Raw genomic sequence first — 115343 nt, 5'->3', positions numbered from 1 at the left:
AGGTGTCGTTGCGCGATGGCGCCATCGACCTGATGCTGAGTGCGGATGCCCCGTCATCGGCCTTGCCGGCGGCGGCGCGCGGCATGCTTGGCGAGCGCGCGCAGATCAGCGCCACGCTGAAGCGCGATCCTTACGGCAGCATCAATCTCGATAGGTTGAAGCTGGTCTCGGGCGGACTGACCGCACAAGGGCAGGCGAGCCTTGCCGACAACAAACTGGGCGCCGATATCACCGGCGCCCTTGCCGATATTTCGCCGCTGTCGAAGGACGCCAAGGGCGCCATTGCCTTTGCGCTGAACGCACAGGGCCCGGCCATCGCCCCCGATCTGTCACTGACGGTCAACAGCGATCGGCTTTTGGTGGCGGAGCGCGAGATCACCGGACTGAAGCTCACGGCTACCGGCAAGACGGATGCCGCCAACCCGGCCGCGAACGTGCAACTGGCCGGCAATGTCGCGGGACAGGCCTTGCAAGGCAGCGCGGTGTTGGCGACGGCGGACGGCAAGAGCGCCATCAACGGCCTGCTCCTGTCGCTCGGCAAGAACCGGATTTCCGGCGATCTGGCGCTGGACGACAAGTTCGTACCCGAAGGCACCATCTCGCTCGACCTGCCCGATATCGGCCCGCTCGCCGCGCTGGCGCTGGAAAAGGCGGAGGGCGACGTGCGCGGCACGATCGCCTTCACGAAGAACGGTGCCGCACCTCAGGTCGCCATCAAGGCGGCCACCACCTCGATCACGCGCGGCGATCTCCAGGCGAAGGCGGTTTCCATCGATGCGCTGATCGCCAATTACCTCGCCGCACCGGTGATCTCGGGCAAGATACGCGCCGACACTGTCAAATCGGGCGGCACCGTGATCACCGGCATCGATGTCGATCTGAAGCGCGACCGCGACTGGACCGGTTTTTCCGGTGGCGCCACGGTCAAGGGCATTCCGGCCAAGGCCGCCGGCCGTGTGAAGGTGGCCAATGGCACGACCACCATCGAACTCGCTTCCGGCCAGGCGACCGTCCAGGGCATCAAGGCGGCCATCGCCCAGGCTTCGACCGTCAGCATCGCCAACGGCACGACGACGCTGGACCGGCTGGTGCTCAACCTTGGCGGCGGCACGGCGACGGTGACCGGCAAGGTCGGGCAGGCGCTCGATATCAATGCGGCGCTGGCGAAGGTGCCGATGTCGCTCGCCAATGGTTTCTCGCCGGGTCTCGATGCCGCTGGTTCGATTTCCGGCACGGTGAAGGTGACCGGCGCGCCGGCGAGCCCTTCCGTAGCCTTCAATATAGACGCGGCCGGCGTGCAGACGTCGCAAACCCGCGGCGCCGGTGTCGGCGCGGTAGGAGTTTCCTCCTCCGGTACCTTTGCCGGCAACAAGCTGACTTTCAACGCCAATGTCAGCGATGGCGCCGGTCTTGGCCTCAAGGGCGGCGGCACGGTGACGACGGCGGGCACGCCCGCGCTGGTGCTCGACTTCAATGGCGCCGTTCCCTTCGGCATGCTCAGCCAGAAGCTTGCCGCGCAGGGCTTGTCGCTGTCGGGAACAGCCACGGTCAATGTCCAGGTGCGCGGCCCGGCGACGTCGCCTGTCGTCGGCGGCAGTGTCAGCACATCTGCCGCGCGGCTGGTCGATGCCCGCTCGGGCCTGGCCGTCAACGATCTCGCGGCCGATGTCTCGATCGGCGGCGGCGTCGCCAGGATCAACCGGCTGACCGGAACATTGTCGACGCGCGGCAGCCTGTCGGCCAGCGGCACGGTCGGGATCAACCCGGCGCAAGGTTTTCCGGCCGACCTGTCGATCAAGCTCACCGACGGCCGCTATACGGACGGACGCGTGGTGACCGCCAATCTCGGCGGCGACCTGACGATCAAGGGGCCGCTGGTATCGGCACCGGTGATTGCCGGCACCGCCAATCTCGCCAAAACCGTCATCACGGTTCCGGATAAGTTGCCGGGCTCGCTCTCGGCGCTCGACGTCAAGCACAAGAACGCGCCTGGCGCCGTCAGCGCGCAGGACAAGGCGCTGCGCCCGGCAACGACGTCGGGCAAGAGCGGCGGCAGCGGGCTTGCGCTCGACGTCACCGTCAATGCGCCGAACCAGATCTTCATCCAGGGCAGGGGCGTCGATGCCGAACTGGGCGGCTCGCTCAGGCTGACCGGCCCGGCCTCGTCGCCGCAGGCCGTCGGCACCTTCACCTTGCAGCGCGGCCGGCTGTCGATCCTGGGCAAGCGGCTGACCTTCACCGAGGGTACGGTCGGTTTCTCCGGCTCGCTGGTGCCCTATCTCAACCTGACGGCGACCACGACGACGGCCAGCGCCACGGTCACCATCGTGGTGTCGGGCGAGGCGACCAATCCGAAATTCACCTTCTCCTCGGTGCCGGCGCTGCCCGAGGACGAGGTGCTGGCGCAATTGATCTTCGGCCGGTCCATGTCGAACCTGTCGCCGCTGCAGATCGCGCAACTGGCCGAGGCGGCCGGCCAACTGGCTGGCGTCGGCGGCTCGACGTCGCTGCTGGAGAATCTGCGCAGCGCCATCGGCGTCGACGATCTCGACGTCACCACCGACGACAAGGGCGGCACGGCGGTCTCGGCCGGCAAATACCTCAACGACCGCACCTATGTGACCATCCAGAAGGGCGACAAGCCGGGCTCGGGCAAGGCGACCATCGACCTCAATGTCGGGCGTGGCGTCAAGTTGCGCGGCGAGGCGACGGACGCCGGCGAGGCCAAGGGCGGCATCTTCTACGAAAAGGAATATTGAGGGGCTGGTCCTCACCATTGCCGGGACTGGCGCTGTCGTAACCCGTGCCAATGTCTCAGTTTAATCGCCTTGGGTAGATTTTGGCGAAATCTGGGCGCACTAGCAATTTTGCGTCAAGACTGTCGCTATCGCGCGTACCGCTCCCTTTTCAAAGTTGCACATTCGCTAACATGTTCCCAATCCAAGCCGTCTTTGACATCATGGCCTGGATGCGGAATGTTAATCGGCGGAAAGCCAACAATGGGAGTTAGTCATGACAATCTACAAGAGTAATGGCGATCGCGTTCCGGATCACATCCTGGCCATGGCCGAAGAAGCCAGGGCAGGTAAGGTCGATCGCCGCGAATTCCTGGCCATGGCAAGCGTCTTCGGCGCCTCGACGGCGATGGCTTATGGCCTTCTCGGTCTCGCCGATCCGACGCCGGCAAGGGCAGAAGAGGTAAAAGGCAAGAAAGGCGGCACGCTGAAGGTCGCGCAGTGGATCAAGGATCCCAAGGATCCTCGCAAGGCCGACTGGTCGGAAATTGCCAATGCCGAGCGCCAGGCGCTCGAGCCACTGGTCAAGTACACGAGCGAATATACGTTCCGCCCTTATCTGCTGGAAAGCTGGGACGTGAACGACGACGCCACCCAGTACACGCTGCATGTGCGCAAGGGCGTGACCTGGTCGAACGGCGACCCCTTCACAGCCTCTGACGTCGTCTTCAACCTGAAGCGCTGGGCCGACAAGAAGGCCGAAGGCAATTCGATGCCGGGCCGTCTCGGCTCGCTGGTCAAGGATGACAAGCTCGACGAAAGCGCCGTGAGCATGCCGGACGACCACACGGTCGTGCTCAAGCTCGCCAAGCCTGACATCGCGCTCATTCCCAACATGTGCGACTATCCCGGCCTGATCGTCCACAAGACTTTCGACCAGAAGGGCGGCGACTTCAAGGCCTGCCCGATCGGCACCGGTCCATTCGAGCTCGTCTCCTACGACGTCGGCCAGAAAGTCGTCTACAAGCGCCGCGCAGACAACAAGTGGTGGGACGGCGACGTGTTCCTCGACGGCATCGAATTCATCGACTACGGCACCGATCCGGCGGCCATGGTCAGCGCTTTCGAGGCTGGCGAAGTGCACACCAACTTCGAAACGTCGGCCGACTATGTGTCGATCCTCGACAAGATGGACCTGGTCAAGTCGGAGATCGTCACGGCTTCGACCATCGTCTGCCGCACCAACGTCAACAACAAGCCTTATGGCGACCAGAAGGTGCGCAACGCGCTGCAGCTCGCGGTCGACAACAATGTCGTCCTGCAGCTCGGCTATGGCAATGCCGGCTCGGTCGCTGAAAACCACCATGTCTGCTCGATCCATCCGGAATATTACGAGCTGCCGAAGGTTGCCCGTGATCCGGCCAAGGCCAAGGCGCTGATGGCGGAAGCCGGCCAAGCCGACTTCGAACACGAGCTGATCACGGTTGACGAGGACTGGCACAAGAACACCGGCGACGCGATCGCCGCCCAGTTGCGCGATGCCGGGATCAAGGTGAAGCGCACGGTGCTGCCGGGCTCGACGTTCTGGAACGACTGGACGAAGTATCCGCTGTCCATGACCAACTGGAACATGCGTCCGCTCGGCGTCCAGGTTCTGGCCATCGCCTATCGCACCGGCGAGGCCTGGAACGAGGCTGGCTGGTCGAACCCCGACTGGGATGCCAAGCTCAATGCGGCACTCGCCGTTGCCGACGCTGCCAAGCGCAAGGACATGATGAAGGATATCGAGCAGATCCTGCAGGCTTCCGGCATCATCATCCAGCCCTACTGGCGCAAGCTCTACAGCCACTCGGTCAAGGCGGTGCAAAACTACAAGATGCATCCGACCTTCGAGCGCGACTACGGCAAGGTCTGGCTCGATCAGGCCTGATCGATCGGGCCGGGGAAAGGGGCATTGCCCCTTTCCCTCCCTCTCCGCGTCGCCATTGCAGGTTCGTCCGCAAAAAAATACGGACTCACCCGCAAAGGCCATGCGATAAAAACAGGGTTGATCGCATTCGAGGGCCCGTTTGACGGCCAGTCCGCCGGTGACGGCAGGCGAGGCTTTGAAGCCGGCTCAAAACCCACCCCATCGGCAGGGGGCCGCCATGCTTTCTTTCGTTCTCAGGCGTCTCGGCACCATGGCATTGACGATGCTGTGCCTGACGATGATCGTCTTCTTCCTGATCAACCTCGAACCCAACCTGAAGAAGCTGGCGATCAGCCAGACGGAAATGCACACTTCGGCCGAACAGCTGGAGGACTGGCTGGTCAACCATGGCTACCGGCAGAATTTCTTCGTCCGCTACGGACAATGGCTGGGCCTGCTGCCCAAGCAGCCGGTGACCGACCCGGCGACCGGCAAGCCGACGCAGCGTTTCACTTTCTGCAACGATCCGGCCGTACCAACCTTCTCCGGCGTCCTCGAAGGGGATTTCGGTTGCTCGACCAAGTTCAAGACGACCGTCGCCTCCAAGCTGTTTCCGGCTCTTGGCGCCACCGGCATCCTGATGTTCTGTGTGTTGGCGGTGATGGTGCCGGTATCGCTCTTGATCGGCATCCTGGCCGGCATGCGCGAGGGATCGCGAACCGACCGGGTGCTTTCGGTGGCCTCGATCGCCTCGACGGCGACGCCCGAATATGTGTCGGGCGTCATCTTCACCGTCATCTTCGCCTCATGGCTCGGCTGGTTGAACGGTTCGGCAGCGTCCGCAAGCCAGGGTATCACCTTCTATAATTTCACCCTGCCGGTCATGACGCTGGCAATCTACGGCATCGGTTACATCGCCCGCATGACCCGCGCCTCGATGGTCGAGGTGATGACGCAGCAATATATCCGCACCGCCCGGTTGAAGGGTCTCTCCTTCGGCGGGGTGGTGGTGAAACATGCGCTGCGCAACGCGCTGATCGCACCGTTCACCGTCATCATGCTGCAATTTCCCTGGCTGCTCACCGGCGTCGTCATCGTCGAGGTGATGTTCCGCTACCAGGGCTTCGGCTACACGCTGGTCGAGGCCGCCGGCAACAACGACATCGACCTTTTGCTTGGCTGCTCGCTGGTCTCGGTGTTCATCGTCTTGATCACACAGCTCATTTCCGATGTCGGCTACGCGTTTCTCAATCCGCGTATCAGAGTTCAGTAGGGGGCGAAGCGGATGCAGGTCCAATATATCAGTGCCTTCAGCGTCGTTCTCGAAGTGCTGTCGCGCTTCTGGCCGGTCTGGATTGCGCTCATCATCGTCATGGGTGCGAGCTTCGCCTACAAGAAAAGGCTGGCGCTCTACGGGCAGCTGTTCGACAGCGGCGTCGGCATCGTCGGCGTCGGCATCTGCCTGTTCTGGCTGTTCACGGCGATCTTCGCATCGACCATCTCGCCTTTCGATCCGCTGGCCCAGGTCCCGGTGATGAAGGACATGCTGCCCGGCGCCATCGAGCCGCAATCGGGGCTTGTCTATCTGTTCGGCGGCGACAAGTTGGCACGCGACGTGTTTTCGCGCATGGTCTATGGCAGCCAGATCGTGCTGATCATCGCGCCAGCGGCGACCGGCTTCGCGCTGATGGTCGGCATCACGCTTGGCCTGCCCGCCGGCTATTACGGCGGCAAGATCGATACGGTGCTGTCGTTCCTGGCCAACCTCGTGCTGGCCTTCCCGGTGATCCTGCTGTTCTACCTCCTGGTGACGCCGGGTATCATGGACACGCCGATCCCCTATGCCATGGCGGGCGTGTTCTTCCTGTTTCCGATCATCTTCTTCAGCGTGCTGTTCTGGACGCGCTACAAGAACCGGCCAGACCGGCTGTACATCCTGCTCGGCATTACCCTGATCGTCGGCGGCTGGATCTATCTGGGCCTCGTCTTCGACAAGGACCCGCTGCACATCGTCCACATCGATCCCAACCAGCTCAACATCTTCGTGGCGGTGGTGTTTGCCTCCAGCCCGGGCGTGTTCCGCATCGTGCGCGGCCTGGTGATGGACATCAAGACGCGCGACTATGTGGCGGCGGCGCAGACGCGCGGTGAATCGCCCTGGTACATCATGCTTTGGGAGATCCTGCCCAATGCGCGCGGGCCGCTGATCGTCGATGCCTGCCTGCGCATCGGCTACACCACCATCCTGCTCGGGACGCTGGGCTATTTCGGCCTCGGCCTGGCACCGGAAAGCCCCGACTGGGGCACGGCGATCAAGGATGCCAGCCGGCTGCTGCGCTCCTTCATCCATCCGGCGCTGCCGCCGACGATCGCGCTGATGTCGTTCGTGCTGGGGCTCAACCTGTTGGCCGACTCGCTGCGTGAACAATCGATGAAAGACTGATTGACGGGCCCCGGCCCGCATCTGGTAGAATTTGGATTGGAGCGACCCATGAACGAGGCAGTTCGAAATCCCGCAGAGCCGATCATCGAGATCGAAAACCTGTCGATCTCCTTCTTCACCCGCAAGGGCGAAATACCGGCCGTCATGGATTTTTCCTGCACGGTCATGCCCGGCGAAGCGATGGGCATCGTCGGTGAATCCGGCTGCGGCAAGTCGACCGTGTCGCTCGGCATCATGCGCGACCTTTCCAACATCGGGAAGATCGTCGGCGGCAGGATCAAGTTCCAGGGCAAGGACATGGGCGAGCTCTCCGAGGAGGAGCTGCGCGCCATCCGCGGCAACAAGATCGCAATGATCTACCAGGAGCCGATGGCCAGCCTCAATCCGGCGATGAAGGTCGGCCAGCAGTTGATGGAAGTGCCGCTGATCCATGACAAGGTGTCGAAGGAAGAGGCTTACAAACGCTCCCTCGAAATGGTGCGTGCGGTCAAGCTGCCCGATCCCGAGCGCATGATGCGCTCCTATCCGCACCAGCTCTCCGGCGGCCAGCAGCAGCGCATCGTCATCGCCATGGCGCTGCTGTCGAAGCCGGCACTGCTTCTGCTCGACGAGCCGACGACGGCGCTCGACGTGACGGTGGAGGCGGGCATCGTCGAACTGGTCAAGGGACTGGGCGAGAAGTTCGGCACGTCGATGATCTTCGTGTCGCACAATCTCGGCCTTATCCTCGAGACCTGCGACCGCATCACCGTGATGTATTCGGGCGAGGCGGTGGAGACCGGCAAGATCAAGGACGTGTTCGACCGAATGCGCCATCCCTATACGCAAGGGCTGTTCCGCTCGATCCCGCTGCCGGGCGCCGACAAGAATTCGCGGCCGCTGATCTCCATCCCCGGCCAGTTGCCGCTACCGCATGAGCGGCCGAAAGGCTGCAATTTCGGTCCGCGCTGCCACCACTTCGTCGAGGGCGTCTGCAACGCCGCCGAAATCCCGATGGTGGAGGTCGCCGGCCACGAAGGCCATTTCTCACGCTGCGTGCGCTTCAACGAGATCGACTGGGAGGCGCTGCCGCCCGGCGCCAAGAAGGTCAATGAGCGCGTCGTGCCCGGCGCGCCGGTGCTCAAGATCGAGGATCTCAGGAAATACTACAAGGTCGGCGGCAGCGAGGTGTTCGGCTCGAGCGAGGGCCGCGTCGTCAAGGCCAACGAGACCATCTCCTTTATGGCGCGCGAGTCCGAGACCGTCGCCATCGTCGGCGAATCCGGCTGCGGAAAGTCGACGCTGGCCAAGGTGCTGCTCGGCCTGGAGACGGCAAGTGCCGGCACGGTGACGCTGGGCAACAAGCAGATCCAGGCGACCGGCATCGAGAGCCGCAGCGTCGAAACCGTGTCGTCGATCCAGATGGTGTTCCAGAACCCGTTCGACACGCTGAACCCCAGCCATTCGGTCGGGTCGCAGATCATCCGCACGCTGGAGAAGTTCAATGTCGGCAAGACGGTCGCCGACCGGCGCAAGCGCATGCTGGAATTGCTCGACCTGGTGAAGCTGCCGCGCGCCTTCGAGACGCGCAAGCCGCGCCAGCTGTCCGGTGGCCAGAAGCAGCGCATCGGCGTGGCGCGCGCCTTTGCCGGCGATGCCAAGGTGGTGGTGGCCGACGAGCCGGTCTCGGCACTCGACGTGTCCGTGCAGGCGGCGGTGACCGAACTGTTGATGGACATACAGCGCAAGAACAAGACGACAATGCTGTTCATCAGCCACGATCTGTCGGTGGTGCGCTACATCGCCGACCGCGTCGTCGTCATGTATCTCGGCTACATCGTCGAGCAGGGCACGACCGACCAGATCTTCGCGCCGCCCTATCATCCCTATACCGAGGCGCTTTTGTCGGCGATCCCGATCGCCGACACCAGCGTGGTCAAGCGGCACATCGTGCTGGAAGGCGACATTCCGTCGGCGATGAACCCGCCGACCGGCTGTCCGTTCCAGACACGCTGCGGCTACAAGAAGCTGGTGCCGGACAATCTGTGCGAGACCAAGGTGCCGCCAGTCAAGCATCTCGGCGACGGCCATATGAGCCTGTGCTGGCTGGCCGACGACGTGCTGGCCAAGATGGAACCGGTGATCAAGTTCGACAAGGAACATGCGGCGCATGAAGGCGTGCCGGACGACGCGGCGCAGGGCATAGGTCCGGGCTTTGCCGGTTCGCCACCGGCGCGCCCGAGCGGCAAAAAAGCCAGTGCGAAAGCCGATGCGACCGGAAAGGCCGTCGAGGACGCGGACGCCGTCCTGCGAGCCCGTCGACACGAAATCCGCGACGAGGTTTCCGAAACCGGCGTTTCAAAGCCGAAGGATACGACAAGGCGGCACTAACCCAGGCTGATTGTCAGCTTCCGCACTGCCGCAACTGCGCTTCATAGTCCCGCGCCATCTTGTCGGTGGCTCGGGCGTAACCCTGTACGCCGGCGTCACCGCGGTTGCCGCGGCCGTAGGCGGTCCAGCCGAGATAGTAGGCGAGGTAGAGATTGTAGGTGTCGTTGCGGGCGACGCCGTAGGTGTCTGCCGTCTTGGAATGATACCAGCCGACGAAGTCGACGGCATCGGCAAATTTGGTGCGCCGTGCCGCCCAGTTGCCGGTTTCGCGCTGATATTGCGACCATGTGCCGTCGAGCGCCTGCGAAAAACCGGTGGCCGAAGAGACGTGCTTCCAGGGAATGAAGCCGAGAAGCTTGGTGCGCGGCGGCCGGGCATTGCTCTTGAAGCCCGATTCCTTGCGCACCGTCGCCATCAGCACGGGGACCGGCACGCCATATTTCTGCGCGGTGCGTTCGGCTGCGGATTGCCAGTTGTCGAACCAGCCGTCATTCTGGTCGAAGACGGCACAGACATTGTTGATGTGACTGGGCGCGGTCGCGCAGGCCGAAAGTGCCAGCAACACGCCAACTGCTACAATTTTACTAAAACTCGACCTACGCATCGGATGAGCAATAGGCCGAAATCATAAAAGGAATCTTGCTGCCGCCGTTAACGCCTCGCGGTCACGAGCGCTCGCGAAAAAGCCCTGTAGATATCCCGACTCTTTCTGCCGCTTTTTATAAAATAGCGCTGCGTAAATGCCGCCTTGGCTAAAATCACGCCCGCAAACGGCGCATTTCTGACAGCTTGCCTGGTTTGCCAAGGCTTTGATGCCGGCATGAACGAACCAAGACGCAAGCGCGGCGCCGAGCGCACCAGCAACCGGGGGCCGGCGCCCATCCCGCAACTGCCGCAAAGGCGGGTGACCAATCCCTATCCGCCGATGGCATTGCTGTCTCCAGACCAGGTCGAGGCGATCCACCAGGCTTCGATGCATATATTGGAGAATTTCGGCATCGAGGTGATGAGCCCGCGGGCGCTATCGCTGTTCGAGCAGGCGGGCGCCAGGGTCGATCACGCCTCGGCCAATGTCCGCATCGATCGCGGCATGGTCGACGAGGCGCTGAAGACGACGCGCTCCAATTATACGCTGACGCCGCGCAACCCAGCCAACACAATCCATCTCGGCGGCAACACCATCAATTTCACGCTGGTTGCCGGCCCGCCCAACGTGCACGACATGGAGCGTGGCCGCCGCGCCGGCAATCTGCGCGACTATGCCGATCTCACCCGGCTGGCGCAGCATTTCAACTGCGTTCATATGCTCGGCAACCAGGTCTGCGCGCCGGTCGAGCTGCCGGCCAATTCGCGCCATCTCGACACCTACTTCACCAATCTGACGCTGACCGACAAGAGCTTTCATGTCTCGGCGATCGGCCGGGGCAGGGCGCTGGACGGCATCGAGATGATGGCGATCGCGCGCGGGCTGACATTGGACCAGCTGCGCGACGATCCGGGCATCGCCACCATCATCTCGGTCAACTCGCCGCGCCGCTTCGACGAGATGATGGCCGAAGGGCTGATGACCATGGCCGAGTTCGGCCAGTCGGTGGCGGTGACGCCGTTCACGCTGATGGGGGCGATGAGCCCGGTGACGCTGGCGGGTGCCTTGGCGCAGCAGAATGCCGAAGCGCTGTTCGGCGTCGTGCTGACGCAATTGGTGCGGCCGGGCGCGCCTGTCATGTATGGCGCCTTCACCTCCAATGTCGACATGAAGTCCGGCGCACCGGCCTTCGGCACGCCTGAGAACACCAAGGCCAATATTGCCTCCGGGCAATTGGCGCGGCGCTACGGGCTGCCCTACCGGACGACGCCCGGCTCGGCCTCCAATGCGGCGGACGCGCAAGGCGCCTATGAGACGCTGATGGCGCTGTGGGGCGCGGTGCTCGGTCATGGCAATCTCGTCTATCACGCCGCCGGCTGGCAGGAGGGCGGGCTGACGGCGTCGTTCGAAAAGTTCATCATCGATGTCGAGATGATCCAGCACATGATGGAGTTCCTGCGGCCGATCGTGGTCGACGAGGCCGAGCTTGCCGTCGAGGCGCTGGGGGCCGTGCCGACGGGCGGCCATTTCTTCGGCGAGCCGCACACGCTGGAGCGCTACGCCACCGCCTTCTACCAGCCGATGCTGTCCAACTGGCAGAATTTTGAAGCCTGGCAGGAGGGCGGCAGCCTCGATGCAACAGCGCGCGCGACGCGGCTGTGGAAGAAGGCGCTGGAAGACTATGTCGAGCCTGCGATGGATGTCTCTGTGCGCGAGGCGCTCGAAGCCTACGTGGCCAGGCGCAAGGAAGCGATCGGGCAGGGCGAGCCGTGAGTTCTTCGGCGTTGGCGCGCGGCACCCCCCTCTGCCCTGCCGGGCATCTCCCCCTCAAGGGGGGAGATCGGCTGTTACATCTGGCTTCGCCACTCACCAATTTTGAAAAGAGATCGGCGGCGCAGCCACTGCTAATCTCCCCCTCGAGGGGGAGATGGCCGGCAGGCCAGAGGGGGGCGCCCGGCACTGCCTTTCCGATTCACTTCACCTCTTCAAACCATTGAATTAACGAGAAAAATCCATGAAATCGCATGCAAAGGTCGTGGTCATTGGCGGCGGTGTCGTCGGGTGTTCCGTGCTGTTCCATCTGGCCCGCCATGGCTGGACCGACGTGGTGCTTCTGGAGCGCGACGAGCTGACGTCCGGCTCGACCTGGCACGCGGCGGGCGGCATGCACACGATCAATGGCGACCCCAACGTCGCCAAGCTGCAGAAATACACGATCAGCCTTTACAAGGAGATCGAGGAACTGTCGGGCCAGACGACCGGCGTGCACCTGACCGGCGGCGTGCTGCTCGCCGCGACCGAGGCGCGGCTGGACTGGCTGCGCGGTGTCGTCGCCAAGGGCCGCTATCTTGGCATCGATCTGGAAGTGATCTCGGCGAAAGAGGCGGCCGAGCTGATGCCGCTGCTCGACCCCAAGCAGTTCGTCGGCGCCGTCCGCAACAAGGAGGATGGGCATCTCGATCCCTCCGGCGTCACCCACGCCTATGCCAAGGCCGCGCGGAAGCTTGGGGCGGAAATAGAGCGCTTCACCAAGGTCGAGGACATTGTGCGGCGGCCCGACGGTCTATGGCGCGTCATCACCAACAAGGGCGAGGTGGTGGCAGAGCATGTCGTCAATGCCGGCGGCCTGTGGGCGCGCGAGGTTGGCCGCATGGTTGGACTCGAACTGCCGGTTCTGGCCATGGAGCACATGTACCTGATCACCGAGGACATGCCGGAGGTTGCCGCGTGGAACACCAAGACCGGCACCGAGATCATCCACGCGGTCGATTTCGACGGCGAGCTCTATCTGCGCCAGGAGCGCGGCGGCATGCTGATGGGCACCTATGAGAAAGCCAATAAGCCGTGGTCGGAATACCAGACGCCTTGGAATTTCGGCCATGAATTGCTGGCGCCCGACATCGACCGCATCGCGCCGTCGCTGGAGGTCGGGTTCCGGCATTTCCCGGCCTTCCAGAACACTGGCATCAAGCAGATCATCAACGGGCCCTTCACCTTCGCGCCGGACGGCAATCCGCTGGTCGGGCCGGTGCGCGGCCTGCCGGGCTTCTGGGTTGCCTGCGGCGTCATGGCCGGCTTCAGCCAGGGCGGCGGCGTCGGGCTGGCGTTGTCCAACTGGATGATCGAGGGCGATCCCGGCGCCGACATCTGGGCCATGGATGTGGCGCGCTATGGCGACTGGGCGACGATGGCCTACACCAACGCCAAGGTGCGCGAGAACTATTCCAGGCGCTTTTCGATCCGTTTCCCCAATGAGGAACTGCCCGCCGGGCGGCCGCTGAAGACGACACCGGTCTACGATCTGTTGTCGGCCAAGGGCGCGCAATGGGGCGTCGCCTATGGGCTGGAAGTGCCGCTCTGGTACGCGCCGGAAGGCGTCAAGGACGAGTTCTCGTGGCGGCGTTCCAGTGATTTCTCACATGTCGCCAGAGAGGTCGCGACGGTGCGCGACGGCGTCGGCCTGGCGGAAATTTCAAGCTTCGCCAAATACAAGGTGACGGGCGAGGGGGCAGCGGCCTGGCTCGACCACATGCTTGCCTGCAAACTGCCGAAACCCGGCCGCATGACGCTGGCGCCGATGCTGAAGGACGACGGCAGGCTGATCGGCGATTTCACGCTGGCCAATCTGGGCCCTCCAGATCGAGATGGGGATGGCTGGTTCCTCGCCGGCTCCGGCATTGCCGAGCAATACCATATGCGTTGGTTCGAGGCGCATCTGCCTGGCGACGGCTCGGTTCATATCGAGGCGCTGGGGGCGAGACTCACCGGCCTTGCCATTGCCGGCCCGAAGGCGCGAGAGGTGCTGGCCAAGGTCAGCCGCGCCGATGTTTCGAACGTGGCCGTCCCTTTCATGGCGGTGGCCAGGATGGATATCGGCATGGCGCCGTGCCTAGTCGGCCGCGTCAGCTACACCGGCGATCTCGGCTATGAGATCTGGGTGGCGCCGGAATATCAGCGCGCGGCGTTCAATGCGCTGATGGCGGCAGGCGCGGAACTCGGCATCGGCCTGTTCGGCTCGCGCGCGCTCAATGCGCTCAGGCTCGAGAAGAACTATGGCTCATGGGGACGCGAATACCGGCCGATCTACGGGCCGCTCGAAGCCGGGCTCGACCGCTTCGTCGCCTATGGCAAGGAAGCCGATTTCATCGGCAAGGCGGCAGCGCTGACCGAGCGCAAGCAAGGCGGAAAATTGCGGCTGCGCACCTTCATTGTCGAGGCCGACGATGCCGATGTCATCGGCGATGAACCGATCTGGTTCGGCGGCGCGGTGCGCGGCTGGGTGACGTCGGGCGGCTACGCCCATCATTCGAAAAAGTCGGTCGCCGTCGGTTATGTGCCGAAGGAGATCGCCGAGGAGAGCGACGGCTTCGAAATCGAGTTGCTGGGCAAGCGCCATGCGGCGCGCATCCAGGCGACGCCGCTGTTCGACGCGAATTTTGAGCGCATGCGGGGGTGAAGGCGCGCCCCCGAATGGCGAGCGTCATGCTTTGCGGTTGTCCAGCGCGAAGGCGCCGGCGCCGGCGAAGACCAGATAAAGGAAGATGAAGCAGAACGAGATCGCAGAGTCGCCGCCATTGTTGACCGGGAAGAAATCGCGCGGCATGTGCGCCATGAAATAAGCGATCGCCATCTCGCCGCAGAGCAGGAACGCCACCGGGCGGGTGAGGAGACCGAGCGCCAGCAGAATACCGCCGGCGAATTCGAGGATGCCGGCGGCCACCGGCAGCCCGCTCAAAGTGCCGGCATGGTCGCCGACGGGGAAGTTGAACAGTTTCTGGCTGCCATGCTCGACGAACTGCAGCGCGGTCATGATGCGCAGCACGCCGAGCGCCTGCGGCTGGTACCTGGAGAGGCCTTCAAAAAGCTTCATCTGAGACTCCATTTTCACCCTCCCGGTCCGGCCATAGATTATGGTCCGGCGATGGACTATTCACTTCCCATGGCGCGCCATCAACAATCGGTGATTGGAAATGTTCTCCGGTATGCCCTCTCCTATCGCTCTCGTCAGGGTTGCATTTATGTCGCTAAGGTTGTATTGAGATGGACACTCTAAACCTGTGGGTTCCCTTGCCATGAAAAAAATCGTCATCAGTCTATTCGCACTCCTTGCAGGCACCAGCTTCGCCATGGCCGAGGACGCCGGTTGCGAGGCCTTCAAGTGGCCGGTGACGCGGGAGCAGGCGCTGTTTGCCGCGGCGCCCGCAACGCCGGCTGGGGCGGAGCTGGCGGTCGGTGCTGCCGCGGATCTGGCGCTGGTTCCGGCGGCGAAAGCCGGTTTTACGCTGCCGCCCGAGCGTGCGCCGGCCGAGGGTACGTTCGGTGCCGTCGCCAGCGTGGAGGTGCCAGCCGGAGGAGCCATTCAGATCAGCCTGTCGGGCGAGGCCTGGATCGATGTCATCCAGGACGGCAAGGCCGTCAAGTCGGCGGGCTATAGCGGCGTGAAAACCTGCCCCGGCATCCGCAAGAGCGTACGCTTCAAGCTCACTGCCGGCCCGGCCACCGTCCAGTTCAGCGGCGCGAAAAAGGCCGAGCTGAAGGTCGCGGTGCTGACGCCGGAATAGGGCGGCAAGCACAGCAATGCGGCCTTTCATCGGTGTGCGATGAAAGGCCGTCACTTCGTGGTGGCGTTGTCTGTTTGCGTCAGCGCATCGGCGCCATCAGCGCGAAATGCGCGCCTTGCGGGTCCTGGCACTGCACGACCCAGCTGCCGCCGGGCACCTCCATCGGTCCCATCAGGATCTTGCCGCCATTGTCGGCGACGCGTTTTGCGGCCGCGTCGATGCCGGTGACGTTGAAATAGAACTGCCAGACCGGGACGGGGATTTGCGCCGGCTTGTTCATGATGCCGCCGCCGGATTCGGGGCCGGCCTTGAAGGTCTGGTAGATGCCCATCGGGCCCATGTCGAAATCGCCGGCATTGGTCCAGCCGAACTGGCCGGAATAGAAATCGAACGCGGCCTTCCAGTCGCTGGTGTACAGCTCGTGCCAGCCGATATGGCCGGGCGTGCTGGCCGGCACGACAGGCTGGTCGGGGCCGTTGGGCTGCAGGAACATGAAGGTCGCGCCTTGCGGGTCGGCGACGACGGCGAAGCGGCCGACGCCCGGGATGTCATCGGGCTCGCGGTGGACGGCTCCGCTGGCCGCCTTCAAGGCTTTGGTCGACGCGTCCACATCCTTGGTGTGGATATAGCCGAGCCAGGCCGGCGGCATACCCATCTTGGCTGCGTCCTCTGGCATCGTCATCAGCCCGCCGACGCCACGCTCGCCGACGTTCATGACGATGTAGCGCGGCATGCCGGGCGCCTTGTCGAAGGGCTGCGCCGTCCAGCCGACAACCTTGGTGTAGAAGGATTCGGCGGCGTCGAGGTCTGAAGTCATCAGTTCGTACCAGAAGAAGGGCATTGGGGATTTCGGCATGGTCGGTCTCCTCACCGTTCAGCATCGATCGTTGTCCGATCCACCGCAGGACGATCCTGGCTACGCAAATCCGACAACCGCCCGAACAATAATGCCTGCCCATGACATGCGTTCCTCGTTGCGTGCCCTGCGATTTTCGATTTCTGTACGGCTAGGGGGTTGTTCATGCGCCAGATGTCGCTCACGCCGGAGCTTGTCGCACTGTGCCAGAGGGAAGAGGCCGATCCCGGCCCGGACCCGAGCTGGACGGAGCTGAAGGACGGGGATTTCCAGACGCTTGCCATGCGGCTGTCCGGCGAAGCGGATGAGGGGCCGCTGTGGGTGTTCGCCTATGGCTCGCTGATCTGGAAGCCGGAATTCGAATCGGTCGAGCAACGGCTCGCCACGGCCTTCGGCTGGCATCGCTCCTTCTGCCTCGACATGGTGCGCTGGCGCGGCAGCGCCGCGCAGCCGGGGCTGATGATGGCGCTCGAACGCGGCGGTCGCTGCAACGGCGTGATCTACCGTTTGCCGGACGGTGAAAAGCCGGCGCAGATCGAAAGGCTGCTGCGCCGCGAGATCAGCGACCATGAGAGCGTCAGCTCGGTCAGGTGGCTGCCTATGCATACGGCGCAAGGCGCGCTCCGCGCACTCGGTTTCTGGGTTGGCGTGAAGGGCAGGGGAACGTCGCTGGGCCAGCCGTTGGACAGAGTGGCGGGCATATTGGCCAGGGCCTGCGGCCATATCGGTTCCGGCGCCGAATATCTCTACAACACGGTCAGCCATCTCGAAGCGTTCGGCATCCATGACCGCAATCTGTGGCGGCTGCAGGAACTGGTGGCGGACGAGGTCCGGGCACTCCACGGCCGGCCGGTCGACGAGGGCGGCGCACCCAGGCAAGAGCAGCCGTCCACAGCATAACATGAGTAAAAAAATCATGTTTTTATCGAGCCTTTTCAGCTGTTTGTGCCAAAAATTGACCAATTGATAAAAAAATAAAACGTGCTAGCCTTCCCCAAAACGAAAACATGGGGAACTGACAATGCCAGAGGGCCAGTTCAAGGAAGGTATCGTCGGCGGCCGGCTTCCAGCCGAGCAATATGCGGACAATTTTTCCGACCTGCATCCGCCGCTCGATCACCACGAGGCGCTGGTCGAATCCGACCGCTGCTATTTCTGCTACGACGCGCCGTGCATGAACGCGTGTCCGACCTCGATCGACATTCCGCTGTTCATCCGCCAGATCTCGACCGGCAATCCGATCGGCTCGGCCAAGACCATCTTCGACCAGAACATCCTTGGCGGCATGTGCGCCCGCGTCTGCCCGACCGAGACTCTGTGCGAAGAGGTCTGCGTGCGCGAGGTGGCGGAAGGCAAGCCGGTGCAGATCGGCCGCCTGCAGCGCTACGCCACCGATGTCGCGATGGCCGAGAACAAGCAGTTCTACGCGCGCCTGGAGCCGACCGGAAAGACGGTCGCCGTGGTCGGCGCCGGCCCGGCCGGCCTTGCCGCCGCGCACCGGCTCGCCCGCCATGGCCATGACGTGACCATACTGGAGGCGCGGCCGAAGGCCGGCGGCCTCAACGAATACGGCATCGCCGCCTATAAGAGCGTCGACAATTTCGCCCAGGCCGAGGTCGACTATGTCACCGCGATCGGCGGCATCGACATCCAGAACGGCAAGGCGCTCGGCCGCGACTATCAGCTCTCCGACCTGATCCGCAACTACGACGCGGTGTTCCTCGGCATGGGGCTTGGCGGCGTCAACGCGCTGCGCGCCGATGGCGAGGATGCCGCCGGCGTCACCAATGCGGTGGAGTTCATCGCCGAGCTGCGCCAGGCCAGCGATCTCGCCAGCCTGCCTGTCGGCCGCCGCGTCGTCGTCATCGGCGGCGGCATGACGGCGATCGACGCCGCCGTGCAGTCGAAGCTGCTCGGCGCCGAGGAGGTGACGATCTGCTACCGGCGCGGCCAGGAGCATATGAACGCCTCGGAGTTCGAGCAGGACCTGGCCGCCGCCAACGGCGTCACCATCCGCCACTGGCTACAGCCGAAGCGGGTGATCACCGATGCCGGCCAGGTGTCGGGCATCGAACTCGAATACACGGCATTGAAGGGCGACAAGCTTGCCGGTACCGGCGAGACGCTGACGCTTGTCGCCGACCAGGTGTTCAAGGCGATCGGCCAGAGTTTTGTCCCGGCCGCGCTCAACGGCAGCGGAGCCTCGATCGAGCTCGAGGCCGGCCGCATCAAGGTAGACGCGGAAGGGCGCACCTCGCTGGCGAAAGTCTGGGCCGGCGGCGACTGCATCTTTGGCGGTGACGACCTGACGGTTTCGGCGGTCGCGCAGGGCCGTGACGCGGCGGAGAGCATGCACAGGAGTCTGACGCAGGGATAAGGATCATGGCCACGGTGGAACCGGGCATCGCCCGTCACTACGACATAGCTGGCCTCGAGCAGCGCATCCTTGCCGCGCTCGCCGATACCGGAGTGGACATTGCCCATCTGCGCGCCGGCGATCTTGAAGCGGTCGACGAATTCCACATTGGCGGCATCGCCGCCACAAGGGAACTCATCGGGCAGATGGGTTTGAAGCCGGGAGCCAGGCTGCTCGACATCGGATCGGGGGTGGGCGGTCCTGCCCGTTTTGCCGCCAACGAAGCAGGCACCGACGTCACCGGCATTGATCTTACGCAAAGCTATGTCGACATCGCGACCAGCCTGTCGAAGCGCACGGGCATGGCCGACAGGACGCACTTCGTGCAAGGCAGCGCGCTGGACATGCCATTCGCCGATGCCGGCTTCGACGCGGCCATGATCCTGCATGTCGGCATGAACCTTCCCGACAAGAAAAAACTGATGGGCGAGGCCGCGCGTGTGCTCCGGTCTGGCGGCGTCTTCGCCGTCTACGACGTGATGCGGCTCAAGGATAGCGCGCTGACCTATCCGCTGCCATGGGCATCGGATGAGAGCATGTCCTTCGTTGCCACGCCCGACGACTATCGCTCGGCTGCCACGGCTTCCGGCTTCTCCGTCGTCGCCGAGCGGCGGCGCGGTGCTTTCGCCGTCGAATTCTTCGCCGCGATACGTGCCCGGATGGCCGCGGCGCAAGCGGAAGGCAGGAAAGCGCCGTCCGGCGTCGGCCTTGTCATGGGCGAAGACGCCGGCACCAAGATCGCCAATGTCACCGCCGCGCTTGAAGGCGGCGTTCTCGCACCCGTTGAACTGCTTCTTCGTCTCGGCTGAAAGGGACCTGTCATGGCAGACCTCCGCAACAATTTCGTCGGCATCAAATCGCCAAATCCGTTCTGGCTGGCCTCGGCGCCGCCGACCGACAAGGCCTACAACGTCATCCGCGCCTTCAAGGCAGGCTGGGGTGGCGTGGTGTGGAAGACGCTGGGCGAGGAAGGCCCGCCGGTCGTCAACGTCAACGGCCCGCGCTACGGCGCGATCTGGGGCGCCGACCGGCGCCTGCTCGGCCTCAACAACATCGAGCTGATCACCGACCGCGACCTGCAGACCAATCTGCGCGAGATGAAGCAGGTCAAGATGGACTGGCCCGACCGCGCACTCATCGCCTCGATCATGGTGCCTTGCGAAGAGGCAAGCTGGAAAGCCATCCTGCCGCTGGTCGAGGAGACCGGGGCCGACGGCATCGAGCTCAATTTCGGCTGCCCCCACGGCATGTCGGAACGCGGCATGGGCGCGGCCGTCGGCCAGGTGCCGGAATATATCGAAATGGTGGTGCGCTGGTGCAAGCAGTATACGCGCATGCCCGTCATCACCAAGCTGACGCCCAACATCACCGATATCCGCAAGCCCGCGCGGGCGGCACATGCCGGCGGCACCGACGCGGTGTCGCTGATCAACACCATCAATTCGATCACCGGCGTCGACCTCGACAGTTTCGCGCCGATGCCGACCATCGACGGCAAAGGCTCGCATGGCGGCTATTGCGGCCCGGCGGTGAAGCCCATCGCCATGAACATGGTGGCCGAAATCGCGCGCGATCCGGAGACACGCGGCCTGCCGATCTCCGGCATTGGCGGCATCACCACCTGGCGCGACGCCGCTGAATTCATGGCGCTCGGCGCCGGCAATGTGCAGGTGTGCACGGCGGCGATGACCTACGGCTTCAAGATCGTGCAGGAGATGATCGCCGGTCTGGAAAACTGGATGGACGAGAAGGGCCACCGCTCGCTCGACGACATTATCGGCCGCGCCACGCCCAACGTCACCGATTGGCAGTATCTCAACCTCAACTATGTCGCCAAGGCGCATATCGACCAGGACGCCTGCATCAAATGCGGCCGCTGCCACATCGCCTGCGAGGACACTTCACACCAGGCCATCACCAGCATGGTCGATGGCGTGAGACACTTCGAGGTGATCGAGGCCGAATGCGTCGGCTGCAATCTGTGCGTCAATGTCTGCCCGGTCGAGAACTGCATCACCATGGAGCCGCTGGCTGCCGGCGTCATGGACCAGCGGACCGGCAAGCCGGTGTCGCCGATCTACGCCAACTGGACGACGCATCCGAACAATCCGATGGCCAAGGTGGCTGCGGAGTAGCCTGGTGCTGTTCCTGATCGTCGCCACGCCGATGTTCCACAATTTCTGGGACCATCAGGGCCCGGACCGCGCGGCGCACATCAACGGCTTCGTCGGCAATGTCGCGCTGGGCGGCGGTTTCCTGACGTTGATCGCGCAGACGCTTTAGCGACAGTAGTCAAGCGGCGAACCGCAGGCCACCATCGCAGGTCAGCACCTGACCGGTCATGAAGCCGTTGGACACGAGGAAGGCAATCGCCGAGGCGATGTCCTCGGCGCGGCCAATCCTGCCCACAGGCGTCTTGCCGGCATATTCGGCAAAGACCGTCTGCCGCTGGTCGTCGGGCAAAAAGTCCCACCACGGCGTGTCGATGACGCCTGGCGCCACGACGTTGACGCGCAAGGGCTTCAGTTCGACCGCGAGGATCGGCGCCACGGTCAAGAGCATGCCGTTGATGGCGCCGATGCCGGCGACGCCAGGCATTGTGGCCTGAGCCGACACCGCCGAAATGAAGGTGACCGAGCCCGATTTGTTCAGCGTCGGCAAGGCGGCCTGCAGGCAGGACAGTTGCGGCCGCACCTTCTCTTCGACGCCGCTGCCGAGATCGGCAAGGTCAAGCGTCTCGAACGGGCCAAGGCCCTTGCCACCGCTGGCCGCCAGGACGAGGTGATCGAACGGGCCAAGGCGCTCGAAGAACTGGCGGACCTCGTCCGGCTTCGACGCATCGAACGCGGCCTTGTCGGCAGCGCCGCCGAGGCTCTTCCAGGCGCCGATGAGCTTGTCCTGGTTGCGCCCGGTGATCGTCACCTTCATGCCAGGGCCGAGCAGTTTTCGCGCGGTCGCCAGGCCGATGCCGGATGAGCCGCCGATGATGACTGTGTGTTCGGTTGTGTTGGTCATGAGTGCTGTTCCTTGGATTTTGAGGAGGCAGGGCCGACAAGGTCGAGGCTGAGGCTTCGCAATTGTTGCCGTGCGCTGGCGTCGTGGGCCTGGTCATCGGCGCGGGCTTCGCGCAGTCCGTCGAAATAGAGGCCGCTGCGGCCTTCGAGCGCGGGTGCGGCGGCGAGGTTGACGATGGCTTCGGCGCCGGTCTCGACCGAACTCCATGGCGTCACGCCGGCCTGCCGGACCATAGTGGTGTTCATGTAGCTTGCCGGATGCAGCGCGTTGACGGTGACGCCGGTGCCTTTCAGCTGTTCCGCCAGATCGACGGTGAACAGGATTTGCGCCAGCTTGCTCTGGCAATAGGCGCGCACGCCGCTATAGCCGTGGGTGAGCATCACGTCGCCGAAATCGATCGCTTGCTGGCCCGCCGAGGCGACGTTGACGATGCGCGCCGGAGCGCTGGCCTTCAGCAGCGGCAGAAGCTCCGAGGTCAGCAGGAAACCGGCGAGATAGTTGACGGCGAAGCGCAGTTCGTAGCCATCGGCACTGATCTGCCGTTTGGCGCCTGCCGTGCCGATGCCGGCATTGTTGATGAGGATATCGAGCCGGTTCGTCCGGGCACGTACCGCCTCGGCGAGGCGGCGAATTTCGGCCAGTGAGGCAAGGTCGGCGGCGAGGAATTCCGCCTTGCCGCCAGCCGTTTCGATCGCGGCAACCGCTGCCTTGCCGCGCGCCGCATCGCGGCCGTGCACGAGCACGCGGGCGCCGGCGGTGCCCAGTCTTTGCGCCACGACGCGGCCGACGCCGTCGGTCGAGCCGGTGATGAGGATTGTCTTGTCTTTCAGGTCCATGTCCAGAGCCTCCTGTCTGCTGCTCTGCACGCAAGATGGGATATCAGGCCGATCTCAAACAGTTCAAACTTTATCCTGGTATCAATACTGCTATAATAACAAGCATGGATGCTTCCTCCCATTCCGCCGAAGACAGCCGCCGGCGCGAGCTTGGGGCTTTCCTGCGCTCGCGGCGCGAAAGGCTGACACCCTCGGCGACCGGCATCTCGACCGGCCTCAGGCGCCGCACGCCGGGCCTGCGCCGCGAAGAGGTGGCGATGATCGCCGGCGTCGGCACCACCTGGTACACCTGGCTGGAACAGGGCAGGGACGTGCGCCCTTCCGTGGAGGTGCTGACGGCGTTAAGCGAGGCGCTGCGCCTCGACGCCGTCGAGAAGCGGCACCTGTTCATCCTTGCCGGGCGTCAGCAGCCGGAGCGGAGCGCCGCCGCGCCGGAAAAGGCCGACGGTCCCTTGCTGCACATGTTGCAAAGCCTCGTCCTGCAACCCGCCTACGTCGTTGGCCGACGCTGGGACGTGCTGGCCTGGAACGACGCGGCCGTCGCGGTGTTCGGCGACTATGGCCTTCTCGAGGGTGACGCCCGCAACATCGTCCACATGGTGTTCACCAGCCCGCACCACCGGCGTTTGCTGGTCGACTGGGAAGAACTCGCCCGCGTGGTGCTCGCGTCGTTTCGGGCGGAGAGCGCCAAATATGTCGGTGATCCCGATTTCGACCGGCTGATCGCGCTTATGATGCGCTCGAGCCCCGAGTTCCGTGACTGGTGGCCCCTGAGGGACGTGGCACGAAGACTGACCGGGCTGAAGCACGTGCGGCACCCGATTGCGGGTGCGATGACATTCGAGCATATGAGCCTGTCGATCGACGATGGCTCTGACATGAGGTTGGTCGTCTACACGCCGCTCGCCGAGCAGAACTCGATTGCCAAGCTGCAATCCTTGCTGGACGCGCTTCCGGCCGAGCGGCGTAGCGCCTGAGCCGTCGTGGCGGGGGTCAGCCCTTCGGCTTCAGCCCATCCAGGAACAACTGCTCCAGGAACCGTGCCGCGTCCTCGAAGCGCCCGTCGCCGCCGCGGTTCGGCCCGAGCACAGCGCGCACCTGGACGTCGAAATCGGCGTAGTGCTGCGTCGTTGCCCAGATCGAGAAGATCAGGTGCCAAGGGTCGGTGCGGGCGATCTTGCCGGCGCGCATCCAGCCCTTGATGACGGCGGCCTTCTCGTCGACCAGCGTCTTCAGATCGCCGGCCAGCAGCGGCATGATGCGCGGCGCGCCTTGCAGGATTTCGTTGGCGAACAGCCGGCTCTCGCGCGGGAAATCGCGCGCCATTTCGAGCTTTCGCCTGATGTAGCTCCTGAGCTCGGTCAGCGGATCGCCGATGTCGTCGAGTTCGCGCAGCGGCGCCAGCCAGGTGTCGAGCAGGCGCAGCATCAACGTCTCGTGAATGTCCTCCTTGCGGCGGAAGTAATAGAGCAGGTTCGGTTTCGACATGCCGGCTGCTTCGGCGATCTGGTCGATGGTCGAACCGCGAAAACCATTGGTGGAGAACACCTCGAGGGCGGCTTCCAGGATGAGTTCGCGCTTTTCCTGCTGGATGCGGGTGCGGCGAGGGGCTTCCTTGCCGGTGTTCACCGTTGCGAACCCTCATGTTGGCGGTCATCTGGACCAATTCTCTGGACCAGTTTTTCCCTAGGCTGTGGAACGCACTTCAGGAGCCGCATTTCCGCTAGTAATCCCTTGACCGCCGACAGGGCGGTGCTAACGTTTGTCCAATCGGTCAAAAATTTGCGTAGCATGAAAACGGCGCAAAGACCAAGCGTTGGACGCACCGAAACAGGTTACAAGGGGAAGTCTTGGTCATGTCCAACCGGCTGAAAGTCACGCCGAACGATCTCAGTGCATTCTGGATGCCGTTCACGGCAAACCGGCAGTTCAAGCAGGCGCCACGCATGTTCGTGTCGGCCAAGGACATGCACTACACGACCAGCGATGGCCGCAAGGTGCTCGACGGCACCGCCGGTCTGTGGTGCGTCAACGCCGGCCACTGCCGGCCGAAGATCACCGAGGCGATCCAGCACCAGGCCGCCGAACTCGACTACGCGCCGGCCTTCCAGATGGGTCATCCCATTGTGTTCGAGCTGGCCAACCGCCTGGTCGACATCGCGCCCATGGGCATGGATCATGTCTTCTTCACCAATTCCGGTTCGGAATCGGTCGAGACGGCGCTGAAGATGGCGATCGCCTATCACCGCATGAAGGGCGAGGGTGCCCGGACCCGTCTGATCGGCCGCGAGCGCGGCTATCACGGCGTCAATTTCGGCGGCATCTCGGTCGGCGGCATCGTCTCCAACCGCAAGATGTTCGGCACGCTGCTCGGCGGCGTCGACCATATGCCGCATACGCATCTGCCGGAAAAGAACGCCTTCTCGAAGGGTGTGCCGGAATATGGCGCGGAGCTCGCCAACGAACTGGAGCGCATCGTTGCGCTGCATGACGCCTCGACCATCGCAGCGGTCATCGTCGAGCCGGTCGCCGGCTCCACCGGCGTCATCCTGCCGCCCAAGGGCTATCTGCAGAAGCTGCGTGAAATCTGCACCAAGCACGGCATCCTTTTGATCTTCGACGAGGTCATTACCGGCTTCGGCCGTCTCGGCGCGCCGTTCGCGGCCGACTATTTCGGCGTCACGCCCGACATCATGACCACCGCCAAGGGCGTCTCCAACGGCGTCATCCCGATGGGCGCGGTGTTCGTGAAGAAGGAAATCCACGACGCCTTCATGACCGGCCCCGAGCATATGATCGAGTTCTTCCACGGTTACACCTATTCGGGCAATCCGATCGCCTGCGCCGCGGCCTTGGGCACGCTCGACACCTACAAGGAAGAGGGCCTGCTCACCCGTGGCGAGGAACTGGCGCCCTATTGGGAGGACGCGCTGCACTCGCTGAAGGACGAGCCGCATGTCATCGACATCCGCAACATCGGCCTGATCGGCGCGATCGAACTGGCGCCGATCGCCGGCAGCCCGACCAAGCGGGCCTTCTCGGCCTTCGTCAAGGCGTTCGAGCGCGGCGCGCTGATCCGCACCACCGGTGACATCATCGCGCTGTCGCCGCCGCTGATCATCACCAAGGGCCAGATCAACGAGTTGATCGACCATGTGCGTGAAGTGCTGCGGTCGATAGACTAGGGAAAGCGCGAATGGGTTCTGCTAAGCGCGAAGCGTCATTGGATAAGGAAAGGCAGTCGCTTGAGGCTGCCTACACTGACGCCTTGATTCTCGCGCTTGGCGACTGTGCCCGCGGACGGTGGGGTCTGTTTCACCAGAATAGTGGCATTGTTCCGGCACATCTTGAAGAACGGCATATGCCTGAAAGTGCAAAGCAGCTTGAGAGGATTGGCATCGAGCTTGCGTCAGTTCGAGAGAGATTGGGTTTTGCGGATATGTTTGCCCCGATGCAACGACTGAATGAACTGCGGGCTGCGCACGGACCAAACCAACCTGGTGAGCCGCGCTTGGCACAAATGTTTCTTGATGAACTTACGGCATAGGAATTTCATATGGCCGCGCCCGGCGAGAATCTGCGAATCAATTCAGACCGTTTGTGGGATTCGATAATGGAAATGGCGAAGATCGGCCCCGGCATTGCCGGCGGCAACAATCGCCAGACCGTGACCGACGAAGACGGCGAGGGCCGGCATCTGTTCAAGCGCTGGTGCGATGACGCCGGGCTCGAAATGGGCGTCGACGAGATGGGCACGATGTTTGCCCGCCGCGAAGGCACCGACCCCAGCCTGCCGCCGGTCTATGTCGGCAGCCATCTCGATACGCAGCCGACCGGCGGCAAATATGATGGCGTGCTGGGCGTCCTCGGCGGCCTGGAGATCGTGCGCTCGCTCAACGATCTCGGCATCAAGACGAAACACCCGATCGTCGTCACCAACTGGACCAACGAGGAAGGCGCGCGCTTTGCCCCGGCGATGATGGCGTCGGGCGTGTTCGCCGGCGTGCTCGACCAGGCAGACGTCTATGAGCACACGGACAAGAACGGCAAGAAATTCGGCGAGGAACTGGAACGCATCGGCTGGAAGGGTACCGAGAAGGTCGGCGATCGCAAGATCCACGCCTTCTTCGAACTGCATATCGAACAGGGGCCGATTCTCGAGGACGAAGACATCGACATCGGCGTCGTCACCCATGGCCAGGGCCTGAAATGGCTGCAGGTGACGCTGATCGGCAAGGAAGCCCATACCGGCTCCACGCCGATGCCCAAGCGCCGCAATGCCGGTCTCGGCATGGCGCGCGTGATCGAACTGGTGCACGAGATCGCCATGGACTACCAGCCGGATGCCGTCGGGGCGGTCGGCCACATGGAAGCCTACCCCAATTCGCGCAACATCATCGCCGGCCGCACCGTCTTCACCATCGACATTCGCTCGCCCGAGAAGGAAGTGCTCGATGCCATGGATGCGCGCGTCCGCGAAGGCATCGACACGATCTGCGAGGCGCTCGACATCCAGTACAAGGTCGAGCAGGTCGGCCATTTCGATCCGGTCACCTTCGATGCCGGCTGCGTGAAGGCCATCCGCGATGCCGCCGATCGGCTCGGCTATACGCACCGCAACATCGTCTCCGGTGCAGGCCACGACGCCTGCTGGATCAACCGCGTCGCGCCGACCGCCATGGTGATGTGCCCGTGCGTCGACGGGTTATCGCACAACGAGGCCGAGGAAATCACCAAGGAATGGGCCGGCGCCGGCGCCGACGTCCTGTTCCACGCGGTGGTGGAGACCGCCGTCATCGTGGAGTGAGCCTAGAGATTCCAAACGCCGCTCATGAAGAAGCGCGAAGAGAACAAGGGAACAAGAAAATGACCAAAGTCATCAAGAACGGCACCGTCGTCACCGCCGACCGAACGTTGAAGGCGGATGTGCTCGTCAAGCAGGGCAAGATCGTCGCCATCGGCTCCGACCTGCACGGCGACCATGAGTACGACGCCACCGGCTGCTATGTCATGCCGGGCGGCATCGACCCGCACACCCATCTCGAAATGCCATTCATGGGCACCTATTCGGCCGACGATTTCGAATCCGGCACGCGGGCAGCCCTTGCCGGCGGCACGACGATGGTGGTCGATTTCTGTCTGCCGGCGCCGCAGCAGTCACTGCTCGAAGCCTTGCAGATGTGGGACAACAAGACGTCGAAAGCTGCCTGTGACTATTCCTTTCACATGGCGGTCACCTGGTGGGGCAAGCAGGTGTTCGACGAGATGGCGACCGTCGTCGACAAGGGCATCACCTCGTTCAAGCACTTCATGGCCTACAAGGGCGCGCTGATGGTGGACGACGACGAGATGTATGCGTCGTTCCAGCGCTGCGCCGACCTTGGCGCGCTGCCGCTGGTGCATGCCGAGAATGGCGACGTGGTTGCCGCACTTTCGCAGAAACTGCTCGCCGCCGGCAACAATGGCCCGGAGGGCCATGCCTATTCGCGGCCGCCGGAAGTGGAAGGCGAGGCGACAAATCGCGCCATCATGATCGCCGACATGGCCGGCGTGCCGCTCTATGTCGTGCATGTCTCCTGCGAGCAGGCGCATGAGGCCATTCGGCGGGCGCGCCAGAAAGGCATGCGCGTGTTCGGCGAGCCGCTGATCCAGCATCTGACGCTGGACGAGAGCGAGTATTTCGACAAGGACTGGGACCATGCGGCGCGCCGGGTGATGAGCCCGCCCTTCCGCAACAGACTGCATCAGGATTCGCTGTGGGCCGGGCTACAGGCCGGGTCGCTGCAGGTGGTGGCGACCGACCATTGCGCCTTCACCACCAAGCAGAAGCGCTTCGGTGTCGACGATTTCACCAAGATCCCCAACGGCACAGGCGGCCTCGAGGACCGTTTGCCGGTGCTGTGGACCAAGGGCGTCAACACCGGGCGGCTGACGATGAACGAGTTCGTCGCGGTGACCTCGACCAACATCGCCAAGATCCTGAACATGTATCCGAAGAAGGGCGCCATCGTCGAAGGGGCTGATGCCGACATCATCGTCTGGGATCCGAAGCGCAAGAAGACGATTTCGGCCAAGAAGCAGCAGTCGGTGATCGACTACAATGTGTTTGAGGGCGTCGAGGTGACCGGCCTGCCGCGCTTCGTCTTCTCGCGTGGCGAATTGTCGATCGAGGAGACCGAGGTGAAGGCAAAGCCCGGCCACGGCCAGTTCGTCGGCCGCGAGCCGAACGCCGCGGTCAACCGGGCGCTGTCGACGTGGAAAGAGATCACCGCGCCGCGCAAGGTGGAACGCACGGGCATCCCGGCGACGGGGGTTTAGGCTTGGCGCGTTCGGCCGCGCTCATCTCGATGGTCTTGGCGGCAGTTGCCGGTGACCCGGCGACCGCGGCTGGCGTGCTGGCTGGCTCCTGGGGCAATGATGTCGGCTGTGCCGGCATCAAGGCCGGTTACCAGAACGGTGATGCCTATATCCTGCTGAAGGGACAGGAGCCGACCAATTTCACCATCAAGCGCAGCGTCAAGAACACCAAGAAGCTGACGATTGCCGATGCGGACGGCAATGTGATGGGGGAAGTCTCGCGGTGCAAATGACGGCGATCCCGTCGACCTCAGGCGACCAGCGCATCCAGTTCCGGCAGCAGGACGACACTCTCCTGTTCGTTTGGGTCGGTGCGCGCAATGACGGCCGAGGACGGGGCGTTGCTCAGATTGGCCGGCAGATGCGGCACGCCGGCCGGAATGTAGAAGAGGTCGCCGGCCTTGACGACGATGTGGTGTTCGAGCCGGTCGCCATACCAGGTATGGACCTCGCCGGAGAGCACGTAGATCGCAGTTTCATGGTTCTCGTGCAGATGCGCTTTGGCGCGGGCGCCGGGCGGCATCGTGAGCACGTGCATGCAGATGCCGGAGGAGCCGACCGACTCCGTGGCGATGCCAGCGAAATAGGTCAGTCCCTGCTTGCCTTCATAAGTGCTTTCAGGGCGGATAAGATGACAAGTGGGTTTGGGCGACATCGGGGAAACTCCGGGCGTCGATTTGCGTGGAACAGGGCCAATGGGACAGGGCGAGTGGAAAACAACATCGCGATAAAAGCAATCGGATTCCGGCCGACGCCCCTTTGGCGGGAACAGGCAGGCAGCGGCCGATGACAGGGATTTCGCCAGCCGTCGTCGCGGCAAGCAAACTTGGCCTCACCTTCCAGACCAATGACGGCCCCGTCCAGGCACTGTCCAACGTCGACCTGACGATCGGCAAGGGGGAGTTCGTCTCCTTCATCGGACCGTCCGGCTGCGGCAAGACCACGCTGCTGCGCGTCATCGCCGATCTGGAGAAACCGACATCAGGCACGATCTCGGTCAACGGCATGACGGCGGAGCAGGCGCGCGAGAAACGCGCCTATGGCTATGTCTTCCAGGCAGCCGCCCTGTTTCCGTGGCGCACCATCGAGCGCAATGTCGCGCTGCCGCTGGAGATCATGGGCCTGTCGAAGGCGGAGCAGGCGGAACGCATCAAGCGCACGCTCGATCTCGTCAACCTCTCGGGCTTCGAGAAGAAATACCCCTGGCAGCTTTCCGGCGGCATGCAGCAGCGCGCCTCGATCGCGCGAGCGCTGGCCTTCGACGCCGACCTGCTGCTGATGGACGAACCGTTCGGCGCGCTGGACGAGATCGTGCGCGACCACCTCAACGAGCAATTGCTGGAGTTGTGGGGGCGGACCAACAAGACCATCTGCTTCGTCACCCACTCCATTCCGGAAGCAGTCTATCTGTCGACGCGCATCGTCGTCATGTCGCCGCGCCCGGGCCGCGTCAGCGATGTCATCGAGTCGACGCTGCCGAAGGAGCGGCCGCTCGACATCCGCGAGACGCCGGAGTTTTTGGCGATAGCTGCCCGCGTGCGCGATGGGTTGAGGACGGGGCACAGCTATGATGATTGAGCGGGGGCAGGACGAGACTTCTCCTCTCCCAACCGGGGTGAGGATGGCCGGAGCGAAGCGGAGGCTGGGTGAGGGGGCGGCCAACCATGCCTTCGGGATGACGAAGGATGGGTGGCCTCGTCCTCTCTTGTTGGCGGGAAGAGGGCAGCACTAGATGGATAGCTTCCGCGACAAGCTCGTCCCCGTGACCTCCATCCTCGCCGGCGTCGTCGTGCTCTGGTACGTCTTCGCCGTCATCCTCAACGCGCCGTTCCAGCGTGATCTCGACACCCGGGCCAACGAAACGCCGGGCGCCGTCGAGTTCATCGGCAAGACGCTGGCGCAGCCGAAGCCGACGCTGCCGGCGCCGCATCAGGTGACGGTGAACTTCTTCGAGAACACGTTTCTGCGGCCCATCACCTCGAGCCGCAGCCTCGTCTACAATGCCTGGGTGACGTTGTCGTCGACGCTGCTCGGCTTTGCCTTCGGCACCGCGCTCGGCATCATCATCGCCGTCGGCATCGTGCATGTGGCGACGCTCGACCGCAGCCTGATGCCGTGGATCATCGCCTCGCAGACCATTCCGATCCTGGCGGTGGCGCCGATGATCATCGTGGTGCTGGCGGCGATCGGCATCACCGGGCTGATCCCGAAGGCGATGATCTCGACCTATCTGTCGTTCTTCCCGGTGACGGTGGGCATGGTGAAGGGGCTGCGCTCGCCCGAGATCATGCATCTCGACCTGATGCACACCTACAATGCCAGTGCGTCGCAGACCTTCTGGAAGCTGCGCGTGCCGGCCTCGGTGCCGTTCCTGTTCACCTCGATGAAGGTGGCGGTGGCGGCGAGCCTTGTCGGTGCCATCGTCGGCGAACTGCCGACAGGTGCTGTCGCCGGCATCGGCGCCAAGCTGCTTGCCGGCGCCTATTACAGCCAGTCCATCGACATCTGGTCGGCGCTGGTCGCCGGCTCCATCGTGGCGGCACTGCTGGTCATGGTGGTCGGAATTGCCGGGCGCATCGTCGATCGCGCCATGGGCGGGAGGCCGGCATGACCTGGCTGAAACCCTCCTGGCAAGCCGTGCTGGCGATCGTGTTGTGCGTGATCGCAATCGCGCTCGGCGCGATGTCGAAGCCGGAAGCGGCAGCGCTCGCGGACCCGACCGTCAGCATCAACTATCCCTATCTCGGAACCAAGGGCCTGATGCTCGGCCTGGCGATCGTGGCGGCGCTGGGTTCGATGCTCAGGATTCCTTCGCTTGCAGAGGCCGTCGTGCTGTTCGTCGGCGCCCATCTCGTTGCCTGGCTGCTGATCTCGGGCATTGCGGGGTTCGAGGGCACGGCCTTGGCGCCGTACTTCCTGCTGCTCGCGGCTGCCTGGCTGCTTGGCTGGCGCTGCGTGGCGGTGCTGTCGGGGCTTCGCCCGATGGCGAACTCGGCCCGCAAAGCGCTGCGCCTGGTCATCCCCGCCATCTTCGGCGCCTGGATCCTGATAATCTGGGAAGCGGTGACGCGCGGCGCCGGCATCCCCTTCATCCTGTTGCCGCCGCCAAGCGCCATCGGCGCGCGCATCGCCGGTTCGCTTCCGGTGCTCGGCGCCGATGTGCGCCAGACCATCTTCAAGGCGGTGATCTTCGGCTATGTCGTCGGCAGCGGCGCCGGCTTCATCACCGCCATCCTCGCCGACCGCGTGCCGTTCCTGCGGCGTGGGCTTTTGCCGATCGGCAACATGGTCTCGGCGCTGCCGATCATCGGCGTGGCGCCCATCATGGTCATGTGGTTCGGCTTCGACTGGCAGTCCAAGGCGGCGGTCGTCATCATCATGACGTTCTTCCCGATGCTGGTGAACACGGTCGCCGGGCTCGCCGCATCAGGCCATATGGAGCGCGACCTGATGCGCACCTACGCGTCGGGCTATTGGCCGACACTGATCAAGCTCAGGCTGCCGGCGGCCGCTCCCTTCATCTTCAACGCGCTGAAGATCAACTCGACGCTGGCACTGATCGGCGCCATCGTCGCCGAGTTCTTCGGCACGCCCGTGGTCGGCATGGGCTTCCGCATCTCGACCGAGGTCGGGCGGATGAACATCGACATGGTCTGGGCCGAAATCGCAGTTGCAGCACTTGCGGGTTCGGTCTTTTATGGCGTGGTCGCTCTTGTCGAAAGAGCCGTCACGTTTTGGCATCCCTCTGTCCGTGGTGGATAGGGGCGGTGGGTTTAAGGGTGCTAACTTCAGAGGGTAAAAACATGAAAAGACTTGTCATTCCAGTTTTGGCCGGCGCGATGTCGCTGGCTGCGTTCCAGGCAATGGCCGCCGACAAGGTGACGTTGCAGCTGAAATGGGTCACGCAGGCCCAGTTTGCCGGCTACTATGTAGCCAAGGCCAAGGGTTTCTATGAAGCAGAAGGCCTCGACGTCGACATCAAGCCGGGCGGCCCCGATATCGCGCCTGAGCAGGTGATCGCCGGCGGCGGCGCCGATGTCATCGTCGACTGGATGGGCGGTGCGCTCGCCGCGCGCGAAAAGGGGGTGCCGCTGGTCAACATTGCCCAGCCCTTCAAGAAGGCCGGCATGGAGCTGGTCTGCCCGAAGGACGGGCCGATCAAGACCGAGGCCGACTTCAAGGGCCATACGCTGGGCGTCTGGTTCTTCGGCAATGAATATCCGTTCTATGCCTGGATGAACAAGCTCGGCCTCAAGACCGATGGCGGCAAGGACGGCGTCACCGTTCTCAAGCAGAGCTTTGACGTGCAGCCGCTGATTCAGAAGCAGGCGGATTGCATCTCGGTCATGACCTACAACGAGTACTGGCAGCTGATCGACGCCGGCTACAAGCCGGAACAGTTGACCGTGTTCAATTACTCGGCGATGGGCAACGACCTGCTCGAGGACGGGCTCTATGCGTCCGAAGACAAGCTCAAGGATCCGGCCTTCGCCGACAAGATGGTGCGTTTCGTGCGCGCCTCGATGAAGGGCTGGAAATACGCTGTCGACAACAATGACGAGGCCGCAGGCATCGTCATGGATGGCGGCGGCCAGGACGAGAACCATCAGAAGCGCATGATGAGCGAAGTCGCCAAGCTGATCGACAATGCCGACGGCAAGCTCGATCCGGCGACCTACGAGCGCACCGCCAAGGCGCTGCTCGACCAGAAGATCATTACCAAGGAGCCGAAGGGCGCCTACACAACCGCAATCACCGACAAGGCGATCAAGTAAACCTTGCGGAGCGTGATCCCGCAAAGGTCATGCTCAAACGTAAAATGGAACGGCGCCTTCAGAGGCGCCGTTCCTTTATGGTGTTCATGACGAAGCTGGTCTCGATCGATGCGACGCATTTCAGCCGCGCGATCTTTTCCTTGATGAAGCGCTCGTACTGTTCGAGGCTGCCTGTCACCACCTTCAGCACATAGTCGCGCGAACCGGTGACAAGATGGCATTCCAGCACCTCCTCCCAGCCGCGGATCGCCTCTTCGAACATGACGATCTCGTCCTCGTTCTGCCGGCTGAGCCGGATTGTGGCGATGGCGACCATGCTCCAGCCGAAGACGGCGGGATCGACCAGCGTGGTGTAACCCTTGATCACGCCCGTCTCCTCCAGCCGCCGCACGCGCCTCAGGCAAGGCGATGCCGACAGGCCGATGCGCTCGGCGAGGTCGTGATTGGTGATGCGGGCGTCGGCCCGCAGTTCGCGCAGAATCCTGAGGTCGAAATCATCGGCTACCTTCTGCTGCATTTTTGCTCTCTTTCGGCAGTTTGTTGCAGGCATGCGGCCATGCGAGCCCGAGAATAGCAAGGACTGGCTGGTCGGGATCGCATAAATTGCGGTGCGACATCCCTCGAAAGCAGGAAAAGCCATGACCGCGCCACGCCCGTCGAAAACCCATATTGGCAACCACAAGCTCCATCCGGAGACGCTGATGCTGGGCTATGGTTTCGATCCGCAGCTGTCGGAAGGCGCGGTCAAGCCACCGGTGTTCCTGACCTCGACCTTCGTGTTCAAATCGGCGGAAGAGGGGCGCGACTTCTTCGACTACACGTCCGGCCGCAAGGAACCGCCGAGCGGCACGGCATCGGGTCTCGTCTATTCGCGCTTCAACCATCCCAACAGCGAGATCGTCGAGGACCGGCTGGCGATCTATGAAGGGACGGACGCCTGCATCCTGTTTTCCTCCGGCATGTCGGCGATCGCGACGACACTGCTCGCCTATGCCCGTCCGGGCGATGTCATCCTGCATTCGCAGCCGCTCTATGGCGGCACCGAGACGCTGCTGACGCGCACGCTGTCCGCCTTCGGCATCGGCGCCGTCGGTTTCGCCGATGGTGTCGATGAAAAGGCGGTTCGGGCAGCCGCCGATGCCGCGGTGGCGAAGGGGCGTGTTTCAGTCATCCTGATCGAGACGCCGTCCAATCCGACCAACAGCCTGGTCGACATCGCGCTGATGCGGACGATCGCTGATGAGATTGGGGCGAGCCAAGGGTCAGCACCGATCATTGTCTGCGACAACACGTTGCTCGGCCCGGTGTTCCAGCGGCCGATCGAGTATGGCGCCGATGTCTCCGTCTATTCGCTGACCAAATATGTCGGCGGCCATTCCGACCTCATTGCGGGAGCGGCCATGGGCAGCAAGGCGGTCACCAAGCCGATCAAGGCGCTGCGCGGTGCGATCGGCACGCAACTCGACCCGCATTCCTGCTGGATGCTCGGCCGTTCGCTGGAGACGCTGTCGATCCGCATGGAGCGGGCCAACGACAATGCGCGCCTGGTCGCCGAATTCTTGCGCGATCATGCCAAGGTCGAGAAGGTGCATTATCTGCCGTTCCTGGGCGAGGATACGCCCGCGGGCCGCGCTTATGTGAGGCAATGCAGCGGCGCCGGCTCGACTTTCTCCTTCGACATCAAAGGCGGAGAGAAGGCGGCTTTCGCCTTTCTCAACGCCCTGCAGATCTTCAAGCTGGCGGTAAGTCTCGGCGGCACCGAGTCGCTCGCAAGCCATCCGGCGGCCATGACCCATTCCGGCATTCCATTCGACGTGCGACAGCGCATCGGCGTGCTGGAGACCACGGTCAGGCTGTCGATCGGTGTCGAGCATCCGGACGATCTGATCGCAGACCTGACGCAAGCGCTGGCGTCGGTCTGACTTCTCTCTCGGAACGCCGGAAGGGCAAGGGATCGCCCTTTCTTCACAAATCCGTGTTCATGGAAACATTGCGTCGCCCAGCCGTTGCAGTTGAGGCATGCGCGCGCCGGGGGAGCAGCGACGCATGCGGCAGCCAATCGGAGGTTCTTCATGCGCACATATTCTATCCTGCCGGTGCTTTCGGCCCTGGCCGTATCGACCGCCTTTCTGCTCGCTTCGCCAGCAATGGCCGAGGTGGTGAAGTACAAGGCAACGCTCGATGGCGGCCAGCAGAACCCGCCCGTCACCACCAAGGGCAAAGGCACCGCCACGCTCACCTTCGACACCACCAAGAAGAAACTCAGCTGGAACGTCAAATATTCCGGCCTCAGCGGACCGGCGACGGCAGCGCATATTCATGGCCCGGCGGCGATGGGGGCGAACGCCGATCCAGTCATCCCGTTCAAAGGCAAGCTCAAGAGCCCGATCAAGGGTTCGGCAACGCTGACGGACGCGCAAGCCGCCGATCTGGCGGCCGGCAACTATTATGTCAACGTCCACACCGCCGCCAACAAGGATGGCGAGATCCGCGGCCAGATCGAGGCGGCGAAATAGCGCAAGCCGCTTGGACAAAAGGGGCGGGCGACCGCCCCTTTTGTCTGGATCAAGCCTTGTCGCGGATCTGCGTCATCGTGCGGGTCGGCGTGATCGCTTCGGGGTCGAGCCTGATTTCGACGATGGCCGGCTTGCCGCTGGCGCGAGCTCGCTCGAAGGCCGGCGCGAAATCGGCCGTCTTCTCGACCGTCTCGCCATGGCCGCCATAGGCGCGTGCCAGCGACGCGAAGTCGGGATTCCTGAGATCTGTGGCGACGACGCGGCCGGGATATTCGCGTTCCTGATGCATGCGGATGGTGCCGTAAATGCCGTTGTTGACGACGATCACGATAATCGGCAGGTCATATTGCACGGCGGTGGCGAACTCCTGGCCGTTCATCAGGAAGCAGCCGTCGCCGGCAAAGGCGATAACGGTGCGATCCGGATAAAGCGCCTTGGCGGCGACCGCGGCCGGGGTGCCGTAGCCCATCGAGCCGGAGGTCGGCGCCGCCTGCGTGCCGAAATGGCGAAAGCGGTGGAAGCGGTGCACCCAGGTGGCGTAGTTGCCGGCGCCGTTGGCGAATATGGCGTCGTGCGGCAACTCCTGTTCCAGATAAGTCATGATCGGGCCCATCTGTACGTCGCCCGGACCCGTCTGCGGCGGCGTCGACCATTCGAGATAGGCGGCATGTGCCTTGGCTGTCTCGGCTGACCAGGATGGCGTGCCGGCGGGTTTGCGCTTGGCAAAGGCCTCGACGAAGGCTCCAGGCGAGGCGTTGATCGCCAGCGTCGGCCGGTAGACGCGGCCGAGCTCGCCGGCGTCGGCGTGGACGTGCACCAGCGCCTGGTCGGGGTAGGGGCTTTTCAGCAGCGTATAGTCGGAGGAGGGCATCTCGCCCATGCGTCCGCCGATCAACAGCACGACGTCGGCCGCCTTGATCTGCGCCGCCAGCTTGGGGTTGATGCCGATGCCGACGTCGCCGGCGTAATTCGCGTGAAGATGGTCGAACAGCATCTGGCGGCGGAAAGAGCAGCCGACGGCAAGCGACCATGTCTCCGATATGGTGCGCATGCGCGCAACCGCTTCCTCATTCCAGCGTGTGCCGCCGAGGATGACGAATGGTCGCTTGGCGCCGTTGAGCAGCATTTCCAGCGCGTCGAGTTCGGCCCCGCCGGGATAGGTCTCGACAAGCGTGTGGGGAAGCGCTTCCGGAGCCTCGACCGCGCTGGTCAGCATGTCTTCGGGCAGCGAGATGACGACCGGGCCAGGCCGGCCCGACGTCGCGACCGCGAAGGCGCGGGTGACGAATTCGGGGATGCGCGAGGCGTCATCGATCTCGACCACCCATTTGGCGATGTCGCCGAAGAACTTCTTGTAGTCCACCTCCTGGAACGCCTCGCGTTCCTTGGCATGGCTGGCAACCTGGCCGATGAACAGGATGAGCGGCACCGAATCCTGCATGGCGATGTGGATGCCGGCGGACGCGTTGGTGGCGCCGGGGCCGCGGGTGACGAAGCAGATGCCGGGCTTGCCGGTCAGCCGGCCCTGGCAGTCGGCCATCATCGCGGCACCCCCCTCCTGGCGGCAGACGATGGTGCGGATCGATGAATCGTGCAGCGCGTCGAGCACCGCCAGATAGGATTCGCCGGGCACGCAGAAGATGCGGTCGGTGCCGTTCGCTTCCAGCGCCTCGACGATCAGTTGTCCACCGGTCTTCATTTCGCTGATCTCTCCAGTTCGGCAAGGATTTCGTCGGTGTGTTCGCCCAGGCGCGGCGAAGGGCGCTCATAGACCAGCGGCGTGCCCGACATCACCATCGGCGCGCGCACCGAGGGCAGAAGATTGCCATGGCCGTCGTCGAGGTCGAGCCGCATGCCGCGCGCGATCGTCTGCGGGTCGGCGAACATCTGGCCGATCGTGTTGATCGGGCTCGCCGGCACGCTTGCCGCTTCCAGCCTTGCCAGCAGCGGGTCGCGATCGAGCGTGCTCAGCGCCTCGACGATGCGTTCGCGCAGCTTCACCCGGTTGGCGACCCGGGCCGGATTGGTGGCGAAATCGGGATTGGTCGACAGTTCATCCAGCCCGACCGCGGCACAGAATTTGGCGAACTGGCCGTCATTGCCGACCGCCAGGATAATGTGGCCGTCCTGGACCGGCACCACCTCGTAAGGCGCGATGTTCATATGCGCATTGCCCATCTGCACCGGCGACTTGCCGGAGACGAGATAATTGAGGTTCTGGTTGCCGAGCGCCGAGATCTGCGTGTCGAACAGCGCCATGTCGATATGCTGGCCTTCGCCCGTCCGGTCGGCATGCCGCAACGCGGCCTGGATGGCGATGACGGAATAGAGCCCTGTGAAGATGTCCGAAATGGCGACGCCGGCCTTTTGCGGCTCGCGGCCGACCTCGCCGGTGATCGACATCATGCCGGCCATCGCCTGGATGATAAAGTCGTAGCCGGCGCGGGGCGCATAGGGCCCGTCCTGGCCGAAGCCGGTGATCGAGCAATAGACGAGGCGCGGGTTGATCATGCGCAGGCTGTCATAGTCGAGCCCGTATTTCTTCAGGCCGCCAAGCTTGAAATTCTCGATCAGCACATCCGAGGTCGCGACCAGCCGGCGCACGGTCTCGGCGCCCTCCGGCGTCGAGAAATCGATGGCAATGGAGCGCTTGCCGCGGTTGCAGGAATGGTAATAGGCGGCCGACAGGTTCTCGCCGTCATGGCTCATGACGAAGGGCGGGCCCCATTTGCGGGTGTCGTCGCCACCATCGGGACTTTCGACCTTGATGACGTCGGCGCCGAGATCGGCAAGCAATTGCCCGGCCCATGGCCCGGCGAGGATGCGGGCGAGTTCGACGACGCGGACGCCTTTCAGGGGTGGTTCGGCCATAAATCACCGTGATTGCCGCAATCACCATGATTGCCGCGAAAGCAGAGCCTCTATCAAGCCCGGCATCGGCTGTCACGGCCCTTGCAATAGGCCACCGGGCCGGTTCGAAAAGGATGCAGGTCGCTATTTCAGCACGCTGTCGGTCCAGGTGGCGAAATCATTCATGATGATATCGCGGTTCACCTCGTTCAGGCTTTCGTGGCGGGTGTCGGCGTAAACCTTTGAAACGAGATTCGAAAAGCCCATCCCGCGCATGCGATTGGCAAGGTGGATGATGCCCTTGCCATGGTCCGAAGCGGGATCTTTCTCGCCGCCTACGACGGCGATGGGAAGGTCGCGCCGGACGCCGGCGAAGGCGGCATCCTTGCCGCCGTTGAGCGCCATCGAGACCACGTCGCGCCACATCGACACAGAGGCATCCCAGCCGCACAGCGGATCGGCGATGTATTTCGCCACCTCGGCCTCGTCGCGCGACAGCCAGTCGAACGGCGTGCGGTGATTGGGCACTGCCTTGCCCCAGGCCTGAAAGGTGAGTTTCGGCAGCAGGCGGGACGGGACGTCGGAGCCCAGCCGCATCCGCTCCCAGGCGAGGATGCCGAGCGCTACCTGCCCAAGCCGCCCTTGTGAGAAATTGCCGTTCCAGATCGCGGCGGCTTGGAGGCGCGGGGCGTGCTCCAAAAGGTAGTTCAGCGCCACCGACGCGCCCATCGAATGACCGAAAAGGATGACCGGCAGGTTCGGGCATTCACCGGCGATGAGATCGTGGATGGCATCGACATCGGCGATCACCTTGGCCGAGCCATCCTCGTCGGCGAATTTGCCGAGCGGCGCATCGGAGGCCTTGGTCGTGCCATGGCCGCGATGGTCATGGACATAGACGTGGAAGCCGCGCGCCGAGAGAAAATCGGCAAAGCGGGCATAGCGCGCGGCATGCTCGGCCAGGCCGTGGTTGATCTGGACGACCGCGCGCGGTTTGCCTTCAGCGCGGCTGACGAGGAGGTTGAGATCGGCGCCGGTCGGTGAGCGGACCATGCGTTGCTGATTGAAAGGCATGGCCGCCCGCTCTCCCTCTCGTATTATCGTTGTTGGCTTTGTTTGCGCCGCCGCCGGTTACGCGTCAATCCACAGCAAATGCTTTTGCGCGACGATGTTTCTTGCGTTCGACCCGCAAAATATCGCAATTCTGACATGGAGACAGCTTCAGTCTGTCGCCCACTTCTCAGCCGGGGATTTCTCATGCGCATTGATGTCGTTTTCGGATTGGCCATGCTGGCGGTATCGCTGGCCAATGCTGCGCATGCCGAAGTCAAGATGAGCGGCACCTTCGTTGCCGATGCGGCCTGTCCGGCGACGCAAGCCATCAAGAACGGCAAGAACCCCGGCAATGTCTCGACCGATGCCGGACAGAGCTACCAGCTGCTTGCCGGCAACAAGGACGCGCCGACGCATTATCTGATCCTGGTGCCGGGCGCCGATCCGGAGCGCCGCTGGGTGAAGGTCACTTGCGGCCATCTGGCGGGCAGCAGTGCCGCGACGGCGCCGGCGGCACCTGGCGGACAAGGCAAGCCCGCCGCCTCGGGGAAACCCGAATATGTCTTCGCGCTGAGCTGGCAGCCGGCTTTTTGCGAGACCAAGTCGAGCAAGACCGAATGCCGGGCGCAGAGCCCGAACGAGTTCGACGCCACCAACTTCACCTTGCATGGGCTGTGGCCGCAGCCGAACGGCAATTTCTATTGCCAGGTGGCGGCCAGCGACAAGGCCAACGACAATCCTGCCCACTGGAACGATCTGCCGCCTGTCAATCTGGACGCCGGCACCCGCAAGGAGCTCGACCAGGTGATGCCGGGCACGGCCTCCCAGCTGGAACGGCATGAATGGATCAAGCACGGCACCTGCTACGGCAAGAGCCAGCAGGAATACTTCTCCGACGCACTCGGCCTGATGCGACAGGTGAATGCCTCGCCGGTGCGCGAGCTCTTCGCCAAGACCATTGGCGGCAAGCTGACGGCGGACCAGATCCGTGGCGCCTTCGACCAGGCCTTCGGTGCCGGGGCAGGGGATCGCGTGCGGGTGTCCTGCGTCATCGATCCGTCGAACGGCCGGCGGCTGATCGGCGAACTGACGCTCGGCCTTGCCGGCCCGATCGGCCCGAACAGTTCGCTCAAGGACCTGCTGCTGGCTTCCGTACCGACCAACAAGGCCGGTTGCCCGACAGGCACCGTCGACGCGATCGGGTTCCAGTAAGCACAGGCGGCTGGCCGGCATTGCGCGACAGAGAAATCCTGGAATTGCTTTAGATCAGAACTGCGCCGACTTGGTCCAGGCGATGGCGGCGTCCGGCTCATGGCCGCCCGGCTCGCCGACGACGCGGTCGCGTCCGGTCGACTTCGCCTTGTAGAGGCGCTGGTCGGCGAGGGCGAACAGATCGGCAAGACAGCGCGTCGTTTCGCTGACGGTTGAAACGCCGGCGCTGACGGTCAGCTCGAAGCGGCTGGCCACAGGCGATGCCTTGACGGCGTAACGGATGCTTTCGCCAAACAGCCTGGCGACCGGATGCGGGCGCGAACTGAGGATGGCGAACTCCTCGCCGCCGATGCGGAACACCTGGTCTTCGGCGCTCGCCACTTCGCGGAGCAGGGCCGCGATTGCTTTCAGCACCTTGTCGCCTTCGGCATGGCCGAAACGGTCGTTGATCGACTTGAAATGGTCGACATCGATGATCAGCAGGCTGAGGGGCCTCGCCGTGTGCAGGCTGACCTCGACGGCGGCTTCACCGTCGGCGTCGAAGCGGCCGCGATGCAGCAGGCCGGTCAGGCCGTCGCGGCCGATATGCTCTACCAGCGCTTCATAGCGCTCGCGATAGGTCAGCGTTTCGAAAATGTCGGTCAGCCCGCGCGGCAGCGCAATGTCGCGGGCCTCGAACCATCTGAGGTAAGCCACGAGCATGCCGCTGAAGGCCAGCGCCGCCGCCATCTTGGCGAACCAGCCGCCGAAGAAGACCGCGATCGGCGCGCCGGCGACGAAATGCAGCGCGGTGAAGAAACCGGCCTGGTCGAAGGTCAGCACGCAGGCGACGCAGATCAGGATGCGCGCGAACTGCGCCTTGCGCAGGGTGCGCCCAAGTCTTTCATAGAGCAGGATGATCAGGATGGCGTCGATGAACAGGAGCGTCGTGCCCCACACCATCAGCCAGCCCATCTCGTCGATGAAGCCGATATCGGGCAGCTTGCCGTCGGGGAGCGGCGCGATGGCATGCAGGCGCAACAGCAGCGCCAGCCCGATCATCACCGCATTGCCGAGCAGCAGGCCATAGATGGGCTGGCGCACGGTGGCGGCGTCCTCCTTGATGTAGAGCAGGAGCAGCATCACCAGCTTGCCTGAAAACAGCACCGCCGAGCCCGGCGAGACCAGGCCGAACGGCAGCGCGACATAAAAGACGCTGGCGAGATAGGTTTCCAGGAAATGCATGACGCCGAGCGCGCAGACGAAGACGCCGAGACCGATGCGCTTGCGGAAGCGGAAAAGCGTCACCATGACGCTGAAGTAGACGACCGCTTCGGCAAGGAGCAGGAAACTGTTCAGCACTGCCGTCGATCCGCTTTCTCTACTGGAATCGCGGCGAGCCAGCGATTCCACCCCAATCCTGTCTTGACGCGGAAGGGTTAACCGGAGATTTCAACGTGCCTGGTGACCGGCGGAAAACTTCGGCGGTCAGCGCGCACTTGTCCGTGTGTTCGGCTTGATCTGGCAAAAGCGATTGCCGTTCGCCGCCGCATCGCCTACATAGCGGCCAACCTCCATTCAATTCGACAATTCAGTCGGTTTTTCAGGGAAAGCGCGCGTGGCACGCCAGTTCATCTATCACATGTCCGGCCTGTCGAAGGCCTATGGCACCAAGAAGGTGCTCGACAATGTTCATCTGTCCTTCTATCCGGACGCCAAGATCGGCATTCTCGGACCCAACGGCTCGGGTAAGTCGACCATCCTGCGCATCATGGCCGGGCTCGACAAGGAGTTTCAGGGCGAGGCATGGCTGGCCGAAGGCGCCACCGTCGGCTACCTGGCGCAGGAGCCGCATCTCGACAACTCCAAGACCGTGCGTGAAAACGTCATGGACGGCGTCGGCAGGAAGACCGCCATCATCGAGCGCTATAACGAATTGATGATGAACTATTCCGACGAGACGGCCGACGAGTCCGCCAAGCTGCAGGACGAGATGGACCGGCTCAACCTTTGGGATCTCGACCAGCAGGTCGAGATGGCGATGGACGCGCTGCAGTGCCCGCCGGCCGATTCCGAAGTCACCAACCTGTCGGGCGGCGAGCGTCGCCGCGTGGCGCTCTGCAGGCTGCTTCTGGAACAGCCCGACCTGTTGCTGCTCGACGAACCGACCAACCATCTCGACGCCGAGACCACGGCGTGGCTGGAAAAGCACCTGCGCGATTATCCCGGCTCGGTGCTGATCATCACCCACGACCGCTACTTCCTCGACAATGTCACCGGCTGGATCCTCGAGCTCGACCGTGGCCGCGGCATTCCCTATGAGGGCAACTACACCAAATATCTCGACGCCAAGGCCAAGCGCCTGATCCAGGAAGGCCGCGAGGACGACGCCCGTCAGAAGTCGATCTGGCGCGAGCGCGAGTGGATCCAGTCCTCGCCGAAGGCGCGCCAGACCAAGTCGAAGGCGCGTATCAAGGCCTATGAGGAACTGGTCGAGCAGTCGCAGAACCGCAAGCCGACCGACACGCAGATCGTTATTCCGTCGAGCGAGCGTCTCGGCAATGTCGTCATCGAGGTCGAAGGCCTCAACAAGGGTTTTGGCGACGAGCTTCTGATCGAAAACCTGTCGTTCCGGCTGCCGCCGGGCGGCATCGTCGGCGTCATCGGCCCGAACGGCGCCGGCAAGACGACGCTGTTCAAGACCTTCACCGGCCAGGAAAAACCGGATGCTGGCACCGTGCGCATCGGCGAGACGGTCAAGCTCGGTTATGTCGACCAGAGCCGCGACGCGCTCGATGGCAACAAGACCGTGTGGGAAGAAATCTCCGGCGGCGCCGAAATCATCAAGCTCGGCAAGCACGAGATCAACAGCCGCGCCTATTGCTCGTCCTTCAATTTCCGCGGCGGCGACCAGCAGCAGAAAGTCGGCAACCTTTCGGGCGGCCAGCGCAACCGCGTGCATCTGGCCAAGATGCTGAAGGGCGGCGGCAATGTCCTGCTGCTCGACGAACCGACCAACGACCTCGACACCGAAACGCTGGGAGCGTTGGAAGACGCGCTCGAGGCCTATGCCGGCTGCGCCGTCATCATCAGCCACGATCGCATGTTCCTCGACCGCATGGCCACGCACATGCTCGCCTTCGAAGGCGACGCGCATGTCGAGTGGTTCGAAGGCAATTTCGAGGAATATGAAAAGGACAAGCTGCGCCGCCTCGGTGCGGAAGCGGCAGCGCCGCACCGCATGACGCACAAGCGGCTGACGCGGTAGGGGATCGCTAGGGCGGTGAACTCTCAAAGCCACATGAGGAGCTCAAATGGCTGATTGGTCCGCCGCCCAATATCTGAAGTTCGAGGATGAGCGCACGCGACCGGCGCGCGATCTGGCCGCGCAGGTGTCGGTCGATTTCCCGCGCCGGGTTGTCGACATAGGCTGCGGGCCTGGCAATTCGACCGAGCTTCTGGTCGAGCGCTGGCCGGATGCGCAGGTGAGTGGCTTCGACACCTCTCCCGACATGATCGAGAAGGCGAGGGCACGCCTGCCCAATGTCAGCTTCGACCTGGCGGACGCGTCGACATGGCAGCCGGCCGAACCGGTCAATGTGATCTTCGCCAACGCGGTGTTCCAGTGGCTGCCCACGCATCCGGCGGTGTTCCAGCGGCTGATGGGCTTTCTGGCGCCTGGTGGCGCGCTGGCCGTCCAGATGCCGGACAACCTGCTTGAACCGTCGCATCAAGCGATGCGGGAAACCGCCGCCGAAATGCCGTTCGCCGACAAGCTCAAGGGTGCGGCGCGCGGACCGTTGCCGCCCGTGTCGTTCTATTACGACCTGCTCTCGCCGCTCTCCGGCCGGCTGGATATCTGGCATACGGCCTACAATCATCCCCTGGCCGACGCAGAGGCGATCGTCGAATGGGTGAGATCGACCGGGCTGAAGCCGTTCCTCGATCCGCTGGACGCCGACGAGCGCAAGATGTTCCTGGATAGTTACACGGCCAAGGTCAAACAGGCCTATCCCAGAATGGCGAACGGCAAGGTGCTGCTGCGCTTCCCGCGTATCTTCATTGTCGCCAAGCGGGCCGGCTAGATTATCCACTTCGCCTGAGGTCGATTGCCGTGGCTTGACCCGGTTTCGCCGTCATGCCCAATTCATCGCGAGGGGCCACGATGGCCGCGTGGCAGGGGGGAATGATGAGTTTGAAAAGATTGCTTTACGGCGGCGGCGTGTGCGCGGCGGCACTTCTGGCGTTCTCGGTTTCGGCCCAAGCCAAGCGTGCGCGCTGCTTCACATCGGATGATGGGTATTTCCCGTGCAGCTACCGCGCGATCGATGATGCCGGCAGTTTCCGGATATCGGCGCCGGGTTACCCGACCTATGTGCTGGAGATCGACGGGCCGGGCTTTGCCTATGGCTATGTCAATCTCGGTCGCCGCAACGTGCCGCTGCCGGGGCAGTTCGTGCGCAGCCGTGACGACGGCGCCTGCTGGAACAACCCGCAGACCAACACCAAGCTGTGCGCCTGGTGAAATCCTGGTTCAAGCCGGCCTCAACATCTGGTTTAAGCCGGCGTAAACCGACCGGATGAGAAAAGTGTTGCGCCGAAGCGTTTCGGCGCCCACATGAAGCCGCAACGCCTGCGGATGGGACGGACTGAAACATGCATCGCGTCATCATCAGCGGCATTGGCGCTGAAATTCCTGAAGCTGTCATCACGAATGAAGAACTGGTCGAGAGCTTCAACAACTGGGTCGACACGGAGAATGCGCGCCGTCAGGGCACCGGCGAGGCGCTGCTGCAGAAATCCGACAGCGACTTCATCGTCCACGCCTCGGGCGTGAAATCCCGTCATGTCATCGAGCGCGAAGGCATTCTCGACCCGACCCGCATGACGCCGCGCATTCCGGCGCGACCCGACGATGCGCTGTCGCTGGAGGCCGAGTTCGGCATCGCCTCGGCCAGGAAGGCGCTCGACCACGCGGGACTTGAACCGTCCCAGATCGACCTGATCATCTGCTCGGCCTCTCACCACCAGCGGCCCTATCCGGCGATCGCCGTCGAAATGCAGGAAGCGCTGGGCACCACCGGCGCCGGCTTCGACATGGGACTTGGCTGTTCGTCCGCGGCGGCCGCGCTTCACGTGGCGGTCAATCTGGTGCGCTCGGGCGCACACAAGCGCATCCTGGTGACCACGCCGGAAATCATCACCGGACATCTCAATTTCCGCGACCGGCAGACGCATTTCATCTTCGGCGACGCCTCGGTGTCGATGGTTGTGGAGGGGCTTGCCCAGGGCGACAAACGGCCGGGGCGCTTCGAGGTGCTGGATACGCGGCTGTGGACGCAGATGTCGAACAACATCCGCACCAATCTCGGCTACCAGACCCGCACCGCCCAGGATGATCCCTATATGATCAATCTGGAAGGCAATCTGATCAAACAGGTCGGCAACAAGGTGTTCAAGGAAGTCACCGTCGCCGGCCAGAAATTCATCGTCGAATTCCTGGCCGAGCACGGGCTGACGCCGCAGGCGATCAGGCGCTTCTGGCTGCATCAGGCCAATGCGCGCATGAATGCGATGATCCTGAAACTGTCGTTCGGCCACGATGTCGATCACGATCGCGCGCCGATGGTGCTGGAGCGGCTGGGCAACACGGCGGGCGCCGGCGCCATCGTCGCGCTGTCGGAGAACCATGCCGACATGAAACCCGGCGATTTCGGCTTGATCTGCGCCTTTGGGGCGGGGTATTCGATAGGCGGCGCGCTCATCCGGATGCTTTAACGTGCGCCGATATTCAGGTGATGCCGGCCTGCAAACGAAGGCTTTCTGCGCTTGCGGCCTTCGCCGGCCGAAGCAGTCATGAGTGGTGCAGTTAAGGCTGCGGCCGGCGCAGGCCGGTCCTTACGGACTTAAGTACGCTCCGCTCCGGTTGTCGAAAAGTCGTTCCAACGCAGCTTGGCGTGTCAGGCCGGCGTAAAGGGAACCAGCATCGGCACCCGCCGCGCGTAGTCATCATAGGCGGGGCCAAGTTCGCCGCGCAGGAAGCGCTCCTCGAGTTTTGCCTTCATGACGATGCCGATGGTGAGCAGTGCGACACCGGCAATGCCCCAGACAGTGCCTTTCGCCACCATGGTGGCGAGGAGCGCCAGCAGCAATCCTGTGTAGATCGGGTGGCGAACGAGGCCGTAGGGGCCGGTATCGACCACGCGGTGGTCTGCCTTGGCAGTGACCGAGGCCGACCACAGCCTGCCCAGATGAATACGCGCCCACCACGAGAAGATGAGACCGATGGCGATCAGGGCAATGCAGGCCCAGGCCTCGGCCAGGGTCGGAGTCCACAATCTCAACCTGTCTTCATAGCCGTTCGCCGGGACGAACAGCAGCACGGTGCCTGCCAGCCAGAAGATACGATAGCGGACCTCTGCGCCGATGGTGGCGCGTTTTTGAGCCGGATCAGCCCACATGGCCGCCACAATCCAGGTGACCACCCAGATCAGCCAGAGCAACGCGATTGCCGGCCCGGGTCGCATGAGAACCTCCGCAGTGTCTCGCCAACATGAAAGCGATCCGACGCGGGGGCAATGCGGCACCAATTCCATTTCCGGTAAGAAGATCGTGATCCTTCGCCTTATTGACCCAAGCAACTGAACATCCACTGCACGCCATAGGCGTCGACCAGCATGCCGAAGCTGGTTCCCCAATATTGCCGCGCCAGGGGCACGGTGATGCGGCCGCCGGCAGCCACGCGGGAGAAAAGCTCCCGCATGGCTGCCAGGTCGTCGAATTCCAGCATCATGGCAGAGCCTTTCATCGGCTCGGCATCATCATTGTCGGAGGCATGGAACAGCACGCCTGGACCTTCGAAGCGCGCATGCAGGATTTTTCCGCGCATGGTTTCGGTTCGCACCGGCATGCCGTTATCGCCCCAGCGCAGCAGGATGGTTCCCCGGCCAAGGCCGCACTGTTCGTAGAAGGCCAGTGCCGGCTCGCAATTGGTGGTGAAGAACAGCGAAGGGGAGAGCCGCATCACATCTTCCCTATGAAATCAGTGCGCTGCGGCGGTGGCGGCGGCAATGAGTGCGTCGCCGGTATATTGTCTGTCGCCGATGCCCCAGCCGCCGTCGGGCGCGTTGATGATGTTTATCCAGGTGTTTTCGGGCTTGTGCCCGGCCACTGAGAGTTCGGCGACTATGCCGGCGGCCGTGGTGATGAAGGCGTTGCGGGCCTCGATCGAGCCAAGGGCGATATTGGGCAATTTCAACTCCACCATCACGACAGGCCTGTTGGCGCCGCCGGCATAGATGTGGCGCGACGGCAGGATGTGGACCGTGCCGCCGACGATGGCCGTGAAGAACGCATTGCCGGTGGCGCCGGAAGCTTCGATGAGGGCGGCGCTGAGGCGCGGCAGGATCTCGCGCTCTCCGGCCTCTGTCAGGACGCCTTCCGGCGCGGTCACGGTGATGGGCATTTGGTCTCTCCTTGCTCGGGCTGCACGGCCTTGCCGGAAGATCGTCTTCCGGCTTGCCATGTTTCGTATCAATTGTTACGTTATGCACAGCGAGCAAGTCAACAGGTTTCGTATCGATCACTATGGATAATTTGGAAAAGGCCAGGGGTGGTCGTCCCCGCGCGTTCGACCCGGACCGGGCGCTGGATGCGGCGATGCATCTGTTTTGGGAGCATGGTTATGAGGCGACGTCGCTGGCCATGTTGCGCGAGGCGATGGGGCTGACGCCGCCGCAGATCTACAACGCCTTCACCGACAAGGAGACCTTGTTCCGCAAGGCGCTGACGCGCTACCACGAGACGGAGATCGGCTTTGCGCTGGACGCGCTCGGCGCGCCGGTGTCGACGCACGAGGCGATCCGGCGGTTGCTGCTGGGCGCGGCGGCGGCCTATTCCAGGCCCGGCAAGCCGGGCGGATGCCTTTTCGTCAGCGGTGCCCTGGCAGCCTCGCCGCAGGCGCAAGCCATCGCGGATGAACTCAAGACCTATCGCAAGGCGAGCGAGGCGGCGATCGCGCAGCGTCTGGCCAAAGGCCAAGCGGCGGGTGACCTGCCGGAAGGCTTCTCCGTCGAGAGCTTCGCCAAATATATCGCCGGCGTCATGAACGGCATGTCGATCCAGGCGCGGGACGGCGCATCGGCCGAAGAGTTGCGCATTATGGCCCAAACCGCTCTTGCGGCCTTGCCGCCCGAAGAGCAAAAACGGCGAGCATGATTCGAGGACGGAACGCCATGCTGGATCTCTTCCCTGAAGCCGAGAAGCCGGTCGAAATCGTCCCGGCAAAGAAGCTTTCCGCCCGCGCCGCAGCGCTCTATGTCGCGCCGGCGGGTCATTTCCAGACGCGGCCGGTGGAGGAATTGCACCTTGGCTTCGACGGCATTTTGGGCGATTTCCACGCGGGCGCAACGCGGCGCTCGGGCGGGCGCGAACCCTGGTATCCGCGCGGCACCGAAATGCGCAACGAGCGGCAGCTGTCGATCGTGGCGGCGGACGAGCTGGCCATCGTCGCCGGGCGGATGGGCCTTGCGGAGATCAAGCCGGAATGGATCGGCGCCAATCTGGTGATCGAAGGCGTGCCGCATCTGTCGATGCTGCCTGCCGGTACGCTGCTGTTCTTCAAGGATGGCGTCACCCTCAAGGTCGACGCCCAGAACGGACCATGCCGCATTTCCGGGCGATCGATCGCCGAAAATGCGGGAATGGCCGACATCGAAGCCGGCGCGCTGCTGTTTCCCAAAATGGCCAAACGGCTGCGTGGCGTGGTCGCCTGGGTCGAGAGGCCCGGAACGATCAGGGCCGGCGAAGAGATTTCGGCGCGGGTGCCGGAGCAGTGGATTTATCAGGCATAGCCGCGCGGTTGCATCGTGGCAGAAGGGCTGCGCCACTGATGAGCGGCGTAGCAAAATGCCGAAGCCTCAGCCCTTGCGGTTCTTGTTGGCGCCTTGCGCCATGACGGACACGTGGTCCCACGTGTCCCAGGTGGCGAGGCGGTTGGCGTATTCCTGACGGATCATCGGCAGGCCGCCGTCACCGAAGAACACCCGTAGCGGCGGCTCGGCGGCGTCGACGATGGCCAGCATTGCCGGACCGGTCGCCTCGGGATCGCCGGCGACCGAGTTGGCGCGGCGCTCGGCCATCTTGGCGCGGGCGGGCGCATAGGCCTCCATCGGCTTGGAGACCTTGGCTGAGGCGCCGGACCAGTCGGTGGAGAAGCCGCCCGGCTCGACCAGCGTGACATGGATGCCGAATTCCGCCACCTCGATGCTGAGCGACTGGCTGAAGGCTTCCAGCGCCCATTTCGAGGCATGGTAGAGGCCGAGCGAGGCAAAGGCGTTGACGCCGCCGATCGACGAAATCTGGATGATGTGGCCGGAGCGCTGGGCGCGCATGATCGGCAGCACGGCCTGCGTGACCCAGAGGGCACCGAACACATTGGTTTCGATCTGGTCGCGGGCTTCCTGCTCACTGACTTCCTCGATGGCGCCGAAATGGCCGTAGCCGGCATTGTTGATGACGACGTCGAGCCGGCCAAAGCGCTTGTGCGCCTCGGCGACAGCGGCATCGACGGCTTTCTTGTCGGTGACGTCGAGCTTGATCGCGGCGATGTTGTCGCCATATTTCTCGACCAGATCGGCGAGCGTGCCGGCATCACGGGCGGTCGCGGCGACACGGTCGCCACGCGCCAATGCGGCCTCGGCCCAGACGCGGCCAAAACCCTTCGAGGATCCGGTGATGAGCCAAACCTTGTTTGTCATGATGTGGAATCCTTGCCCTTGCGGGCGCAATTTTTGGATGAAAGCGGAGGCTTCTCCGCTTTCGGGCATATACGGCCTATCGCGTGATTTTCCAGAGGCGAGGGGAAATCTTTTTGAACAAGACGTCCCTTGATCAGGGATAATTCACCTGAGACGACCAGGCCGAATCGTCGTGCTTTTGCCAGTAGAGCGCCATCAGCCGGCCGGTAACAGGCCCGATCTTGCCGTCGGCGATCGCCGCGCCGTCGATCTCAGTCACGGGCATGATGCCGCCAGCGGTCGAGGTGATGAAGACCTCGTCGGCCGCCGTGAGTGCTGCAACGCTGACATCGGCGGCCGCGGCGAAAAGACCTTCTTCGGCGCAGAGATCGAAGACGGTGCGGCGGGTGATACCGGGCAGCACGCCGATGGCCGGCGTCGACAGCTTGCCATCCTTGACGCAGAAAACGTTGAAGCCGGGGCCTTCGGCGACATTGCCGTTGAAGTCGAGAATGAGTGCGGTCTCGGCACCGCGGTCATAGGCGTCATAGAGGCCGCGCACGAGATCGAGCCAATGGTAGTTCTTGATCGACGGATCGACCGATGCCGGCGGGATGCGCATCTTGTCGCTGATGGCGACGCGCAGGCCGCGCTGCATCTGTTCGGCATTTGCGACCGAACCGAACGGCACGGCGAAGGCCATGAAGCGGTTGATCGCCTGGCGCGGATCGCGGCTGAAGGTCGGCGAGGCGCCGCGTGTGCACAGCATTTCGACATAGGCGGCGCGATGGCCTGAAAGGCCGACGCAATTGTGCAGGATTTCGGTTACGCCATCCCTGTCGAAGGGGATGGTCATGCGCAGCTTGTCGAGCCCGCCGAAGAAACGGTGGAGATGCAGATCGAGGCGGAAGAAGCGGCCGTTCCAGACATGCACCGTGTCATAGGTGGCGTCGGAATGCAGGAATCCCCAATCCAGCACCGACAGCTTGGCTTGCGACATCGGCAGGTACTGGCCGTCGAGGAAGGCGATGCCGTCGGGATAGGCATGCGGGTCGACATGGCGGTCGCCGACCGTGGGCAGTGGCTTTGTAGCCTGTGTGGCCGTCGTCTGGTCCATCGGTGCCTCCTCGCGCAGGGCGGATCATCAGCCTACCGGCCCGGGACAGGAGGCATAGAGCCAACCGCCCGGCACCGTTCGTCCTCCACGATCGGGTCGATACACCGGATCGGAATGGCCTTATGATCGGATGGCTTGGAATGGGAGGGAATATGGGCAGGCTTGGGATCATCATCGCAGCTGTGATAAATTTCGCCGCCGCGGGCGAGGCCAGCGCGCAGTGCGTGAAACAAGGCGACGAACTCTGCCAAAACGGCCAGACCTATCGCTGCGAGAAGACCGGCAGCGAACTGACGCCGATCTTCCAGAACCTGCCTTGCACGGTGAATGCGCCGGCGCAGACGCTGACCGGCACCTGGGTCGGCAGCGGCCACCAGAGCCCGGCGGGTGACGCCGGCGCCGACTGGTCGATCGCCATGACGATCAGGGATGACGGCGCGTCGATCGATTATCCGTCACTCGGCTGCGGCGGATCGCTGTCGCAGACGTCGAGGGACGGGACGTCGGCGGAATTCCATGAAAGCATCACCTATGGCCAGGACAAGTGCATCGACGGTGGCGACATCACCGTCCGCTTCTTCATGGGAAACCTGTCCTGGACCTGGGTCGGCCAGGCCGATGGCCAGCGTTACAATGCGATCGCCGTGCTGACGCGACAATAGCCGCCTCATTCCTCTTCGTCGTCGGCGTCGAGCAGGCGTGTCGCGCGCCAGCGGGTGAGCACGATGTTCGTCTGCTCGATGACGAAGAAACGGGCGGAGTCGCGGTCATAACCCTCGGCCAGCAGCTTTTCATAGTCGGTGTGCATGTGGCGGATGTGGGCAATGGTTGCCAGCCACACGGCAATGCCTGGCGGCAAGGTCTTCATATGCACTGCGCCGGCATCCGCACGGATCTTCTCCATGTCGGCATAGGGCGCCAGCGGCAGCAGTGCGGTCAGCGTCTTGGCGATGGCGCGGCGGCGGCCGGTCGGTGCTGTCATCTCTCCTCGCGTCCCTCGATGATTGCCTCCGGTATGGCGTCGGTCGAGGCGAAGTAAGGTTTGACGTCGATGACCGGCGTGCCGTCGAGCACATCGATGGCGTCGAGATCGATGCGCCCGGTAGCGATGTCCAATCCGATGAGCCTTGCCACATGCAGGCCGACCGGGTTCGGTCGGGCAGGGGAACGCAGGCCGAATACGCCTTTTGCTTCAGCCGCATGGCGGGGTTTTTGCACAATCAGATTCCGCGGCGCGTGGTGCAGCCAGGACAGGACGATGACATGGCTGGCGCGCTCCAGGCCCTGCAAGCCAGGGCGATAGGGCGCGTCGACGGTCAGCACCGCCGGCTGCCCGGTCTCGCGCGCCGTGCGCATGTTCTTCGGGCAGTTTTCCCTTGTCGTCCAGGGCGAGGCGATGCGGCCGATAAAGACGACGCCGCCATCCGCCGGCATCGTTGCCGGATCCTCGTTCAGCCTCTGCTCGCCTTCGCGTGCCTCGAACATTTCGCGCGGCCCGGTCATTCCGCCCATCTCCGTGCTGCTGGCTGTCATCGTCCCAGGACCGCTACACATTTTTGGGCGGCGCGCGCCGGAAAATCACGCATGCGGCATTTTCTTGTCCGGAAGCGACATAGCGCTTGCAAGGTTTTGAAAATCGACATAAACATATGTTTATATCTTTTTCAAAGTGAATGCGCTGAAAAGAGAATACGCTGATGCATGTTTCGCTCGACACCATGGTGGATACGCTGAAGGCGGCGGCCGAATCCAGCCGCCTGCGCATATTGGCACTGTTGTCGCGTGGCGACCTCACCGTTTCCGATCTTACCGAAATTCTCGGCCAGTCGCAGCCGCGCGTTTCGCGGCATTTGAAGCTGCTGCTCGAGGCCGGGCTGATCGGCCGCTACCAGGAAGGATCATGGGCGTTCTTCCGCCTGTCGGATGCCGATTCCGCGCGTGACTTCGTCATGGGGCTGGTTTCCAGCATTCGCGGCGCCGATCCGCAGGTCGAGCGCGATCTCGAGCGCCTGGCCTCGGTCAAGCGCAAGCGGCAGGACCGGGCGGCCGAGTATTTCTCCGTGAACGCCGCAAGCTGGGACCATATCCGCTCGCTGCATGTGCCGGACCGCGCGGTCGAGGCGGCGATGCTGAAGCTGGTCGGCAAGCGGCCGTTCCAGTCGATGCTGGATCTCGGCACCGGCACCGGGCGGCTCCTGGAAATCTTCTCGCCGCTCTACCGGCGCGGTGTCGGCATCGACATGTCGCGCGAGATGCTGACCGTGGCGCGTGCCAATCTCGACAAGGCCGGCGTTTCGAACGCGCAGGTGCGCCAGGGCGACATCTTCTCGCCGCCGGTCGAGCGCGACGCCTTCGATCTCGTCACCATCCACCAGGTGCTGCACTATCTCGACGATCCGGCCCGCGCCATCCACGAGGCGGCGCGGCTTTTGCGGCCGTCGGGCCGGCTGGTCATCGTCGATTTCGCGCCGCACACGCTGGAATTCCTGCGCGAAGAGCACGCGCATATGCGGCTCGGCTTTTCCGACCGGCAGATCAGCGAGTGGTTTGCAGAGGCCGGCCTCGATCTCGAGGATGCCCAAGAATTCGAGCCGCGCGGCGGCAGCGAGCCCAGGCTCACCGTCAAACTCTGGCTTGGCCGCGACCGGCGCCTGCTGATCGCCGACCCTGCCAATGACAGCCAGCAGACCAAAGTGAATTCGATAGGGGAAATCGCCTGATGAACCAGTTCCGCTTTTCCCGTCGCCCCGACATTGGCGACAAGGTCAAGGTTTCCTTCGAATTCTTCCCGCCCAAGAACGACGAGATGGAGGCGCGGCTGTGGGACACTGTCACAAGGCTGGAACCGCTGAAGCCGAAATTCGTCTCGGTGACCTATGGCGCCGGCGGCTCGACGCGTGAGCGCACGGCGCGCACCGTCGGCCGCATCCTGAACGAGACCAGCCTGACGCCGGCCGCGCACATGACGTGCGTCGATGCCGCCCGTCATCAGGTCGACGCGGTGATCCAGGAATTCGCCGATATGGGCGTCAAGCGCTTCGTCGCCCTGCGCGGCGATCCGGCCGCGGGCGTGGGCACCGCCTACCGCCCGCATCCGGACGGCTACGCCAACGGCGCCGAACTGGTGGGCGCGCTGAAGGACGCGGGCGATTTCGACATCTCGGTTTCGGCCTATCCGGAAAAGCATCCGGAAAGCCCGGACTTCGCCACCGATATCGACATGCTGAAGCGCAAGGTCGACAATGGCGCGACGCGGGCGATCACCCAGTTCTTCTTCGACAATGATCTTTATGAGCGCTATGTCGAGCGCGCGCGCCGCGCCGGCATCTACATCCCGATCGTTCCGGGCATTTTGCCGGTGCATAACTTCACCCAGGTCGCCAATTTCTCAACGCGCTGCGGCGCGCTGGTGCCGGCCTGGCTGGCCGAGCGTTTCGACGGCCTGCAGAACGATCCGCAGACGCATGCGCTGGTGGCATCGGCCGTCGCAGCCGAACAGGTTCTCGACCTGGTCGAGCGCGGGGTGGGCGACTTCCACTTCTACACGATGAACCGCGCCGACCTCGTCTTTGCCATCTGCCACATGATAGGCATACGCTCGCACGAGGCGGAGGTGGCAGGCTCGGCTGCTGCTTGAGGTTTGATGCATGGCGCCCAAAAGTGGCCCCGGTTTTGGGAGAACGACATGCGTAAAAACAAAGACCTGAAGCGCGTCGCATGAATCCGTTCAGACGCGACGCGCCTCAGCCTGAACAGCAAAAGGCCGGGTAAAAACCCGGCCTTTCGAATTGTTTAGACTATCTGGTGCTGGTCTTCCCCGTCTTGGCGGGTTCAGGGAAGGACGCCCATAATGAGGGCGCCGATGAAAGCAAACGCAGCACAAATCATCAATGCGTTGATTGGCCTCGTAAGTCCCATGACATAGCCTCCTCTTAAAGAGCTATGTCTAAGAGTCTAGGTCCATTTGTGCCACAGGCAAGCGGAAAATGTGCTGCATTGCGACGTGATTGTGAAATTTGCGACTCTGGTTTTGCCGTTAGCCGTTGAAACTCTTCGGCAAAAACCCGCTTCATGCCTGTGAATAAATTATGGCGGGGGCGTGTCGATGCTGTGTCGTGGCAGCGCTACCGCCGCGAAAGCCGGCTTCGATTTTCGCGCCTAACGCCGTCCAAGGACACGTCCGTCGATTGTGAGAAGACCGAGGCCGATCAGCACCACGCCGCCGATCTCGAACAGTTCCAGCCGCTCGCCCAGGAAAAGAAAACCGAGCAGCATGGCGCTGGCCGGCACGATCAGCGTGACCAGCGAGGCGTTGGTGGCGCCGGCCGAGGCGACGAGGTTGAAATAGAGGATGTAGGCGAAGGCGGTGGAGAGCAGCGCCAGTGCCAGCACCGCCGCCCAGACTGGCGGCGAGGCCGAAAACAGGCCGGCGGGGCCGTGCGCCAGCAGCACGACCGGTATCATGATGATGGTCGAAGCGGTCAGCTGCCCGGTGGCGATGACCGGCGAGGGCACGTCCTTGAATCGCCGGGCGACCATCAGCGCGACGCCATAGGACAAAGACGCGCCGATCAGCGCGAATTTCGCCCAGACAGGGCCGCCAAGACCGGCGAGCAGGCCGGGACCGATCATGACGGCGGTGCCGGCGACGCCGAGCCCAACGCCGGCGAGCTTGTTCCAGGAGAGCTTTTCGTCCGATGTCAGCGCGTTGGCGAGGATCAGCGTCCAGAACGGCGTCGTCGCGTTGAGCACCGAGGCGACGCCGGCGCCAAGCTCGGTCTGGCCGGCGAAGATCAGCGAGAAGGGGACGACATTGTTGGTGAAGGCCAGCAGGAAGAACAGGCCGGCATGCGGCAAGGCAAGGCGGAAGGATGGACCGCGCAGGCCGAGATAGATCTGCAGCGCGATTGCCGCTATGGCGACGCGAAACAGCACCAGCACCAGCGGGTGAAGCTCCGCCACCGCGATGCGGGCGAAGAAGAACGAACCGCCCCAGATGGCGCCAAGCAGCAGCAACTGCCCCCAGTCGGCGAGCGTCATCGGTCCGCGTGGTGCGGATGTAGCGGCAATTGCCATGTGGATCGTCCTCCCCCGACATGCCGGCTCGAATGTCAGCCGGCCAGACACGGCATATCGGGTCTGGCGGCAAGCGCCACCCGAAACCTGATCGTTGGCAGCCGACGCTGCCAAGACTACCGCCGCGGCGTCAGGTGCACGAGACACAGAATTGTTTTTCATTGCAGCGCCGCGCGTCCTCGGACGCGCAAAGGACGCTGCAAGACTCATATTTGGCGCATGATCCTTTCCGAAAGTCGAAATCGGCTTTCGGGGTCATGCGCTAGCCGCTAGCTTGGATTAATTGTGCGCAGCCGAGATCGAGGATTCGTCAATGCAGCGATTCGAGAATGCCAGCGAGGCGGCACTGGCACTTCGTCCCGACGACCCGGTCTATTGCTTCCGCCCGCAGGTGCTGAAGGCCGATGCCCGGCAGTTCATGGGCATGTTCCCCGGCAAGACCGCCTATGCGGTCAAGACCAATGGCGAGCAGATCGTGCTGAAGACCTTGGTCGAGGCCGGCGTCACCGCGTTCGACGTCGCTTCGCCCGGCGAATTCGCTGCCGTGCGCGCCGTCTCCGCCGATGCCGAGATGCTCTACATGCACCCGGTCAAGGCGCAGTCCGACATCAAGCTGGCGCTGGAGAAATACGCCATCCGCGTCATTTCACTCGACCATGAGGACGAGATCACCAAGCTGACGCGGGTGGTGCGGGCGCTCGACATCGACCCTGGCTCGATCAGCGTGTTCGTGCGCATCCAGACTAAAGGGTCGGCGGCCTACGAATTGTCGAAGAAATTCGGCGCCGGGCCCGCCTATGCCGTGGAGCTGGCAGAGCGGCTGAACCGCACCGGCTACAAGGTCGGTCTGTGTTTCCATGTCGGCAGCCAGATCGAGGATCCCGACACCTATGAGCGGGCGCTGGCCTCGGCCGACTGGGTGCGCAACCGGCTGACCTTCGACATTGCCGGGCTCGATGTCGGCGGCGGCTTTCCAGCCGAATACGGCCACGATCCCAACCGCAAGCAGATCGAGATGCCCTCGCTCGGCCAGATCATGTCGCGGCTCTCCGGCGACCTGAAGGAATACCAGTTCGACCAGATGCCGTTGGTGGCCGAGCCGGGCAGGGTCATCGTGGCCCGCTGCCTGTCGCTGATCGTGCGCGTGCTGCTGCGCAAGGGCAAGCGGCTCTACATCAATGACGGCATCTGGGCATCGCTGTCGGATTCATGGACCGGCAAGATCACGCTGCCGGCGCGCTTCATCCCCGATCCGGCGATCAGGACCCGCAATGGCGCTGAAAAGAACGTCGTCCCGTTCAAGGTCTGCGGCGCGACCTGCGATTCCGTCGACATCCTGTCCAGGCCATTCTGGCTGCCGGAAACCGTCGATACCGGCGACTGGATCGAAATCGGCCATATCGGCGCCTATTCGCTGTCGCTGAGGACCCGCTTCAACGGCTTTTATCCCGACACATTCGTCGAGGTGACGACACCGTTCGACGAGGGCGACGCGCCGCAGGGCTTTGCCAGCCTGGAGACGATGGCGGATTAAGGGGTAGGCAGTAGGGAGTAGGGAGTAGGGAGTAGGGAGTAGGGATCGTTTATTATACTGCCGCTTTCAATGTCACCTTTGGTATTTGCCTACTGCCTACTGCCTACTGCCTAATTCCTATCCCTACGCCACGCCACCGCCGGCCTGGATGTTCTCGCCGGTCAGCCAGCGGGCGTCGTCGCTGGCCAGGAAGACCGCGACATCGGCAACGTCGCGCGGCGCGCCTATCCTGCCGAAGGGCGACATTCCGGCAGCCACGGCGCGATCGCGCTCTGGAAGCAGGTCCGTGTCGGTGAAGCCCGGCGACAGCGCATTGACGGTAACGCCGCGCGGCCCGAGTTCACGCGAGAGCACGCGAACGAACTGTTCGACGGCGCCCTTGCTGCCGAGATAGAGCGCCGTCTGCGTGAAGAACATCTTCGTGCCGCCGGTGGAGACCGCGATGATGCGGCCGCCGTCGCGCACCCGGCGCGCTGCTTCCTGAAGCGTGAAGAAGGTGCCCTTGGCATTGGTGCCGAAGACCTGCTCGAAATCGGTTTCTGTCACTTCGGTCAGCGGTTTGATGACGGCGACGCCGACATTGGCGACGACAATGTCGATTGCGCCCAACTTGCTCTCGGTCTCGTCAAACATGCGGCGGACATCGGAAACGCTTGATATGTCGGCCTGGAGGGCAATCGCCTTTCCTCCCTTGCTGGCGATGCCGGCGACGACCTCATCGGCGGCTTTCCGGTTGCCGACATAGTTGACGACGACGGCAGCGCCCTGGGCCGCGAGCCCTTCGGCGATGGCCCGGCCGATGCCGCGCGAGCTGCCGGTGACGATTGCGGTTTTGCCGTGCAGAGACTGCGACATGATCAATTTCCTTCAACCATTCTGGCCCGCAGCTTTGCCTGCGATGTGGCCGATGGCTGAGAAATAGCGGCATGCAATTGATCAGATAATGACCTATTATCTGATTGGCTTGTTAATCCATGGATATATAATGCGCGGATCCGAATTCACCGAGCTCAAGGCATTTTCCGCCATTGTCGAAGAGGGTAGTTTCGTCCGTGCCGCCGCAAGGCTGCGCGTGTCGCCGCCGGCGCTCAGCCAGTCTATCCGGCAGTTGGAGGCGCGCATCGGCGTCAGGCTCCTCAACCGCACGACGCGCAGTGTCTCCGCGACCGCCGCAGGCGACGCGCTTTTTTCGCGCCTTGCCGTCGCCTTTGGTGAACTGGAAAGCGCCATTGCCGATGTTCATGCGGCGCGCGATCGGCCGGCGGGTTCGCTACGCATCAATGTGCCGCGTGTCGCCGCGATGCGGTTCATCGCGCCGATCCTTGGGGACTTTCAGCGCAGCTATCCCGATATCGCGCTGACCGTCATCGTCGATGACGCGCTGGCCGACATTGTCGAAGGCCGGTTCGATGCAGGAATCCGGCTCGGCGAGCGGCTGGAGAAGGACATGGTGGCGGTGAAACTGAGCGAGGACTTGCAGATGGCCGCGGTGGCCGCTCCGGCCTATCTCGAGAACCGGACCGTACCGCGTCATCCGCAGGATCTGCACCAGCATCAATGCATCAAATTCCAGTGGCCGGGCGGCGGCAACCTCTATCGATGGGAGTTCGCGCGCGGCAAACGGGTCCTGGAAATCGCGGTCGAAGGCAGCCTGACCGTCAACGATACCGAGCTGATGCTCAATGCCGTTCTGGATGGCGTGGGCATTGCCTACATGTTCGAATACCAGGTTCGGCCCTGGATCGAGCAAGGCAGGCTGGTCCGTTTTCTGGAAGCCTGGTCGCCCAGCTTTCCGGGCTTCTATCTATACCACCCAAGTTCGCGGCACGTGCCGCCCGCCTTGCGGGCGTTCATCGATTTCGTGCGGGCAAGGAGAGTAGGCGCCAGCCGGTAGCGAGGGCCTCAAGATTGGCGGCTCCTCACAGCTTCGCCAAAAGCTCCGATGTCGGCCAGCCGTCCACCGGCAGGCCAAGCCGCATCTGCTCCTTGCGGATCGCTTCGCGGGTGTTGGTGCCCAGAATGCCGTCGACCGTGCCGACGTCGTAGCCCCGGGCCTCGAGCTTGGTCTGCAGCGCCTTCATCTGCTCGTTGTTGAGGCCTTGTTCCGGGCTACGCGGATCAAGCGGCGGCGCGCCGGCGAGCCGTGCGGCCAGATTGGCCGCGGTCAGCGCGTAGGTGAAGGACTGGTTCCATTCGAGGTAGACGTCGAAATTGTCATAGGTAAGAAAGGCCGGGCCCTTGCGGCCCATGGGCAGCGCAAGGCCGGCCTTCAGGCCCTTGTCGATAAGCGGCGAGCCGTCGGGATTGGTGACGCCCCACTGCGCCCATTGTGTCAGCGGCAATTTGTTGGTGCGGCCGGTCTGGTCCCAGGGCATCTCGTCGGGCACCCGCACTTCCTGGATCCAGGGCTCGTCGCGCTTCCAGCCGCGCGACAGCACCTTGTTGGCCGTGGTCATGATCACATCGGGCACGCTGTTGCGCAGGTCGATCCTGCCGTCGCCGTCGCCGTCGACGCCCCGGACCAGATAATCCGAAGGCAGGATCTGCGTCTGGCCGATCTCGCCGGCCCATGCGCCCTTGACGTCGGCCGGCAGCACGCCGCGATCGATCAGCTCCAGAAGCGGCACAAGCTGCTGGCGGAACAGCTGCGGGCGCCGACAATCATGCGAAAGCGTCACCAGGGCGCTCAGCGTATGGAAATCGCCCTGCACGGCGCCGAAATCCGTCTCCAGCGCCCAGAAGGCGGTAATGACAGGCGCCTGCACGCCAAACTGCTGGTCGGCGCTGGCGAAGACATCGGCGTATTTCTTCATGTTCGCCGCGCCTTGCTTCAGCCGGTAGGCCGAAATCATGCGGTTGGAGAACTCGATGAATGTCTGGGTGAAGACGCCCTGGGCGCGGTCGCGCGCCAGCGCCCGCTCGTCAAAGGTGGCATCTTCCAGCGCATCGAGACCGACGGCGCCGACACCGGCCGCCTTGGCTTCCGCCGCCACGCCCTGTTTCCAGGTTTCGAAGTCGCCGCCGCATTCCTGCGCCATCGCCGGCAAGGCCGTGGCGCACAGGAATAGCGCCGCGAGGGCTTGGGAACGCAGTCGCATCAGCTTCCTTTCGAACGAAGTGGGCATTGTCGTGCTGGCTGAAAACCCAACGCCCTGAATTACCGGCGGTTGCACCCTTTACCGCTGGCTGTGTCGAAAAGCAGGCGGCAGGCCCGGTGTCAACGGGTGTTCTGCCGCGGCCACTTGTTCCATGGGCTTCGCTGCCGTTGAACCGGTGTCAACGGGTGTTCTGCCTCAGCCACTTGTTCCAGGCGGCTTCCGAGCCGTTGAAGGCGTTGATGTCTGATTTACCGGTCATGCCGGGCACGATGCCGGTTCCGGTGTACTGCCAGAATGTGAAGGGGTGGCTGCCGTATTTTTCGCGCGGGTGGCCGGCGACCGAGCGCAGCCAGTAGGGGTAGCCGCGGAAGGTCGATAGCTGGTTGTCGTCGAAGAAGTCGACGGAGGTATAGATGATCGGCTTCTTGCCGTAGTGCCGTTCGACGATCTGGAGGAATGTGGTCATCTCCGCGCGCACCGTGGCGGCGTCGGGACGCAGCCTGCAGGTCGGCGATTTCGGGTTCCATTCCATGTCGAGAACCGGCGGCATGGCGGAGCGGTCGACCGGAACGTTCTGGATGAACCAGCGCGCCTGCTGGGCGGCCGGGGTGCAGAAATAGAAGAAATGATAGGGCGCGCGCGGAACGCCGGCGGCTTTCGTGCGCGCCCAGTGCTCGTTGAAATACTCGTCGAAGCGGTCGCCGCCCTCGGTCGCCTTGATGAAGGCGAAGGAAATGCCGCTCGCCTTGGCTGTCGGCCAGTCGACCGAGGTCTGGTACTTGGAAACGTCGGTGCCGTGAACGGCATAGGTCCATGGCGCGCCGCTGTCCCATTCATGCGGCTTGGAATCCTCGAAGCGGGGGGCGCGCACGGCGACCGTCGGGCTGCTGGACCCGGATGGCGACAGCGGCGACAGATCGTCCACGGTCGAGCAGGCGCCAAGCAGCGTCAGCATGAAAAGGGCCGCAAGACGGCGCATCACAACTTCCAAGCCGGAAACAGCCGGTCGCTGATGGGTCTGTGAACCGATGGCCGACGATTGGTCGAGCCCCCTCCAGGCGATCGCCCCACAGCATCGCCCAGCCTATCCCTTTTGTGCATGTCCCAAAACCGCAGCGCGCTTTTGGGCGACATGCATCCTGTGATCGCCGATCATGGTTGATAATCCGTTGACGGCGCTCGACAAGAGCCCTGATTTTGCGGGAGCAATGGCGGCAATTCGATGACATAAGGGTCGGGCGAAAGCCCGGGAGGAAGCAGATGCGGTTCGTCGTCAAGATCGTCAAATGGCTGCTTGACCTGATCGTTCTGGCGGTCGCCGGGCTGTTTGCCTGGCTCTACATCGCGCCGCCCGAACTGATCCGTGTCGGTTCCGGCTATTCGGCCAAGATCGTCTGCTCCAACGTCTTCATTGCCGGGCGCGATGCCAACGAAGTGCTTGCCGTCGACGTGCAGGCGCCCGGCCACCCGCTGTTGCGGCTGATGCGGGTCTCGGTCGACAAGAACCGGGGAACGGTTTCGGCGGGCCTGCTGGGCTTCCTCGGCAAGAGCGAGGCGGTTTCCCGCGATGGGCTGGGCTGCGCCTCGATCCCTGACGGCGATGTCGGCAAGGCGCGGCGCACGACGGTCCATGTCGAGCCTTTGGCAACCAGCCCGGACACGCTGTGGCCCGAAGGCGAGCGGGTCGAGGCATCGCAGGATCCGGTGATTGCCAAGCTGCTCGACGACGCGGCGCTGATCGGTGCAGGCATGCGCGCGGTGGTCGTGGTCAAGAACGGCCGCGTCGTCGCTGAGCGCTATGGCGACGGCTTTTCGGCCAAGACGCCGCTGCTCGGCTGGTCGATGACCAAGACGGTGAACGCCGCGATCGTCGGCACGCTGGTCAAGGACGGCAAGATGGCCGTCGACAACAAGGGTCTGTTCGCGCCGTGGAAGGCAGATGGCCGCGCCGTTATCAGCCTTGCCGACATGATGGCGATGTCGAGCGGGCTGGAATTCAACGAGGACTATGGCGACGTCGCCGATGTCACGCGCATGCTCTATCTCGAGCCCGACATGGCGGGCTTTGCCGAATCAAAGCCGCTGGCAGGCGAGGTCGGCAAGGTGTTCACCTATTCGAGCGGCACGGCGGTGATGCTGTCGCGGCTCTGGCAGGACGCGATCGGCGACAAAGCCAAGGCGCTGACATGGCCGCGCACGGCCCTGTTCGGGCCGCTCGGCATGCACAGCGCGGTGCTCGAAACCGACGAGCAGGGCACGTTCGTCGGCTCGTCCTATCTCTACGCGACGGCGCATGACTGGGCCCGCTTCGGCCAGTTCCTGCTGCAGGGTGGGGTGTGGAACGGCAACCAGGTGCTGCCGGCCGGCTTCGTCGACTGGATGCGCGAGCCGGCGCCTGCCTCGAAAGTCTACGGCAAGGGCCAGTTGTGGATCGAGGCGCCGGGCGATGAGGAAAATCCCGGCGCCGGCGTCGCGGCCGGCCTGCCCAAGGACACCTACTGGATGGAAGGGCACGACGGCCAGACCGTCGCCATCATTCCGTCGGAGCAGCTGGTGATCGTGCGGCTGGGGCTGACGCCGGCCAAGCTCGGCTATCGTCCGCAGACGATGGCGAGCGCGCTGGTGAAGGCCCTCCACTAGCGCCTTCCCCTTGATGGGGAGGGTCGGCGCGCAGCGCCGGGGTGGGGTGCCTAGCGCTTCACCCCCACCCGCGCCTTCGGCGCGACCTCCCCATCGAGGGGGATGTGAGGTTGTGCGGCCCTATCACGCCCAGCCAGGCATAACCGCGATAAAGCGTGCGGAAACGGAAGGTTAAGCTGGTTCGCCGAGATTCCGATTCCAGAACTTCGCGCAGCGATTCACGCGGCGTGACATGGAATTTTCTGAGCCAACCGCGCAGCAAGGTACGGAACCAGCCCGGCAGGCCTTCCTGCTGGCCGAAATCGACGATGTGCAGCGAGCCGTTGGGGGATAGTGCGGCGAGTGCCGCCGACGCCGTCTTTTCCCAGCCTGGGATCATCGACAGCGAATAAGAGACGAAGACACGGTCGAAGCGTTCGATGCCGTAAAGTGCGGCGGTGTCGAAATCGGTGGCGTCGCCTCGTGCCAGCGTGACGCGGCCTGACAGGCCTTCGCGGTCGATCGCCTTGCCAGCCGTCTCCAGCATCTCGGCCGAAATATCCAGGCCGAAGAAGCGGGCATCAGGATAGCGGCGGGCGGCCAGGATGATGTTGCGGCCGGTGCCGCAGCCGAGTTCCAGCACGGTGCCGCCTTGCGGCACCTCAAGCCCGTCGATCAGCCGGTCGCGGCCGAGCAGATAGTATTTGCGGGTCAGGTCGTAGATGTGGCGCTGCCAGCGGTAGACGCCGTCCATCAGCTCGGCATGGCTGGCCTTGAATTCGGGGCTGGCCGGCAGCTCGGTCGTGCTCATGCGGCGCGCTTCACGTACAGGTGGAAGCCGCCATAGATGGCGGAGCGGTCGCGGGCCGAGAATTCGCGCGACGCCTCGTCCTGATAGTCCCACTGGTCCAGCACCGAGGTCGAGACGCGGCCCGGCAGCAGGCTGGGCTCGGCGGCGGTGCGGAAGATGACGCGGGCACCAGCGGAGGCGGTGCGGCTGATTTCCGACCACAGCGCGTTGAGCTGGTCATCGGTCATCCAGTCCTGCGCATCGAGCAGGATGAAGCGATCGACGGTGCCCGCATCCTTGCCGGCCAGGAACTCGATCAGATTGGCATGGTGGATGGCGACGCGGTCGACATTGCCGCGGATAGTCTCGTAGTTCTGCTTTTCCAGATAGGCGGGCAGGGCCGCCTCGCCGGGTTCGGGATAGCGGCGGGCGAAGGCCTGCCAGGCGAAGTAGTTGTTTTCCAGGGGAAAATCGCAGGCGAGCTTCTCCAGCCGAGCCTTGAGCACGCTGGCCATGGTGCCGTCGCCTGACGTGATCAGGGAATCATATTGCGCCGGCGGAATGCCGAGGCCGAATAGCGAAGCCTTGCGCGAGGTCGCCCATTTCAAAAGCTTCCTGTCGAAGACGGGCGCCAGTTCCTCGTTGAAGAAGCGGCGCTGCTCGCCGAGGTTCCTGGCTTCCATCATGCGGGCCGGATTGACGCCGAAGAACTTTGCCGTGCGATGGCCCATGGCGATGAACAGGCCGAGCAGGCCGGTCTGGTAGAAATTGCGGTCGAAAACACCGATGCGACGGCGACCACGCCAGTTGCGGCGTTCCCAATAGTGGCGGCTGACCGGATCGAGATGCGGCGCGATGAACCGGTCATAGGCTTGCGAATTGTGGCTGGTGTCGGCGGCGCCGAAGAAGCGGAACAGGTCGCCCTGCGAGGGCAGGCGGCGCACCGCCTCCAGCTTCATGCGGTTCAGCGCGATGTGGGCGGCATTGAGGTCGACGGCATCGATCCGTGCCGGGGATCGGGTGAGGTAGGCCAGGATGTTGCAGCCGCCGGAAGCGATTGTGACGATGCGATGCCCCTGGCCAAGCTGCATCGCCTCCATGTCGACATCGGGGTCTTCCCAGATCTGCGGATAGACGAGGCCGGAAAACAGGAAGGCGAACAGCCGCTCGGAGATGCCGGCTTTCGAAAGCGCGCGGTTCTGGTAGACGGCTTTTCCAACTTCCTTGCCGCGGCGAAAAACCAGATCCGAGGATACGTCCGTCATAACAAAGTGATTCCCCATTTGCTTTGCCGCAAGCGGGTAACCCAGGGTCATGACAGCCCGGTGACAGTCGGAGGCATCGATAATTCTACCGCGGCGGCCATCTGACGCGGCCTTCCGCGCTTCCGGTGCTCGCGGACTCCGATGTCCGCTCCGCTCCGTTCTCGAAGGCCACGTCACCTGACTCGCCGCAGCGAATTCTCGAAGCCCCCTCAGGCGGGTCCAAACCCGCCCGGCGTCGGCGTGATCAAAATAACGGCATCACCGGCCTCGAGCACGGTCTGGTCGCAGGCTTTCAGCACGTCGATCGTGCCGTCCTTGCGGCGGATCTTGGTCGAGCCGACCTCGCCGTCGCCGCCGCCGTCCAGCCCCTGCGGCGGGCGGTTGCGGTGCGAGGACAGGATCGCGCATTCCATCTTCTCGAGAAAGCGGATGCTGCGTTTGGTGCCGTCGCCGGCGCTCCATTTGCCCTTGCCGCCGGATCCCTTACGGATGTGGAAATCCTCCAGCACCACCGGAAAGCGCAGTTCCAGCACTTCGGGATCGGTGAGGCGCGAATTGGTCATGTGGGTGTGCACGCCGGATGTGCCGGCAAAGCCGCGGCCGGAGTTCATATGGCCGGCCGGCGAGCCGGAGCAGATGGTCTCGTAGTACTGGTACTTCTTGTTGCCGAAGGTCAGGTTGTTCATCGTCCCCTGCGCATTGGCCATGGCGCCCATGGCGCCGAACAGCGCGTTGGTGACGTGCTGCGAGGTCTCGACATTGCCGGCGACGACGGCGGCGGGGTAGGCGGGCTTCAGCATGCAGCCGTCGGGAATGACGACGTTGATGGGCCGCAGACATCCGGCATTCATCGGGATCATGTCCTCGACCATGACACGGAAGGCATAGAGGACCGCGGCGCGGGCCACCGGCTCCGGCGCGTTGAAATTGTTCTTCATGACAGGCGAGGTGCCGGTGAAGTCGACCGTCGCCTCGCGCTTTTGCCGGTCGACCGATATCTTCACCTTGATCACCTGGCCGGTATCCGTTGGATATTCATAGGCTGATGTGTCGGGCAACCGCTCGATCACCCGCCGCACGCTCTCGGCCGCATTGTCCTGAACGTGGCCCATATAGGCCTCGACGACATCGAGGCCGAAATGCGCGACCATCTTGCGCAGTTCGGCGACGCCTTTCTTATTGGCGGCGATCTGCGCCTTGAGATCGGCAATGTTCTGGTGCGGGTTGCGGGCCGGGTAACGATGGTCGGTGAGCAGCGCATGCAGCTCTTTTTCGCGGAATTTGCCGCGGTCGACGATGCGGAAATTGTCGAACAGCACGCCTTCCTCGTCGACCGTGGTGGCGAGCGGCGTCATCGAGCCGGGGGCGGTGCCGCCTATATCGGCGTGGTGGCCGCGCGAGGCCGCCCAGAACAGGATCTCTTTCTGGGCGTCGTCGAACACCGGCGTCACCACGGTAATGTCGGGCAGATGCGTGCCGCCATTGTATGGCGCGTTCAAGGCAAAGACGTCGCCTGGGTGGATGTCGCCGGAGTTCAGCCGGATGATGGTTTCGACCGAGCGGTCCATCGAGCCCAGGTGCACCGGCATGTGCGGCGCGTTGGCGACCAGGGCTCCTATATGGTCGAAGACGGCGCAGGAGAAATCCAGCCTTTCCTTGATGTTGACGGAATAGGCGGTGTTCTGCAGCGTGACACCCATCTGCTCGGCGATCGACATGAACAGGTTGTTGAAGACTTCGAGCATCACCGGATCGGCGTCGGTGCCGAGGGCGGCGGCGCGCGCCTTCCTTGCCGTGCGGCGGATCACGACATGGTTGAGGCTGGTGATTTCGGCCCGCCAGCCCGGTTCGACGACAATGGTCTGGTTCGGTTCAATGATAAGAGCGGGGCCAGCGACCAGATTGGATGGGCGCAGGTTCTCGCGACGATGGATGCCGGCTTCATGCCACCGGCCTTCGGTGTAGATGCGCCGCGTTCCCGAAGCGCCGGCTTCAACCCTTGCAGGCCCGGCGGGCGCATATGCCTCGGCGCTGCTCTCGCCGATTTCCGTGCCCTCGACGCCAACGGTCTCGACGATCATCGGCTTGTCGTCATAGACGAAGCCGAATTGCGCCTTGTGGGCGATTTCGAAATCGCGCTTCGCCTTGAAAATCGAGTCGCTCTCGAAATTCACCGGCAGCGTCGTGTCGGTGCCGTCATAGCGGATGTGCAGCACGGGCTTGGCGGCCACCGCGTCCTCGGCGATGCCTTGCACGGCCAATTCGGCGATCACCGTCTTTTTCAAGGTGGCGATGAGGCCGGCGATCTCGGTTCGGGACTCCTCGGCAAGCGGTTTGAGCAAGGCCTGCTGGCGCGAGGCAAAGACCGACGCCAGGCCGATGCCATAGGCCGAAAGCAGGCCGGAGAAGGGGTGGATCAGCACCGCTTCCATGCCGAGCGCATCGGCGACCAGGCATGCGTGCTGGCCGCCGGCGCCGCCGAAGCAGTTCAAGAGATATTCGGTGACGTCGTAGCCGCGCTGCACGGAAATCTTCTTGATGGCGTTGGCCATGTTCTCGACGGCGATGGTGACGAAGCCCTCGGCAACCGCTTCCGGCGAGCGGCCGTCACCGATCTGGTCGGCCAGGGCCGCGAATTTTGCGCGCACTGCTTCCACGTCGAGCGGCTGGTCCTGGCGGGGGCCGAAGATCGCCGGGAAGAAATCGGGCTGCAGTTTGCCGAGCATGACATTGGCGTCGGTGACGGCGAGCGGGCCGCCACGCCGGTAGGCGGCGGGGCCGGGATTGGCGCCCGCGGAATCCGGCCCGGCGCGAAAACGCCCGGCCTCGTAATGCAGGACCGAGCCGCCGCCGGCGGCGACGGTGTGGATACGCATCATCGGCGCGCGGACACGCACGCCGGCGACTTCGGTGTCGAAAGCGCGCTCGTACTCGCCATCGTAATGGGCAACGTCAGTGGACGTGCCGCCCATGTCGAAGCCAATGACTTTTTCGAAGCCGGCGAGCTTAGCCGTCTCGACCATGCCGACGACGCCGCCGGCCGGACCCGACAGCAGTGCGTCCTTGCCCTGGAACATGTCGGCGGCGGTGAGGCCGCCCGACGACATCATGAACATCAGGCGAGGGGACTGGTCGCCGTCTCTCGCCGCGCCCAGTTCTCCCGCCACCCTTTGCACATAGCGTGACAGAATGGGCGAGAGATAGGCGTCGACCACGGTGGTGTCGCCGCGGCCGACCAGCTTGATCAGCGGCGAGACCTCATGGCTGACCGAGACTTGGGCGAAGCCGATCTTGCGGCAGACCTTTGCCACCGCCTTCTCGTGATCGGGGTATTTCCAGGCATGCATGAAGACGATGGCGACGGCATCGATGCCGTCGGCCTTCGCCTGCTCGATCGCGGGCCGGCAAGCGGCGATGTCGAGCAGTTGTTCGACGCAGCCATCGGCGAGCACGCGCTCGTCGATCTCGATGACGCGCTCATAGAGCTGCTCGGGAAGGATGATCTCCTTGGCAAAGATGTCGGGCCGCGCCTGGTAGGCGATCCTCAGCGCATCGCGAAAGCCCTTGGTGATGAGCAGGAGCACGCGGTCGCCCTTGCGCTCCAGGAGCGCGTTGGTGGCGACCGTGGTGCCCATCTTGATGTCGCCGATCAGCCCGGACGGGATCGCGGCGCCCGGTTCAACGCCGAGCAGGTCGCGGATGCCCTGGATGGCCGCATCGGCATAGGCTTCGGGATTCTCCGACAGTAGCTTGCGCGGATGCAGTTCCCCTTGCGGATCGCGGCCGATGACATCCGTGAAGGTGCCGCCCCGATCGATCCAGAAATCCCATTTCGCGGCCATGGCGGCTGTCTCCGGCATTTTTCGTTGTCAGCTTTCGTTGTTAATGCGCCAATGCATCGGCAGCAACGCATCCCGTTGATGTTACACGCGGAAACGCAACGTTACGAAACTCATGGCTGTGTCGCGCATTTCCTCTTCGACCGTTCACCGCAACGTGAGCGTGTGCTGAAGGAGAGATGTTATGAAAAAGCTCATTCTGGCTTCCGTGTCCGCCCTCGCGCTGCTGGGCGTCGCGGCCTGCAGCGACAGCGGCAAGGGTACCGACAACACCACGACGCAGAGCACGAATCCGCCGCCCGCGGAGCAGCCGATGAAGCCTGCGGCTCCGGCCGATAATTCGACCAAGCCCGCCGAGCCGGCTCCGGCAACGCCTGCTCCTGCGCCCGCGAAGTAGCTTGCGGTGATTAAGCAGTAACCGTGTCTTGCGAGGAAGGCCGGCATGATGCCGGCCTTTTTCGCAGGCCGATCCACCGATCTGTCGGGGTGGCTGTCGTTCACAACCCCGTTATTGGCTTGATAGCATGGACCGGTTCGCTCTAAGAAGCGGCCATGTCGATTTGGGACCGCCTCGGCGACTTCATCACGCGGGTATCGTCTTCAGCCTCGTCGGGCGTCGCCGATGTCGTGGAGGCGGTGCGCACGGTTTTTTCCGGCGATGCGGACCTGCGCCGCCGCGTCGCCTTTTCCGTGGCGATGATCGCGCTCTCGGCCAAGATGGCCAAGGCAGACGGCATCGTCACCCAGGATGAGGTGCGCGCCTTCCAGGAAATATTCGAAGTGCCGCCGAAGGAGACGCGCAACGTCGCGCGGCTGTTCGATCTTGCCCAGCGGGACGTGGCTGGCTTCGAAACCTATGCCGAGCGCATGGCGCAGTTGTGCGGTTCCGGACATTCCAACTGCGTGATGCTGGAAGACATACTCGACGGCCTGTTCCACATCGCCAAGGCCGATGGGCTGGTGCATGAACGCGAAGGCATCTTCCTGCACCGTATCGCCGAGATCTTCCGCATCGACGAGGCGCATTACGAGTCGATCCTGGCCCGGCACGTCAATCTTGGCGCCGGCGATCCTTATGTCGTGCTCGGCATCGAGCGCGGCAGGCCGTTCGAGGAGGTCAGGAAGCGTTACCGCAAGCTGGTCTCCGACAACCATCCCGACCGGCTGATCGCGCGTGGCCTGCCGCAGGAATTCATCAAGATCGCCACCACCAGGGTCGCGGCTATCAACGCCGCCTATGAAATGATTGAGCGGGGCCTGCGGCACGCATGAGCGGCTTCCTGCCCGACGAGCCGAACGCCGAGGTCAGGGTATCGCCGAATTTTGGGCCAAGGCGTGATGCGCTGAAACCCGACATGATCGTGCTGCACTACACAGGCATGGCGACCTGTGCCGGGGCGGAAGCGTGGCTATGCGATCCGGCGAGCGAGGTTTCATCGCACTATCTCGTGCATGAGAACGGCCACATCGTGCAGATGGTCCGGGAAAGCGACCGCGCCTGGCACGCCGGCAAGAGTTCCTGGTTCGGACGCACCGATATCAATTCCTGCTCGGTGGGCATCGAGATCGTCAATCCTGGCCATTCGCTGGGCTATGCAGGGTTTCCCCGGCGCCAGATCGGGGCGGTGATCGGCCTGTGCAAGGGAATCACCGCGCGGCATGCGATCCCCGCCATGCGGGTGCTGGCGCATTCCGACGTAGCACCGGGCCGTAAGATCGATCCGGGCGAGAAGTTCCCGTGGGCCACCCTGTTCATGGCCGGTGTCGGCCATCTCGTGCCGGCTGCACCCATCAGGCGCGGGACCGCGCTGAAGCCCGGCGACAGCGGTACCGATGTCGAGGCGTTGCAGTCTATGCTGACGCTCTATGGCTATGGCGTCGAGATATCGGGTTTTTTCGACCATCAGACGCAGATTGTCGTTGAGGCGTTCCAACGGCATTTTCGGCCTCGTCTGGTCGACGGGCTGGCCGATGGCTCGACCATGCGCACGCTGCAGAAGTTGCTTGCCTCCGTGAGCGGATAACGCGGGCAAGGCGCCGCCCAAGTAGTCTTTTCCCCTGTCAGGTTACAAACTGTCACTCAAAGTGACTTGCCCCGCCTTCATTGGCGCCAATTCGACCCTCAAAGGGCAATTCGTACAGTTTGTCGGATCTCCACCCCCCGGATGTTCCGCTATTAATCAAGCAGCGCCACGCGAATATCTTCGCGTGGTCCAGACAGAACAGGATCACATGCAGAAATTGACCGTTGTAACGGCAGCTCTTGCTGCCGGCGTAGTGACTTTTGCCTTCAGCGCGGCTGACGCCGCGACATGGAGTCCCCGGGCCGATCAGGGGCTGGTCGCGGTAACCAAGGGCAAGGCCATTTCAGCCAAAAGCAGCAGCAGCCTGAAGGCAACGGCGAAGCAGGCTTCCGCCAAGGTGGAAAAAGCCAACTGGACCAAGGCGAAGAAATCCTCCGCCAAAAGGCAGACGAAGCGTGGCCGCAAGACCGTCGACATGACGACAACGGCATCAATCGGTCTCAGGAATGTCGCTGCGTCGACGGCAGCGGTGGCCAGCAGCGGCCAGTATTCCGCGATCGTTGCCCGCTATGCGGCAAGCTACGGGGTTCCGGTGTCGCTGGCCAATGCCGTCATCACGATCGAGAGCAACTACCGGCCGAGCATGGTCGGCAGCGCCGGCGAGATCGGCCTGATGCAGATCAAGCCGGCGACGGCGCGGATGATGGGCTACAACGGTTCGGCCAAGGGCCTGTTCGATCCCGACACCAACATCAAATACGGCATGAAGTATCTCGCTCTGGCGCAGAACCTTGGCGGTGGCACGACCTGTGGCACGATCCTGAAATACAATGCCGGCCATGCCGCGACGCGGATGAACCCGATCTCGGCCGCCTATTGCAGCAAGGTCAAGGTTCAGATGGCCGCGCTCTGATAGCAAGTTGCGAGAGCCGGCGGACAAGCCGGCTTTTTCATTTGCGTTTTCCCGGCTGAACCCCTTTATACGCCTTGCCAGCTGGCTGGGCGGCCGCACTCGCAAACGCCGAAAGGCCGCGAGTGAGGAAAGTCCGGGCTCCATGGAGACACGGTGCCGGTTAATGGCCGGCGGGGGCGACCCCAGGGAAAGTGCCACAGAAAGCAAACCGCCGCGACTTTGTCGGGGTAAGGGTGAAAGGGTGGGGTAAGAGCCCACCGCGCGACTGGCAACAGGAGCGGCACGGTAAACCCCACCGGGAGCAAAACCGAATAGGGGCGGTGCGAGGGGAAACCCTCGAGGGCTGTTTCCGGCTCACCGTCCGGGTAGGTTGCGTGAGGCGCGTGGCAACATGCGCCCAAGATGAATGGCCGCCACGTTCTCGTCCCGCAAGGGGCGAGGGCCATACAGAACCCGGCTTACAGGCCAGCTGGCAGTTTCGTCATCGAAGAGAAGTCCTTTGAGATCAGCAGGTTGCGCCCTCGGGCGCGCCTGTCGATTCAAGTCTTTTCTGCGTTCGCCTACAAGAACCCGGCCTGGCTGTCGCTTGAATCTGGTGCGATTAAATCCTACCATAGTTCGAGAGCGATATCGGGAGCCTATCATGGGACAAGTCGACAAGCGCAGTATCACGCTCTCGCCGGAACTGGCGCAAGCGGTGGACGATGTGGTCGCCGCCGGCGAATATGCCTCGGCGAGCGAAGTCATCCGCGATGCGCTGCGGCAGTGGAAGGACCGTCGCGATCTCTTCGGCTATACGATCGAGGAACTGCGCAAGTTGGTGCAGGAGGGGATCGACAGCGGGCCGGGACGATTTGCATCGATGGATGAAATCAAGGCCGAGGCACGGAGACGCTCGCGATCTGACGACGCGGCATGAATTTTCTGCCAATCGTCCGGAACGCACGCGCGGAAGATGATCTGATCGCGATCTGGCTTCATGTTGCGCGCGACAACGAGGCCGCAGCCGATCGGCTGCTCGACCCTTCGAGGCGCGGTGGCAGCAACTGGCTTCCTTTCCCTCCTCAGGCGCGCCACGTGACGATATAGCGCCCGGCATCCGTCATCTGGTCGTTGGAGACTATCTCACTTTGTATCGTGTCAACGACGACGTCATCGAAATTCTTCGCGTGCTGCATGGCCGTCGCAACATCGAGGCCGACGACCTCGGTTCGTGATCGGCCCGTCAGGTGCTGATGCTGTCCAGCGACGTCTCGATGGCCTTCCAGAGCTCTTCCACCGGTTCGCAGCCGACTGACAGACGTACAAAGCCGGGCGGTACTGCATCACCTCGCTTCGAGCGTCGCTCGGCGGAAGTGTGGACGCCGCCGAAGGAGGTCGCGGCCTCTATCAATGGGCAATTGTTGATGAAATCCTCGGCCTTGTTCTCGGACGCGAGCTCGAAGGAGATGAGGAAGCCGAAGCGCTCCATCTGGGCGCGGGCAAGGTTGTGCGACGGGTCGCCGTTCAGGCCGGGAAAACGCAGGCCCCGCACCGCGCGATGTTCCTTCAGCCGCTCCGCGATCGTTTCGGCGGACGAGCACATGCGGTCGAAGCGCACCTCCAATGTTTCGAGGCCGCGATGCACCAGCCAGGCCTCGAACGGCCCGGGAATGCCGCCGGCCATTGCGCGCCAGTCCGTCACCTTGCCGATGATGTCGGCGTCGCGGCTGGCGACATGGCCGAACAGCACATCCGAATGGCCGTTGACCGCCTTGGTGTCGGCGGAGACGACGACATCGGCGCCGAAGTCGAGCGGACGCTGGCCGAATGGCGTCATCGTCGTGTTGTCGATGACAAGGACCCCACCTTGTTCGTGGACAGCCTTGGCAATCGCCGAGATATCGCAGATGTCCAGCCGCGGATTGGACGGGGTTTCCACGAAGACCAGCGAATAGCCTTTGAAGCCGCCGTCAAGGAAGGTCGGCGTCGGCCTGGTATCGCAGGTGATGCCGAGCGGCTTCAGGAAGCGTTCGGCCATCGCGCGCGTCGCGTGATAGCCGTCCGCCGGCAGGAGCACGCGATCGCCTGATTTCAGGAGCGCGAAAAACACCGACGAAATCGCGCCCATTCCAGAGGGAAAACTCACGCATTGCGCGTCTTCCAAATGGCCGAGCACATGTTCCACGGCGCGCCAGGTTGGATTGTCGTAGCGGCCATATTGATCGACCCCGGTCTCTACGCCCGGCGTGTGAAAGATCGAAGCCATGGTCAGCGGCAATGGGATCGGATCGCCACTGGCGAAATCGCGGCTGCGCAAATGAGAAAGTTCGGCAGCGCGTGACTTTGCCGTCTCGGACATGAGCTCGATCCTTGTTTTTTGGGCGAAAAGACGTCGCTCGACGCTATGCGCGCGGGTGATCGGCGGCAAGCCAGGTCTTTTGGGCCAGCGGGCTCTAAACGCTTCGTTAGGCTTAATGGATCATAAAGACGAGACGTGCCGTAACGGCTGCTCGGATTGGTCGCGATGCCCGTGTTTGTGAAGCCTATTCCCGTTGACGCCCATAGTGCCCCATGATATCCCATCGAGACATCAAAGCATTCGTTCCGCGTCAGGGTAGAGCGTACGCCAGTCGGGCAGCCGCGGCGGCTGCGCGTTTGCCGGTTTTTGCCTGTGCGGGCGAGGCTGATACGGGGCAGGGGACGCGCTGCGGCGGCGCGTGCAAGATGATGAAAAGGGGTGCGGCGGCGCAAGCGGCTGTAGCGTTTAATGGACCGGTTTCTGTCGAACACGGTGAGCAGGATCGATGCGAAGGGGCGGGTGTCCGTTCCGGCGCATTTCCGCGCCGTCGTGCAGAAGCGCGGCTATTCGGAACTCTATGCATTGCGCTGCCTGGACCTGCCGGCGATGGATGTCGGTGGGCTGGATTTGCTCGACCGTTACGAGCAGCGCATCGCGCAGGAAGATCCCTTTCTGCAGACGGCGGACGACATGTCGTTCTTCTGCCATGGCGACGGCGCGTTCCTGAAACTCGACCAGGACGGCCGCATCACGATGAACGATTTCATTCGCGAGCATACCGGCATCTCGGCGGAAGTGGTCTTTGTCGGGCGCGGCAATTTCTTTCAGATCTGGGAGCCGGGACGGCTTGCGGCCTATGGGGCGCAGGCGCGGGCCAGGCTTTTGCAGCTTCGGCAGGGGACGAAGCCTGGGGAGCGACCGGAATGACGGCGGGCCACGGCGATGACGTCCACGCCGTTGGCGGATCGGTCCGCCACATTCCGGTCCTCCTTGGCGAAGTGCTCGAGGCACTGGCGCCGGCGGAAGGCGACATCATCATCGACGGCACGTTCGGCGCCGGCGGCTATACCAAAGCCGTTCTGGCGACCGGCGCTTCGGTCGTCGCCATCGACCGCGATCCAGACGCGATCGCCGCCGGGCGCGATCTCGAGGCGCAATCGGGCGGCCGGCTGAGGCTGGTGCAGGCGCCATTCTCGACGCTGGACGCACATGTCGAAAGCGCCGACGGCGTCGTGCTCGACATTGGCGTGTCCTCCATGCAGCTCGACCAGGCCGAGCGGGGCTTTTCCTTCCGTTTCGACGGGCCGCTCGACATGCGCATGGCGCGGGCGGGCCTGAGTGCGGCCGATGTCGTCAACAGCTTCAAGCCGGGCGACCTTGCCCGCATCTTCGGCTTCCTCGGCGAGGAGCGTCACGCCGGCCGCATCGCCCGCATGATCGAGGCGCGCCGCGAAAAGAAGCCGTTCGAGCGCACGCTGGAACTGGCCGACGCCATCGAAACGCATATCGGCCGCGCGCCGAAGGACAAGATCCACCCGGCGACCCGCGTCTTCCAGGCGCTGCGCATCTTCGTCAATGACGAACTTGGTGAACTGGCCAAGGCGTTGTTCGCGGCCGAACGCGCGCTGAAGCCGGGCGGGCGGCTCGCCGTGGTGACGTTCCATTCGCTGGAAGACCGCATCGTCAAGCGCTTCATCGCCGACCGTGCCGACGTCGCCACGGGATCGCGTCACCTGCCCGAGGCGCATGCGCGTACGGCGACCTTCCGCAAGGCCGGTGGCGGTGTGACGGCGGGCGATGCCGAGGTCGCTGCCAATCCGCGCGCCCGCTCAGCCAGGCTGCGTGCGGCGATCCGCACCGAGGCGCCGGCGCGCGCCGGCGATTTTTCGATTTTCGGCCTTCCAAAGCTTCCCGGCATCGATCGGCCGGGGGAGAGGTAAGCACGTGTTCCGTACCAGCGACATTGTCCTGATCGCCGTCATGGTTTCGGCGGCGGCCCTGACCTACAAGACCAAGCGCGAGGCCGAGGATCAGTTGGCGGCGGTGCAGAAGATCCACAACCAGATACGCTATGAGGAGGAGACGATCGACCTGCTCAAGGCGGACTGGAGCCTGCTCACGCAGCCGTCGCGGCTGCAGAAGCTCGCCGAACTCTACAAGTCGCAGCTCGCACTCGAACCGGTCAGCGCCCGCCAGATCGTCGGCTTGGGCGACCTGCCGGCCAAGGCCCTGGACATCCAGGACATTCTGAACGGACGCCAGGGCGGCATGGCCGACAATTCCGACAAGGCGCCTGCCGACGGCAAGGATCCCGTCGTGACCGGAGGCATCGCCCAATGATCGGCAAACTGCTGAAGCGTCGCGCAAGGACGGGTGAGGACGGATCGATCGTCGTCGAGGGCGCCCGCAAGGCGAACGGCGGCAAGGGCAAGGCGCGCATCGTGATGACGATGGCGGTGTTCTTCGGCATCTTCTCGACCATTTCAGGGCGGCTGGTCTATCTCGGCTTCCAGACGCCTGACCTGTCGGGCGGCCCGCAGAGCCGGATCACCGCCTCGCGGCCCGACATCGTCGACCGCAATGGCGAAGTGCTGGCGACCGACATCAAGACGGCGTCGCTGTTCGCCGAGCCGCGCCGCATCGTCGATGCCGACGAGGCCATCGAGAAGCTGTCGACGGTGCTGCCCGAGATCGATTACGAGCAGACCTACCACAAGCTCAAGAGCGGCGCCGGCTTCGTCTGGCTGCAGCGGCAGCTGACGCCCAAGCAGCAGGCCGACATCATGCAGCTCGGCATTCCCGGTTTCGGCTTCCGCACGGAGAAGCGCCGTTTCTATCCGAGCGGCGAAACCTCGTCCTACATTGTCGGCCTGACCAACATCGACAACCAGGGCATCTCCGGCATGGAGAAATATATCGACGAGCAGGGCCTGAGCGACCTGCAGGCGTCGGGCCTGGCGGTGGCCAAGGATCTCAAGCCGGTGAAGCTGTCGATCGATCTGCGCGTCCAGCACGTGGTGCGCGACGAGATCGCCGCCGGCCTGGAGCGCTATCGCGCGCTCGGCGCCGGCGCCGTCGTGCTCAACGTCAAGACCGGCGAAGTTGTGGCCATGGCCTCGGTGCCGGATTTCGATCCGAACAATCCTTACAATGCACAGGAAAAGGATCGGCTGAACCGGATGTCGGCGGGCCTCTATGAGATGGGCTCGACCTTCAAGAGCTTCACCTCGGCCATGGCGCTCGATTCCGGCAAGGCGACGATGAACAGTCGTTTCGACGCGTCGCATCCGATCCGGGTCGGCCATCAGGCCATTCACGATTTCCACGGCAAGAACCGTGTGCTGTCCTTGCCGGAGGTTTTTCTCTATTCGTCCAACATCGGGTCGGCCAGGGAGGCCGAACTGGTCGGCATCGAAGGTCACCGGGAATTCCTGCATCGCCTTGGCATCCTGGAAAGGATGCAGACCGAACTGCCGGAAATCGCCCGCCCGACCGAACCGAAGGTCTGGAAACAGGTCAATTCGTTCACCATCGCCTTTGGCCATGGCGTATCGACGACGCCGCTCCAGGCGGCTGTCGGCTGCGCGGCACTGATGAATGGCGGCTATTTGATGAATCCGACCTTCCTGGTGCGCACGCAGCAGGAGGCTATGGCGATTGCCAAGAAAGTTGTGAGCGAAAAGACGGTCGCGGGCATGCGCTACCTCTATTCGCTCAATGCGGAGAAGGGCTCGGCCAGAAACGCCAGAGTCCCCGGCTACCGCGTTGGCGGCAAGACCGGAACGGCCGAGAAGGTCATCAACGGCCGCTACTCCAAAGACCTGAATTTCAATACCTTTGTCGCCGCATTTCCAATGGACGATCCGCAATATCTGGTGTTCACGATTGCCGATGCCCCGCACCCGGAAAAGCCCGGGATGACCGACGTCGCGGCCGCGAATGCTGGGGTCATAGCAGGTAATATCATCAGGCGGGCGGCGGCCATGCTTGGCGTGAAACCAGATTTCAGCCATGAAAATGGTGCAACGTTGGTTTCCTACGAGTGATTCTTAGGGCGCGCCTGCGACTGCGCGCTATTTTATTGCGGTGAACGGAACTCGATGAAGCTCAGAGATCTAGCCGGTGTCCTGCCAGTCGAAGGAACAGCTTCCGCCGATCTGGAGGTTGCCGGGATTTCGTCCGATTCCCGCCAGGTAAAACCGGGCGTCGTCTTTTTTGCGCTCGCCGGCACCAAGGCGGACGGCGTGGCCTATGCCGCCGACGCGGCCAGGCGCGGCGCGCTGGCGATCGTGACAGTCAAGGGCAGTTCCGTTGCCGGACTGCCGGTTCCTGTGCTGACGGTCGACGATCCGCGCCTGGCGTTGGCACTGAGTGCTTCCCGCTATTTCGGCAAGCAGCCGCAGACCATGGTGGCGGTGACCGGCACCAGCGGCAAGACCTCGGTCGCCGCTTTCACCAGGCAGATCTGGGAGCAGGCGGGCTACGCCGCGGCTTCGATCGGCACCACCGGCGTGGTGGCGCCAGGCCGCAATGAGTATGGCTCGCTGACCACGCCAGATCCGGTCGCCCTGCACCAATTGCTGCGGGAATTGGCCGATGCCGGCGTCACCCATGCTTCGATGGAAGCCTCCAGCCATGGGCTCGACCAGCGACGTCTCGACGGCGTGAAGCTCGCCGCCGGCGGCTTCACCAACCTTGGCCGCGACCACATGGATTACCATCCGACGGTCGGGGATTATCATCGCGCCAAACTGCGCCTGTTCGACACGCTGCTGCCGAACGGCGCGCCGGCGGTCATCTTCGCCGACGATCCGTGGTCGGCACCGACGATCCAGGCGGCGAAGGCAGCCGGGCTCAATGTGCTGACCGTTGGCCGCCATGGCAATTTCCTCACGCTGAAGCGGGTCGAGCACGAACGCCATCGCCAGCGCGCCGAGGTAGAGGCCGGGGGCGTGCTTTACGAAATCGACTTGCCGCTGGCCGGCGATTTCCAGATTTCGAACGCGCTGGTTTCGGCCGGGCTTGCCATTTCCACCGGAACACCCGTCGCCAAGGCATTAGCCGCATTGGAAAAATTGAGGGGAGCGCCGGGGCGGCTCGACCTGGTCGGCACCACCGCCAGCGGTGCGCCGGTCTATGTCGACTACGCCCACAAGCCCGATGCACTGGAAAACGTGCTGGCTTCGGTGCGCCCGTTCACCACCGGCCGCGTCATGGTCGTGTTCGGCTGCGGCGGCGACCGCGACCGGGGCAAAAGGCCGATCATGGGCGAAATCGCCACCCGGCTTGCCGATGTCGTCATCGTCACCGACGACAATCCACGCTCGGAAGTGCCCGAGACGATCCGCGCCGCGATTCTTGCAACTGCCCCGGGCGCCATCGAAATCGGCGACCGGCGCAAGGCGATCCACGAGGCCGTCGGCATGCTTCATGCCGGCGACACGCTGATCGTCGCCGGCAAGGGTCATGAGGAAGGTCAGACGATCGGCTCCGAAACCCTGCATTTCTCCGACCACGAGGAAGTCCGCGCGGCGCTGCGGGAGCGTGCCGCATGAGTTTGCTGTGGACCTCCGACGCGCTGGTTGCCGCCATGGAAGGGCGGCCGCTCGGGCCTATGCCCGAGGGCATATCGGGCATTTCGATCGACAGCCGCAGCCTGCTGCCGGGTGACGCCTTCTTCGCCATCAAGGGCGAGGCGATGGACGGCCACGACTTCGCCACCGCGGCCATCAAGGCCGGCGCCGGCGTGCTGGTGGTGGCGGAAGGCAAGCTGCCGTCGCTCGGCCGGCTGACGGCGCCGATCATCGTCGTCGAGGACGTGCTGGTCGCGTTGGAAAAGCTCGGTGTCGCGGCGCGCGCTCGCTCCCAGGCCAAGATCATCGCGGTGACCGGTTCGGCCGGCAAGACCACCACCAAGGAGGCGCTGCGCCACGTGCTGTCGGCGGTCGGCAAGGTGCATGCCTCGGCGCAGTCCTTCAACAACCATTGGGGGGTGCCGCTGACGCTGGCGCGCATGCCCGATGATTGCGACTATGCCGTGTTCGAGATCGGCATGAACCATCCCGACGAGATCCGGCCGCTGGTGAAGATGGTGCGGCCGCATGTCGCCATCATCACCATGATCGCTGCGGCGCATCTCGGTTTCTTCCGCAATCTGGACGAGATTGCCAAAGCCAAGGCCGAAATTTTCGAAGGACTTGAGCCCGAAGGTGCCGCCCTCCTCAACCGCGACGATGCGCGCTTCAAGCTTCTCGACAAGATGGCGCATGCCGCCGGCGTCGAGCATGTCTACGGCTTCGGCGAGAATGCGCGCTCGACCTTCAAGCTCACCAAATGCGAGTTGCATGGCGACCATTCCGACATCGCCGCCCGGATCGGCGGCCATGACATGATCGCCCGCATCGGTGCGCCCGGTCGGCACATGGTGCAGAACGTGCTGGCGGTGCTGGGCGCGGCACAACTGGTCGGCGCCGATCTCGACAAGGTGGCCCTGGCATTGGCAGATCTCTCGGCAGAGCGCGGTCGTGGAAAACGTCATGTCCTGCGGCATCCCGGTGGCTCGACTTCGAGCCACCCCGGCGGCCCGATCACGCTGATCGACGAGAGCTACAACGCCAATCCGGCTTCGATGGCGGCTGCCATGGCGCTGCTCAACGCGACGCCGGTGACGGGTGAGGGGCGCCGCATCGCCGTGCTCGGCGACATGCTCGAACTTGGCGAGCATTCGGCCAAGCTGCATGCCGCCCTTGCCGATCTCATCGTCGGCACCGGCACGCAGACAGTGTTTCTCGGCGGCCCCGAAATGCGGGCACTGGCGGAAGTGCTGCCGGGCGACATCAAGACGGAATACCGCGCCGGCGTCGAGGAATTGAAGCCGGTGCTGCTTGCCGCGCTGAAGCCTGGCGACGTAGTGATGATCAAATCGTCGAAGGGCATCGGTTTTGCAAAACTGGTCGATGCGCTGCTGGGCAAGTACCCGGCTGAAACCACAACCAGCAAACTGACCTAGGTCGGGGGGACGAAAGCGCATGTTTACACTGCTGGTCGATTTCGCGGACAAGATCTCGGTCTTCAATGTCTTCCGCTACATCACGTTCCGCACCGGGGGGGCGCTGATCACCTCTGCGCTGATCGTCTTCATCTTCGGACCGACCATCATCAATTCGCTGCGGCTCAGGCAAGGCAAGGGGCAGCCGATCCGCGCCGACGGGCCGCAGACGCATTTCAAGAAGGCGGGTACGCCGACCATGGGCGGGCTGATGATCCTGTCGGGCATTATCGGCTCGTCGCTCCTGTGGGCGAACCTGTCGAGCATCTATGTCTGGGTGGTGCTGCTGGTCACGCTGGGCTTCGGCTCGATCGGCTTCTACGACGACTATCTGAAGGTGACCAAGCAGTCGCATCTCGGCTTCTCCGGCAAGGCGCGGCTGGGGCTCGAATTCATCATCGCCGGCATCGCCGCCTGGGTGATCATGCATAACGGCCAAGCGCCGTTCTCCTCGTCGCTGACATTTCCCTTCGCCAAGGAATTCATCATCAACCTCGGCTGGTTCTTCATCCCGTTCTCGTGCTTCGTCATCGTCGGCGCCGGCAACGCGGTCAACCTGACCGACGGGCTCGACGGATTGGCGATCGTGCCGATCATGATCGCGGCGGCGTCGTTCGGCGTCATCGCCTATCTCTCGGGCAATGCGGTGTTCGCCGAATATCTACAGATACATTTCGTTCCCGGCACCGGTGAACTGGCGGTCGTGCTGGGCGCCGTCATCGGCGCCGGCCTCGGCTTCCTCTGGTTCAACGCGCCGCCGGCGGCGATCTTCATGGGCGACACCGGTTCGCTGGCCATGGGAGGCCTGATCGGCACGGTCGCCGTCGCCACCAAGCATGAGATCGTGCTCGTCATCGTCGGCGGATTGTTTGTCGTGGAAATCCTGTCGGTGATCATCCAGGTCGGCTACTTCAAGATGACCGGCAAGCGCGTGTTCCTGATGGCGCCGATCCACCATCATTTCGAAAAGCTCGGCTGGACCGAGAGCCAGGTGGTGATCCGCTTCTGGATCATCGCCGTCATTCTGGCGCTGGTCGGCCTCTCCACCCTGAAGCTCAGATAGGAAGCCCTCCCTTGATCCCCGCCGCATCCTTCGCAGGCAAGCAGGTTTCGCTCTTCGGGCTCGGTGGTTCGGGGATCGCGACCGCACGGGCATTGATCGAGGGCGGGGCGCAGGTGCTGGCCTGGGACGACAATCCCGACAGCGTCGCCAAGGCGGCCGCCACCGGCATCGCGACCGCCGATCTGCGCGGCGCCGACTGGGCGAAATTCTCGGCTTTCGTGCTGTCGCCGGGCGTGCCGCTGACGCATCCCAAGCCGCATTGGACGGTGGAACTGGCGAAGAGCGCTGGCGTCGAGGTGATCGGCGACATCGAACTCTTCTGCCGCGAGCGGACTTTGCAAGCGCCAACGGCGCCTTTCATCGCTATTACCGGCACCAACGGCAAGTCGACGACGACGGCGCTGACGGCGCATATCCTCAAATCGGCCGGCCGCGACACTCAGATGGGCGGCAATATCGGCCGCGCGGTGATGACGCTCGATCCGCCGAGGACCGATCGACACTATGTCGTCGAGTGTTCGTCCTATCAGATCGACCTCGCGCCCTCGATCAACCCGACGGCCGGCATCCTGCTCAATCTGACGCCGGACCATCTCGACCGCCACGGCACCATGCAGCACTACGCCTCGATCAAGGAGCGGCTGGTGGCGGGCAGCGAGACGGCGATCATCGGCATCGACGATTCCTGGTGCGCGCAGATCGCCGAGCGGCTGGAGCGGGCAGGGCGGCAGGTCATCCGCATTTCCAAGCGGCTGCCGCTGACCGACGGCTATTTCGCCGACGGCACCAATCTGATGGAGGCCGTGCACGGCCGCTACAGCAAGGTCGCCTTCCTCGAAGGCATCGGTTCGCTGCGTGGCCAGCACAATGCGCAGAACGCGCTTGCCGCGGTCGCGGCTTGCCTGAAGGTCGGGCTCGACCTCGGCGAAATCCAGTCGGGACTCGAGAGCTTCCCCGGCCTGGCGCACCGCATGGAGCAGGTCGGCCGCAAGGGCCATGTCCTGTTCGTCAACGATTCCAAGGCGACCAATGCCGACGCGGCCGCCCCCGCGCTGTCGAGCTTTCCACGCATCTACTGGATCGCCGGCGGCCTGCCCAAGGATGGCGGCATCGAGCCGCTGCGCGGTTTCTTCCCGCGCATCGCCAAGGCCTATCTGATCGGCGAGGCCGCACCGGCCTTTTCGGCGACGCTGGGCGAGGCGGTGCCTTACGAGATATCTGGCACGCTGGCCGCCGCGGTCGCGCACGCCGCCCATGATGCGGCTAGGGACGGCAGTGGCGAGGTGGCGGTGCTGTTGTCGCCGGCCTGCGCCAGTTTCGACCAGTTCAAGAATTTCGAAGTTCGCGGCGAAGCCTTCAGGCAAGCTGCGAACGCTATAGATGGCGTCAAACCCATCGGAGGGGCACGATAATGCAGAGCCGTCTCGATAAAAGTCCTGTCGCAACCTGGTGGTGGACGATCGATCGCTGGTTCCTGGCGGCGTTTCTGTCGCTGATGGGGCTGGGCATCGTCTTGTCCTTCGCCGCCAGCCCCGCGGTCGCCGAGCGCATCGGCCTCGACAGTTTCCACTTTGCCACAAGGCAGATCATCTTCACCGTGCCGGCGCTCGGCGTGATGCTGGCCGTCTCCTTCCTCGATTCCAGACAGATCCGGCGCATGTCGCTTATCATGCTGTGCCTGATGCTAGTGCTGATGGTGGCGGTGCTCTATATCGGCGTCGAGGTGAAGGGCGCGCGGCGCTGGGTGTCGCTCGCCGGCCTGTCGATCCAGCCCTCGGAATTCCTGAAGCCGGCCTTCGTGATCATGTGCGCCTGGCTGTTCGCCGAACACAAGCGCCAGCCCGACATTCCCGGCAACCTGTTCGCCATGCTGCTGCTGGTGCTGGTCGTGTCGCTGCTGGTGGCGCAGCCGGACCTCGGCCAGACCATGCTGACGACCGGCACCTGGGGCATCATGTTCTTCATGGCCGGGCTGCCCTGGCTGTGGATCATCGTGCTGGGTGCTGCCGGCGTCGGCGGCGTCTTCGCCGCCTATACGGTGTTTCCGCACGTTGCCTTGCGCATTGACAAGTTCCTCACCGGCGAAGGCGATACGTTCCAGGTCGACATGGGACGCGACGCGCTGATCAATGGCGGCTGGTTCGGCGTCGGCCCGGGCGAGGGCACGGTCAAGCGAGTCATCCCCGACAGCCACGCCGACTTCGTCTTCTCGGTCGCGGGCGAGGAATTCGGGCTGATTATGTGCTTCTTCATCATGTCGATCTTCGCCTTCATCGTGCTGCGCGGCCTCAACACGGCGCTCAAGGAACATGATGACTTCACCCGCTATGCGGTCGGCGGCCTCGTCACCGTGTTCGGCCTGCAGGCGGTCATCAACATGTGCGTCAACCTGCAGCTGGTGCCCGCCAAGGGCATGACGCTGCCCTTCATCTCCTATGGCGGTTCCTCGCAGATCGCCATCGCCATTTCGATGGGCATGGTGCTGGCGCTGACACGCAAGCGGCCGGAGAAGCGCAAGCAGATGGGTTTTGCGCTGCCGCAGCGCGCTTTGCCGGCGGAGTGACATGGCGAAGGGCGTCATCCTTCTCGCTGCGGGCGGAACCGGCGGACATCTGTTTCCGGCCGAGGCGCTGGCGCATGAGCTGAACGGGCGCGGCTGGACGGTGCATCTGGCGACCGACGACCGCGCCGAGCGATTTGCCGGCCGCTTCCCGGCTGCCGCCGTCCATCCGATCCAGTCGGCGACGATGGGCTCGAAGAATCCGATCGCCGTGCTTGGCGCTTTCTGGAAAATCTGGCGCGGCGTGCGCCAGGCCTCCGCCATTATCGGCCGGATCAAGCCGGATGCGGTGGTCGGCTTTGGCGGCTATCCGACCCTGCCGCCGCTCTACGCGGCGACGCGGCGCAAGGTGCCGACGCTGATCCATGAGCAGAACGCGGTGATGGGGCGCGCCAACAGGGCGCTGGCCGGCCGTGTCGATGCCATAGCCGGCGGCTTCCTGCCGCAGGATACGAGCGCCACCGGCGAAAAGACGGTAACGACAGGCAATCCGGTTCGGCCGGCGGTGCTGGAAGCGGCCAAGACGGCTTATGCGGCATCGGCGAGCGAGGAGCCTTTCCGCCTGCTGGTGTTCGGCGGCAGCCAGGGCGCGCAGTTCTTTTCCGATGCCATGCCGGGCGCCATCGCGTTGCTTTCGGATGCACAGCGCAAGCGTCTCGTGATCACGCAGCAGGCGCGGGCGGATGACGTGGCGCGGGTGAAGGCGGCCTATGCCGCGCTTGGCGTCGCCGTCGAGGTCTCGCCCTTCTTCACCGACATGGCGGCGCGCATCGCGGCGGCGCATCTGGTGATTTCGCGCTCCGGCGCCTCCACCGTCTCGGAGATCGCCGTCATCGGCCGGCCCGCGCTGCTGGTGCCCTATCCCTATGCGCTCGACCACGACCAGGCGGCGAACGCGGCAGCCCTTGCCGCTGCCGGCGGCGGCGAGGTGCACCCGCAATCGACGCTGTCGCCCGAGCGCATCGCGGCCCTCATCGGCGGGCTGATGGATAATCCCGAGCGGCTGGCAGCGATGGCCGCGGGCGCGAAATCGGCCGGCAGGCCGGACGCGGCACGGTTGCTCGCCGATCTCACAGAGGCTATTGCGTCCCAAAAAACCGTTTCGGATTTCAAGAAAGGGACGCAAGCATGAAGATGCCGCAGACCATCGGCCTTGTGCATTTCATCGGCATTGGCGGCATCGGCATGAGCGGCATCGCCGAGGTGCTGCACAATCTCGGCTACAAGGTGCAGGGGTCCGACCAGGCCGACAGTGCCAATGTGCAGCGGCTGCGCGACAAGGGCATCGACTGCTTCGTCGGCCACAAGGCCGAGAATCTCGGCCATGCCGAGGTGGTGGTCGTCTCGACGGCGATCAAGAAGACCAATCCGGAACTGAAGGCCGCGCGCGAAAAGCTGCTGCCGATCGTGCGCCGCGCCGAGATGCTGGCCGAGCTGATGCGCTTCCGCCAGGCCGTTGCCATCGGCGGCACGCATGGCAAGACGACGACGACCTCGATGGTGGCGACCTTGCTGGAAGCCGGCGGGCTCGATCCGACCGTCATCAATGGCGGCATCATCAACGCCTATGGCACCAATGCCCGCATGGGCGACGGCGAGTGGATGGTGGTCGAGGCCGACGAGAGCGACGGCACCTTCCTCAAATTGCCTGCCGACATCGCCGTCGTCACCAACATCGATCCCGAACATCTCGACCATTATGGCAGCTTCGACAAGGTGCGCGAGGCATTCCGCCAGTTCGTCGAGAACGTGCCGTTCTACGGCTTTGGCGTGATGTGCACCGACCATCCGGAGGTGCAGGCGCTGGTCGGCCGCATCGAGGACCGCCGGGTCATCACATATGGCGAGAACGCGCAGGCCGATGTGCGCTTCACCAACCACCGCATGGCGGGGGCCACCTCCGAGTTCGACGTGGTGATCCGCGACCGCAAGACCGGCAGCCAGAGCACGATTTCAGGCCTGCGCCTGCCAATGCCCGGCCGCCACAATGTCTCCAACGCCACCGCCGCCATCGCCGTCGCGCATGAGCTCGGCCTGTCCGGCGAGGCAATCAAGAAGGGCCTGTCGTCCTTCGCCGGCGTCAAGCGCCGCTTCACCCATACCGGATCCTGGAACGGCGTCGATGTGTTCGATGATTACGGTCACCATCCGGTCGAGATATCGGCGGTGCTGAAGGCGGCGCGCAGCGCCACCAAGGGGCGCGTGATCGCCATTGCGCAGCCGCACCGCTTCACCCGGCTGCACGATCTGTTCAACGAGTTCTCCGCCTGCTTCAACGACGCCGATACGGTGATGGTGGCGCCGGTCTACGCTGCCGGCGAAGACCCGATCGACGGCGTCACCTCGGACGAGCTGGTGTCGCGCATCCGCGCCGGCGGCCATCGCGACGCGCGCTATATAGAGGGTCCGGCAGCGATCGCGCCGATCATTCGCGACCTGGCCAAGCCCGGGGACTTCGTCGTCTTCCTCGGCGCCGGCAACATCACCCAATGGGCCTATACTCTGCCAAAGGAGCTTGCCGCCTCATGATGCACGGCCAAGCCCTGATCGACAGACTCGGCGACCGGCTTGCCGGCCTGCGCGGCCGCCTCACGTCGAATGCCGAGATGGACAAGATCACCTGGTTCCGCGCCGGCGGCCTGGCCGAGGTGCTGTTCCAGCCGGCCGACGAAGAAGACCTTGCCGCGTTCCTGCGCGCGGTTCCCGAAGAGATACCTCTTACCGTCGTTGGTGTCGGCTCGAACCTGCTGGTCAGGGACGGCGGCATTCCAGGCTTCGTCATCCGGCTCTCGGCCAAGGGTTTTGGCGAAGCCGAGATCGTTTCGCCGATCAGGATCAAGGCGGGCGCCGCCACGCCCGACAAGCGTGTCGCGGCCCTGGCGCTGGAAGCCGGCATTGGCGGCTTCCATTTCTATCACGGCATTCCGGGCGCCATCGGCGGGGCGCTGAGGATGAATGCCGGCGCCAATGGCGTCGAGACGCGCGAGCGCGTGGTCGAGGTGCGCGCGCTCGACCGCAAGGGCAATGTCCAGACGCTGAGCAATGCCGAGATGGGCTATGCCTATCGCCATTCGGCTGCCCCTGTCGGGCTGATCTTCACTTCGGCCGTGTTCGAAGGCTTTGCCGAGGACAAGGCCACGATCAAGGCGGCGATGGACGCGGTGCAGAATCACCGCGAGACCGTGCAGCCGATCCGCGAGAAGACCGGTGGCTCGACCTTCAAGAATCCCGAAGGCACGTCGGCCTGGAAGGAGATCGACAAGGCCGGTTGCCGTGGCCTGATGATCGGCGGCGCGCAGATGTCGCCCATGCATTGCAATTTCATGATCAACACCGGCACCGCGACCGGCTACGATCTCGAATATCTCGGCGAGACGGTGCGCGCCCGCGTACTCGAGCATTCGGGCATCCGGCTGCAGTGGGAGATCAAGCGCATCGGCGATTTCCGGCCCGGACATGCCGTGCAGGAGTTTTTGGGTCAGCTTCTCTGACCCGTGCTGAAGTTCATGTGATGCATGAACTTCACGCGCTCCCAGAACGCGCAAAACCGTTGCTCCAGGGACTCAGCGACTCGGTTTTCGCAGCCATTTTCTCAGAAAGTGAATCTCTCGGAATCATAAGCACTTGCCAGTGAATCAACTCTCTGATTCTCTGCTGGAAAGCGTTTCCTGATTTGAGTCGTTCGACGCGTTACCCGCGTTTTCCGTCTGGGGGGCAACCTGCCGGGAGACTCGGACTCAATGTTGCGGAAATCTTGGTTTTTGGTCCGCCGTGAGAGGGGATGACGGGGAATGAAAAGCAAGCATGTGGCCGTCCTGCTGGGAGGTTTTTCGTCCGAGCGGCCCGTGTCCCTGTCCTCCGGAAAGGCTTGTGCCGATGCGCTGGAGAGTGAGGGCTATCAGGTCACCCGCGTCGATGTCGGGCGCGATGTCGGCTCGGTGCTCGCCGATCTCAAGCCTGACGTCGCCTTCAATGCGCTGCACGGCCCGTTCGGCGAGGACGGCACCATTCAGGGCATCCTTGAATATCTCGCCATTCCCTACACCCATTCCGGCGTGCTCGCCTCGGCGCTCGCCATGAACAAGGAACAGGCGAAGAAGATCGTCAAATTGGTCGGCGTTCCCGTCGCCGAATCGAAGGTCACCAATCGCTTTGCCATCCAGAGCAAGCATCCGATGAAGCCGCCCTATGTGATCAAGCCAGTCAATGAAGGGTCGAGCTTTGGCGTCGTCATCGTGTCGGAGGGGCAGTCGCATCCACCGCAGGTCGTCGGCTCGTCCGAGTGGAAATATGGCGATATCGTCATGGTCGAGCGCTACATCCACGGGCGCGAGCTGACCTGCGCCGTCATGGGCGATGTGGCGCTCGGCGTCTGCGAGATCATCCCGACCGGCCATTCCTTCTACGATTACGATTCAAAATATGTCGAGGGCGGATCAAAACACGAATGCCCCGCAAAAGTTTCACCGAATATTTACCAAAAAATACAGACACTGGCGCTCAAGGCTCACCAAGCCGTCGGCTGTCGGGGCGTTTCCCGGTCGGACTTCCGTTATGACGATCGTCACTCCGAAAATGGCGAAGTTGTATGGCTCGAGGTCAACACTCAGCCGGGCATGACGCCGACGTCTCTGGTGCCTGAAATCGCGGCCCATGCCGGGCATTCGTTTGGTGAGTTGTTGAGTTGGATGGTGGAGGACGCTTCGTGTCTGCGTTGAAATGGGGACAAGGCAAGGGGAAGGGCGCGGCCGGGCCGTCGCTGTTCGGCTTGTCGTTGTCATCAGGCCATTTCGTGCTGCCGCGCGTGCTTCGCCGCCCGGTGCGCATCCTGGCGCGCCTGGGCGATGGTGAATTCGAGGCGCCGCGCTTCTCCGCCGCGATGATGTCGGCGGTGCTGCTCGCTTCGAGCGGCGCCTATGGCGCCTATCTCGGCGGCCATGCCGACGGTATCATCCAGAGCATCACCGCCCGTACCGGCTTTGCCGTCGATCAGGTCAAGGTGGTCGGCAACCGCCAGACCTCCGAGATCGACATTCTCGACAGGCTGGAGCTCGACGGCTGGACCTCGCTGATCGGCTTCGATGCCGAGGCCGCGCGCGAGCGCATCTCCGGCCTGCCGTGGATCGAAATGGCGGCGGTGCGCAAGGTCTATCCGCACACGCTGGAAGTGCGCGTCGAGGAGCGCGAAGCCTTCGCGCTCTGGCAGCAGGGCAATGATCTTTCGGTCATCGAGAAGGATGGCGCGGTCATCGCTCCGTTCTCCGGCGGCAAGCAGGCGATGCTGCCGCTGCTGATCGGCGAGGGGGCGCCGGCCAAGGCGCCTGACTTCCTGGCCAAGGTCGAAAAATATCCGGACCTCGCGAGCCGGGTCAAAGGCTATATCCGCGTTGGCGATCGCCGCTGGGACCTGAAGCTCGACAACGGCATCACCGTCAAGCTGCCCGAGGACGAGGAAGACCGGGCACTCGCCGAGCTGGTCAAGATGGATAAGGACAAGGGGCTTTTGTCGCGCGACATCGCTGCCGTCGACATGCGCCTGACAGACCGGCTGGTCGTGGAGCTGACGCCCGAAGCGGCGACGCAGCGCGAGGCCGCGCTCAACGAGAAGCCGAAGACCCTCAAGCGCAAGTCGGAGACGAAGATATGAGCTGGCTTGGCGGTTCAGGCGATGCCTCGTCGCGCCGGTCCGGCACTCTGACAGTGCTGGATGTCGGCTCGAACAAGGTCTGCTGCATGGTGGCCAAGCTCAAGCCGAACGATGACGGCAAGCTCTTGCGCGGCCGCTCGCACCGGATCCAGGTGATCGGCATCGGTCATCAGAAATCGCAAGGCGTGAAGTCGGGCGTGGTCGTCGATCTCGACCGCGCCGAGCATGCCATCCGCCTGTCCGTCGACGCCGCCGAGCGCATGGCGGGGCTGACGGTCGATTCGCTCATCGTCAACATGACCGCCGGCCGGCTGAAGAGCGAAAGCTTCTCGGCGACCATCAATCTTGGCGGCCACGAGGCCGATGAAGCCGACATCAAGCGCGTGCTCGGCGCCGGCGCCAAGCAGGCGCTCAAGGCCGAGCGCGAGGTGATCCATTCGCTGCCCGTCGGCTTCTCGCTCGATGCCGAGCGCGGCGTGCGCGATCCGCGCGGCATGGTCGGCGACGCGCTTGGCGTTGATATGCATGTGCTGACGGGTGATGCGGCACCGATGCGCAATCTGGAGCTTTCCATCAACCGCTCGCACCTGTCGGTCGAGCGCATGGTGGCGACGCCCTATGCCAGCGGGCTGGCCGCGCTTGTCGATGACGAGCTGGAGCTGGGTGCCGCCTGCATCGACATGGGCGGCGGCACGACGACCATCTCGGTGTTTTCGGAGGGCAAGTTCGTTCATGGCGATGCGATCGCCATTGGCGGTAACCATGTCACGCTCGACATGGCCAAGGGGCTTTCGACCTCGCTCGATGCCGCCGAACGGCTGAAGGTCATGCATGGCTCGGCGCTGCCGGGCAGTGCCGACGACCGCGACCTGGTCTCGATCCAGCCGATCGGCGACGACGGCGACGTGCCGCTGCAGATCCCGCGTTCGGTGATGACGCGCATCGTGCGCGCCCGCATCGACGAGACGCTCGAATTGCTGCGCGATCGGCTGAACAAGTCCGGCTACGGCAACGCGGTCGGCAAGCGCGTCGTGCTGACCGGCGGCGCCAGCCAGCTGGCCGGCCTGCCGGAAGCGGCGCGCCGCATCCTGGGGCGCAATGTGCGCATCGGCCGCCCGCTCGGCGTGGCGGGCCTGCCCGAGGCGGCGAAGGGACCGGCCTTCTCGGCCGCCGTCGGGCTTCTGATCTATCCGCAGATGGCGAGTTTCGAGAGCCATCCTGCAAAAGGCATTTCCGGTCTCAGGATGACTGGAACGGGTGGAAAACTGCATCGCATGAGTCAGTGGTTGAGAGACAGTTTCTAATTGACGGGGACAGCCCCATAGGCGGCCGCGACGGCGAAGCGGCGTGAAAGGCAAAGGACGGAGACAATGACCATCAATCTGCAGAAGCCGGACATCACCGAGCTTAAGCCGCGCATCACCGTGTTCGGTGTCGGCGGCGGCGGCGGCAATGCCGTGAACAACATGATCACCGCGGGCTTGCGCGGCGTCGAGTTCGTCGTGGCCAACACCGACGCGCAGGCGCTGACCATGTCGAAGGCCGACCGGCTGATCCAGCTCGGCGCGCATGTCACCGAGGGGCTGGGCGCCGGCTCGCAGCCGGAAGTCGGCCGCGCGGCGGCTGAAGAGTGCATCGACGAGATCATCGATCACCTGTCCAACACCCATATGTGCTTCGTCACCGCCGGCATGGGCGGCGGCACCGGCACCGGTGCTGCTCCGGTCGTTGCCCGCGCCGCGCGTGAGAAGGGCATCCTCACCGTCGGCGTCGTCACCAAGCCGTTCCACTTCGAAGGCCAGCGCCGCATGAAGACGGCCGATTTGGGCATCGAGGAACTGCAGAAATGCGTCGACACCCTCATCGTCATCCCCAACCAGAACCTGTTTCGGCTGGCCAATGACAAGACCACCTTCGCCGACGCCTTCGCCATGGCCGACCAGGTGCTCTATTCCGGTGTCGCCTGCATCACCGACCTGATGGTCAAGGAAGGCCTGATCAACCTCGACTTCGCCGACGTGCGTTCGGTGATGCGTGAGATGGGCAAGGCGATGATGGGCACCGGCGAAGCTTCGGGCGAGGGCCGCGCGATGGCCGCCGCCGAGGCCGCGATCGCCAACCCGCTGCTCGATGAGACCTCGATGAAGGGCGCCAAGGGCCTGCTGATCTCGATCACCGGCGGCCGCGACCTGACGCTGTTCGAGGTCGACGAAGCGGCGACCCGTATCCGCGAGGAGGTCGACCAGGACGCCAACATCATCCTCGGCGCAACCTTCGACGAGGAACTCGAAGGCGTCATCCGTGTCTCGGTGGTCGCCACCGGCATCGACAAGTCGGCGGCTGAAATCGCCGCGGCGCCGATCTCGATCCGTACGGCACCGCCGAAGCCGGCCGCCCGTCCGGCCGTGGCCGCCGTGGAGAGCCGCCCGGCACCGGTCCAGCAGCCTGTCTATGAGCCGCGCACCGCGGACCCGGTCGCCGAGGCCATCCAACTCGCCGAGTCGAACGCCGCCGCCATGGCGCAGGCCCGCCCGGCTCCTGTCACCCATACGGACGATTTCCGCCCGCAGAGCAAGATCTTCCAGGCGCCGCCGCAGCAGCCAATGCCGCAGCCGGTCGTCCAGCAGATGCAGCCGGCCCCGCAGCCGCGCGAAATGCTGCGTGAGGTCCAGCAGCCGGTGGCGATGGCACCGCAGCGCATGCCGCGCGTCGAGGACTTTCCGCCGGTGGTGAAGGCCGAGGTCGACGCCAAGAGCCGCCCTGTGGACCACGAGAACAACAGCGGGCCGATGGGCCTGTTGAAGCGCCTGACCAACGGCCTGACCCGCCGCGAGGAGGAACCTGCAAGGCTGCAGCCCGCGCAACCGCGCGAGCCGAAGCTGCGCCAGGCCGCCCCCGAAGTGCGCCGTCTCGCCAACCAGGACGCCCAGCTCTATGCGCCGCGCCGCGGCCAGTTGGACGACCAGGGCCGCCTGACGACGCAGACCAGGGCGACTCAGGACGACGATCAGCTGGAGATTCCGGCGTTCCTGCGCCGCCAGGCCAACTGAGCGGTTAACGGACCGTAACAATTGTTAACAGGCAAGCAAGGAATTGCTTGCCTGTTAACGTTTTAAGTGCTGCAGAATCAAATAATTACGATATGGTGCTCGCTCAGGCTCGCGGTTACAGAGGGTAAGAAACCGTGATTTGGAGTCTCCCTGGCGGGACATTATCTTCGCTGCCTACCATAGTCGGTCTGCCGGGATTTCGGGGAAGTGGCCCTGCCTGCCGATTTAACCAGAGCCGCGCCCTCGGGCTGGAGAAGCGGACTTAGGCATATCGGGCTTATGGGGATTGTCTTGCACGACTACCAGACGACAGTGAAGACGCGCGCGTCGCTTACGGGCACCGGCGTCCACAGCGGCAAAGAAGTTTCCATAAGTTTCCTGCCGGCGGATGCCGACACCGGCATCGTGTTCCAGCTCATCAATGGCGAAGGGCAGGGCCGCGAGTTCCGTGCCCTGTTTTCCGAGATCGGCGCCACCGATCTGTGCACCATGCTTGGCGATCCCTCGGGCGAGCATATCGCCACCGTCGAGCACATCATGGCCGCGCTGTTCGGGCTCGGCATCGACAATGTTCTCATCGAGATCGACGGCCACGAGGTTCCCATCCTCGACGGCAGCGCCATGGCCTTCGTGGAAGCCATCGACCAGGCGGGCATCGAGATGCTGCCGGTCAAGCGGCGCTATATCAGGGTCGTCAAGCCGGTTCGCATCGAGAACGGTGCTTCCTGGGCGGAGTTCAGGCCCTATGACGGCACCCGCTTCGAGGTCGAGATCGATTTTGAAAGCCCGGCCATCGGCCGTCAGCTCTTTGCGTCGGATATCAATGCCGACATTTTCCGCCGCGATATTGCGCGTGCCCGCACCTTCGGCTTCATGAAGGATGTCGAGCGGCTATGGGCGGCCGGCTATGCGCTTGGCTCCTCGCTCGAGAACTCGCTGGTGATCGGTGACGACAACCGCGTCATCAACATGGGCGGCCTGCGTTATCCTAACGAATTCGTGCGCCACAAGACGCTCGACGCGATGGGCGACCTGGCTCTGGCCGGAGCCCGCTTTATCGGCTGTTTCCGCTCCTATCGCGGTGGTCACAGGCTGAACGCCGCGGCGCTGCGGCGCCTGCTGTCGGACCGCACGGCCTTCGAGATCGTCGAGACGACACGCCGCGAGCGTGGCCGCACGGCAGAGATGAGCGCCGTCAACGCGCCGCTCTACGCGCCCTGGATGATCTGAGTTTCGCACCGTTTTCACACTCTGTGGCGGGTTGCCGGGTGTTGCAGGAATGCATCATCGATCGGCGAAATCATAGGGATGCCCTAGCGCCGCCTTGCCGCCACAAAAATGCGCGATTGCCCGGAGATAGCGTTGCCGGGCAAGGCGGTTATGGTTTATGGCTGCTGCCGTCGATTAGTGCATGTCGCTCAAAAGTGGGGACCAGTTTTGGGACAACAGCATGCAAGAGGCATTAAAATAACGCCGAAAGGGCGCAATCCAATCATGTTCTTCAAGCGAGTCGGTCAATCGAAAGCGCCAAAGCGGTCTGTTCTCCTGGCGCTTTCGCTGGTTGTTCCATCGCTCTTTCTGTCGGCCTGCATGTCGTCGGAGAAAGACATCGATCTGTCGAAATATGTCGACCAGACCGAGCCGGCCGACGTTCTCTACAACCAGGGTCTCGCCAATTTGAATGCCGGCCGCCTCGACGAGGCGAGCAAGAAGTTCGACGCCGTCGACCGCCAGCACCCCTATTCGGAATGGGCCCGCAAATCGATGGTGATGGGCGCTTTCGCCGACTACCGAAAGGGCAGCTACGACGAGGCGATCTCGTCGGCCAAGCGCTATCTGGCGCTTTATCCGTCCACCGATGACGCGCCCTATGCACAGTACATTATCGGCCTGAGCTACTATCGCCAGATCAAGGACGTGACGCAGGATCAGAAGGAAGCGCGCCAGACGTTGCAGACGATGCAGGATCTGGTAACGCGCTGGCCGACGTCGGAGTATGTCGACGACGCCAAGCAGAAGATCCGCTTCGCCAACGACCAGCTCGCCGGAAAGGAAATGCAGATCGGCCGCTATTATCTGGAGCGCCGCGAGTACATCGCCGCCGTCAAGCGCTTTCGCACCGTGGTGGAAAACTATTCCAACACGCGTCATGTCGAGGAAGCCTTGGCCCGCCTCACCGAAAGCTATTACGCGATGGGGCTCACCTCGGAAGCCCAGACGGCCGCCGCGGTGCTCGGCACCAACTATCCCGACAGCCCATGGTACAAGGATTCCTACAAGCTCCTGCAGAGCAACGGGCTTTCGCCGCGCGAGAATGCCGGGTCGTGGATATCCAAGGCCGGGAAGCTGATCACCGGCGCCTGATCTGTCGGGCGCAAGCGTGCGTGGCGCGCTTTTCGGATTGATCCGATGCTGAAACAAAAAGATAGTGCGGCGCTGCGACTCCAATCGGTCGCGCACCGCTCCACGGCGGTTCAGTGGTTTGATTGAAGCGCTGAGCCGTCCCAACTTTTTGTTCTACGCAATTCCGATGACAAAAACGCTACGCACCTTTCCTGGAATTGCCTGAGGTTCGGGTTCTGATGCTTTCCAGACTGTCGATCCGCGATATCGTCCTGATCGAGAAGCTGGATATCGACTTCCAGCCGGGCCTTTCCGTGCTGACGGGTGAAACCGGCGCCGGCAAATCCATCCTGCTCGATGCCCTGTCGCTGGCGCTCGGCGCGCGCGGTGACGCCTCTCTGGTGCGCCATGGCGCACAACAGGGCCAGGTCATTGCCGTGTTCGATGTGCCGCGCAACCATCCGGTGCGGGCGCTGCTCGTCGAGAATGCCATCGAGGATGATGGCGACATCATCCTGCGCCGCGTGCAGACGGCGGACGGCCGCACCCGCGTCTTCGTCAACGACCAGCCGTCCAGCGTGACGCTGATGCGTGATGTCGGGCGCGCTTTGGTCGAGATCCACGGCCAGCACGACGAGCGCGCCTTGGTCGATCCGGGCGCCCACCGCGACGTGCTCGACGCTTTCGGCGGCCATCTCGGCGCTGTTCGCTCGACCGGCGAGGCCTGGCGCCACTGGCGCGCCTGCGAGCAGGAGCTCACACGCCACCGCGCCAAGGTGGCGGCGGCGGCGCGCGAGGCCGATTACCTGCGTGCGGCGGTGGCGGAGCTGACCAAGCTCGATCCGCAGCCTGGCGAGGAAACGGAACTTGCCGAACTGCGCGCCCACATGATGCGCGCTGAAAAGATCGCTTCCGAAATCCATGACGCCCAGGATGTACTGTCCGGCCCCTCTTCGCCCTTGCCGCAGCTCGCCAGTCTGCTGAGACGGCTGCAGCGCAAGGCGACGGAGGCGCCCGGCCTGCTCGAGGACGTGGTCAAGTCGCTGGACGAAGCCATGCTGTCGCTCGACGCCGCGCAATCCGGCGTAGAGGCGGCACTTCGCGCCACCGAGTATGACCCGCAGCGGCTGGAGAAGGCGGAAGAACGGCTGTTTTCGCTGCGCGCGGCGTCACGCAAGCATAGTGTCGCCGTCGACGATCTGGCGCAACTGCGCGACACGATGGTTGCCGATCTAGCCGATCTCGATGCCGGCGAGGAACGCCTGCATGGGTTGGAAAAGCAGGCCGCGGCGGCACGCGAGGCCTATGACATCGCTGCGGCGCAGCTTTCCTCGCTTCGTCACGCGGCGGCCGTCGGCCTGACCAAGGCGGTGATGGCCGAATTGCCGGCGCTGAAGCTCGAACGCGCCGCCTTCATCGTCGAGATGAAGAGCGAGGCCGAGACCCGCATGGAAGAGGGCATCGACCAGATCGAGTTCTGGGTGCGCACCAATCCCGGCACGCGGCCCGGGCCGATGATGAAGGTGGCGTCCGGCGGCGAGCTGTCGCGCTTCCTTTTGGCGCTGAAAGTGGCGCTGGCCGACCGTGGCTCGGCGCCGACGCTGGTCTTCGACGAAATCGACACCGGCGTCGGTGGCGCCGTGGCGGATGCAATCGGCCAAAGGCTGGCGCGGCTGTCGAAGCGCGTGCAGGTGCTGTCGGTCACCCATGCGCCGCAGGTAGCGGCGCGCGCGGCGACGCATTTCCTGATCTCCAAGTCGGGCAGCACGGACCGTGTGGCGACCGGCATTGCCGAGATGGACAGGCCGGCGCGGCAGGAAGAGATCGCCCGCATGCTGGCCGGCGCCACGATCACCGACGAGGCACGCGCCGCCGCCGAAAGGCTGCTGCGCGAGAACACAAACGCGGCATAAGACCACCGGCGCCATTGACGGGGCAGGATATGGCAGCGAGTCAGGATATGGCTCCATCCTGCTGTTCAGGAATGATCTTTTCCGAAAACCGGTTCCCACTTTTCGGGATCATGCTCTATTGTGGCGTGCCACGGTTCGGGGAAGAAAAGCATGGCCGAAAAACCTGTCGATTCGCTCAGCGAAAGCGAGGCTGAAGCCGAGCTGAAGCGCCTGGCGGAGGAGATCGCCGAGCATGACCGGCGCTACCATGCCGAGGACGCGCCCACGATCACGGACGCCGAATATGATGTGTTGCGGCGGCGCAACCTTGCCATCGAAGAGCGTTTTCCCGATCTGGTGCGCGAGGATTCGCCGTCGCGCAGGGTCGGCGCGCCGCCGGCCGAGGGTTTCACCAAGGTGCGGCACGCGGTGCCGATGCTGAGCCTCGCCAAGGCCTATACCGACCAGGACGTCGCCGATTTCATCGAGCGGGGCCGGCGTTTCTTCGATCGCGACAAGGACCTCGACATCGCTTTCACCGCCGAGCCGAAGATCGACGGGCTGTCGGCGTCGCTGCGCTACGAGAACGGCGTGTTCGTGCAGGGCGCGACGCGCGGCGACGGCACGGTCGGCGAGGACATCACGGCGAATCTGAAGACCATTGCCGACATTCCGAAGAAGTTGCAGGGTTCGGGCTGGCCGGAGACGATCGAAATCCGCGGCGAGGTCTACATGACCTATGCCGAATTCGAAGCTTTGAAGCAGCGCTCGGCAGCGGTCGGTGGCCAGGATTACGTCAATCCGCGCAACACGGCGGCCGGATCGCTGCGCCAGAAAGATCCATCGGTCACCGCCAGCCGCAACCTGAAATTCTTCGCCTATGCCTGGGGCTACACGACGGCGGACCCCGCGCCGACGCAGTTCGATTCGGTGCAGAAATTCAAGGAATGGGGGTTCAAGGTCAGCCCGCTGATGGTGCGGGCGAAGTCGATCGACGACCTAATAGCGCACTATCATCGCATCGAGGAGCAGCGCTCCTCGCTCGGCTATGACATCGACGGGGTCGTCTACAAGGTCGACCAGCTGGAACTGCAGCGCCGCTGGGGTTTCGTCACCGGCGAGCCGCGCTGGGCGGTTGCCCATAAATTCCCGGCCGAACAGGCAATGACGACCGTGCAGAAGATCGACATCCAGGTCGGCCGCACCGGCACGCTGGCGCCGGTCGCAAGGCTTGCGCCCGTCACCGTCGGCGGCGTCGTGGTCGAGAACGTCACGCTGCACAATGAGGATTATATCAAGGGGTTCGACAGCAACGGCCTGCCGATCCGCGACGGCATCGATGTGCGCATCGGCGACACGGTGGTGATCCAGCGGGCGGGCGACGTCATTCCGCAGATTGTCAGCGTCGTCACCGACAAGCGCCCGGCCGATGCCGTGCCTTACGAATTCCCGCATACCTGTCCGGTCTGCGGCTCGCCGGCGACGCGCGAGATCAACGAGAAGACCGGCAAGGAGGATTCCCGCCGGCGCTGCACCGGCGAGCTGATCTGCGCCGCACAGGCCGTGGAAAGACTGCGCCATTTCGTTTCGCGCGGGGCGCTCGATATAGAGGGCCTGGGCGCCGAAAACATCGACACCTTCTTCAATGCCGGACTGATCAAGACGGCCGCCGATATTTTTACGCTCAGGGACCGACGTCCCGCCGTCACCAAGGCGCTGGCCGAGCGGCGCGAGGAGCAGGCCAGGCAGCGCGAGGCGGCGTCCGGCAAGACGCGCAAGAATGTGCGCAGCGTCGAGGATCGCAACTATGAAGGCCTCGACAAGTTGTTCGCGGCCATCGATTCGCGCCGCGAGCCGGAGCTGGATCGCTTCATCTTCGCGCTCGGCATCCGCCATATCGGCGAGACGACGGCCGCCGTGCTCGCCAAGACCTTTACCACCATCGAGGAACTGATCCGCGTCGGCAAGGAAACGGCGGCAGCGGAGGATCCGCACACCGTCTTCCCGTCGGTCAACGGCATCGGTGACACGGTGATCGATGCGCTGCGCGATTTCTTCGGCAATGAACGCAATGACGATGTGCTCGACAAGCTGCTCGAGCAGGTCAGGCCCAAGCCCTATATCGTCACCGTCTCGGCCGACAGCGAGGTTGCCGGCAAGACTATCGTCTTCACCGGCACGCTGGAAAAGATGACGCGCTCGGAAGCCAAGGCGATGGCCGAACGTCTCGGCGCCAAGGTGGCCGGCTCGGTTTCGGCCAAGACCGACCTGCTGGTCGCCGGACCCGGCGCCGGCTCCAAGCTCAAGCTCGCCAGCGAACTTGGCGTCGAAGTCATCGACGAGGACACCTGGCTGCAACGGGTCGGCAAGGCGTGATGGCGTTCAAAGGCTTCGGCCCAAAGGCCATTCCATTCCTGAAGGCGCTGGATTTCCATCAGAGCCGGGAGTGGTTTTTGGAAAACCGCGACCTGTTCGAACAGGAACTGCGCGATCCGCTTGGCGATCTCGTCGACACGCTGACCCAACGCTTTGCGGAAGCGGGGCTCGGCTTGCGCGGCGACCGCAAGAAGTCGCTGTTCCGCATCAATCGTGACGTGCGCTTCGCCAAGGACAAGCGGCCGTACAACCGGCATGTCTCGGCGATCCTGTCTCCCGATGGCAGCAAGGCCGTGCAGGGCGTGTTCTACATTCATATCGGGCTTGAGGGCTGCTTTGCCGGCGTCGCCTGGTGGCAGCCGGAGACCGCGCTGCTGCTGGCGATGCGGCGCGCCATCGAGACGTGGCCCGACAGGTTTCGCGCCATGGTGAAGGCGTTGAAGAAGAACGGCCTCGAGCTTAGCGCCGAAGACGCCATGAAACGCACGCCGCGGGGTTTCGAGCACGTCACGGACAAGGATCTTGTCGCTGTGATCCGCAACCGGCATTTTGCCGTCCGCCACGTCATCGATCCGGCGGGCATCCACGGGCCGGAACTGGTCGAGGAACTCGTCGATTTCACCATGCGCGCCAAGCCGCTGCTCGACTGGGGCAGGGCGATCGAGGGCAAGATCACGAAGGACTAAGTTCCATCGCTAGCCCGGCGACGATCATTTCCGCTGATCGTTTGGCTCAAGCGAATTCGTGTGACAAGGCAGGCTGCACTACCTACATCGACGGTTTCGACCCTGGAGCGATCGATGGCGACGGACGTGATTTCCGAGAGCAGCGGCAGAAGCGACTTCTGGCAAGGCGTGCGGCTCTCCATGCCTGTCGTCGTGGCATCGGCGCCGTTCGCGGTGCTGTTCGGGGCGCTTGCCGTCGACAATGGTTTCTCGGTCCTCGAAGCCTTTATGATGAGCGCGCTGGTCTATGGCGGCGCCAGCCAGATGGTCGGCATCCAGCTGTTCGGCCAGCATGTCGCGCCGTGGCTGATCGTGCTGTCGATCTTCGCCGTCAACTTCCGCCATGTGCTCTACTCCGCCGGCATCGGCCGGCGCATCGCGCATTGGCCTGTCATCCAGCAGGCGCTCGGCTATTTCATCCTCACCGATCCGCAGTTCGCGGTGGCCGAGGCGAGGGCGGCGTCGGGCCAGACGGTCGGCTTTGCCTGGTATCTGGGGCTTGGCCTGCCGGTCTATGTGTTCTGGGTGACCGAAAGCGCGCTGGGTGCTGTGTTCGGCAAGCTCATCCCCGACACGCATGCGCTGGGCATCGATTTCCTGCTGCCGATCTATTTCCTCGGCCTGGTGATGGGCTTCCGCAAGCGGCCGCTGTGGCTGCCGGTGGTGGTCGCCAGTGCCTGCGCCTCGATCATCGCCTACAAGACGGTCGGCTCGCCCTGGCACGTCTCGATCGGCGCCATTGCCGGCGTGCTGCTCGCCGTCATCTTGCCACCGCACCATAGCGGGGTGGAGACAAGGCCATGAGCACGACTTTCTGGATCATCATCGCCGGCGCGGTCGCCACCTATCTCACGCGCGTCGGCGGGCATCTGGTCATCTCCCGCTTCGAGACCATCCATCCGCGCGTTGAGGCCGGCCTCAACGCCGTGCCTGCGGCGGTGCTGACGACGCTGGTGGCGCCGGAGCTGCTGAATGCCGGACCCGCCGAATGGGCGGCGCTGGTCGTCACCGCCGTGGTCTCGCTGCGCGGCGGGCTGATGTCGATGTTTTTGGCTGGCGCGGCGGTGCTCATCCTGGCGCGGCAATTCGTCGGGTAGTTTGGCTGCGCGATCGTTCCGAGCGTTGGCGTCGCCCCTCATTGCCCTGCCGGGCGTTCGTCACTCGAAAAGCCAAGCAATTGGCTTTTCGTCCGCTTCGCGGACCGCTTCTCAACTCCCCGTATAGTGACGGGGAGAAAGAGGCCCCCTCAAATCTTCGCGTCGTGCGGCAGCGGCGCCGTCGCCTTTTCCAGCCAGGCCAGCGTTTCGCCGTCGAGCATCGGTCCGATCTCGGCCAGCACGCGGGCATGGTAGGCGTCTAGCCAATGCAGCTCCTCGCGCGTCAAAAGCTCTGACCGCACCAGCCTGATGTCGATCGGCGCCAGCGTCAGCGTCTCGAAGCCATGCATGGCGATGTCGCCGCCCTCGATCTGTTCGGCCGGCGTCACTAGGATAAGGTTCTCGATGCGGATGCCGTAGGCGCCTTCCTTGTAATAGCCGGGTTCGTTGGACAGCATCATGCCTTCGAGCAGCTTTTCGGTGCCGGTGCGGGCAATGCGCTGCGGACCTTCATGCACGGCCAGATAAGAGCCGACGCCATGGCCGGTGCCATGGGCGAAGTCGCACCCATGCTTCCACAGCGCCATGCGGGCGACGGCGTCGATTTCCGAGCCGCGCGTGCCGGCGGGGAAGCGCAGCGTGGAAATGCCGATCATGCCTTTCAGCACCAGCGTGAAGCGTTCGCGCATTTCCTCGGTCGGCTGGCCGATCGGCACGGTGCGGGTGATGTCGGTGGTGCCGTCCTGATACTGCGCGCCGGAATCGAGCAGGAACAACTCGCCCGCCTGCAGCTTGCGGCTGGTGGCGCGCGACACGCGGTAATGCATGATGGCGCCGTTGGGGCCGGCGCCGGAAATGGTGTCGAAGGACACGTCGCGCAGCGGCATTTGCGTTTCCTCGCCGGTCTGCCGGCGGCTCTCCTCCAGCCTGGTGACGACCGCGATCTCGTCGAGCGAGCCGGGTTTTTGCCGTTCCAGCCAGCATAGAAGCTTGGCCACCGCCGCGCCGTCACGACGGTGCGCGGCGCGCGAGCCGTTGATCTCGGCCTGGTTCTTGGTGGCTCGCGGGATGCGGGCAGGATCGGGCGCGGCAACCACCGTACCGCCATTGTCCTCGACCAGCACGCGCAGCCGGTCGGCCGCCAGCACCGGGTCGAGCGCGATCTTGGCGCCGCCCTTGGCAAGCGCTGCGATCGCCGCCTCGAATTCGCCGGGCTCGTGCGGATCGGCGAGCTGGGTGAGATAGGCCGCGACCTGGCGCGAGAATTTGCGCTTGTCCATGAACAGCTGGTGCGATCCATCCGCTGCGAGGATGGCGAAGCCGAGCGCCAGCGGCGTGTGCGGTACGTCGCCGCCTCGGATGTTGAAGGCCCAGGCGATGGAGGAGGGGTCGGTCAGCACCGCATGAGTGGCGCCGTCCTTGCCGATCGCTGTTGCCAGCCGCGCCAGCTTGTCCTTGGCGAGTTCGCCGGCAAAGCCGATCGGGTGCAGCTCGACCGGCGTCACCGGCGCGGCGGGCTGGTCGTTCCAGATGATGTCGATCGGGTTTTTCTCGAGCGGCACCAGCACCGCGCCGGTCTTGTCGGCCGAGACCTGCAACGCCTTGACCTCGCCAATCGTGTGCAGCCATGGATCGAAGCCCAGCCGAGCGCCCTTGCCGATATTGTCCTTGAGCCAGACGGCGGGCGGGTTGTCGACCAGGCTTTCGACGGCAAAGATGTCGAGATCGACCTCGCTGCGCACCTGCAGCGTGTAGCGCCCGTCGACGAAGATGAAGGCGCGGTCGCGCAGCACGATGGCGACGCCGGCCGAGCCGCTGAAGCCGGTCAGCCATTTCAGCCGCGCCGAACGATCGGCGACATATTCGCCCTGGTGCTCGTCCGCGCGCGGAACGATAAAACCGTCGAGGCCATTGGCGGCCAGCCATTGGCGCAGCAGCGCCACGCGCGGCTTGCCGACCGAGGGGTCGCCCGCGGAATCGAAGGTCTGGAACATGATGGGCCTCCTGATGTCAGCGTGACCGTAGCCTATGGGTCCGGAAATCGGAATCGATTTCCGGTTGGCGCAACCTGCTACAGCGCCGGCTGGCTGACAACCAAATGGGGCTGGTCCAGCCGCGGCACGATCAGCTTTCCGGCGAAATCCATGCCACGGCGCATCAAGTTCGAGGTGTTGGGACTGTCGAGGATCGGCAGTTGCCTTGCCGGTCTCAGCGTTTGAGGTGGATCGTCACCCAGCCTTCGCGGTGCAAGGTGCGCACGTGCCGGAAATTCTGGCCGACATAGGCCGAGATGACGGCGTCGCGCTGGCGCTCGAGAATGCCTGACAGGACGATCGAGCCGCCAAGTGCGATGTGCCCGGCCATTTGCGGTGCAAGCCGCATCAACGGCCGCGCCAATATGTTGGCGACGATCAGATCGAAAGGGGCACGCTTGCCGAAGATCGGATGGTGGAAGCCCGGTGCGGTGACCGTTTCGATGAGCGCCTTGACGTGATTGAGCCGCGCATTGGCGGCGGCGACCTTCACCGCCACCAGGTCGATGTCGGTGGCGAGCACCGGAATATGCGCCAGCTTGGCGACGGCGATGGCCAGCACGGCGCTGCCGGTGCCGAGGTCGAGCGCATTGCGCGGGTGCTCGCGTCGCACCACTTTCTCCAGCATTTCCAGGCAGCCGGCGGTGGTACCGTGATGGCCGGTGCCGAAGGCAAGGCCGGCCTCGATCTCGATGGCGAGTTCGCCGCTGTGGCGCTTCCTGCGGTCATGCGCGCCGTGGACGAAGAAACGGCCGGCGCGCACCGGCTTCAGGCCCTCCAGCGAACGCGCCACCCAGTCGATGTCGGGCAGCACTTCGCGCTCGACCTGCTTCGACTGAGCAAGCCCGGCAAGAATGTCCTTCACCCGCGCTGCAATCGCATCGACGTCGCCATCGGCGTAGAGCGAAACCTCGTGGATGTCCTGGTCTTCGTCGACCTCGAGCACGGCGATCGGCAGGCCTTCATCCTCGAAGGCCAGCTCAAGCGCCGCGAAGACGCGCTCTGCCTCGATCTTGCCGGTGGTGAAATGAAGCCGCGTCTGGGTCATATGGATACTTATCAACCCTTGGCCGCGAGGCGCTTCAGCTTCTCCACGGCGGTGCTGGCGCTTTCGCCATAGGCGATCGTGCCGGCAAAGTCGCCCTTGGAGTTGAGCAGCAGCACCGAGGCGGTGTGGTCCATCGTGTAGTCGCCGTCGCCGGTGTCGACCTTCTTCCAGTAGATGCCGAACGACTTGGCCATGGCATGGACCTTGTCGGGGTCGCCGGTGATGCCGGTGATGCGGTCCGAGAAATTGCTGACATAGGCGTTCATCACCCCCGGCGTGTCACGCTCCGGATCGACCGAGACGAAATAGGCATGCAAGGTCTTGCCGTCGTCGCCGAGCGTCTTCAGCCAGCCGGAGAGTTCGAACAGCGTCGTCGGGCAGACTTCGGGGCAATGGGTGAAGCCGAAGAAGACGACGCTGGGCTGCCCCCGGAAGGCGGCTTCGGTGATTGGCGCGCCCTTCTGGTCGACGAGGGTGAAGGGCGCTCCGAACGGTTCGCCGCCATAATGGCCGCGATACCAGTCGAAGGTCAGCCAACCGATGCCGGCCGCCATCAGGACGAGAATGCCGACCAGGATAGAACGCATCATCACAAAAGTCCGCCTGCAGAAATCATCGCGCCGGCTCAATGCCGCGCCGGTGCGACAGTCTTAGCGGTTTGGCCCTGCGCAGGCAAAGTGCCGCGATGCCGCAACCGTGGTGGTGTTGACGCATCCGCTTGCAAAGCCGCACGCCGCGTCCCACCTGATACCGGCAACTCGAACCGCAGGAGGCTCCTTTGCTCGAACTGGTTGGGCGCGTACGGATTGGGCGAAAACTGATCGGCGGCGCCTTGGCCGCGTGCGTCGTGCTTGGCGCCGGCGGCGCCGTCGCCGAGGAAGTCGGCAAGGTCGGCGTCGACTGGGTCGGCAATGACATCATCGTCGAAGCGATCAAGGATCCCAAGGTGGATGGCGTGACCTGCCATGTCTCCTATTTCGACCGCAGCATCATCGACCGCCTGCACAAGGGCAACTGGTTCGAGGATCCTTCCGATTCGTCGATCTCCTGCCGTCAGACCGGCCCGATCACCATCGGCGACATCGACATGAGCGAGGGCGGCGAGGAGGTATTCAAGCAGGGCCTCAGCCTGATTTGGAAGAAGCAGGTGGTGAACCGCATCTACGACAAGACCAACGAGACGCTGATCTATCTCTCGCATTCGCGCCAGGTGCAGAACGGCTCGGCCAAAATGTCGGTCACCACGGTGCCGCTCTATGGCCAGAACGTGGTGTGGAGCAAGGGCAAGCCGAAATAGGTGGATGGGCGTCTTTTTGCGCTGATTGGCACCACAGACAATTGCTCCTGCCTTGCAGGAGCAATTGCTCGGGCGTAAAGCCGCCCGCATGGACCGCACCGAAAACCTCGTCCTGAAAGATCCCGAGCCGCGCGTCCATCCGACCGCGGAGCTGAAGGCGTGCAAGCTCGGCCGTTACGCTTCGATCGGCGAGAGGGTGGTGCTGCGCGAGGTGAGCGTCGGGGATTTCTCCTATTTCGAGCGCCATGCCGAGGCGATCTATACGAGCATCGGCAAATTCTGCTCGATTGCCGCCAACAGCCGCATCAACGCGCTCGAACATCCGATCGAGCGATTGACCCAGCACAAGGTCAGCTATCGGCCGAACGAATATTTCCGCTGGCTGGGTGTCGATGCGGCGTTCCGCGAGCGGCGGCAGGCGAAGGCCGTGACCATCGGCCACGACGTCTGGGTCGGCCACGGCGCGGTGATCATGCCCGGCGTCACGATCGGCAATGGCGCTGTCATCGGCGCCAATGCGGTGGTGACGCAGGACGTGCCGTCCTACACGATCGCCGCCGGCGTGCCGGCAAAGCCGCTCCGGCCGCGCTTTGTTCCCGACATAGCGGCGCGGATCGAAGCGCTCGCCTGGTGGGACTGGCCGGTCGAGAAACTCGCCAGGGCGGTTCCCGATATCCAGTCCATGCCGATCGAGGCCTTCCTTGATCGTTGGGAAAACGACGCCGCCTAGGCTTCCGCTGACAACGGCTTGGCCCTGGCCGTCACCGCCGCGCAGGCCATCAGCAGGCCAAGAGCGGCGCTGGCAAGCCGGCTGTTGGAAGTGGAGCGACCGTCTGGCCGAGCTTCGGTCGGCGCTTTCGGGAAACCATGCTCCGCGCTCTCCGGGCTGAAACCCCTTCCGCCATGCGGGGGTGGCGCGGCGGAAGGGGCTGGAGGTAAACCGCTGTGAAGCGGAAGGAACAGGCATTTTTGCCTGCACGGTTACTATGACATTGGACCGATAAGGTGTGTTTTCCGTCGCATACGCGCCTTGCGTGTATCCAATTGCGCTTGACGTATTTCTTGCCGGCGGGAACCCGAGACGGTCGCCGGTTGTTTCTTATCGCGGCAGTTATTGAGGGTTCTCGACAGATGGAAAGGATTTTCACCAGGATCGCCAACTGGGTCGCCCATATGGCCGGCCTGCCGGTGAGCTTTGCCGGCTGCTGCCTGATCATCGCCGCTTGGGCATTGACTGGGCCGGTCTTCGGGTTCTCGGACACCTGGCAGCTCGTGATCAACACCGGAACCACGATCATCACCTTCATGATGGTGTTCCTTATCCAGAACACCCAGAACCGTGACGGTGCGGCGATCCAGGCCAAGCTCGACGAGTTGATCCGGGTCGGCAGAGGCCACAACCATTTCATCGGTATCGAGCATTTGACTGAATCCGAGGTCGAGGAGATTCGCAAAAAATGCGAACAGGCAGCGCTACGGCATGACCGTAAGATCGCCGACATGGCCGCCAAGAAGGCGGTGGCGCAAAAGCGAGCTCCGAAAAAGCGTGCGGCATGAAGGCCTGAAAATCAGTCCTTCATGAAGGCCGCGAAGGCGTCCTTGTGGTCCGGGTGCCAGCGCGACAGGGCGGGGCGGTTTTCGATGATGTCGCCGATCGCCCAGGCCATGCGCTTTTCATCCAGCGGGCGCGCTGCTTCATTGTCCGGGCACAGGATGTAGAAGTCGCCCCTGATCAGGGATTCCAGCATGAAATCAATGACCTGTTCGCCGGTCCAGGCGCCGGCCGGCTTTTCCGTCGCCCCTTCGGTGAGGCCGGTATAGGTGAAGCCGGGGATGAGCAGATGCGCCGACAGGCGGGCGCCGGGTTCGTTGCGCAATGCGTGCGCCAGGCCCTCGGTGAATGTCTTCACGCCGGCCTTGGAGACATTGTAGGCGAGGTTGCCGGGCGGCGTGGTGATGCCTTGCTTGGAACCGGTGTTGATGATCAGGCCCGGCTTGGCCGACGCCAGCATGCGCGGTGCGAAAGCTTCGACGCCATGCACGACGCCCCAGAAATTGATGTCGAGCAGCCGTTTCCAGTCATCGCGGTTTTCCCAGGGTTTTCCCGGATTGTCGCCGACGCCGGCATTGTTCATCAGCAGCGAGACCTCGCCGAAGGCGCCGAAAGCGCGGTCGGCGAGACGATCGACCTCATCGGCCTTCGAAACATCAGTGGCGACGGCAAGCACGGCATCGTCGCCGGCAATGGCCGAGACTGCGCGGGAGGCATCGTCAAGGCGCGCGCTGCCAATGTCGGCGAGCACGATCTTCATGCCCATCAGCGCAAGCCGTTTGGCGGCTGCCAGACCTATGCCGCTGGCGGCGCCGGTGATGACGGCGGTGTTGCCGGGGCCAAGCGCGGGCAGGGCGGTCTGGATTTCAGCGTCGGTGATCATGAGCAACAGCATCGTTTTCGCGATGGCGCCGAACTTAGCGCCGGAACGGGCTTGCGCAAGCCTTCGTCGGCACGTGTTTGGGTTGACCAGTCGGGCCGCGATTGCGCATGCTGCCCCCCAAATGGAGATTTTCGATTGACGGACTGGATCGCAATTCTGAAAGAGCAGACCGCCACCGGTGACCAGATGGGGCGCGAGGTGCCGCAGATGCTGGCCAACCCTGATATCAGCGAAGCCCAGGTGAAGACACTGTTCTCCGCGCTGGAAAAACAGGCCGAGTTCGTGGAGAAGCTGCGCATGGCGCTGGAGAAATTCGGCCATGATTTCTCGATCATCAAGGCAGCCGAACGGCTGGAGGAGCGCTACGCCGATCTTGCGGCGTCGGTCGCCGAAAAGCTGAAAGCGATGCGCAAATAGAGCGGCTTTTTCGAGCTATTTTTCGAGAACGCGCGAAAAACGCGTGTCCGGTATAAGCCACACCAGGGCGACGGCAACATAGAGGCCCACACCGATCCACCGGTTGAGGAAGGCAAGCGCAACGGCCGCGATATAGACGGCAAGCGAAATCCTTCCCTTGCGGTCGGTGCCGATCGCCTTGGCGAAGGCGGTGCCCTGACCATGCAGCCGGTGCAGTGCCAGGACCAGGATGGCATAGGCGGCCGCGCACATTGCGAGATCGAAGCCGTAGACCGCGACGGGAACCGTGGCGAAATGGTTCTCGCCCATGAAGGCGGTCGTTACAGGCATCAGCGACAGCCAGAACAACAGATGCAGGTTTGCCCACAAGACCCCGCCGTCGACGCGCTGCACGGTGTGGAACATGTTGTGCAGATTGTTCCAGTAGATGCCGACATTGATGAATGAGAGCACGTAGCACAGGAAGACCGGCAATTGCGGCACCAGGGCCGCAAAGTTTTCGCCCTCCGGCACCTTCAGGTCCAGCACCATGATGGTGATGATGATGGCCACCACGCCGTCGGTGAATGCCTCGACCCTGCCTTTGCCCATGATTCTCCCTCTCGAACAGGCGAACGTTACGAGAGGATGTGGCCCCGCGCCATACTGACAATCTTGTCAGGAGCGTTGGACCGAAACGGGAACCGCCGTCGCCAGGTAGACGTTGGGCAGGAGTTTCCCAAAAAGAAGATGCCGGCATGACCATCAACGCTCAGACCATGACTCGCGACAACGAACTCGGTGGCCGTGCGGCGACGGCCGCCGTCGCCGCCATGATTGCAGCTCTTTTCGCCGGCAGCACGGCGTTGACGCCACTCTACGTCATCTACAAGCAGGCCTTCGGTTTCTCGCAGATCACGCTGACACTGGTCTACGCCGTCTACGTCATCGGCAATCTGGGCGCGCTTATCCTCTTCGGATCTCTCTCTGATGTCGTCGGCCGCCGCCCAGCCGCGCTGGCGGCGATGGCCATTGCCGTGGTCAGTGCGCTGATTTTCCTGTTTGCGGAAAACGTCGCTTGGCTCGACCTTGCGCGGATACTCAGCGGTCTTGGGATCGGAGTGGGCGCGGGAACCGGAACCGCCTGGCTGGCCGAGTTGATCGAAGGCGAGGACAAATCGCGCGCGGCCATCATCGCCACCAGCATCAATTTCGTCGGGCTGGGGCTTGGCGCACTTGTGGCGGGACTGCTGGCGCAATACGCGCCCTGGCCACTTCGGCTGACATTCGCTGTCTATCTGGTTTTGCTTGCCCTCGTCACGCTGCTGATTTGGCGCACGCGGGACACCGTGTCGCGGCCGGGGCGGCTGACCGATGTCTCGATGCGGCCACGTCTCTCGGTTCCCGTCAGCATCCGCACGCGCTTCGTTGCACCCGCGGTGACGGGCTTCGGCGCCATGGCGCTGGTCGGCTTCTACGCTGCGCTGGCGCCGAGCATCCTGGCGCAGCAGCTGCACGCGACCAACCATGCCGAAGCCGGCGCGCTGTTTTTCGAATTGTCGCTGGTGGCTGCCGCGATCATCGTGGTGACGGCGGGCCTGTCCAGCCGTTTCACCATGCTGGCGGCCCTGGTGCTGATGATCCCGACGGCGGCGCTGATCGTGGCCGCGCAATTCTTCGCGTCCATGGCCACCATGATTGTCGCCACCGCCTTCTGCGGGGTGGCGGCGGCGCTCGGCTACCGCGGCGGCCTGCAGGTAGTGAACCAGATTGCGCCGGCGGATCGCCGGGCCGAGGTGGCGTCGGCCTTCTTCATCTGCTGCTTCTGCGGCAATGCACTGCCGGTCATCGGCATCGGCATCCTGTCTAGCTGGGCGAGTGCCACGGTGGCGAGCCTGGCTTTTGCCGGCATGATCACCGTCTTCTCGCTGGTGGCGGTGGGGTTCGGCGCGAAATACACCCGCTGAGCCTCAGCCATTCGGCGTCTCGGGCGCCATGTTGGCGCGGCCGCGCGGCACGCCGAGCCCGGTGTCCGGCGGCTCGCCGGCCGCCGGCCTGTTCTCGATCATGTGCAAGCTGCGCCAGCCGCCGAAACGGTAATAGGCCGCGGCCAGCACAAGCGAAGTGATCGAACCGGCCGGGAAACTCCACCACAACGCTTCCTCGCCGATCACGCCGCGCATGAAATAGGCGAAGCCGGTGCGCACGATAAGCACCGAAATCACCAGGATGATCAGCGGCGGCATCACCGCGCCGGTGGCGCGCACGGTGGCGAACAACACGATGGTGATGCCGAACAGGATGAACGACCAGGACGCGGCGCTGTTGATGTGGGCGGCGATGTCGATCGCCGCGCTGTCGCTGCTCAGGAACAGGCCGAGGATGGGACGGTCGAAGAGCCACAGCATCGCGACCAGGGCGCCGGTCAGGACGAGGTTGAAGCCGACGCCGGAGGCGGCGACGCGGTCGATCCGGTCCCAATGGCCGGCGCCGACATTCTGCGCCGCCATCGAGGAGACCGCGGCACCGATGGCCAGCGCCGGCATCTGGATGTAGGTCCATAGCTGCGCGGCGATGCCATAGGCGGCGGCGACCTGCGAACCGTAGGAATTGACGATGCCCATCACCGTCAGGGCGGCGGCTGAAATGACGATCATCTGCAGGCCCATCGGCACGCCCTTGAAGACGACGATGCGCAGCAAGGCGGGGTCGGGCCGCAGCAGAGCGAGATTGGCGGCGGCCAGCCGCAGCGGGTGCTTGCGCGCGTAGAGCACGACGAGGATGGCGATGACGCTCACCGTCTGGCCGATCAGCGTCGCGGTGGCGGAGCCGGCGATGCCAAGCTCGGGGAAGGGGCCGATGCCGCGGATCAGCAGCGGGTTGAGCACGATGTCGAGGATGACCGCCAGCGCCATGAAGATGAAGGGCGTGCGTGAATCGCCCGCACCGCGCAGTACCGTCATGACGAAGGACAGAAGGTTCATCATCGGCACGGCGACGAAGATGATGCGCAGATAGGAACGCGCCAGCGGCAAGGCGTCGGCCGGTGTGCCAAGCGTGCCCAGGATGGCATCGACCCAGATCCAGCCGCAGACGGCAAAGACCACCGAAACGAAGAAGAAGAAGGTGGCGCTGGTGCCGACGATGCGGCGCGCCTCGGGCATGTCGCGGGCGCCGACCGACTGCGCCACCAGGATGGTCGCCGCCATGCCGATGCCGAACACGGTGCCCAGGATCAGGAACAGGACGAGGTTGGCATTGGAGGTGGCGGTCAGCGCCGATTCACCGAGAAAACGGCCGACCCAGACGGCATTGATCGACCCGTTGAGCGACTGCAGCACGTTGGAACCCAGCACCGGCAGGGCAAACAGCAGCAGCGTGCGCGGGATCGGGCCGCTGGTCAGGTCGCCGGTGCGCCGGCGCGGGGGCATTTTTTCGTCCATGGCTGGCGACTCGGCAAAGTGATTTGGATCCGTTCCACCATCATTGCCGATTCAACGGGGCAGGTCGATGCGGCGTCGGAAAAGGTTGGCCGGAGGTCTCCTGGCGCACCTTGATCTAGCCATGTTCTCAAAGCGCCCGGAACGGGATATTGATCCCTGGGGCGCGGGGCCTCAGGCGGACGCGCCATGCGCGCCCGCCTGGATCGTGCTGATTACTTCTTCGCCAGACCCGGCAGCGTGACCTGATAGACCAGGAACATGGTGTCGACATTGGCGCCATCATCGGCCTTGTAGGGGGCGCCGACCTGGAAACCGTCCTGAGCGAGGAAGTCGTTGTCATTGGCGACAAACAGGAAATAGTCGTCGGGCAGCTTTGGATCGAGCACGCTCGCCAGCGACATTGCTTCCCATTTCTCGGACAGGTTGTTGTGGTCGTTCGGCGCGCCATTGTGCAGGCCGAAGCGATTGAGCTGCGCATTGTCGTTGATGTCGATGAACGGCGTCAGCCTGGCCGGCGACACCGACGGATCGAGCACGCCCTTGGGCGCGACCGGCTTGTCGGCGGCGTCGAAAGGGCCGCCCGCGATGTCGGTTGCGGCCGAAACGTCGACGACAAAGATCTGGCGCAGAAGCGAGGTGTCGCCCTTTACGCCCTGGCCGTTGCCGCTGTCGCGCGCCAGCATCAGGAAGGACGTGTCCGACAGCGCCACGATCTCGCTTTGCGCGGCGACCTTGGTCTTGCCCTTGGCGTCCTTGAACACCGGCAGCGGCACGACATACTCATGCGCCAGCTTGAGATGGGCGAGGTCGGAAGCGTCATAGACCAGCGCCCTGGTGTTTTGCCGGGTCGAACCTGAATCGCCGCCATCCTGCCGGGTCGCCGACTGCAGCACGGCGATCAGGAACTTGCCGTCCGGCGTCATCGCCATGCCTTCGAGGCCCTGGTTGTTCTGGCGGCCGGTCTCGGGATCCTTCGGATCGGGCTCGGCAGCACCTGGACCCGGATTGTCCGAGGAAAAGTTGGGCGCGCCCTTGCGCATCGGCACCAGGGCAGCCGGCGGCTGGGTCGCCGACAGCAGGCGGCCTTGCGCCGAGAAGCGGTAGATGTTGGGGCCATATTCGTCGGAG

Annotated in this window: 105 protein-coding genes, 1 other RNA gene and 1 pseudogene (2 of these 107 only partly in view); 73 read left to right on the top strand and 34 right to left on the bottom strand. The window is 63.8% G+C overall.

Features of this window, described 5'->3' with window-relative positions; all coding sequences use genetic code 11:
* From FJ546_RS12210 to FJ546_RS12190, 5 genes are all read left to right on the top strand, one after another.
* Positions 1–2759: the end of a translocation/assembly module TamB domain-containing protein gene (locus FJ546_RS12210; RefSeq protein WP_140889551.1), read on the top strand. Its footprint begins 3295 nt before the window's first position; the window shows 2759 of its 6054 coding nt (coding positions 3296–6054); its start codon lies off the left edge, out of view; it ends in the stop codon at positions 2757–2759.
* Positions 2760–3012: 253 nt separating this feature from the next.
* Positions 3013–4665 carry an ABC transporter substrate-binding protein gene (locus FJ546_RS12205; RefSeq protein ID WP_140889550.1) on the top strand — a complete coding sequence of 551 codons (1653 nt, stop codon included), beginning with the start codon at positions 3013–3015 and terminating at the stop codon, positions 4663–4665.
* 217 nt (positions 4666–4882) lie between these two features.
* A complete protein-coding gene (locus FJ546_RS12200) occupies positions 4883–5917 on the top strand; it encodes an ABC transporter permease (protein WP_095773873.1) in 1035 nt (344 codons plus the stop codon).
* 12 nt (positions 5918–5929) lie between these two features.
* A complete protein-coding gene (locus FJ546_RS12195) occupies positions 5930–7087 on the top strand; it encodes an ABC transporter permease (protein WP_140889549.1) in 1158 nt (385 codons plus the stop codon).
* A 48-nt stretch (positions 7088–7135) separates the two neighbouring features.
* Positions 7136–9457 (top strand): ABC transporter ATP-binding protein, encoded by a 2322-nt coding sequence (locus FJ546_RS12190; protein WP_140889548.1) that lies wholly within the window; start codon positions 7136–7138, stop codon positions 9455–9457.
* Positions 9458–9470: 13 nt separating this feature from the next.
* Here FJ546_RS12190 and FJ546_RS12185 read toward each other — a convergent pair whose 3' ends face one another.
* On the bottom strand, positions 9471–10061 hold the full coding sequence (locus FJ546_RS12185) for a transglycosylase SLT domain-containing protein (RefSeq protein ID WP_140889547.1): 591 nt from the start codon (positions 10059–10061) through the stop codon (positions 9471–9473).
* 216 nt (positions 10062–10277) lie between these two features.
* Here FJ546_RS12185 and FJ546_RS12180 point away from each other — a divergent pair, with 216 nt between their 5' ends.
* Both FJ546_RS12180 and FJ546_RS12175 read left to right on the top strand, forming a co-directional pair.
* Positions 10278–11816 carry a trimethylamine methyltransferase family protein gene (locus FJ546_RS12180; protein WP_140889546.1) on the top strand — a complete coding sequence of 513 codons (1539 nt, stop codon included), beginning with the start codon at positions 10278–10280 and terminating at the stop codon, positions 11814–11816.
* Positions 11817–12057: 241 nt separating this feature from the next.
* Complete coding sequence (locus tag FJ546_RS12175) at positions 12058–14499, top strand: FAD-dependent oxidoreductase (protein ID WP_140889545.1); 2442 nt, start codon at positions 12058–12060, stop codon at positions 14497–14499.
* A gap of 24 nt (positions 14500–14523) precedes the next feature.
* On the opposite strand, the gene FJ546_RS12170 is transcribed toward FJ546_RS12175, so the two are convergent.
* Positions 14524–14913 (bottom strand): DoxX family protein, encoded by a 390-nt coding sequence (locus FJ546_RS12170; RefSeq protein ID WP_140889544.1) that lies wholly within the window; start codon positions 14911–14913, stop codon positions 14524–14526.
* A gap of 202 nt (positions 14914–15115) precedes the next feature.
* Here FJ546_RS12170 and FJ546_RS12165 point away from each other — a divergent pair, with 202 nt between their 5' ends.
* Complete coding sequence (locus FJ546_RS12165; RefSeq protein WP_246686817.1) at positions 15116–15604, top strand: hypothetical protein; 489 nt, start codon at positions 15116–15118, stop codon at positions 15602–15604.
* A gap of 79 nt (positions 15605–15683) precedes the next feature.
* Here the strand turns inward: FJ546_RS12165 and FJ546_RS12160 are convergent, their stop codons facing one another.
* Positions 15684–16460, bottom strand: a complete 777-nt coding sequence (locus FJ546_RS12160; protein ID WP_140889542.1) for a VOC family protein — start codon at positions 16458–16460, stop codon at positions 15684–15686.
* Positions 16461–16625: 165 nt separating this feature from the next.
* Here FJ546_RS12160 and FJ546_RS12155 point away from each other — a divergent pair, with 165 nt between their 5' ends.
* From FJ546_RS12155 to FJ546_RS12135, 5 genes and pseudogenes are all read left to right on the top strand, one after another.
* On the top strand, positions 16626–17360 hold the full coding sequence (locus FJ546_RS12155; protein WP_140889541.1) for a gamma-glutamylcyclotransferase: 735 nt from the start codon (positions 16626–16628) through the stop codon (positions 17358–17360).
* Positions 17361–17481: 121 nt separating this feature from the next.
* On the top strand, positions 17482–18837 hold the full coding sequence (locus tag FJ546_RS12150; RefSeq protein WP_140889540.1) for an NAD(P)-dependent oxidoreductase: 1356 nt from the start codon (positions 17482–17484) through the stop codon (positions 18835–18837).
* Between the two features lie 5 nt (positions 18838–18842).
* On the top strand, positions 18843–19685 hold the full coding sequence (locus FJ546_RS12145) for a methyltransferase domain-containing protein (protein ID WP_140889539.1): 843 nt from the start codon (positions 18843–18845) through the stop codon (positions 19683–19685).
* A gap of 12 nt (positions 19686–19697) precedes the next feature.
* On the top strand, positions 19698–21011 hold the full coding sequence (preA, locus tag FJ546_RS12140) for an NAD-dependent dihydropyrimidine dehydrogenase subunit PreA (RefSeq protein WP_140889538.1): 1314 nt from the start codon (positions 19698–19700) through the stop codon (positions 21009–21011).
* A pseudogene (locus FJ546_RS12135) lies at positions 21007–21159 on the top strand (DoxX family protein); the annotation flags it as partial. The gene preA and the pseudogene FJ546_RS12135, both read left to right, overlap by 5 nt.
* Before the next feature lie 9 nt (positions 21160–21168).
* On the opposite strand, the gene FJ546_RS12130 reads toward FJ546_RS12135, so the two are convergent.
* Both FJ546_RS12130 and FJ546_RS12125 read right to left on the bottom strand, forming a co-directional pair.
* Positions 21169–21891, bottom strand: a complete 723-nt coding sequence (locus FJ546_RS12130) for an SDR family oxidoreductase (RefSeq protein WP_140889537.1) — start codon at positions 21889–21891, stop codon at positions 21169–21171.
* Positions 21888–22727: an SDR family NAD(P)-dependent oxidoreductase gene (locus tag FJ546_RS12125; protein ID WP_140889536.1), complete on the bottom strand. Its 840-nt coding sequence runs from the start codon at positions 22725–22727 to the stop codon at positions 21888–21890. Before FJ546_RS12125 ends, FJ546_RS12130 begins: the two co-directional genes overlap by 4 nt.
* Positions 22728–22831: 104 nt before the next feature.
* On the opposite strand from FJ546_RS12125, the gene FJ546_RS12120 reads away from it, so the two are divergent.
* Positions 22832–23704: a helix-turn-helix transcriptional regulator gene (locus FJ546_RS12120; protein ID WP_140889535.1), complete on the top strand. Its 873-nt coding sequence runs from the start codon at positions 22832–22834 to the stop codon at positions 23702–23704.
* Positions 23705–23720: 16 nt separating this feature from the next.
* Here FJ546_RS12120 and FJ546_RS12115 read toward each other — a convergent pair whose 3' ends face one another.
* A complete protein-coding gene (locus tag FJ546_RS12115; protein ID WP_140889534.1) occupies positions 23721–24356 on the bottom strand; it encodes a TetR family transcriptional regulator C-terminal domain-containing protein in 636 nt (211 codons plus the stop codon).
* Between the two features lie 227 nt (positions 24357–24583).
* Here FJ546_RS12115 and FJ546_RS12110 point away from each other — a divergent pair, with 227 nt between their 5' ends.
* From FJ546_RS12110 to FJ546_RS12090, 5 genes are read left to right on the top strand one after another with little or no spacing between them, the layout of a single operon-like run.
* On the top strand, positions 24584–25912 hold the full coding sequence (locus FJ546_RS12110) for an aspartate aminotransferase family protein (RefSeq protein WP_140889533.1): 1329 nt from the start codon (positions 24584–24586) through the stop codon (positions 25910–25912).
* A gap of 11 nt (positions 25913–25923) precedes the next feature.
* The gene (locus FJ546_RS12105; protein ID WP_140889532.1) at positions 25924–26274 is read left to right on the top strand and encodes a hypothetical protein; all 351 of its coding nucleotides are present in this window, start codon (positions 25924–25926) and stop codon (positions 26272–26274) included.
* Between the two features lie 9 nt (positions 26275–26283).
* Positions 26284–27534, top strand: coding sequence for a Zn-dependent hydrolase (locus FJ546_RS12100; protein ID WP_140889531.1), 1251 nt, complete (start codon positions 26284–26286; stop codon positions 27532–27534).
* A gap of 59 nt (positions 27535–27593) precedes the next feature.
* Positions 27594–29045, top strand: a complete 1452-nt coding sequence (gene hydA, locus FJ546_RS12095) for a dihydropyrimidinase (RefSeq protein WP_140889530.1) — start codon at positions 27594–27596, stop codon at positions 29043–29045.
* Between the two features lie 2 nt (positions 29046–29047).
* Positions 29048–29317: a hypothetical protein gene (locus FJ546_RS12090; protein ID WP_246686816.1), complete on the top strand. Its 270-nt coding sequence runs from the start codon at positions 29048–29050 to the stop codon at positions 29315–29317.
* A 17-nt stretch (positions 29318–29334) separates the two neighbouring features.
* On the opposite strand, the gene FJ546_RS12085 is transcribed toward FJ546_RS12090, so the two are convergent.
* A complete protein-coding gene (locus FJ546_RS12085) occupies positions 29335–29739 on the bottom strand; it encodes a cupin domain-containing protein (RefSeq protein WP_015317160.1) in 405 nt (134 codons plus the stop codon).
* A 131-nt stretch (positions 29740–29870) separates the two neighbouring features.
* On the opposite strand from FJ546_RS12085, the gene FJ546_RS12080 reads away from it, so the two are divergent.
* From FJ546_RS12080 to FJ546_RS12065, 4 genes are all read left to right on the top strand, one after another.
* Entirely contained in the window at positions 29871–30662 is a 792-nt protein-coding gene (locus FJ546_RS12080) for an ABC transporter ATP-binding protein (RefSeq protein ID WP_140889529.1), read from the top strand.
* Positions 30663–30816: 154 nt separating this feature from the next.
* A complete protein-coding gene (locus tag FJ546_RS12075) occupies positions 30817–31695 on the top strand; it encodes an ABC transporter permease (RefSeq protein ID WP_140889528.1) in 879 nt (292 codons plus the stop codon).
* Positions 31692–32846 carry an ABC transporter permease gene (locus FJ546_RS12070; RefSeq protein WP_140889527.1) on the top strand — a complete coding sequence of 385 codons (1155 nt, stop codon included), beginning with the start codon at positions 31692–31694 and terminating at the stop codon, positions 32844–32846. Before FJ546_RS12075 ends, FJ546_RS12070 begins: the two co-directional genes overlap by 4 nt.
* A gap of 41 nt (positions 32847–32887) precedes the next feature.
* A complete protein-coding gene (locus FJ546_RS12065) occupies positions 32888–33859 on the top strand; it encodes an ABC transporter substrate-binding protein (protein WP_019859152.1) in 972 nt (323 codons plus the stop codon).
* A 58-nt stretch (positions 33860–33917) separates the two neighbouring features.
* On the opposite strand, the gene FJ546_RS12060 is transcribed toward FJ546_RS12065, so the two are convergent.
* Positions 33918–34376 carry an Lrp/AsnC family transcriptional regulator gene (locus FJ546_RS12060; protein ID WP_140889526.1) on the bottom strand — a complete coding sequence of 153 codons (459 nt, stop codon included), beginning with the start codon at positions 34374–34376 and terminating at the stop codon, positions 33918–33920.
* A 121-nt stretch (positions 34377–34497) separates the two neighbouring features.
* Here FJ546_RS12060 and FJ546_RS12055 point away from each other — a divergent pair, with 121 nt between their 5' ends.
* Both FJ546_RS12055 and FJ546_RS12050 read left to right on the top strand, forming a co-directional pair.
* Positions 34498–35781 carry a cystathionine gamma-synthase family protein gene (locus tag FJ546_RS12055; RefSeq protein WP_140889525.1) on the top strand — a complete coding sequence of 428 codons (1284 nt, stop codon included), beginning with the start codon at positions 34498–34500 and terminating at the stop codon, positions 35779–35781.
* Positions 35782–35931: 150 nt separating this feature from the next.
* On the top strand, positions 35932–36375 hold the full coding sequence (locus FJ546_RS12050; protein ID WP_140889524.1) for a CHRD domain-containing protein: 444 nt from the start codon (positions 35932–35934) through the stop codon (positions 36373–36375).
* Positions 36376–36424: 49 nt separating this feature from the next.
* On the opposite strand, the gene FJ546_RS12045 is transcribed toward FJ546_RS12050, so the two are convergent.
* The 3 genes from FJ546_RS12045 to FJ546_RS12035 form a co-directional block, all read right to left on the bottom strand.
* The gene (locus tag FJ546_RS12045) at positions 36425–38074 is read right to left on the bottom strand and encodes a thiamine pyrophosphate-binding protein (protein ID WP_140889523.1); all 1650 of its coding nucleotides are present in this window, start codon (positions 38072–38074) and stop codon (positions 36425–36427) included.
* Entirely contained in the window at positions 38071–39246 is a 1176-nt protein-coding gene (locus tag FJ546_RS12040; protein WP_140889522.1) for a CaiB/BaiF CoA-transferase family protein, read from the bottom strand. Before FJ546_RS12040 ends, FJ546_RS12045 begins: the two co-directional genes overlap by 4 nt.
* Before the next feature lie 123 nt (positions 39247–39369).
* The gene (locus tag FJ546_RS12035; protein WP_140889521.1) at positions 39370–40299 is read right to left on the bottom strand and encodes an alpha/beta hydrolase; all 930 of its coding nucleotides are present in this window, start codon (positions 40297–40299) and stop codon (positions 39370–39372) included.
* Between the two features lie 183 nt (positions 40300–40482).
* Here FJ546_RS12035 and FJ546_RS12030 point away from each other — a divergent pair, with 183 nt between their 5' ends.
* Positions 40483–41490: a ribonuclease gene (locus FJ546_RS12030; protein ID WP_140889520.1), complete on the top strand. Its 1008-nt coding sequence runs from the start codon at positions 40483–40485 to the stop codon at positions 41488–41490.
* A gap of 54 nt (positions 41491–41544) precedes the next feature.
* Here FJ546_RS12030 and FJ546_RS12025 read toward each other — a convergent pair whose 3' ends face one another.
* Positions 41545–42831 carry a GGDEF domain-containing protein gene (locus FJ546_RS12025; protein WP_140889519.1) on the bottom strand — a complete coding sequence of 429 codons (1287 nt, stop codon included), beginning with the start codon at positions 42829–42831 and terminating at the stop codon, positions 41545–41547.
* Between the two features lie 256 nt (positions 42832–43087).
* Here FJ546_RS12025 and ettA point away from each other — a divergent pair, with 256 nt between their 5' ends.
* The 4 genes from ettA (at position 43088) to FJ546_RS12005 (ending at position 47247) form a co-directional block, all read left to right on the top strand.
* Complete coding sequence (gene ettA, locus FJ546_RS12020; RefSeq protein WP_140889518.1) at positions 43088–44737, top strand: energy-dependent translational throttle protein EttA; 1650 nt, start codon at positions 43088–43090, stop codon at positions 44735–44737.
* 46 nt (positions 44738–44783) lie between these two features.
* Complete coding sequence (gene tam, locus FJ546_RS12015) at positions 44784–45554, top strand: trans-aconitate 2-methyltransferase (protein ID WP_140889517.1); 771 nt, start codon at positions 44784–44786, stop codon at positions 45552–45554.
* Positions 45555–45658: 104 nt separating this feature from the next.
* A complete protein-coding gene (locus tag FJ546_RS12010) occupies positions 45659–45994 on the top strand; it encodes a hypothetical protein (protein ID WP_044548053.1) in 336 nt (111 codons plus the stop codon).
* 131 nt (positions 45995–46125) lie between these two features.
* Complete coding sequence (locus FJ546_RS12005) at positions 46126–47247, top strand: beta-ketoacyl-ACP synthase III (protein ID WP_140889516.1); 1122 nt, start codon at positions 46126–46128, stop codon at positions 47245–47247.
* A gap of 182 nt (positions 47248–47429) precedes the next feature.
* On the opposite strand, the gene FJ546_RS12000 is transcribed toward FJ546_RS12005, so the two are convergent.
* The 3 genes from FJ546_RS12000 to FJ546_RS11990 all read right to left on the bottom strand — a co-directional run bounded on the left by FJ546_RS12000 (position 47430) and on the right by FJ546_RS11990 (position 48934).
* Positions 47430–47996: an isoprenylcysteine carboxylmethyltransferase family protein gene (locus FJ546_RS12000; protein ID WP_140889515.1), complete on the bottom strand. Its 567-nt coding sequence runs from the start codon at positions 47994–47996 to the stop codon at positions 47430–47432.
* A gap of 98 nt (positions 47997–48094) precedes the next feature.
* Entirely contained in the window at positions 48095–48493 is a 399-nt protein-coding gene (locus FJ546_RS11995; protein WP_140889514.1) for a glyoxalase/bleomycin resistance/extradiol dioxygenase family protein, read from the bottom strand.
* Between the two features lie 18 nt (positions 48494–48511).
* Entirely contained in the window at positions 48512–48934 is a 423-nt protein-coding gene (locus FJ546_RS11990; protein ID WP_140889513.1) for a hypothetical protein, read from the bottom strand.
* An 11-nt stretch (positions 48935–48945) separates the two neighbouring features.
* Here FJ546_RS11990 and FJ546_RS11985 point away from each other — a divergent pair, with 11 nt between their 5' ends.
* Both FJ546_RS11985 and FJ546_RS11980 read left to right on the top strand, forming a co-directional pair.
* Positions 48946–49686, top strand: coding sequence for a TetR/AcrR family transcriptional regulator (locus FJ546_RS11985; RefSeq protein WP_246686815.1), 741 nt, complete (start codon positions 48946–48948; stop codon positions 49684–49686).
* A gap of 17 nt (positions 49687–49703) precedes the next feature.
* Complete coding sequence (locus FJ546_RS11980; protein WP_140889512.1) at positions 49704–50321, top strand: MOSC domain-containing protein; 618 nt, start codon at positions 49704–49706, stop codon at positions 50319–50321.
* 66 nt (positions 50322–50387) lie between these two features.
* Here the strand turns inward: FJ546_RS11980 and FJ546_RS11975 are convergent, their stop codons facing one another.
* A complete protein-coding gene (locus FJ546_RS11975) occupies positions 50388–51227 on the bottom strand; it encodes an SDR family oxidoreductase (RefSeq protein ID WP_140889511.1) in 840 nt (279 codons plus the stop codon).
* Positions 51228–51360: 133 nt separating this feature from the next.
* Positions 51361–52323 carry an aminotransferase class IV gene (locus FJ546_RS11970; RefSeq protein WP_140889510.1) on the bottom strand — a complete coding sequence of 321 codons (963 nt, stop codon included), beginning with the start codon at positions 52321–52323 and terminating at the stop codon, positions 51361–51363.
* Positions 52324–52475: 152 nt separating this feature from the next.
* On the opposite strand from FJ546_RS11970, the gene FJ546_RS11965 reads away from it, so the two are divergent.
* Positions 52476–52985 (top strand): hypothetical protein, encoded by a 510-nt coding sequence (locus FJ546_RS11965; RefSeq protein ID WP_140889509.1) that lies wholly within the window; start codon positions 52476–52478, stop codon positions 52983–52985.
* 5 nt (positions 52986–52990) lie between these two features.
* Here the strand turns inward: FJ546_RS11965 and FJ546_RS11960 are convergent, their stop codons facing one another.
* Positions 52991–53305 carry a DUF2293 domain-containing protein gene (locus FJ546_RS11960; RefSeq protein WP_140889508.1) on the bottom strand — a complete coding sequence of 105 codons (315 nt, stop codon included), beginning with the start codon at positions 53303–53305 and terminating at the stop codon, positions 52991–52993.
* Positions 53302–53826 (bottom strand): tRNA (N6-threonylcarbamoyladenosine(37)-N6)-methyltransferase TrmO, encoded by a 525-nt coding sequence (gene tsaA / locus FJ546_RS11955; protein WP_140889507.1) that lies wholly within the window; start codon positions 53824–53826, stop codon positions 53302–53304. Before tsaA ends, FJ546_RS11960 begins: the two co-directional genes overlap by 4 nt.
* Before the next feature lie 194 nt (positions 53827–54020).
* Between tsaA and FJ546_RS11950 the strand changes: the two genes are divergently transcribed.
* Positions 54021–55043, top strand: coding sequence for a metalloregulator ArsR/SmtB family transcription factor (locus tag FJ546_RS11950; RefSeq protein WP_140889506.1), 1023 nt, complete (start codon positions 54021–54023; stop codon positions 55041–55043).
* Positions 55043–55960 carry a methylenetetrahydrofolate reductase [NAD(P)H] gene (metF, locus tag FJ546_RS11945; protein ID WP_140889505.1) on the top strand — a complete coding sequence of 306 codons (918 nt, stop codon included), beginning with the start codon at positions 55043–55045 and terminating at the stop codon, positions 55958–55960. The genes FJ546_RS11950 and metF overlap by 1 nt, the downstream gene beginning before the upstream one ends.
* Before the next feature lie 521 nt (positions 55961–56481).
* On the opposite strand, the gene FJ546_RS11940 is transcribed toward metF, so the two are convergent.
* Positions 56482–57399 (bottom strand): DMT family transporter, encoded by a 918-nt coding sequence (locus tag FJ546_RS11940; protein ID WP_140889504.1) that lies wholly within the window; start codon positions 57397–57399, stop codon positions 56482–56484.
* Between the two features lie 313 nt (positions 57400–57712).
* Here FJ546_RS11940 and FJ546_RS11935 point away from each other — a divergent pair, with 313 nt between their 5' ends.
* Complete coding sequence (locus FJ546_RS11935; RefSeq protein ID WP_140889503.1) at positions 57713–58933, top strand: alanine racemase; 1221 nt, start codon at positions 57713–57715, stop codon at positions 58931–58933.
* Between the two features lie 123 nt (positions 58934–59056).
* Here the strand turns inward: FJ546_RS11935 and FJ546_RS11930 are convergent, their stop codons facing one another.
* Entirely contained in the window at positions 59057–59788 is a 732-nt protein-coding gene (locus FJ546_RS11930; RefSeq protein ID WP_140889502.1) for an SDR family oxidoreductase, read from the bottom strand.
* A 130-nt stretch (positions 59789–59918) separates the two neighbouring features.
* Here FJ546_RS11930 and FJ546_RS11925 point away from each other — a divergent pair, with 130 nt between their 5' ends.
* Complete coding sequence (locus FJ546_RS11925) at positions 59919–60827, top strand: LysR family transcriptional regulator (protein ID WP_140889501.1); 909 nt, start codon at positions 59919–59921, stop codon at positions 60825–60827.
* Positions 60828–60852: 25 nt separating this feature from the next.
* Here the strand turns inward: FJ546_RS11925 and FJ546_RS11920 are convergent, their stop codons facing one another.
* Complete coding sequence (locus FJ546_RS11920) at positions 60853–62031, bottom strand: lytic murein transglycosylase (protein WP_140889500.1); 1179 nt, start codon at positions 62029–62031, stop codon at positions 60853–60855.
* A 178-nt stretch (positions 62032–62209) separates the two neighbouring features.
* Complete coding sequence (locus FJ546_RS11915; RefSeq protein WP_140889499.1) at positions 62210–63010, bottom strand: GH25 family lysozyme; 801 nt, start codon at positions 63008–63010, stop codon at positions 62210–62212.
* A gap of 281 nt (positions 63011–63291) precedes the next feature.
* On the opposite strand from FJ546_RS11915, the gene FJ546_RS11910 reads away from it, so the two are divergent.
* The gene (locus FJ546_RS11910; protein ID WP_140889498.1) at positions 63292–64671 is read left to right on the top strand and encodes a serine hydrolase; all 1380 of its coding nucleotides are present in this window, start codon (positions 63292–63294) and stop codon (positions 64669–64671) included.
* 58 nt (positions 64672–64729) lie between these two features.
* On the opposite strand, the gene FJ546_RS11905 is transcribed toward FJ546_RS11910, so the two are convergent.
* The 3 genes from FJ546_RS11905 to FJ546_RS11895 form a co-directional block, all read right to left on the bottom strand.
* Positions 64730–65461 carry a class I SAM-dependent methyltransferase gene (locus FJ546_RS11905; protein ID WP_246686814.1) on the bottom strand — a complete coding sequence of 244 codons (732 nt, stop codon included), beginning with the start codon at positions 65459–65461 and terminating at the stop codon, positions 64730–64732.
* Positions 65458–66756, bottom strand: coding sequence for a DUF3419 family protein (locus tag FJ546_RS11900; RefSeq protein WP_140889497.1), 1299 nt, complete (start codon positions 66754–66756; stop codon positions 65458–65460). The genes FJ546_RS11905 and FJ546_RS11900 overlap by 4 nt, the downstream gene beginning before the upstream one ends.
* Positions 66757–66914: 158 nt before the next feature.
* Positions 66915–70547, bottom strand: coding sequence for a hydantoinase B/oxoprolinase family protein (locus tag FJ546_RS11895; protein WP_140889496.1), 3633 nt, complete (start codon positions 70545–70547; stop codon positions 66915–66917).
* Positions 70548–70728: 181 nt separating this feature from the next.
* Here FJ546_RS11895 and FJ546_RS11890 point away from each other — a divergent pair, with 181 nt between their 5' ends.
* From FJ546_RS11890 to FJ546_RS11860, 7 genes are all read left to right on the top strand, one after another.
* Positions 70729–70941 carry a hypothetical protein gene (locus tag FJ546_RS11890; protein WP_140889495.1) on the top strand — a complete coding sequence of 71 codons (213 nt, stop codon included), beginning with the start codon at positions 70729–70731 and terminating at the stop codon, positions 70939–70941.
* A gap of 155 nt (positions 70942–71096) precedes the next feature.
* Positions 71097–71816: a DnaJ family molecular chaperone gene (locus FJ546_RS11885; protein WP_010910266.1), complete on the top strand. Its 720-nt coding sequence runs from the start codon at positions 71097–71099 to the stop codon at positions 71814–71816.
* Positions 71813–72568: an N-acetylmuramoyl-L-alanine amidase gene (locus tag FJ546_RS11880; protein ID WP_140889494.1), complete on the top strand. Its 756-nt coding sequence runs from the start codon at positions 71813–71815 to the stop codon at positions 72566–72568. The genes FJ546_RS11885 and FJ546_RS11880 overlap by 4 nt, the downstream gene beginning before the upstream one ends.
* Positions 72569–72776: 208 nt before the next feature.
* Complete coding sequence (locus FJ546_RS11875) at positions 72777–73481, top strand: transglycosylase SLT domain-containing protein (protein ID WP_140889493.1); 705 nt, start codon at positions 72777–72779, stop codon at positions 73479–73481.
* 77 nt (positions 73482–73558) lie between these two features.
* An RNA gene (gene rnpB, locus FJ546_RS11870) (RNase P RNA component class A) lies at positions 73559–73958 on the top strand.
* A 166-nt stretch (positions 73959–74124) separates the two neighbouring features.
* Positions 74125–74400, top strand: a complete 276-nt coding sequence (locus FJ546_RS11865) for a type II toxin-antitoxin system ParD family antitoxin (protein ID WP_140889492.1) — start codon at positions 74125–74127, stop codon at positions 74398–74400.
* Positions 74401–74452: 52 nt separating this feature from the next.
* On the top strand, positions 74453–74698 hold the full coding sequence (locus tag FJ546_RS11860) for a type II toxin-antitoxin system RelE/ParE family toxin (protein ID WP_348641972.1): 246 nt from the start codon (positions 74453–74455) through the stop codon (positions 74696–74698).
* Between the two features lie 8 nt (positions 74699–74706).
* On the opposite strand, the gene FJ546_RS11855 is transcribed toward FJ546_RS11860, so the two are convergent.
* The gene (locus FJ546_RS11855; RefSeq protein ID WP_140889491.1) at positions 74707–75822 is read right to left on the bottom strand and encodes a cystathionine gamma-lyase; all 1116 of its coding nucleotides are present in this window, start codon (positions 75820–75822) and stop codon (positions 74707–74709) included.
* 408 nt (positions 75823–76230) lie between these two features.
* Between FJ546_RS11855 and mraZ the strand changes: the two genes are divergently transcribed.
* The 23 genes from mraZ to FJ546_RS11740 all read left to right on the top strand — a co-directional run bounded on the left by mraZ (position 76231) and on the right by FJ546_RS11740 (position 103563).
* Positions 76231–76689: a division/cell wall cluster transcriptional repressor MraZ gene (gene mraZ / locus FJ546_RS11850; RefSeq protein WP_140889490.1), complete on the top strand. Its 459-nt coding sequence runs from the start codon at positions 76231–76233 to the stop codon at positions 76687–76689.
* Entirely contained in the window at positions 76686–77702 is a 1017-nt protein-coding gene (gene rsmH / locus FJ546_RS11845) for a 16S rRNA (cytosine(1402)-N(4))-methyltransferase RsmH (RefSeq protein ID WP_140889489.1), read from the top strand. The genes mraZ and rsmH overlap by 4 nt, the downstream gene beginning before the upstream one ends.
* A gap of 4 nt (positions 77703–77706) precedes the next feature.
* Positions 77707–78102: a hypothetical protein gene (locus FJ546_RS11840; protein ID WP_095787739.1), complete on the top strand. Its 396-nt coding sequence runs from the start codon at positions 77707–77709 to the stop codon at positions 78100–78102.
* Entirely contained in the window at positions 78099–79808 is a 1710-nt protein-coding gene (locus FJ546_RS11835) for a penicillin-binding protein 2 (protein WP_140889488.1), read from the top strand. The genes FJ546_RS11840 and FJ546_RS11835 overlap by 4 nt, the downstream gene beginning before the upstream one ends.
* Before the next feature lie 54 nt (positions 79809–79862).
* On the top strand, positions 79863–81317 hold the full coding sequence (locus FJ546_RS11830; RefSeq protein WP_140889487.1) for a UDP-N-acetylmuramoyl-L-alanyl-D-glutamate--2,6-diaminopimelate ligase: 1455 nt from the start codon (positions 79863–79865) through the stop codon (positions 81315–81317).
* On the top strand, positions 81314–82771 hold the full coding sequence (locus tag FJ546_RS11825) for a UDP-N-acetylmuramoylalanyl-D-glutamyl-2,6-diaminopimelate--D-alanyl-D-alanine ligase (RefSeq protein WP_140889486.1): 1458 nt from the start codon (positions 81314–81316) through the stop codon (positions 82769–82771). Before FJ546_RS11830 ends, FJ546_RS11825 begins: the two co-directional genes overlap by 4 nt.
* 19 nt (positions 82772–82790) lie before the next feature.
* On the top strand, positions 82791–83873 hold the full coding sequence (gene mraY / locus FJ546_RS11820; protein ID WP_010910257.1) for a phospho-N-acetylmuramoyl-pentapeptide-transferase: 1083 nt from the start codon (positions 82791–82793) through the stop codon (positions 83871–83873).
* An 11-nt stretch (positions 83874–83884) separates the two neighbouring features.
* Positions 83885–85285, top strand: a complete 1401-nt coding sequence (gene murD, locus FJ546_RS11815; RefSeq protein ID WP_140889485.1) for a UDP-N-acetylmuramoyl-L-alanine--D-glutamate ligase — start codon at positions 83885–83887, stop codon at positions 85283–85285.
* Complete coding sequence (ftsW, locus tag FJ546_RS11810) at positions 85285–86436, top strand: putative lipid II flippase FtsW (protein WP_019859093.1); 1152 nt, start codon at positions 85285–85287, stop codon at positions 86434–86436. Before murD ends, ftsW begins: the two co-directional genes overlap by 1 nt.
* A gap of 1 nt (position 86437) precedes the next feature.
* Positions 86438–87565, top strand: coding sequence for an undecaprenyldiphospho-muramoylpentapeptide beta-N-acetylglucosaminyltransferase (gene murG, locus FJ546_RS11805; RefSeq protein WP_140889484.1), 1128 nt, complete (start codon positions 86438–86440; stop codon positions 87563–87565).
* Positions 87562–88962, top strand: a complete 1401-nt coding sequence (gene murC / locus FJ546_RS11800; RefSeq protein WP_140889483.1) for a UDP-N-acetylmuramate--L-alanine ligase — start codon at positions 87562–87564, stop codon at positions 88960–88962. The genes murG and murC overlap by 4 nt, the downstream gene beginning before the upstream one ends.
* Positions 88959–89924 (top strand): UDP-N-acetylmuramate dehydrogenase, encoded by a 966-nt coding sequence (murB, locus tag FJ546_RS11795; RefSeq protein ID WP_140889482.1) that lies wholly within the window; start codon positions 88959–88961, stop codon positions 89922–89924. Before murC ends, murB begins: the two co-directional genes overlap by 4 nt.
* Before the next feature lie 300 nt (positions 89925–90224).
* Complete coding sequence (locus tag FJ546_RS11790) at positions 90225–91151, top strand: D-alanine--D-alanine ligase (RefSeq protein ID WP_140889481.1); 927 nt, start codon at positions 90225–90227, stop codon at positions 91149–91151.
* Positions 91139–92080 (top strand): cell division protein FtsQ/DivIB, encoded by a 942-nt coding sequence (locus tag FJ546_RS11785; protein WP_140889480.1) that lies wholly within the window; start codon positions 91139–91141, stop codon positions 92078–92080. The genes FJ546_RS11790 and FJ546_RS11785 overlap by 13 nt, the downstream gene beginning before the upstream one ends.
* Complete coding sequence (gene ftsA / locus FJ546_RS11780; protein WP_064988167.1) at positions 92077–93384, top strand: cell division protein FtsA; 1308 nt, start codon at positions 92077–92079, stop codon at positions 93382–93384. The genes FJ546_RS11785 and ftsA overlap by 4 nt, the downstream gene beginning before the upstream one ends.
* 66 nt (positions 93385–93450) lie before the next feature.
* Positions 93451–95130 (top strand): cell division protein FtsZ, encoded by a 1680-nt coding sequence (gene ftsZ / locus FJ546_RS11775; protein ID WP_140889479.1) that lies wholly within the window; start codon positions 93451–93453, stop codon positions 95128–95130.
* 279 nt (positions 95131–95409) lie between these two features.
* A complete protein-coding gene (gene lpxC / locus FJ546_RS11770) occupies positions 95410–96360 on the top strand; it encodes a UDP-3-O-acyl-N-acetylglucosamine deacetylase (protein WP_140889478.1) in 951 nt (316 codons plus the stop codon).
* A gap of 264 nt (positions 96361–96624) precedes the next feature.
* Complete coding sequence (locus FJ546_RS11765) at positions 96625–97494, top strand: outer membrane protein assembly factor BamD (RefSeq protein WP_140889477.1); 870 nt, start codon at positions 96625–96627, stop codon at positions 97492–97494.
* A 218-nt stretch (positions 97495–97712) separates the two neighbouring features.
* Positions 97713–99386, top strand: a complete 1674-nt coding sequence (gene recN / locus FJ546_RS11760; RefSeq protein WP_140889476.1) for a DNA repair protein RecN — start codon at positions 97713–97715, stop codon at positions 99384–99386.
* Positions 99387–99536: 150 nt separating this feature from the next.
* Positions 99537–101741 carry an NAD-dependent DNA ligase LigA gene (ligA, locus tag FJ546_RS11755; RefSeq protein WP_140889475.1) on the top strand — a complete coding sequence of 735 codons (2205 nt, stop codon included), beginning with the start codon at positions 99537–99539 and terminating at the stop codon, positions 101739–101741.
* The gene (locus FJ546_RS11750; RefSeq protein WP_181167902.1) at positions 101738–102427 is read left to right on the top strand and encodes a DUF2461 domain-containing protein; all 690 of its coding nucleotides are present in this window, start codon (positions 101738–101740) and stop codon (positions 102425–102427) included. Before ligA ends, FJ546_RS11750 begins: the two co-directional genes overlap by 4 nt.
* Before the next feature lie 114 nt (positions 102428–102541).
* On the top strand, positions 102542–103270 hold the full coding sequence (locus FJ546_RS11745; protein ID WP_140889473.1) for an AzlC family ABC transporter permease: 729 nt from the start codon (positions 102542–102544) through the stop codon (positions 103268–103270).
* On the top strand, positions 103267–103563 hold the full coding sequence (locus FJ546_RS11740) for an AzlD family protein (protein ID WP_140889472.1): 297 nt from the start codon (positions 103267–103269) through the stop codon (positions 103561–103563). Before FJ546_RS11745 ends, FJ546_RS11740 begins: the two co-directional genes overlap by 4 nt.
* Before the next feature lie 149 nt (positions 103564–103712).
* On the opposite strand, the gene FJ546_RS11735 is transcribed toward FJ546_RS11740, so the two are convergent.
* The 3 genes from FJ546_RS11735 to FJ546_RS11725 form a co-directional block, all read right to left on the bottom strand.
* A complete protein-coding gene (locus tag FJ546_RS11735; protein WP_140889471.1) occupies positions 103713–105557 on the bottom strand; it encodes an aminopeptidase P family protein in 1845 nt (614 codons plus the stop codon).
* Between the two features lie 214 nt (positions 105558–105771).
* Entirely contained in the window at positions 105772–106644 is an 873-nt protein-coding gene (locus FJ546_RS11730; RefSeq protein WP_140889470.1) for a 50S ribosomal protein L11 methyltransferase, read from the bottom strand.
* 11 nt (positions 106645–106655) lie between these two features.
* Positions 106656–107234, bottom strand: coding sequence for an SCO family protein (locus FJ546_RS11725; RefSeq protein WP_140889469.1), 579 nt, complete (start codon positions 107232–107234; stop codon positions 106656–106658).
* A 188-nt stretch (positions 107235–107422) separates the two neighbouring features.
* On the opposite strand from FJ546_RS11725, the gene FJ546_RS11720 reads away from it, so the two are divergent.
* The 3 genes from FJ546_RS11720 (at position 107423) to FJ546_RS11710 (ending at position 109498) form a co-directional block, all read left to right on the top strand.
* Positions 107423–107941, top strand: coding sequence for a CreA family protein (locus FJ546_RS11720; RefSeq protein ID WP_140889468.1), 519 nt, complete (start codon positions 107423–107425; stop codon positions 107939–107941).
* Positions 107942–108029: 88 nt separating this feature from the next.
* Positions 108030–108671: a DapH/DapD/GlmU-related protein gene (locus FJ546_RS11715; protein ID WP_140889569.1), complete on the top strand. Its 642-nt coding sequence runs from the start codon at positions 108030–108032 to the stop codon at positions 108669–108671.
* A gap of 401 nt (positions 108672–109072) precedes the next feature.
* On the top strand, positions 109073–109498 hold the full coding sequence (locus FJ546_RS11710) for a low affinity iron permease family protein (RefSeq protein WP_140889568.1): 426 nt from the start codon (positions 109073–109075) through the stop codon (positions 109496–109498).
* Positions 109499–109509: 11 nt separating this feature from the next.
* On the opposite strand, the gene FJ546_RS11705 is transcribed toward FJ546_RS11710, so the two are convergent.
* A complete protein-coding gene (locus FJ546_RS11705; RefSeq protein WP_140889567.1) occupies positions 109510–110376 on the bottom strand; it encodes an SDR family NAD(P)-dependent oxidoreductase in 867 nt (288 codons plus the stop codon).
* Between the two features lie 135 nt (positions 110377–110511).
* Between FJ546_RS11705 and FJ546_RS11700 the strand changes: the two genes are divergently transcribed.
* The gene (locus FJ546_RS11700; RefSeq protein WP_095773965.1) at positions 110512–110793 is read left to right on the top strand and encodes a hypothetical protein; all 282 of its coding nucleotides are present in this window, start codon (positions 110512–110514) and stop codon (positions 110791–110793) included.
* Positions 110794–110808: 15 nt separating this feature from the next.
* Here the strand turns inward: FJ546_RS11700 and FJ546_RS11695 are convergent, their stop codons facing one another.
* Positions 110809–111384, bottom strand: coding sequence for a TMEM175 family protein (locus FJ546_RS11695; protein WP_140889467.1), 576 nt, complete (start codon positions 111382–111384; stop codon positions 110809–110811).
* Between the two features lie 146 nt (positions 111385–111530).
* On the opposite strand from FJ546_RS11695, the gene FJ546_RS11690 reads away from it, so the two are divergent.
* The gene (locus FJ546_RS11690) at positions 111531–112739 is read left to right on the top strand and encodes an MFS transporter (protein WP_140889466.1); all 1209 of its coding nucleotides are present in this window, start codon (positions 111531–111533) and stop codon (positions 112737–112739) included.
* Between the two features lie 3 nt (positions 112740–112742).
* On the opposite strand, the gene FJ546_RS11685 is transcribed toward FJ546_RS11690, so the two are convergent.
* Entirely contained in the window at positions 112743–114203 is a 1461-nt protein-coding gene (locus FJ546_RS11685; protein ID WP_246686813.1) for an MATE family efflux transporter, read from the bottom strand.
* Positions 114204–114427: 224 nt separating this feature from the next.
* Positions 114428–115343, bottom strand: partial view of an esterase-like activity of phytase family protein gene (locus tag FJ546_RS11680; protein WP_140889464.1) — the 3' portion only. Its footprint extends 554 nt past the window's final position; 916 of the gene's 1470 nt are visible here — the last part of the coding sequence; the start codon falls outside the window, past its right edge; it ends in the stop codon at positions 114428–114430.

It is taken from the genome of Mesorhizobium sp. B2-4-19 (genome assembly GCF_006441315.1).
GTDB lineage: Bacteria > Pseudomonadota > Alphaproteobacteria > Rhizobiales > Rhizobiaceae > Mesorhizobium.
This window is presented reverse-complemented; position numbering and strand designations above follow the sequence as displayed.

Coding starts and splice junctions, on each gene's coding strand:
- FJ546_RS12205 (WP_140889550.1), top strand. CDS start 3,013: ATGACAATCTACAAGAGTAATGGCGATCGCGTTCCGGATCACATCCTG.
- FJ546_RS12200 (WP_095773873.1), top strand. CDS start 4,883: ATGCTTTCTTTCGTTCTCAGGCGTCTCGGCACCATGGCATTGACGATG.
- FJ546_RS12195 (WP_140889549.1), top strand. CDS start 5,930: ATGCAGGTCCAATATATCAGTGCCTTCAGCGTCGTTCTCGAAGTGCTG.
- FJ546_RS12190 (WP_140889548.1), top strand. CDS start 7,136: ATGAACGAGGCAGTTCGAAATCCCGCAGAGCCGATCATCGAGATCGAA.
- FJ546_RS12185 (WP_140889547.1), bottom strand. CDS start 10,061: ATGCGTAGGTCGAGTTTTAGTAAAATTGTAGCAGTTGGCGTGTTGCTG.
- FJ546_RS12180 (WP_140889546.1), top strand. CDS start 10,278: ATGAACGAACCAAGACGCAAGCGCGGCGCCGAGCGCACCAGCAACCGG.
- FJ546_RS12175 (WP_140889545.1), top strand. CDS start 12,058: ATGAAATCGCATGCAAAGGTCGTGGTCATTGGCGGCGGTGTCGTCGGG.
- FJ546_RS12170 (WP_140889544.1), bottom strand. CDS start 14,913: ATGAAGCTTTTTGAAGGCCTCTCCAGGTACCAGCCGCAGGCGCTCGGC.
- FJ546_RS12165 (WP_246686817.1), top strand. CDS start 15,116: ATGAAAAAAATCGTCATCAGTCTATTCGCACTCCTTGCAGGCACCAGC.
- FJ546_RS12160 (WP_140889542.1), bottom strand. CDS start 16,460: ATGCCGAAATCCCCAATGCCCTTCTTCTGGTACGAACTGATGACTTCA.
- FJ546_RS12155 (WP_140889541.1), top strand. CDS start 16,626: ATGCGCCAGATGTCGCTCACGCCGGAGCTTGTCGCACTGTGCCAGAGG.
- FJ546_RS12150 (WP_140889540.1), top strand. CDS start 17,482: ATGCCAGAGGGCCAGTTCAAGGAAGGTATCGTCGGCGGCCGGCTTCCA.
- FJ546_RS12145 (WP_140889539.1), top strand. CDS start 18,843: ATGGCCACGGTGGAACCGGGCATCGCCCGTCACTACGACATAGCTGGC.
- preA (WP_140889538.1), top strand. CDS start 19,698: ATGGCAGACCTCCGCAACAATTTCGTCGGCATCAAATCGCCAAATCCG.
- FJ546_RS12130 (WP_140889537.1), bottom strand. CDS start 21,891: ATGACCAACACAACCGAACACACAGTCATCATCGGCGGCTCATCCGGC.
- FJ546_RS12125 (WP_140889536.1), bottom strand. CDS start 22,727: ATGGACCTGAAAGACAAGACAATCCTCATCACCGGCTCGACCGACGGC.
- FJ546_RS12120 (WP_140889535.1), top strand. CDS start 22,832: ATGGATGCTTCCTCCCATTCCGCCGAAGACAGCCGCCGGCGCGAGCTT.
- FJ546_RS12110 (WP_140889533.1), top strand. CDS start 24,584: ATGTCCAACCGGCTGAAAGTCACGCCGAACGATCTCAGTGCATTCTGG.
- FJ546_RS12105 (WP_140889532.1), top strand. CDS start 25,924: ATGGGTTCTGCTAAGCGCGAAGCGTCATTGGATAAGGAAAGGCAGTCG.
- FJ546_RS12100 (WP_140889531.1), top strand. CDS start 26,284: ATGGCCGCGCCCGGCGAGAATCTGCGAATCAATTCAGACCGTTTGTGG.
- hydA (WP_140889530.1), top strand. CDS start 27,594: ATGACCAAAGTCATCAAGAACGGCACCGTCGTCACCGCCGACCGAACG.
- FJ546_RS12085 (WP_015317160.1), bottom strand. CDS start 29,739: ATGTCGCCCAAACCCACTTGTCATCTTATCCGCCCTGAAAGCACTTAT.
- FJ546_RS12080 (WP_140889529.1), top strand. CDS start 29,871: ATGACAGGGATTTCGCCAGCCGTCGTCGCGGCAAGCAAACTTGGCCTC.
- FJ546_RS12075 (WP_140889528.1), top strand. CDS start 30,817: ATGGATAGCTTCCGCGACAAGCTCGTCCCCGTGACCTCCATCCTCGCC.
- FJ546_RS12070 (WP_140889527.1), top strand. CDS start 31,692: ATGACCTGGCTGAAACCCTCCTGGCAAGCCGTGCTGGCGATCGTGTTG.
- FJ546_RS12065 (WP_019859152.1), top strand. CDS start 32,888: ATGAAAAGACTTGTCATTCCAGTTTTGGCCGGCGCGATGTCGCTGGCT.
- FJ546_RS12060 (WP_140889526.1), bottom strand. CDS start 34,376: ATGCAGCAGAAGGTAGCCGATGATTTCGACCTCAGGATTCTGCGCGAA.
- FJ546_RS12055 (WP_140889525.1), top strand. CDS start 34,498: ATGACCGCGCCACGCCCGTCGAAAACCCATATTGGCAACCACAAGCTC.
- FJ546_RS12050 (WP_140889524.1), top strand. CDS start 35,932: ATGCGCACATATTCTATCCTGCCGGTGCTTTCGGCCCTGGCCGTATCG.
- FJ546_RS12045 (WP_140889523.1), bottom strand. CDS start 38,074: ATGAAGACCGGTGGACAACTGATCGTCGAGGCGCTGGAAGCGAACGGC.
- FJ546_RS12040 (WP_140889522.1), bottom strand. CDS start 39,246: ATGGCCGAACCACCCCTGAAAGGCGTCCGCGTCGTCGAACTCGCCCGC.
- FJ546_RS12035 (WP_140889521.1), bottom strand. CDS start 40,299: ATGCCTTTCAATCAGCAACGCATGGTCCGCTCACCGACCGGCGCCGAT.
- FJ546_RS12030 (WP_140889520.1), top strand. CDS start 40,483: ATGCGCATTGATGTCGTTTTCGGATTGGCCATGCTGGCGGTATCGCTG.
- tam (WP_140889517.1), top strand. CDS start 44,784: ATGGCTGATTGGTCCGCCGCCCAATATCTGAAGTTCGAGGATGAGCGC.
- FJ546_RS12010 (WP_044548053.1), top strand. CDS start 45,659: ATGAGTTTGAAAAGATTGCTTTACGGCGGCGGCGTGTGCGCGGCGGCA.
- FJ546_RS12005 (WP_140889516.1), top strand. CDS start 46,126: ATGCATCGCGTCATCATCAGCGGCATTGGCGCTGAAATTCCTGAAGCT.
- FJ546_RS12000 (WP_140889515.1), bottom strand. CDS start 47,996: ATGCGACCCGGGCCGGCAATCGCGTTGCTCTGGCTGATCTGGGTGGTC.
- FJ546_RS11995 (WP_140889514.1), bottom strand. CDS start 48,493: ATGCGGCTCTCCCCTTCGCTGTTCTTCACCACCAATTGCGAGCCGGCA.
- FJ546_RS11990 (WP_140889513.1), bottom strand. CDS start 48,934: ATGCCCATCACCGTGACCGCGCCGGAAGGCGTCCTGACAGAGGCCGGA.
- FJ546_RS11980 (WP_140889512.1), top strand. CDS start 49,704: ATGCTGGATCTCTTCCCTGAAGCCGAGAAGCCGGTCGAAATCGTCCCG.
- FJ546_RS11975 (WP_140889511.1), bottom strand. CDS start 51,227: ATGACAAACAAGGTTTGGCTCATCACCGGATCCTCGAAGGGTTTTGGC.
- FJ546_RS11970 (WP_140889510.1), bottom strand. CDS start 52,323: ATGGACCAGACGACGGCCACACAGGCTACAAAGCCACTGCCCACGGTC.
- FJ546_RS11965 (WP_140889509.1), top strand. CDS start 52,476: ATGGGCAGGCTTGGGATCATCATCGCAGCTGTGATAAATTTCGCCGCC.
- FJ546_RS11960 (WP_140889508.1), bottom strand. CDS start 53,305: ATGACAGCACCGACCGGCCGCCGCCGCGCCATCGCCAAGACGCTGACC.
- tsaA (WP_140889507.1), bottom strand. CDS start 53,826: ATGACCGGGCCGCGCGAAATGTTCGAGGCACGCGAAGGCGAGCAGAGG.
- FJ546_RS11950 (WP_140889506.1), top strand. CDS start 54,021: ATGCATGTTTCGCTCGACACCATGGTGGATACGCTGAAGGCGGCGGCC.
- metF (WP_140889505.1), top strand. CDS start 55,043: ATGAACCAGTTCCGCTTTTCCCGTCGCCCCGACATTGGCGACAAGGTC.
- FJ546_RS11940 (WP_140889504.1), bottom strand. CDS start 57,399: ATGGCAATTGCCGCTACATCCGCACCACGCGGACCGATGACGCTCGCC.
- FJ546_RS11935 (WP_140889503.1), top strand. CDS start 57,713: ATGCAGCGATTCGAGAATGCCAGCGAGGCGGCACTGGCACTTCGTCCC.
- FJ546_RS11930 (WP_140889502.1), bottom strand. CDS start 59,788: ATGTCGCAGTCTCTGCACGGCAAAACCGCAATCGTCACCGGCAGCTCG.
- FJ546_RS11925 (WP_140889501.1), top strand. CDS start 59,919: ATGCGCGGATCCGAATTCACCGAGCTCAAGGCATTTTCCGCCATTGTC.
- FJ546_RS11920 (WP_140889500.1), bottom strand. CDS start 62,031: ATGCGACTGCGTTCCCAAGCCCTCGCGGCGCTATTCCTGTGCGCCACG.
- FJ546_RS11915 (WP_140889499.1), bottom strand. CDS start 63,010: ATGCGCCGTCTTGCGGCCCTTTTCATGCTGACGCTGCTTGGCGCCTGC.
- FJ546_RS11910 (WP_140889498.1), top strand. CDS start 63,292: ATGCGGTTCGTCGTCAAGATCGTCAAATGGCTGCTTGACCTGATCGTT.
- FJ546_RS11905 (WP_246686814.1), bottom strand. CDS start 65,461: ATGAGCACGACCGAGCTGCCGGCCAGCCCCGAATTCAAGGCCAGCCAT.
- FJ546_RS11900 (WP_140889497.1), bottom strand. CDS start 66,756: ATGACCCTGGGTTACCCGCTTGCGGCAAAGCAAATGGGGAATCACTTT.
- FJ546_RS11895 (WP_140889496.1), bottom strand. CDS start 70,547: ATGGCCGCGAAATGGGATTTCTGGATCGATCGGGGCGGCACCTTCACG.
- FJ546_RS11890 (WP_140889495.1), top strand. CDS start 70,729: ATGAAAAAGCTCATTCTGGCTTCCGTGTCCGCCCTCGCGCTGCTGGGC.
- FJ546_RS11885 (WP_010910266.1), top strand. CDS start 71,097: ATGTCGATTTGGGACCGCCTCGGCGACTTCATCACGCGGGTATCGTCT.
- FJ546_RS11880 (WP_140889494.1), top strand. CDS start 71,813: ATGAGCGGCTTCCTGCCCGACGAGCCGAACGCCGAGGTCAGGGTATCG.
- FJ546_RS11875 (WP_140889493.1), top strand. CDS start 72,777: ATGCAGAAATTGACCGTTGTAACGGCAGCTCTTGCTGCCGGCGTAGTG.
- FJ546_RS11865 (WP_140889492.1), top strand. CDS start 74,125: ATGGGACAAGTCGACAAGCGCAGTATCACGCTCTCGCCGGAACTGGCG.
- FJ546_RS11855 (WP_140889491.1), bottom strand. CDS start 75,822: ATGTCCGAGACGGCAAAGTCACGCGCTGCCGAACTTTCTCATTTGCGC.
- mraZ (WP_140889490.1), top strand. CDS start 76,231: ATGGACCGGTTTCTGTCGAACACGGTGAGCAGGATCGATGCGAAGGGG.
- rsmH (WP_140889489.1), top strand. CDS start 76,686: ATGACGGCGGGCCACGGCGATGACGTCCACGCCGTTGGCGGATCGGTC.
- FJ546_RS11835 (WP_140889488.1), top strand. CDS start 78,099: ATGATCGGCAAACTGCTGAAGCGTCGCGCAAGGACGGGTGAGGACGGA.
- FJ546_RS11830 (WP_140889487.1), top strand. CDS start 79,863: ATGAAGCTCAGAGATCTAGCCGGTGTCCTGCCAGTCGAAGGAACAGCT.
- FJ546_RS11825 (WP_140889486.1), top strand. CDS start 81,314: ATGAGTTTGCTGTGGACCTCCGACGCGCTGGTTGCCGCCATGGAAGGG.
- mraY (WP_010910257.1), top strand. CDS start 82,791: ATGTTTACACTGCTGGTCGATTTCGCGGACAAGATCTCGGTCTTCAAT.
- ftsW (WP_019859093.1), top strand. CDS start 85,285: ATGCAGAGCCGTCTCGATAAAAGTCCTGTCGCAACCTGGTGGTGGACG.
- murG (WP_140889484.1), top strand. CDS start 86,438: ATGGCGAAGGGCGTCATCCTTCTCGCTGCGGGCGGAACCGGCGGACAT.
- murC (WP_140889483.1), top strand. CDS start 87,562: ATGAAGATGCCGCAGACCATCGGCCTTGTGCATTTCATCGGCATTGGC.
- murB (WP_140889482.1), top strand. CDS start 88,959: ATGATGCACGGCCAAGCCCTGATCGACAGACTCGGCGACCGGCTTGCC.
- FJ546_RS11790 (WP_140889481.1), top strand. CDS start 90,225: ATGAAAAGCAAGCATGTGGCCGTCCTGCTGGGAGGTTTTTCGTCCGAG.
- ftsA (WP_064988167.1), top strand. CDS start 92,077: ATGAGCTGGCTTGGCGGTTCAGGCGATGCCTCGTCGCGCCGGTCCGGC.
- ftsZ (WP_140889479.1), top strand. CDS start 93,451: ATGACCATCAATCTGCAGAAGCCGGACATCACCGAGCTTAAGCCGCGC.
- lpxC (WP_140889478.1), top strand. CDS start 95,410: ATGGGGATTGTCTTGCACGACTACCAGACGACAGTGAAGACGCGCGCG.
- FJ546_RS11765 (WP_140889477.1), top strand. CDS start 96,625: ATGTTCTTCAAGCGAGTCGGTCAATCGAAAGCGCCAAAGCGGTCTGTT.
- recN (WP_140889476.1), top strand. CDS start 97,713: ATGCTTTCCAGACTGTCGATCCGCGATATCGTCCTGATCGAGAAGCTG.
- ligA (WP_140889475.1), top strand. CDS start 99,537: ATGGCCGAAAAACCTGTCGATTCGCTCAGCGAAAGCGAGGCTGAAGCC.
- FJ546_RS11745 (WP_140889473.1), top strand. CDS start 102,542: ATGGCGACGGACGTGATTTCCGAGAGCAGCGGCAGAAGCGACTTCTGG.
- FJ546_RS11740 (WP_140889472.1), top strand. CDS start 103,267: ATGAGCACGACTTTCTGGATCATCATCGCCGGCGCGGTCGCCACCTAT.
- FJ546_RS11735 (WP_140889471.1), bottom strand. CDS start 105,557: ATGTTCCAGACCTTCGATTCCGCGGGCGACCCCTCGGTCGGCAAGCCG.
- FJ546_RS11730 (WP_140889470.1), bottom strand. CDS start 106,644: ATGACCCAGACGCGGCTTCATTTCACCACCGGCAAGATCGAGGCAGAG.
- FJ546_RS11725 (WP_140889469.1), bottom strand. CDS start 107,234: ATGATGCGTTCTATCCTGGTCGGCATTCTCGTCCTGATGGCGGCCGGC.
- FJ546_RS11715 (WP_140889569.1), top strand. CDS start 108,030: ATGGACCGCACCGAAAACCTCGTCCTGAAAGATCCCGAGCCGCGCGTC.
- FJ546_RS11710 (WP_140889568.1), top strand. CDS start 109,073: ATGGAAAGGATTTTCACCAGGATCGCCAACTGGGTCGCCCATATGGCC.
- FJ546_RS11705 (WP_140889567.1), bottom strand. CDS start 110,376: ATGATCACCGACGCTGAAATCCAGACCGCCCTGCCCGCGCTTGGCCCC.
- FJ546_RS11695 (WP_140889467.1), bottom strand. CDS start 111,384: ATGGGCAAAGGCAGGGTCGAGGCATTCACCGACGGCGTGGTGGCCATC.
- FJ546_RS11690 (WP_140889466.1), top strand. CDS start 111,531: ATGACCATCAACGCTCAGACCATGACTCGCGACAACGAACTCGGTGGC.
- FJ546_RS11685 (WP_246686813.1), bottom strand. CDS start 114,203: ATGCCCCCGCGCCGGCGCACCGGCGACCTGACCAGCGGCCCGATCCCG.